Genomic DNA, 87,162 nt, shown 5'->3' on the forward strand with positions numbered 1-87,162 from the left:
CCGAGGTGAACGAGACCGGACAGCCGGTGCTGGTGGGCACCCGCGACGTGGCCGAATCCGAGGACCTGCACGAGCGGCTGCTGCGCCGCGGCGTGCCGGCGGTGGTGCTGAACGCCAAGAACGACGCCGAGGAGGCCCAGGTGATCGCCGAGGCCGGCAAGTTCGGCGTGGTCACCGTCTCGACCCAGATGGCCGGTCGCGGCACCGACATCCGCCTGGGTGGCTCCGACGAAGCCGACCACGACCGGGTCGCCGAGCTGGGCGGGCTGCATGTCGTCGGAACCGGGCGGCACCACACCCAGCGCCTGGACAACCAGCTGCGCGGCCGCGCCGGGCGGCAGGGCGATCCGGGGTCGTCGGTGTTCTTCTCGAGTTGGGAAGACGACGTGGTGGCGGCCAACCTCGACCACAACAAGTTGCCGATGGACACCGACGAGGACGGCAGGATCGTCAGCCCCAAGGCGGCGGGCCTGCTCGACCACGCCCAGCGCGTGGCCGAAGGCCGAATGCTGGACGTGCACGCGAACACCTGGCGCTACAACCAGCTGATCGCCCAGCAGCGCGCCATCATCGTTGATCGGCGAAACACGTTGCTGCGCAACCCAACCGCACGTGAGGAACTCGCCGAGCTGGCGCCGAAGCGCTACGAGGAGCTGGCCGAGACCGAAGGCATCTCCGAAGAACGGCTCGAGGTGATCTGCCGGCAGATCATGCTCTATCACCTCGATCGCGGCTGGGCAGACCATCTGGCCTATCTGGCCGACATCCGCGAGAGCATCCATTTGCGTGCGCTCGGGCGGCAGAACCCGCTGGATGAGTTTCACCGGTTGGCCGTCGACGCGTTCGCGTCGCTGGCCGCGGACGCGGTCGAGGCGGCGCAGCAGACCTTCGAAACCGCGAACGTCCTGGAAGAGGAGCAGGGCCTGGACCTGTCCAAGCTGGCCAGGCCGACGTCGACGTGGACTTACATGGTCAACGACAACCCGCTGTCGGACGACACGCTGTCCACCCTGAGCCTGCCCGGGGTCTTCCGCTAGGGATTGGCGGCGCCGAATGTGCGTCCTGCCGCACACCCGCGCCCGAGTGTGCGGCCAGCCGCGCACTCACCGTCGGGCTCGGTCCGCGCTGCGGACCGCATCGTCGGCGGGCTAATGTCACGGCTCATGGAGCCGGTGCTTCCGCCCAACCGGGTGCTGACGGTGCCCAACGTGCTCAGCGTTGTCCGCCTCGCGCTGATCCCGGTGTTCGTCTACGCCCTGCTGGTCGCGCATGCCAACGGGTGGGCGGTCGCGATCCTGATGTTCAGCGGCGCTTCGGACTGGGCCGACGGCAAGATCGCGCGGCTGCTGGACCAGTCCTCGCGGCTCGGTGTTCTGCTCGATCCCGCGGTCGACCGCCTCTACATGGTGGCCGTGCCCATCGTGCTGGCGATCAGCGGCATCGTGCCGTGGTGGTTCGTCATCGTCCTGCTCGCGCGTGACGGTCTGTTGGCAGCGACGCTGCCGCTGCTGTGGAGTCGCGGATTGTCGGCGCTGCCGGTGACCTATATCGGCAAGGCCGCGACGTTCGCGTTGATGTCCGGCTTCCCGCTGGTGCTGCTGGGCACCTGGGACGCGCTGTGGAGCCGCGTGATCGGCGCCTGCGGATGGGCCTTCCTGATCTGGGGCATGTACGCCTACCTGTGGGCGTTCGTGCAGTATGCGGTGCAGATGACTCTCGTGCTGCGACGCATGCCCAAGGTCGACCGCGGTTCTCGTCCGTCGGCCGCGGCGAAGGTGGCCGATCATGGCTGACGTGGACCGCCTGCTCGGCGGCTACGACCCCAACGCGGGTCAAAGCGCGCATGTGGCGTCGCGGCCCAAACGCATCCCGGTGCCGTCCCTGTTGCGCGCGTTGCTGTCCGAGCACCTCGATCCGGGCTATGCCGCGGCGGCGGCCAAGCGCAGCGCCGCCGGCGAACCGCGCAGCGGACACCAGCGTGTGTTCGGTTGGCTCTGGCAGGCGTTGGCAGCGCTGCTGATCGCGACGGTCTTCGCCGCCGCGGTCGCGCAGGCCCGCTCGGTGGCTCCCGGGGTGCGCACAGCGCAGCAGCTGCTGCTGGGCAATGTGCGCTCGACGGAAGGGTCCGCGGCCACGTTGAGCCGGCGGCGCAGCGAGCTGTCGGCGCGGGTCGACGACGTGCAGCGCCACGCCCTGGCCGACGACGCCGAGGGGCAGCGGCTGCTGAAACGCCTTGACGCGCTGAGCCTGGCCGCGGCCAGCACGGCGGTCATCGGGCCCGGTCTGAAGGTGACCGTGACCGATCCCGGTGCCAGCCCGAACCTCTCCGACGTGTCCAAGCAGCGGGTCAGCGGCAGCAGGCAGATCATCCTGGACCGCGATCTGCAGTTGCTGGTCAACTCGTTGTGGGCGAGCGGTGCCGAGGCCATTTCGGTCGGCGGCGTGCGGATCGGGCCGAATGTGACCATCCGGCAGGCCGGCGGTGCGATCCTGGTCGACAACAACCCGACCAGCAGCCCGTACACGGTGCTGGCGATCGGCCCGCCGCGCGCGATGCGCGACGTCTTCGACAACAGCCCCGGCATGCAGCGCCTGAGGCTGCTGCAGATGTCCTACGGCGTGGTGGTTACGGTGGACGTCGCCGACGGACTAACGCTCCCTGCCGGATCGATCCGGGATGTCAAGTTCGCCAAGCAGATTGGGCCACAGTGAGAAAAGTCCTGAACAGACACATTCCCCTGTGCGAGACGCGGCCGGGAAGCCAAGCATGATCGGTATCGCAGCACTGGCGATCGGCATCGTGCTCGGCCTGGTCTTTCACCCCGCGGTGCCCGAAGTCGTCCAGCCCTATCTGCCGATCGCGGTGGTCGCGGCGATGGACGCGGTATTCGGTGGATTACGCGCATATCTGGAACGGATCTTCGACCCGAAGGTCTTCGTGATTTCGTTCGTGTTCAACGTCTTCGTGGCCGCCCTGATCGTCTACGTCGGCGACCAATTGGGCGTGGGCACGCAGTTGTCCACGGCCATCATCGTCGTGCTGGGTATCCGCATCTTCGGCAATGCCGCCGCCCTGCGCCGCCGGCTGTTCGGGGCGTGACGCGCAGCGGCGACGAGTAGAGCGAAGCGATGAGAGGAGCGCCATGACCGAGTTGAGGTCGGCGTGAGCGAGGATCCGGAAGACCGCGCCGCCGGCCAGCGAGCCGCCGGCCAAGCTGGTGACGAGTCAACCGCACCAAGCGGGCCAACCGGTCCGGGGGCCGACGAAACGTCGAAAGAGGCAGCGCCGCGCGGCCGCCATGAACTCGCCGCGAAAACCCCCCGCCCGGAAATCGGACCGGTGCGCCGCACCGGGTTATCCGGGATGGTGCGCGGCGGTCGGTCCCGGATGGCGTTCGGAACGCTGGCCGCCATGCTGTGCCTGCTGCTGGGCCTCGCCATCGTCACCCAGGTCCGCCAGACCGAATCGGGTGACTCGCTGGAGACGGCCCGGCCCGCAGACCTTTTGGTGCTGCTGGACTCGTTGCGACAGCGCGAAGGCACGCTCAATACCGAGGTGAACGAGCTGCAGAACACGCTGAATTCACTGCAGGCGTCCGGAAACAACGACCAGGCCGCCATCCAATCCGCGAAGGCCAGACTGTCGGCGCTGGCCATTCTGGTCGGGGCGGTCGGCGCCACCGGACCCGGCGTCACCGTCACGATCGAGGACCCCGCGCCCGGGGTTTCGCCCGAGGCCATGCTCGACGTGATCAACGAGTTGCGCGCCGCGGGCGCCGAGGCGATCGAAGTCAACGACGCACACCAATCGGTGCGAGTGGGTGTCGACACGTGGGTGGTGGGTATGCCTGGGTCGCTGACCGTCGACTCCAAAACGTTGTCGCCGCCGTATTCGGTTCTGGCGATTGGCGATCCGCCCACCCTTGCCGCGGCCATGAACATTCCCGGTGGCGCGCAGGACACGGTCAAGCGCGTCGGCGCGCGGATGTCCGTGCAGCAGGCCGACCGAGTGGACGTGACCACCTTGCGGCAACCAAAACCGCACCAATACGCTCAGCCCGTCAAGTGAGCACCACCCGAACAGAACAGGATCACTCGTGAGCGATATCCCGCCCGATCTGCGCTACACCGCCGAACATGAATGGGTTCGTCGAAGTGGGGATGACACGGTACGCGTGGGCATCACCGATTTTGCGCAGTCCGCGTTGGGCGATGTCGTGTTCGTTCAGCTGCCCGACGTGGGCACCGAGCTGACCGCGGGCGAGTCGTTCGGTGAGGTCGAATCCACGAAATCAGTGTCGGACCTGTATGCCCCGGTGTCGGGCAAAGTGTCGGCGGTCAACACCGATCTGGACGGCAGTCCGCAATTGGTGAATTCCGAGCCGTATGGAGCCGGTTGGTTGCTGGATGTGCAGGTCTCCGAGGTCGGCGAATTGGAGTCGGCCATCTCTTCGCTGCTCGACGCTGAGGCCTACCGCGGAACGCTGACCGAATGACGATTGCTAATGTCCCTGCAGCCCCGCACGGCGAGCGAGCGGTGCGGTCAGGGTACGGGGGAGTCGAAGTTTCGGTTCGTCAGGTGGTGGGCGCATCGCAGGCCGGTGCGCGGTACCGTCGACACATCGACCTTTGAAAACCTTCGGAGATCGCTGAAAGACACGTGAAAGACACTTGAAAGTACGAAACGGCAGTAAACGGCATACCGGGCAACGAAACCTGGTGCACGAGCCGGCCGAGCGGCCCGGACAGACAACGCCACAGCGGCCAGTGAGGAGCAGCGCGTGACGGACATGGACAACGACCAGAATTCGGATGAAGTCACGGTAGAGACGACTTCGGTCTTCCGTGCCGACTTCCTCAACGAGCTGGACGCTCCCGCGCAAGCGGGAACCGAGAGCGCGGTATCGGGCGTCGAAGGTCTCCCGGCGGGCTCGGCGTTGTTGGTCGTCAAGCGGGGACCGAATGCGGGCTCGCGCTTTTTGCTGGACCAGGCCACCACGTCCGCCGGTCGGCATCCCGACAGCGACATTTTTCTCGACGACGTAACCGTCAGCCGTCGGCACGCCGAATTCAGGTTGGAAAACAACGAATTCAGCGTGGTCGACGTTGGTAGTCTCAACGGCACTTACGTCAACCGTGAGCCCGTGGACTCCGCGGTGCTTGCCAACGGTGACGAAGTGCAGATCGGCAAGTTCCGCTTGGTGTTTCTGACCGGACCCAAGCAGGGTGAGGATGGAGGATCTTCAGGCTAGTGAGCGCACCCGATAGCTCGGCACTGGCCGGGATGTCGATCGGGGCGGTCTTGGAATTGTTGAGGCCGGACTTCCCCGATGTCACCATCTCCAAAATCCGTTTCTTGGAGGCCGAGGGATTGGTGACGCCGCAGCGGGCTGCGTCGGGGTACCGAAGGTTCACCGCATATGACTGCGCGCGGTTGCGGTTCATCCTTACCGCGCAGCGTGATCACTACCTGCCGCTGAAGGTCATCAGGGCGCAACTGGACGCCCAACCCGACGGTGAGCTGCCGCCCGTCCGAGCGTCCTATTCCGTCCCGCGCCTGGTGTCCGTGGCGGGAACCGGGGCGGCCGGCGCGGGCTCCGACGCGGGCTCCGACACCTCGGCGGTGGCCCCTGCCCACGTCCGGTTGAGCCGCGAGGAGTTGCTGAACCGCGCGAACGTCGATGACGAGCTGCTGACGGCGCTCCTCAAAGCCGGAGTGATCACCACCGGGCCCGCCGGGTTTTTCGACGAGCACGCCGTCGTCATCCTGCAATGCGCGCGGGCGTTGTCGGATTACGGTGTCGAGCCGCGGCACCTGCGGGCGTTCCGTTCGGCGGCCGATCGGCAGTCGGATCTGATCGCCCAAATTGCCGGGCCGGTAGTCAAAGCCGGCAAGGCCGGCGCGCGCGATCGTGCCGACGATTTGGCACGCGAAGTCGCGGCGCTTGCCATCACGTTGCACACGTCGTTGATCAAATCCGCCGTTCGCGACGTTCTGGATCGCTGAGGACTAGACTTCGGTCGACAGCTTGGTTTTCGGCAGCAGGGCGGATTTTTTTTGACCTCGCCGTCCCTGGCGAGCACCAAGCCGACCGGCGCCATTAATGCGGAGGGCAGACACAAATGGGTGAAGTTCGTGTTGTCGGCATTCGCGTAGAGCAGCCGCAGAACCAGCCGGTGTTGTTGCTGCGCGAAACCGACGGTGACCGTTACCTCCCGATCTGGATCGGACAGTCGGAGGCTGCCGCCATCGCACTCGAGCAGCAAGGTGTCGAGCCCCCTCGCCCGTTGACGCACGATTTGATCAGGGATGTGATTGCCGCGCTTGGGCATTCGTTGAAAGAGGTGCGGATCGTCGATCTGCAAGAGGGCACTTTCTACGCTGACCTGGTGTTCGATCGCAACATCACCGTGTCGGCCCGTCCCTCGGACTCGGTGGCGATCGCGCTGCGCGTCGGCGTGCCCATCTACGTCGAGGAAGGCGTGCTTGCCCAGGCCGGTCTGCTGATCCCCGACGAGACCGACGAGGAAGGCGGCACCACCGTCCGGGAGGACGAGGTGGAGAAGTTCAAGGAATTTCTCGACAGCGTGTCGCCGGACGATTTCAAGGCCACCTAGCCCGCCGACGATGCAGCCCGCTCCGCGGGATGTTGAGGAGGCGGGCAGTTTGGCCAAGCGCCCCGACGATGCAGCCTGCCGCGGGGGTGTTTGATGTGCCCCAGCGCAAACCCGCTACTACCAGCACTTGGGATCGGCGGTGCGGCTGGTCTAGCCTTGGATGGTGACATCACGGATGCATCTCAAACAACACCGTGATGTCGACACGCTGGCGGATAGCTCGCCCACTTGGCCCCGCGGCGGCCATACTTTGATCGCGACTACAGGCGCGGCGGCTATCGGAAAGCGTAAGCTCTACTAGCACTCGGGCCTGAGCAAACGTGGCTGTAATCCAGCCTCATACGGAGCTAACGACGAGAGCGCGATCGCGGAGAGGAACCACCGTGAGCGAGCAGCCACGCCAAGAGCAGCTCAACCTAGCTGAGACCGGTAGCCCGGCGAGCAGTGACCGTAGCGTCACCGTCGCCAGCGCACCCGTGCAGCCCGGACTTTTCCCGGACGACTCCGTGCCCGACGAGTTGGTCGGCTACCGCGGTCCGAGTGCATGCCAGATCGCCGGCATCACGTACCGGCAGCTGGACTACTGGGCACGCACCTCGCTGGTGGTCCCGTCGATCCGCAGCGCGGCGGGCTCCGGCAGCCAGCGGCTCTACTCGTTCAAGGACATCCTGGTCCTCAAGATCGTGAAGCGGCTGCTCGACACCGGGATCTCGTTGCACAACATCCGCGTCGCGGTCGATCATCTGCGCCAGCGCGGCGTCCAAGATCTGGCCAACATCACGCTGTTCTCCGACGGCACCACCGTTTACGAGTGCACGTCGGCCGAAGAGGTCGTCGACCTGCTGCAGGGCGGGCAGGGCGTCTTCGGCATCGCCGTATCCGGTGCCATGCGCGAGCTGACCGGCGTCATCGCGGACTTCCCCGGCGAGCGGGCCGATGGCGGCGAGTCGATCGCCGAGCCGGAGGACGAGCTGGCGTCCCGGCGCAAGCACCGCGACCGCAAGATCGGCTGACGGCGCGCCCGCGCAACACACCACGCCGCGCTTCGCGCGGGCCGAGTAAACTGGGCCGCGCATCGCATTCGAGCGGGAGAGTTCCGTGGCCGCCAGCCACGGACGCCGAAGGAGCAACACCTCTCCGTCAACCTCTCAGGCACCCGGACCGCACGACATCATGATGCCTCTGGAAAGCGGCGTGGACCCCCGTGGTCCGCACCCGCCGATGGGGAAAGGCGCTCGGGCAGCATCGGGCGCCGAATCTCTCAGGCGCCCGGCGAACGGGTGAAGACAGAGGGAGAGGGCCGCTAGTCCTCTGCCTCGATATGCCTTCGCCCGTCTACTCAGGAGTTCCAGTGCCCGATCAATTCACCTTCGCAGCTCGGCACATCGGCCCGGACAGCCAGGCCGTCGCCGCCATGCTCGCCGTCATCGGTGTCGACTCCCTCGACGAACTGGCCGCCAAAGCCGTTCCGGCCGGCATCCTGGACCGGCTCACCGAGGGCGGCGCCGCGCCGGGACTTGACCAACTGCCGCCGCCCGCCAGCGAAACCGAGGCGCTGGCCGAGCTGCGGTCGTTGGCCGAGGCCAACACGGTGGCCGTGTCGATGATCGGGCAGGGCTACTACGACACGCTCACGCCTCCGGTGTTGCTGCGCAACATCTTGGAGAACCCGGCCTGGTACACCGCCTACACGCCGTATCAGCCGGAGATCAGCCAGGGCCGGCTGGAGGCCCTGCTGAATTTCCAGACGATGGTGGCCGACCTGACCGGTCTCGAGGTGGCCAACGCGTCGATGCTCGACGAGGGCACCGCGGCGGCCGAGGCCATGACGTTGATGCACCGCGCGGCCCGCGGCAAGGCCAACCGCCTGGTGGTCGACGCCGACGTCTTCGCCCAGACCGCGGCCATCGTGGCCACCCGGGCCAAGCCGCTGGGGATCGAGATCGTCACCGCCGACCTGCGTGACGGGCTGCCCGACGGCGACTTCTTCGGTGTCATCGCGCAGCTGCCCGGGGCCAGCGGCCGGGTCACCGACTGGGCGGGGTTGGTGGAGCAGGCGCACGACCGCGGCGCGCTGGTCGCCATCGGCGCCGACCTCCTCGCCATGACACTGATCACGCCCCCCGGTGAGCTCGGCGCCGACGTCGCCTTTGGTAGCACCCAAAGATTCGGTGTGCCAATGGGTTTCGGCGGGCCACACGCCGGCTACCTGGCGGTGCATGCCACCCACGCGCGCCAGCTGCCGGGTCGTCTGGTCGGCGTGTCGCTGGACGCCGACGGATCGCCGGCCTACCGGCTGGCGTTGCAGACCCGCGAGCAGCACATCCGCCGCGACAAGGCGACCAGCAACATCTGTACCGCGCAGGTGCTGCTCGCGGTGATGGCCGCGATGTACGCCAGCTACCACGGCGCCGAGGGGCTGACCGCGATCGCGCGCCGCGTGCACGGTCACGCCGAGTCGATCGCCGCCGCCCTGGGCGATGCGTTGGTGCACGAGAAATATTTCGACACCGTGCTCGCGCGGGTGCCGGGCCGCGCCGCCGAGGTGATCGCCGCGGCCAAGGCCAACGGCATCAACCTGTGGCGGGTCGATGACGACCACGTGTCGGTGGCCTGCGACGAGGCCACCACCGGCGACCATGTCGCCGCGGTGCTCGAGGCCTTCGGGCTGCGCACCACCGGTCGGGCGGGTGCGGGTGCCGGCATCTTCACTCGCACATCGGAATTCCTCACCCATCCCGCGTTCACCCAGTACCGCACCGAGACGGCGATGATGCGCTACCTGCGCACGCTGGCCGACAAGGATATTGCGTTGGACCGCAGCATGATTCCGCTCGGATCCTGCACCATGAAGCTGAACGCCGCCGCGGAGATGGAACCCATCACCTGGCCGGAGTTCGCCCGCCAGCATCCTTTCGCGCCCGCGTCCGACACCCCCGGGCTACGGCGTCTCATCGCCGACCTGGAGACCTGGCTGGTGCAGATCACCGGTTACGACGCGGTCTCGCTGCAACCCAACGCCGGGTCACAGGGCGAGTACGCCGGCCTGCTGGCCATCCACGACTATCACGCCAGCCGGGGGGAACCGCACCGCGACATCTGCCTCATCCCGTCCAGTGCGCACGGCACCAACGCCGCGTCGGCGGCCCTGGCCGGGATGCGGGTCGTCGTGGTGGCCTGCCACAGCAACGGCGACGTGGATCTCGACGACCTGCGCGCCAAGGTCGCCGAACACCGCGACCGGCTGTCGACGCTGATGATCACCTATCCGTCCACGCACGGCGTCTACGAGCACGACATCGCCGAGATCTGCGCGGCCACCCACGACGCCGGGGGCCAGGTGTACGTCGACGGCGCCAACCTCAACGCGCTGGTCGGGTTGGCCCGGCCCGGCAAATTCGGCGGCGACGTCAGCCACCTGAACCTGCACAAGACGTTCTGCATCCCGCACGGCGGCGGCGGGCCCGGTGTCGGGCCGGTGGCGGTGCGTTCGCATCTGGCGCCGTTCCTGCCGGGGCACCCGCATGCCCCCGAGTTGCCCCAGGGGCATCCGGTGTCGGCGGCGCCCTACGGGTCGGCCTCGATCCTGCCGATCAGCTGGGCCTACATCAGGATGATGGGCGCCGAGGGCCTGCGTGCGGCGTCGCTGACCGCGATCACCTCGGCCAACTACATCGCCCGCCGCCTCGACGAGTACTTCCCGGTGCTCTACACCGGCGAGAACGGCATGGTCGCCCACGAATGCATCCTGGACCTGCGGGGCATCACCAAGGCCACCGGTGTTACCGTCGACGACGTCGCAAAGCGCTTGGCGGACTACGGCTTTCACGCGCCCACCATGAGCTTCCCGGTGGCCGGCACGCTGATGGTGGAGCCCACCGAAAGCGAGACCCTGACCGAGGTCGACGCCTTCTGCGACGCGATGATCGCCATCCGCGGCGAGATTGACCGGGTGGGCTCGGGGGAGTGGCCCGTGGACGACAACCCGCTGCGGGGCGCACCGCACACGGCCGAGTGCCTGGTGATCGGCGATTGGGACCACCCGTACACCCGCGAGCAGGCGGCCTACCCGCTGGGCAAGGAGTTCCGCCCCAAGGTGTGGCCGCCGGTGCGTCGCATCGACGGTGCATACGGGGATCGCAATCTGGTCTGCGCGTGCCCGCCGGTGGAGGCGTTCGCGTAATCGCTTCCGCCGATCGGCCTCAGCCTATTGAGCCTCAGCCGGGCGTGTTCACCGGGGACGGCAGCACCAGCGGCACCAGATAGCGGCGGGCGAAATCGCGGGCCTTGTTCTGGTGGTAGATCGGGATGACGGATTTCGGCGTCTTGATCAGCGAGATGATCAGCCGTCCGATCATTTCGCCGACGACCTCGGTGTCGAGCTCGGCGGCCAGCTCGCCGCGTTCCTGCCATCGGCGCAGCCAGGTGGCGATGTAGCCGCGCGTCATGGCGATCAGGTTCTCGTCGGTCAGGAAGGCGGTTAGTTCTCCGGCGGCGGGTGATTCGCGAATGCTTCGGGTCAGCAGTTTGGGCGCGGAGGCTTCGTGGACGAAGGCGGCGAAGACGTCGGCGATTCCTTCTTCCGGTGTCGCCGCTCGACCCGCGACCTCGGACACCAGTGTGCTCAGCCGCACGGATTCGTCCATGATGGTCAGTCGCACCAGGTTTCGTTTGTGCCGGAAGCGGCGGTAGACCGTGGCGACGCCGACGCCGGCGGTATCGGCGATGTCCTGCATGGTGGTGCCCTGGAAGCCGCGCTCGGTGAAGCAGGTGCGTGCCGCGGTGACGATGGCACGGGCGGTCGGATCGAGGGTGGCCAGGCCGTCGGGCACCAAGCCGAGCAGCATCGCGGGATCTACCATCTGGCCTCCAGCCGATCGGGGGTATCACGTCGATTCTGCGTGCTATCAGCGTATTCACCCGCGTTCGCGGCGAATCCCGCCGGGTGCGATGTCGCCGCCCCGCCGAGGGCCGGCACCGCCGTCGACCTATTGTGCCGAATCAGTCACGATTCGGCGCGGCAAACGATTCGAGGAGCACCGAGCGGTAGCGGTCGCGTAGCCGCTCGTACCGATAGCGGTTGTAGGCCAACGGCTCCAGGGTGAGCCGGCGCGGCAACCATCGCCAGCCCAGTTGCAGGGCGGCGACGTAGGCGTTGAACTCGAGTTGCTCACGCGTACCCCACCGCACCCCGAGCAGGCCCCGCATCGTGGGATGGGCGACCGCGGCCGAACAGACGACCACCGGTCGGGACGCCAGCGCGGTCAGCATTGGCCATACCAGTTGCAGCAACGGCCGCATCTGCTTGGGTACCAACAGCTTCGGGATCGGTGGCGCGACGAAGCTGCGATTGGCGAATTGCAGAAAGTCGTTGTCGGCCAGATCTTTTGCGGCGACAGCGTCGTAGTATTCGAGCATGTCGTGCAGGGTCGCCGGCAGCTTGGCCTGCTTGCTGGGCAATTCCAGGAACTGCAGTTCCGCCCGCAGCGTCTGGTAGACGACCTCCTTTTCGGCCGCGGTGAGCCGACGACCGCACACCCGCAGATAGGCCTGATACAACAGGTTCAGCCCGCTCACTGCGACCCAGATCCACACGTCGGGGTTCAAAGCGCTGTAGCGGGTGTCGCTGAACGTGTCCTTGCCGGTGCCCCGCACGTCGCGATGCAAGCGTTTGAGGTCTGCGCGCGACGTCCGCACGTCGGAACTGTCACCGAAGGTGGCCAGGGCGGTGAACGCCGCGCTGCGGATGCCGCGATCGGTGAAATTGTCGGCGAATCGTCCGCTGTCGTCGACCGCCGCCGCGATCTCCCGGTGTGCCACCTGGTCGAGGGCCAGGCGACCGAAGGCCGCCGCCAATGGCGACCCCGCGAACCACCGGACGTCGTCCGTCAATTCCCGGTGCGCCGCATCGGATTTCACCGTGGCACCGGATCCATTGCCCCGTACGAAACTCGCCGCCGTCGTCATGCCGCCCCTCCTCGTGGCCGGATCGGTGGTCCTGCCCGGCCGGATCGAAGCCGTCACATCTGATAGAAAACAACCTGTGCTCTATCACCGAGTCTGACACAGCGGGCCGTCGTTCGATAGGGACCGCGAAGGATTTCTCCGGGATCGACACTGCGACCACGCGTTTAACCGCCACGCGGCTGCGCGCACTCTGCGGCGCAGGAGGGCGCGGGAGCCCTCGAGGCCGGTAGGCAGAAGCGATCCATCTATCGCTGACCGCGCGGGCCTGACGGCCCACGTGAGGTCTCGACCGATGTCGTCAGCTCAGAAAGTTGTTCACCGCCGACGCGAGGTCGGGGGACGCCGACGTCGCCAGGTTCTGATAGCTGCCGCCGCTGAGCTGAGCGACCGCCTCCCAGGTGGCCCGGTCCGGGTCGGCGCCGAAATCGATGACATTCACCGCGATGGGTTTGGCCGGATCGGCACTCTTGCGGATGAAGTCCTGCAGCCCCGGCCCGTCCAGGGTCTGATCGGTGTGCGGCCCGGCGGTGATCAACAGAATCGAGTTCGTCTGTCCCGCATGGTAATTGGTCTGCATATCCTGGTAGAGCATCCGCAGTGTGGTGAACGACACCGCACCGCCGCCCGACGAGTACTGCTTGTCCAGCGCGCCGGTCAGGGCCGCCGAACGCGGCTGGCCGTTGACGGGATCGGACAGCGGCCCACTGGCCACCTCGGAGCGGCCCTCGTGACCGTCGAACGTCCACAGGCCGACCACCGCGGTGGGGGGCAGGGCTTTGATCTTGTCCTGCAGCGCCCCGATCACGTTGGCCAGCCGGGACTTTCCGCCTTCCTGGCCGGGCATCGACTGGTCCAGCATGATGGTGGTGGCCTGCCCGTTCGACGGGCTCGCCATGGCCTCGGCGAGGGTGGCGCGCATCGGGTCATCACCCACCGACAGCGCGGCCGGCAGCGCCGGGAAATTCGTGACGGGATTGCTGGGCGGTTGGACCCCGTTGACGCGGAAGCCGGCCTTCGCCAGCTTGGCCAGCTGATCGGACTTGTGCATGAAGCGCGAGAACTCGCTGGCGGCTGAGGCCTGTTCCCGGGTGAGCCACGAACCGCTGAGCAGCACGGTGGGGTAGTCGGCGACCGCCGCGGACCCGGGTGGAAGCCAGAACCCCAAGGCGCCCTTGGCGTCTGGCAACGACTGGCCGCGCTGGAAGAGCTGCTGTTCGGTGGTGACGACCGCGTGCACCGGCGCGGTCGCGGGGTCACCGGGCTTCAGCAGCGTGTTCATCGCCTCGGTCAGCGAGTTGTCGGCGAGTTTGGGTTGCGCGCTCAACAGGCTGCGCACCGCGCCGGTGCCCTGGGTCACGGGAGCGCCGGGCGGTACCGACGCGGCCGCCACCGCCTCGCCGGCCAGAAACGACGCGTCCCCGTTGCCGTTCATCGGCAGCGTCACTCGCAGCGAGCCCCACGCGGGTAAGTTCAGCCCGGCCAACGCATTCGGGTTGGTTTGCAGCCCGGGCAGCGCCGCCCAGTTCTGGTTGGACAGGGCCGGCGCGAGTTGCGGACGGATGGCCAGCACCACCGGCGAGGTGACCAGCGAGTGGCTCTCGGTGATGGTTTTTTGCGCGGTGGCTCCGGCGAGTCGCGCGGCGGAAATCGAACTGCCCGGAATCCACAATGCGGGCTGGCCGCCCAGTTCCGCGGGCCACTTGCCGATGAAACCGTTGAGTACGGCATCGGAGTTGGCCGGCTTGACACTGACGACCATGCAGTGGTCACCGACCGGCCCGGCCGACTTGTTGTAGCTTTCCGCAAGTTGCTGAACGGAATCGGCGATCGACGGGTCGGCGACCACGGCCACCGTCTCCTGTCCTCCCGCACAGCGATTGGCGGCGGTGTGCGAACGCTTGGACAACGCGTCGCCGAAGAAGCTCCACAGGATCACCGATCCCACCACCACGACGACCGCGACCAGCGCCACGATCACGCCGATGCTGACGCCGCGACGCCCGCCCTCGCTGCGATGACCACCCCGCCAATCGCCGAGCCCGCGATGCCCTCCCCGGAACAGCGACGGTGCGGCGGGCGGCTCCGTGCCCGACGAGGCGGTCTGCCGCGACGGGAATTCCGGGTAATCGTCGGCGGTGCTGTCTACGAAGGCATCCCCGGCCGCGTAGGGCTCTTCCTCGCCGGAGTAATAGCCCTCCGCCGAGTAGGCATCCTCGCCGGAATAGTCGTCCTCGTCCGCGTAGAGGTCGGCCTCCTCGTCGGAGCCGGTGCCCCGGTGGTGCCCCGCGTCCTCGCCTCGAGACGGCTCGTCGGCGACGTCGTCGCGAGCTGGTTCGTCGAGGGAGTCGTCAGGGTCGGGCGCACTGTGCCTACCCATAGCAGTGCCCGCGGCCTTTCCGTCGATCCATCGTTGACTCGGCGCCGATTTTAGTCGTCAGCGCCACTATGACACGTTCCAACCCGAATTGAGCGCAGGCTCAATTCGACTGCGCGGCGTGCGCCTTGGCTTCCCGACGACGGCGATGCAGGATCGGCTCGGTATAACCGTTGGGTTGCTGCGTGCCGGTCAAAATCAGATCCTGGGCGGCGAGGAAGGCGATGCTGTCGTCGAAGTTGGGCGCCATCGGCAGGTATGCCGCGTCCTTGGCGTTTTGTTCGTCGACCAGCGGGGCCATCCGCTCCAGGCTGGCCCGCACGTCCTCCTCGGTGATCACCCCGTGACGCAGCCAGTTGGCCAGCAGCTGGCTCGAAATCCGCAGCGTGGCACGGTCTTCCATGAGCGCCACGTCGTGAATGTCGGGCACCTTCGAGCAGCCGACACCCTGAGCGACCCAGCGCACCACGTAGCCCAGGATGGACTGGCAGTTGTTGTCGACCTCTTCGCGGATCTCCTCGGAAGCCCACGCCAGCTCCTTGGCCAGCGGGATGGTCAGCAACTCCTCGATCTTGGTGCGCTTCTTGCCGGCGAGCTCCTCCTGCACGGCCCCCACGTCGACGTAGTGGTAGTGCATCGCGTGCAGGGTGGCCGCCGTCGGCGAGGGCACCCACGCGGTGGTCGCGCCCGCCTTCGGCTGGCCGATCTTCTGCTCGACCATGTCGGCCATCAGCTCGGTCATCGCCCACATGCCCTTGCCGATCTGGGCCTTGCCCTTGAAGCCGGCCGCCAGGCCGATGTCGACGTTGGCGTCCTCGTAGGCCTTGATCCACGCGGTGCTCTTCATCGCACCCTTGCGGATCATCGGGCCGGCCTCCATCGAGGTGTGGATCTCGTCGCCGGTGCGGTCCAGGAAGCCGGTGTTGATGAACACGACCCGGTCGGCCGCGGCCTTGATGCAGGCCTTGAGGTTGACGGTGGTGCGCCGTTCCTCGTCCATGATGCCGACCTTGAGCGTGCCCTGGGGCAGGCCGAGGACGTCTTCGACGCGGCTGAACAGCTCGCAGGTGTAGGCGACCTCGTCGGGTCCGTGCATCTTGGGCTTGACGATGTAGATGGAGCCGGTGCGGCTGTTGGCCAGCGGCCCGTTCGCTTCACCGGTCTTGAGTCCGTGGATGGCGGTTAGGCCTGTGAAGAGCGCATCCATGATGCCCTCGAACACCTCTGTTTCTTCGCCGTTCGCCTCGCTTCTGACGATCGCATCGTTGGTCATCAGATGCCCGACGTTGCGGACGAACAACAGGCTGCGGCCGGGCAGGGTCAGCTCGCCCTCGCCGTCGGGTGTGGTGTAGGTGCGGTCCTCGTTGAGCACCCGGGTGAACGTCTTGCCGCCCTTGTTGACCTCTTCGGACAGATCGCCCTTGTTCAGCCCGAGCCAGTTGCGGTAGCCCAGCACCTTGTCGTCGGCGTCGACGGCGGCCACGGAGTCCTCGAAGTCCATGATCGTGGTGACGGCCGATTCCAGGACCACGTCCTTGATGCCCGCGGCGTCGGTCTTGCCGATCGGCGATTCCGGATCGATCAGGATTTCGATGTGCAGGCCGTGATTGACCAGCAGCACCGACCAATTGGGCGAGCCCAGCTCGCCGGTGTAGCCGGCGAACTTACCCGGGTCGGCCAGGCCGACGGAGCCATCGCCGGTCGTGACCTTGAGCTGCCCGTCTTCGACGGACAGCCCGGCCGCGTCGGCCCACGACCCGGATTCCAGCGGCACCGCCTCATCGAGGAACTTGCGCGCGTAGGCGATCACCTTGTCGCCGCGAACCTTGTTGTAGCTGGTGCCCTTCTCGGCACCGTCATCCTCGGAGATGACGTCGGTGCCGTAGAGGGCGTCGTAGAGCGAGCCCCACCGGGCGTTGGCGGCGTTCAGCGCGAACCGGGCGTTGAGCACCGGCACCACCAACTGCGGGCCGGCGGTGGTGGTGATCTCGTCGTCCACACCCGAGGTCGTGATGGTGAAGTCCGCGGGTTCGGGCAGCAGATAACCGATTTCGGTGAGGAACTGGCGGTACTCGTCGATGTCGAGCGGCGCGATGACGCGGCTCCGGTGCCACTTGTCGATCTGGGCCTGCAACTCATCGCGGCGGCGCAGCAAATCCTGGTTCTTGGGGGTGAGGTCGGTAACGACCTTGTCGACGCCCGCCCAGAAACTGTCCGGGTCGATGTCGGTGCCGGGCAAGGCCTCGTTGTTCACGAAGTCGTAGAGCACTCGGGCGACGCGCAGGTTCCCCGCCGACACGCGATCAGTCATGATTCTCCTCCGTCATGGGCCGCACCGGACCATCATCGGACCGGATTGGCAATGTCATCAGCCTACCGAGCGCAGCGTGGCAAGCGTTATTCGCCTGACCCGGCAGGCGCAGGTCAGGCCACGCTGACAGCCCCAAGAACGACGCTGCGGCGAGCACCGGGATCTGTGTCCAGCAACGCATGTTCCGCGCGCCTACGGTCCTCTGCCCTCCAGCACTTTCTTAACTGGTAGCCGTGAAAGATCATACGGGCTGCACGCGGTCGTCTTGGCCGGCCAGTATCGCTACGCCTCGCGCATGGTGCCGACGAGGTCTTCAACCAGGTCTTCCATGGCCACCATCGCCACCACGGTCGCGCCTTCGTCGGTCACCAAAGCCAGATGGCTGTTGCTGCGGCGCATCCGGGAGAGGGCGTCGGCCAGCGGCAGTGACCGGGACAGCCGCGGCAGCGGTCGCACCATCGCCAGGTCGATCACCGTCCGCGGATCGTCGTCGAGCGTCAGCACGTCCTTGATGTGCAGATATCCGAGGAAGGTGCCGCTGACGCTCGCCACCGGGAAACGGGAGTAACCGGTTTGGGCCAGGGCTTGCTCGACCGCCCCGACCGTCGGGCCCGAGCCCGCCGCGACCACCGGTACCGCGTGCACATCGGCGAGGGGGACCGCCACGTCACCGACCACGCGATGGCGGATTTGCAGCGCCCGGGTGAGCCGGGTGCGTTCCTCCCGGTCCAGCAAGCCTTCGGACTCGGATTCGGCGATCATCTCGCTGAGTTCGACGGGGGAGACTGTGATTTCCAGCTCTTCCTTGGGTTCGACGCCGAACGCCCGCACCACCAGGTTGGCGCATTTGTTGTAGAACCATATGAACGGCCGGGCGGCCCGCACGTAGGCCAGATAGGGCGGGACGAGCAGCATCGCGGTGCGCTCCGGACCGGCCAGGGCGATGTTCTTCGGCACCATTTCGCCCAGCAGCACGTGCAGCGTCACCACGATCACCAGCGCGATCGCGAACGACAACGTATGCAGCAGCGTGGCGTGAATTCCGGTCAGCCCCAGGCCCGTTCGCAGCACATTGGAGACCGCCGACTCGCCGATCCGCCCGAGCAGCAGGGACGCGGCCGTGACGCCCAACTGGGCTCCGGCCAGCATGGACGGCAGTTGCTCCCCGGCCCGGATCACGGTGACCGCGGCCGCCCTGCCCTGCTCGGCCAGCGCCTCGAGACGGTCGCGGCGCGCCGAAATCAGCGAGAACTCCGCCCCGACGAAGAAGGCGTTCACCCCGATCAGCAGGCAGGCCAGCAGCAGGCCCATGGCGTCGCTCATCGGTGCCCCCGGGGCGTGGGGGCTTCGCCGGGACCGTTCAGTTCGATCAATTCGAGCAGGTCGATCCGGCGGCCATCCATCCGGATGACGGTCGCCTGCCAGCGCGTCACCGCGTCCAGCAGGCCGTCCGCGTCCAGCGCGGGTAGCTTGACCGTGTCACCGGCCACCGGGATGTGACCGATCTCGCGCAGCACCAGCCCGCCGATGGTCTCGTAGGGGCCTTCGGGCGCCCGGAAGCCGATGGCGGCGGCCACCTCGTCGATACGCAGCAGGCCCGATACCCGCCAGCCGGAGCCGGCGGGCATCACGTCCGGGGTCGCGTCGTCGTGCTCGTCGCGGACGTCGCCGACGATTTCTTCGATCAGGTCCTCGACGGTCACCATGCCGGCGGTGCCGCCGTATTCGTCGACGACCAGCGCAGTTTGCAGGCTGTTGGCCCGGATTTCGGCCATCACCGCGTCGCCGTCCAGGGTCGAGGGCACCTTCGGGACTGGTTGGGCCACCGCCATCAGCCGGGTGCCGGCACGGTCGGCCCGCGGGATCGCGAACACCTGCTTGACGTGGACGATGCCGACCGTCTCGTCGAGGTCGCCGGCGACGATGGGGAAGCGCGAGAAGCCCGATTCCGCGGCCGCGGTCACCAGGTCGGCGACCGTGTCGTCGATCTGCAGCGCCACGATCTTGGACCGGGGCGTCATCAGCTCCTCGGCGCTCAGGGTGCCGAACTGCAGCGAGCGCCGTACCAGGGCCGCCGTGGCGGGGTCCAGGGCGCCGCTGCGCGCCGACGAACGCACCAGCGACAACAGCTCCTGCGGTGACCGGGCCGACCGCAGCTCTTCGGCCGGTTCGACGCCGAGCCGGCGCACGATCCAGTTGGCCGCGCCGTTGGTCAGCCGGATCGCCGGGGTGAGCAGCAGCGAGAACAGCAGCTGCGCGCTCACGACGACGCGCGCCGTCGACAGGGGCCGCGCCACGGCCAGGTACTTGGGGACGAGCTCGCCGAACACCATCGACACCGACGTCACGACTACCAGCACCAGGAAGGCCATGATCGCGTCGCCGACCTTGTCGGAGATACCGATGGCATCCAGCCACGGGTGCGGCAAATCGTTCACCATCGGATCGGTCAGGTAACCGGCCGCCAGCGTCGTGGCCGAGATCCCCAGCTGGGCGCCCGACAGTTGAAACGACAGCCGTTGGTGTGCGCGACGGATCCAGCGGTCGCGGCGCCCACCGCCGCGGGCGTTGGCTTCCACGGCGCTGCGGTCCAGGGTGGTCAGCGAGAACTCCGCGGCGACGAAAACGGCGTTGCCGAAGATGAGCACCGCGATCGCTACAACACTGATCACGGTGACGGTGACATTCATGAACTACGCCGCCCGGTGGCCGACGGGGAAGGTTCGATGCGCGGGAAAAGCGCCGGGGGAGGCTCCGAATCGGGCGGTTCGTCTGACGGCCCGTGCGCCCGCAAGCCGATGGCCTGCGCGGGTGCCTGCGGCACGTCGATCCTTTCGCTGCCGGGTGGCAGAGCGGTTGCGGTTGCTTCCGTCTTTGCTGTCTTATGCTAGCCCGGGCCGCGGCCGCACGGCGCTACCCCGCCCCGGCCGCTCCCGGGAGGGGGCTTCATTCGGCCGGATCGCCTGGGACAACTTCGGTATGCCTAACCTTACTACGGTAGGCTCTGCGCACTATGCCCGACGCTCAGACGCCGTCCATGCACATCCTCCCGCGGGAACGCTTCGACATCCCCGACGAGGTGGCACGCATTCCCCGCCCACCCGTTCCCGCCCTGGATCCGCCCTTCGGCATGCGCGTGGCGCAGCTCGACGACGTAGACATGGTGACGGAGTGGATGAACCGCCCGCATCTGGCCCAGGCGTGGGAATACGACTGGCCGGCGCCCCGGTGGCGCCAGCACCTGGGCGCCCAGCTGGACGGGACGTATTCGCTGCCGTTGCTCGGCAGCATGCATGGCATAGATTGCGCCTACCTCGAATTATATTGGGGCGCAAAGGATCTGATATCCCTCTATTATGATGCCGAGCCCTACGACCTGGGGCTGCACGCCGCCATCGCCGATCTGAACCTGGTGAACCGCGGCCTGGGCCCGATGCTGTTGCCCCGGATCGCGGCCAGCGTTTTCGCGGCGGAGCCCCGGTGCCGCCGGGTCATGTTCGACCCCGATCACCGCAACACCACGGCGCGCAGGCTGTGCGAGCACGCCGGATGCAGGTTTCTCGGCGAGCACGACACGACGAACCGACGCATGGCGCTCTACGCGCTGGAAGCACCGACCACGGCCGCGTAGCCGCCGTCGTCACCACCCCTGCGGTAGCGGATGCCCCTCGGCGAAGCCCGCGGTCGACTGCACCCCGACCACGACCCGTTCATACAGCTGCTCCAGGTTGGCCGCGCCGACATAGGTGCAGGTGCTGCGCACGCCCGAGGTGATGTGGTCGAGCAGATCCTCGACACCTCCGCGGGCCGGATCCAGCCCCATCCGGGACGTCGAAATGCCCTCCTCGAACAGCGCCTTGCGGGCCCGATCGAAGGCGGTGTCCGCCCCGCTGCGCGCGACCACCGCCCGCTTGGAGGCCATGCCGTAGCTCTCCTTGTACGGTTGGTCATCGCGGTCGCGCATCAGGTCGCCGGGCGACTCGTAGGTGCCGGCGAACCACGACCCGATCATCACGTTGGACGCCCCGGCGGCCAGCGCCAGCGCCACGTCCCGCGGGTGCCGGATGCCACCGTCGGCCCACACGTGTCCACCCAGTTCCCTTGCCGCCGAAGCGCATTCCACAACCGCGGAGAATTGCGGGCGGCCGACGCCGGTCATCATGCGGGTGGTGCACATCGCGCCCGGCCCGACGCCGACCTTGACAATGTTCGCCCCGGCGCCCAGCAGATCGCGGGTGCCCTCCGCGGAGACGACGTTGCCCGCCGCCAGCGGCACGCCCAGCCGCAGCGCCGCGACCGTCCGGATCGCCTCGACCGTCTTGACCTGATGCCCGTGCGCCGTGTCGATGACCAGCATGTCGATGCCGGCCTCGACCAGCGACCGCGCCCTGGCTCCGACGTCGCCGTTGATGCCGATGGCGGCACCGACCCGCAGCCTGCCCCGCGCGTCCACCGCCGGGGTGTACAGGCCCGCGCGGATGGCGCCGGTGCGGGTCAGCACGCCGGCCAGCGTGCCGTCGGCGTTCGTCACGACCGCGACACCGATGTGTGACTGCTCGAGCAGATCGAACACCTTGCGCGGCTCGGTTCCCACCGGGGCGGTGACGAAGTCGGTCATTGCGACGTCGCGCACGCGGGTGAAACGGTCCACGCCCAGGCACGACGATTCGCTCACCAGACCCAGCGGCCGGCCCTCGAAAGCCACCACGGCGACACCATGCGCGCGCTTGTGGATCAGCGCCGTCGCGTCGGACACCGAGTCGTCGGGCCCGAGCACCACCGGGGTGTCGAGTACCAGGTCGCGGCTCTTGACGAACTCCACCGTCTGCTGCACCGCCGTGATCGGGAGATCCTGCGGCAAGATGACCAGCCCGCCGCGCCGCGCCACGGTCTCGGCCATCCGCCGGCCCGCCACCGCGGTCATGTTGGCGACGACAACCGGGATCGTGGTGCCCGACCCGTCCCCGGTGGACAAGTCGACGTCAAAGCGGGACGCGACCTCCGAGCGGTTCGGCATCACGAAGACGTCGTTGTAGGTCAGGTCGTATGCGGGTCTGTGCCCGTCGAGAAACCTCATCGCAGTCGGCCCACCAACTCAAACCCCCTTACACCCCGACGTCGCCCGCCTACGCGGGCACCTCGGTGCGGTCTCCGCTCCACAGTGTGTGGAAGCGCTTTTCCGGGTCGTCATCGATGCGACCGTAGGTGTGTGCACCGAAGAAGTCCCGCAAGCCCTGGGTGAGCGCGGCCGGCAGCCGCTCGGTGCGCAGCGCGTCGTAGTAGGACAACGCCGAGGCGAAGCCGGGGATCGGGATGCCGAGTTCGGTGGCCTTCACCACGACGCGGCGCCAGCTGTCGATCGATTCCTCGATGGCACTGCGGAAGTAGGGCGCGACGATCAGGGAGGGCAGGTCGGCGTCGGCGTCGAACGCCTCCTTGATGCGGTTGAGGAACTTGGCCCGGATGATGCAGCCGCCGCGCCAGATCGTCGCCATGTCGCCGGGGGTGATGCCCCAGTCGTACTCGGCGCTGCCCGCCTGGATCTGGTTGAAGCCCTGTGCGTAGGCGATGATCTTCGACGCGTACAGCGCCTTGCTCACGTCGTCGATGAACTGAGCTGCGTCGCTTGGCTTTTCGCCCAGCTGACCGGAGGCCAGGCCGGTGGTGGCCTTGCGCTGGGCAACCGAGCCGGACAGGGCGCGGGCGAACACCGCCTCGGCGATGCCGGTCACCGGCACACCGAGGTCCAGGGCCGACTTCACGGTCCAGCGGCCGGTGCCCTTCTGCTCGGCCTCGTCGAGGATGAGGTCCACCAGCGGCTTGCCCGTCCTGGCGTCGGTCTGGCGCAGCACCTGCGCGGTGATCTCGATCAGGAAGCTGTCCAGGTCGCCTTTGTTCCACTCGGCGAACACGTCGGCGATCTCGGGTGCGGTCTTGCCCAGGCCGTCGCGCAGCAACTGGTAGGCCTCGCCGATCAGCTGCATGTCGGAGTACTCGATGCCGTTGTGCACCATCTTGACGAAGTGGCCGGCGCCGTCGGGCCCGATGTGGGTGCAGCACGGCACCCCGTCGACGTGGGCGGAGATCTCCTCGAGCAGCGGGCCCAGCGACTTGTAGGACTCGGCCGGGCCCCCGGGCATGATCGACGGGCCGTTGAGCGCGCCTTCCTCACCGCCGGAGATGCCGGCGCCGACGAAGTGCAGGCCGCGCTCGCGGATCGCCTTCTCGCGGCGGATGGTGTCGGTGTAGAGCGCGTTGCCGCCGTCGATGATGATGTCGCCTTCTTCCATGGCGTCGGCGAGCTCGTTGATGACGGCGTCGGTGGGCTCGCCGGCCTTGACCATGATCAGCACCCGTCGCGGCTTCTCCAGCGCGTCCAGGAATTCCGCGATGGTTTCCGAACGCACAAACTTGCCCTCGTCGCCGTGCTCTTTGAGCAGCGCATCGGTCTTGGCGATCGACCGGTTGTGCAGCGCCACGGTGTAGCCGTGCCGGGCGAAGTTGCGGGCGATGTTGGAACCCATCACGGCCAGCCCCGTGACGCCGATCTGCGCGGTGCCGGTCTTGGGATCCGAGTGAGTGTCCGTCATGTTTTCGCCTCTCAATTTGGAGAACTATTCGCCAAAAGCTTTCGGTGACACTGTGGCACAGCGAACAGTCGGGCGCCCGGGGTGATCGGCCCTCGGCTGCGTCAGACGTTGAACAAGCGCTCCAGCTCGGTCAGCCACGGAACGGCCAGCGCGACGGTGGGCACCACGAACACCGCCACCGCGGCCAGGTATGCGGCCGCCGCCAACAGCGGGCTGTTGCCGCGTCCGCCCAGCCGGCGCACTCTGAGCACCGTGCTGGGGCCGCTGGCCGCGAGCGCGCCCGACGGGGCGCGCCCCGATGCGCACGCGACCAGCGCCCGGGCCAGGGGAGTGCGGCCCGCGGCGCGGACCGCGGCGTCGTCGGCGAGGAGTTCGACGAGAAGCGCAACCGCGCCGAGCGCGTTGGCGCTGCGGACCAGCCGCGGGAAGGCCGCGTGCACGGCGGTGAAGGCCTCCAGCACCAGGTCGTGCCGCGCCCGGAGATGGGCGCGCTCGTGGGTGAGGATGGCTTCGACTTCGGGGTCGGCGAGCGTGGTCAGCGTTCCCTCGCTGACCACCACCCGGCTGCGCACGCCCGGCAGGCAGTAGGCGAGCGGTTGCGGGACACCCAGCACGCGAAGGTCGCGGGTGCGCGCGCAGGGCTGGGACAGGGCCGCGCCGTGGCCGACGCCGACCAGATCGACCACCATGCGGTGATGCGCCCGTCGTTTCCGGTTGGCGATGGCCACCCGGACCACCGCGACCATCAGCCGAACGCCGACCAGCACCGTCAGGGCGAACACGCTGATGTAGGCCGTCCACAGCGGCCAGCCGAGGCGGTCGGCGGCGCCGACGATGCTGGTGGTGGGCCGCCCGTCGCGACCGGGCATCAGCAGTCGGGTCGCGATCGCGATCCCGGCGCTGAACGCCGACAGGACCGCGGCCAGCGCCACGGCTTGCCAGAGCACCATTGCGGCGCGGGGAGCGCGCAGCGGCCAGCGCGCGTGTGCCAACATTGCCGGCACCGGGCCGGTCAGTAGCACCGCGAGGATGGTGAAAGCCAACGCGGACACACTGCCAGTGTCCCTCAGCGCTCCGGTGCTGCGCCAGCAGATGGCGAGTTATTGCGTTGATTGGCTTCCAGTTCGGCGAGGGCGCGCCGGAGCGCCTCCGCCTCGTCGGCGCCGACACGTTCGACGAAGTGCACCAGCGCGGCCTGCCTGCCACCGGAATCTTCGGCCTGGGCCAGCGCGTCCACCATGAGCCCGGCGACCAGTTCGTCGCGCCCGTGCACCGGTGCGTACCGGTGTGCCCGGTCGTCACGGATTTGGGAGACCAGGTTCTTTTTGGCCAGCCGTTGCAGCACCGTCATGATCGTGGTGTAGGCAAGGTCGCGCTGTGCCGACAACGCCTCATGAACCTGCCGGACGGTCTGAGGCTCGGGCGTGGACCACAGATGGTCCATGACGGCCCGTTCTAGATCCCCCAGCCGAGTCAGTTTGGCCATAATTCGTTCATCTCCTGAGCGTCGAATCAAGCGTACTCCGGCTTACTACCGACGGTCGTACGAAAAGCTGACAAATGACTGTGCCGGCCGCCGCGCGCTCCGCCTCGGACAAGAAAGACAATACCTCTTGCAAAGTTAGGGCAGCCTTGCCTATGCTGATCGAGTCGAGCGATAACGGACCGTGTGAGAGTCCTGAGGGCTGCAGCGACCCCCGGTCTACTCGATCGGCGAGCCCCGCGCCTTCAAGGCGCGGGGCTCAGCCGTTTTCAGGACCATGATTCCGCCGCGAACGGGTGCGCGCAGGCGATGGTGTAGACACATGGACGTGCCAGAGCCGCAGAAAACGATCCTTCCGCCGGATTTCTCCGCGCCCTTCGACCGCGAGATCGGCCTGCAATTCACCGAACTCGGCCCCGACGGGGCCCGCGCCCAGCTCGAGGTCACGCCCAAGCTGTTGCAGCCGATGGGGCTGGTGCACGGCGGTGTTTACTGCTCGATGATCGAAAGCATGGCGAGCGTGGCCGCCTACACCTGGCTGGCCACCCGCGGCGGCGGAAACGTGGTGGGCGTCAACAACAACACCGACTTCCTGCGCTCCATCGGCTCGGGCATGGTGTACGGCAAGGTCGAACCGATCCACCGCGGCCGCAGCCAGCAACTGTGGTTGGTCACCATCACCGACGGCGACGACAGAATCGTCGCGCGCGGTCAGGTGCGACTACAGAATCTCGAGCTTCGCGAAGGCTGATCGACCTCGACTGGCCGCCGATGAATTGCGCTGTCCGGCACCGTCATTGGAGGGTGCCGATCGCGACCGGCTAGCTGGCCTTTCTGGCCGCCGGCCGTTTGGTCTCCGCCGCGACCACCGCCAACTGTTCGAGCCTGGTCCGGGCGAACGCCTGCTGCTCGGTGATGGTGAGCTGGCCGCGCCGGGTGCTCAGGAACGTCACCGTCCAGGACAGCAGCGTGCTGATCTTGGTCTTGAACCCGACCAGGTAGACCAGGTGCAGCACCAGCCACGCGAACCAGGCGAACAGGCCGCTGAACTCCACCGGGCCGATCTTGGCCACCGCGGAAAACCGCGACACCGTCGCCATGGAGCCCTTGTCGAAGTACTGGAACGGCTCGCGTTCGGCCGGGTTGGCGCCGCCGAGTTCGGCCTTGATCGTGCTGGCGACGTACTTGGCGCCCTGAATCGCGCCCTGCGCCACTCCCGGCACGCCTTCGACGGCCGCCAGGTCGCCGATGACGAACACGTTCGGGTGCCCGGGAACGGACAGGTCGGGCAGCACCTTGACACGGCCGGCCCGGTCCAGTTCGACGGACGACTGGTCGGCGAGATCGCGGCCCAGCGGGCTGGCCGACACACCGGCCGACCACACCTTGCACGCCGATTCGATGCGGCGGATGGTGCCGTCGGAATCCTTGACGGTGATGCCGTTGCGGTCAACGTCGGTGACCATCGCACCCAACTGGATCTCCACGCCCATCTTCTCCAGGCGGGCCGCCGCGCGCTGACCCAGCTTGTCGCCAAAGGGCGGCAGCACGGCGGGGGCGGCATCGAGCAGGATCACCCGGGCCTTCGTCGAGTCGATATGCCGGAAGGAGCCTTTGAGCGTGTACGTCGCCAATTCGGCGATCTGCCCGGCCATTTCGACGCCGGTAGGGCCGGCGCCGATCACCGTGAACGTCAGCAGCTTGGCCCGCCGTTCCGGATCCCGCGACCGCTCGGCCTGTTCGAACGCGCTCAAGATCCGGCCACGCACCTCGAGCGCGTCGTCGATCGACTTCATGCCCGGTGCGAATTCGGCGAAATGGTCGTTGCCAAAATACGATTGGCCCGCGCCGGCGGCGATGATCAGGCTGTCGTACGGGGTGTCGTAGGTGTGCCCGAGTAGGTCGGACACCACGAACTTGCCCTCGAGATCGATATGGGTGACGTCACCGAGCAACACCTGAACGTTGCGCTGCCTGCGCAAGACGACCCGGGTGGGTGGTGCGATATCGCCTTCGGACACAATGCCCGTCGCCACCTGGTAGAGCAACGGCTGGAAAAGGTGATGCGTGGTACGGGCGATCAGTTTGATGTCGACGTTGGCGTGCTTGAGTTTCTTCGCCGCGTTGAGTCCGCCGAAGCCGGAGCCGATGATGACGACCTGATGACGGCGCTCCGGTCCAGCTGTGTTACCTGGCTGGGGGCTCATGTTTCCGCTGCTCCTGACGGGGGGCTTCTGGACGCGCGACTGCAACTAGCCACCACGCTAGTCAGGCGGATACCCGCAAACCTAACTCGCAACATGTGTAATCAAACACATCGTCAGTATCACGGCTGGTCGTGCGACGTGATACTAGTCATGTTCCGCCGAGCGGCGCGTTGAGTCGGCGAAAGACCTACAGTCCCACGAGCGGACGCAGCGCTTCGCCGGCCGCCTGGACCACGCCGGGTGTGTAGAAGGGGAGGTTGATGATCACGCCGTCGATGCCCGCGTCGATCACCTTGGTCTTGATCTGATCGGCGACCGCGTCCGGCGTCCCGACCACCATGCGCTGCGTCACCTCGGCGGGAATCTGGTCGAGGTTCGCCTTCTCGTCGATCATCACCGTGGTCAGCGTGCTGGTTTCCAGGCTGGCGGGGTCGCGGCCCACCTCCTCGCAGGAGCGGCGCACGGCGTCCAACTTGCGCGGCAACTCGTCGAAACCCGCGATCACGTTGAGGTGGTCGAAATGCCGCGCGGCGAGCGGGATTGTCTTCTTCTCACCGCTGCCGCCGATCATCAGCGGAATGTGGTCCCGGAAGCGGGGATTGGCGAAGGCCTCGCTGGTTTTGTACCACTTGCCCGAGAAGGTGGCCCGCTCACCCTTGATCATCGGCAGGATGATTTCCAAGGCCTCGTCGAGCCGGTTGAACCTGTCGGTGAAGGTGCCGAATTCGAAGCCCAACTGGTCGTGCTCGAGCTCGAACCATCCGGTACCGATGCCCAGAATCGCGCGGCCCTGGCTCACCACGTCCAGCGTGGTAATGGTCTTCGCGAGCAGGCTCGGGTTCCGGTACGTATTGCCGGTCACCAAGGTGCCCAGCTGTACCCGCTCGGTGGCCGTGGCCAGCGCCCCCAGGGCGGTGTAGGCCTCCAGCATCGGCTGGTCGGGCGAGCCCAACATCGGCAGTTGGTAGAAGTGGTCCATCACGAAAACCGAGTCGAAACCGGCGGATTCGGCCTCGCGGGCTTGGGCGATGACGGTGGGGAAGAGTTGCTCAACCCCGGTGCCGTAGGAAAAGTTGGGAATCTGCAGACCGAGTCGAATAGCCACGAGAGTCAACCGTAGCGATCCGCCCCGCCGGGGAGAAGGGTGCGCGACGCGCGCTCGTTACGCCTCAGGCGAAACGAGCCAGCGCACCGTGGCTCACGTGCAACGTCTGGCCGGTGATGTGGCGAGCCGCCGAGCTGGTCAAGAACACCGCCAACCGGGCGGCCTCGGTGGCCACCGGCGCCGGCGTGCGGGACAGTCCGTCGTACCCGGCCTCGGCGCTGCGTCCACTCGCCACGACATTGACGGTGATTCCGCGGGTGCCGAAAACGGTTGCCTGGCCCGCGGTCCAATTCGACAGCGCGGCCTTGATGGCGGCGTCGGCGCTGCCGGCCGGCGGGTTCTCGGGCACCAGGCTGATGATGGAGCCACCCGAGCGCAGGTGGTCACCCACTGCCTGCACGGTCAACACCGCCGAAAGCACCGTCGCGTCAAGGGCATTGCGCCAGGCGTTGGCCGTGTCGGCCATCGAGTAGGTGCGCGGGTCGCCGGCGTCCCAGACGGGCGCCGGCACGTTGACGATGGTGTCCAGGTGATGCGGGAACAGGGGGCGGGCGTCTTCGAGGCTGGCCGGGTCGGTGGTGTCGCAGACGATCGCCTCGACTTCCAGCTCCTTGGCGGCGATCTCCAGATCGCTCTTGCGTGCGCCCACGAGGGTCACTTTGTGGCCGTCATCGCGGAAGCCCTCGGCTACCGTGCGCCCAAGCTCCGTGTCTCCGCCGGTAACCAGCACCTCCACTGCCATGACCTCCTCGTGTTCACGCGCGTTATGGCATCAATTCCCACATATGTTACTGGACAGTAGCTAGTCGGCGAAACTTTCGCCGGCGCGACGCGCGGATCATTTGGGTAACTATTCGGCCGCCCCTTTCCTGCGGCTATTTGGGCACCGCGCGAACCGCATCATCGGCGGGCTAGGGTGCATCCATGCGTCGGATCGGGATCCTGGCCGCTGCGGTTTGTCTGATGCTGATGGCGGGCCTGATCGGGTGCAGCTCGAAGTCACCGTCGTCGCGGCCGTCGGCGGCATCCGGCAAGGTCATAGTCTTCGCCGCGGCGTCGCTCAAGCCGGCCTTCACGCAGATCGGCCAGCAGTTCAAGACCCAGAATCCGGGTTACGGCGTCGAGTTCGAGTTCGCCGGCTCATCCGATCTGGCCACCCAGTTGACGCAGGGCGCGACGGCCGACGTCTTCGCCTCGGCCGACACCGCCCAGATGGACACGGTGAGCAAGGCCGGCTTGCTCAACGGCAACCCGACGAACTTCGCCTCGAACACCTTGGTCATCGTCACCGCGGCGGGCAACCCCAAGAAGATCGGATCCTTCGCCGACCTGGCCAGGCCCGGCCTCAACGTGGTGATCTGCCAGCAGCCGGTGCCGTGCGGGGCGGCCACCGGACGTGTCGAAACCGCCACCGGCGTGCGTCTGAACCCGGTGAGTGAGGAACAGAGCGTGACGGATGTCCTCAACAAGGTCACGACCGGGCAGGCGGACGCCGGGCTGGTGTACGTCACCGACGCCCAGAGCGCGGGAAACAAGGTGACGACCGTGAACTTCCCGGAGGCCGCCCACGCGGTGAACGTCTATCCGATCGGCGTGCTGAAAAAGGCGCCGCTCGCCGCACAGGCGCAGAAGTTCGTCGACCTGGTGACCTCACCGACGGGGCAGCGGATTCTGGCCCAGGCCGGCTTCGCAAAACCCTGACCGTCGGGGGAGTCGACACCGCGCAGCGCCCCGGCTCCTGAGGTGGCACTCAGCCTCGGTGTTCGAGTTCCGTTCGGGCCCGGTCGATTTGGTCGTATGCGTACATCACCAGCTCGGCGGTGGTCATCGTCTCGCCCTTGCGGGCGAGCGATTCGTAGGCTTGGCCGCCGAGGACCTCGCGGAGGTGGCTAATTGCTGTGCCGAGTTGGGGCAAGGTCGTTGGGGCCATGGGATTGACCGCGGCGAAACCGGCGATGGTGGTCGCTGGTTCGTAGCGTCCGAGCCTCTCGAGAACTACGGCCAGGATGGCCAGCGGGTTATGCAACATGCCGACGTTGCCCGTCTCGCGGTTGTTGCGGATGGCCACAGCGAGGGAATCCAACGTCGCCACCGGGTCCCCGTGCTCGGCTTCAAGTATGCACAGCCAGTACGCCAGTTGTGTCTCCATGAATCGGTTGCCGCTCTCCTGCGCGACGAGCACCCCCCGGCGCAGCGCCTCGAGCGCGCGATCTGAATCAGCGTTGCCGAAGGCATACCCGCACGCGAACAGTGCGAACGCAAGCACCCACGGGTTGCGGCTCGCTTCGGCGCCATCGATGAGGCCGTGGGCGGTCGCCGTAGCCTCGTCGGTCGAACCGCAAACCGCCAAGGCGAACACCAGGTTCGCCTTCGCCATTGTGTTGGCGCCGCCGGTGCGCGCCAGCTGGGCACGGCACAGCTCGACATACCGTTGGGGCTGGCCGACGAACAAATAGGCACTGCCGAGCCATGCCTCACCGAAGTACGACACCTTATCGCCGGCAGCGGCGATGACGGTCTGTCCGACCTGGCTGTAGTGCATAGCCTGTTCGAAGCGTCCGACGAGAACACACAGCGATGCCCCCACGCACAGGGCGGCGAGACGAGGATGGTCGACGGCGCGGGCGGGCTCGATTAGCTCTTCGGCCCAGGCTATCGGTTCGAAGTTCTCGAGAAATGGGCCGAGCAGCGCTGTGTACGCCGCGATGGCGGCGCCCGCGTCCAGGTCGCCGTGGTCTGCGGCCCATCGAAACGCCGTGCGCAGATTGGCCAGCTCGACGGTCAACCAGGCGTTCGCCTCGCGCTGGCGCGGGCTGTCCCACAGCGCCATGATGTCGGCTTCTCGTCCGGCGAAGTAGCGGGCGTGCGTTGTCCGGACCGCTTCTGCCGCACCGGATCTCACGAGTTGGTCCTCGGCGAACTGGCGGATCGTCTCCAGCATGGAAAACCGGGTCCGTCCTGAAGATCGATCGGCGAGCAGGAGTGACTTGCGCACCAGCGCGTCTAGAATCTCGAGGATGGCGTACTCATCGAGGTCCGCCGATCCTGCTACCGCGCAGGCGCTTTGGAGGTCGAATCCGCCCGCGAAGACCGAACATCGGTCCAGCACTGTCTTTTCGGTGTCGTCAAGCAGGTCGTAGGACCAGGCCACGGCGTGGCGCAGCGTGTGGTGGCGTTCCAGGCCGCGCCGCGCGCCGACCAGCAGCCGGAACCGGTGATCAAGGCGATCGCGCATCTCACTGGCGGTCATCGACGTCATGCGTGAGGCCGCCAGCTCGATGGCCAATGGAATCCCGTCGAGGCGTTGACAGATCTCGGTGACCGCGGCGGCTTCATCGCCATCGGCCATCGAGAAGCCCGGCGCGATGCCTTGGGCGCGTTCGACGAACAGACTCACCGCTGCCGAGTCGATCCCGGCCGACCTCAGTGAGCGCACCGGCCACACGCGCTCGTCGGCGATCCCGAGTCCTTCGCGGCTGGTGGCCAGGATTCGTACGGTCGCCGAGCGCGCGAGTATCGCTTCGATCAGGTCGGCAGCGGCGTCGAGAACGTGCTCGCAATTGTCGATCACCAAGAACCGGACCCGGTCCTCCAACGCGGCGGCCACCGACTCAGTGACGGACCTGCCCGGTTGCTGGGTGATGCCGAGTGCTGCCGCCACCGCATCGGGCACCGCCGCCGGATCGGTCACCGCCGCTAGCTCGAAAAACCAAGCGCCATCGGGAAATTCATCGGCCAGCCGACCTGCTACCTCCATCGCCAGGCGGGTCTTGCCGACCCCGCCCACCCCGGTCAGCGTCACCAACCGATGTGTCTTCACGACGGCTTGCAGCTCGGCGACCTCGGCCTCGCGTCCGATCAAGCTGGTGGTCGCGGCCCGCAGATTTCCCGGCGTCGTGTCCAGCGCCCGCAGCGGCGGAAACTCCGCGCGCAGGCCGGCCACTCGGACCTGAAACACCCCGACCGGCACCGGGACATCGCGTAACCGTCGTGGCCCAAGATCGACCAGGTCCATTCCGTTGAGCAAACCGGCGGTCGAGTCGGCCAACAGGATCTGGCCGCCGTGCCCGGCGGCCATCACCCGCGCCGCGCGATTGAGCGCGGTTCCGAAGTAATCGCCCTCGCGCAGCTCGGCTTCGCCGGTCGCCAGCCCCATCCGTACCGGCAACTCCAGTTCCTGCTGGGCGGCCACCGCAGCATCAACGGCCGAGCGCGGCGAGGCGAACGCGGCACACACCCCGTCACCGGTGTGCTTGAACAACCAGCCCCCATGCGCCTCGACCGCCTTTCGCAACGCGTGGTCGTGGGCGGCGAGGGCGACCCGCATCTCCTCGGCGTCGGCCTCCCACCGACGCGTCGATCCCTCAATGTCGGTGAACAGAAAAGTCACGACACCCGAAGGCGCTGGCACCTCTGCAGAATCTCACAACAGACGCGCCCCGAACCGCCACATCGGCGGAAACGAGCGCGCGCTAGCCGATTCGTGACGCGCCCAGCGCTAGGTTGAGGCGGTGTCTATCTCCGGCCGTGGTTAGGGGGTGTGCGTATCCGCGAGCGTCGCACGGATCTGCCCCGTTGGGTGTATCTCCCCGCGGCGGTGGGGGCCGTCTTCGTGGTGCTGCCGTTGCTGGCCATCGCGGTCAAGGTCGACTGGCCGCATTTCTGGTCGCTGATCACCAGCTCGTCGTCACGGACGGCGTTGTCGCTGAGCCTCAAGACCGCCGCCGCCAGCACGGTGCTGTGTGTGGCGCTGGGGGTGCCGATGGCCCTGGTGCTGGCGCGCAGCGAGGCGCGCCTGGTCCGGTTGCTCCGGCCGTTGATCCTGCTGCCCCTGGTGCTGCCGCCGGTGGTGGGCGGAATCGCGCTGCTGTACGCGTTCGGCCGGCTCGGATTGCTCGGCCGGTATCTGGAAGCCGCCGGCGTCAGCATCGCGTTCAGCACCACCGCCGTGGTGCTGGCACAGACTTTCGTCTCGCTGCCGTTCCTGGTGATTTCGCTCGAGGGCGCCGCGCGTACCGCGGGGGCCGATTTCGAGGTGGTGGCCGCGACGCTGGGGGCACGGCCGAGCTCCATCTGGTGGCGCATCACCCTGCCGCTGCTGCTGCCGGGCGTGGTGTCGGGGGCGGTGCTGGCCTTCGCCCGCTCGCTGGGCGAGTTCGGCGCGACCCTGACGTTCGCCGGATCCCGCCAGGGAGTGACCCGCACGCTGCCGCTGGAGATCTACCTGCAACGGGTGACCGACGCCAATGCCGCTGTCGCGCTGTCGATCCTGCTGGTGGTGGTGGCGGCCCTGGTGGTGCTGGGTCTGGGTGCCCGCCGCCTGACCGGGGCCGACACCAGGTAACCATGAGCGAATTGCAGCTGCGCGCGGTCGTCGCGGACCGCAACTTGGACGTGGAGTTCACCGTGTCCGCGGGTGAGGTGCTCGCGGTGCTCGGCCCCAACGGCGCCGGCAAATCGACCGTCCTGCATGTCATCGCGGGGCTACTCCGTCCCGACCAGGGGTTGGTGCGGCTGGGTGACCGGGTCCTGACCGACACCGCGGCCGGAATCAACGTGGCGACACACGACCGCAGGGTCGGGCTGCTGATGCAAGACGCGCTGCTGTTTCCGCACCTGAGCGTCGCCGCCAATGTCGCGTTCGGACCGCACAGCCGGCGCACGCGGTTGCGTTCGGCCCGCACCACCCCCGCAACGACGGCGCTGCGCTGGCTGCGCGAGGTGGACGCCGAGGGCTTTGCCGACCGCAAACCGCGACAGCTGTCCGGCGGCCAAGCACAGCGCGTCGCGATCGCCCGGGCGCTGGCGGCCGAACCCGACGTGCTGCTGCTGGATGAACCGCTGGCCGGCCTCGACGTCGCCGCAGCCGCCGCGATCCGGGCGGTGCTGCGCACGGTCATCACCCGCATCGGCTGCGCGGCGGTGATGGTCACCCACGACCTGCTGGACGTGTTCACCCTGGCCGATCGCGTCCTGGTGCTTGAGTCCGGCCAGATCGCCGAAATCGGCCCGGTGCCCGAGGTTCTCACCGCCCCCCGCAGTCATTTCGCCGCCCGCATCGCGGGCATCAACCTGGTGAACGGCACCGTTGACCGTGACGGCTCGCTGCACGCCGACTCCGGCGAGCGCTGGTATGCGGCCCCACCGCAGAGCGGCGAAGCGTTCTCGCCCGACCAGCGTGTGATCGCGGTGTTCCCGCCTACGGCGGTGGCCGTGTATCGCGAGCGGCCGCACGGCAGCCCCCGCAACACCGTCGAGGTCGTGGTGGCCGAGATCGACGTCCACGGGCGGGCGGTATTGGTGCGTGGCGCGCAGCAACCCGACGGTGCCCCGGGGCTCGCCGCGGAGATCACCGTCGACGCCGCCTCGGAGCTGCAATTGGTGCCCGGCGATCGAGTGTGGTTCTCCATCAAGGCCCACGAGGTGACACTGCATCCCGCCGCGCGGTGAGCCGCGCAGTGGCAAGCGCCGGGCCTCGAGAAGATTGCGCATCGGCAACATCGGTAAATCCGCGCTGCACTAGTCCGCACTACACCCTTGCGTCACAGCGGTAACACGGTAGGTTCGTCGCCATGGAGCAGGTGGATCCGACCTCGACCCGTCGTAAAGGGCTGTGGACGACACTGGCGATCACCACGGTGACCGGTGCCAGCGCAGTCGCCATCGCGTTGCCGGCAACTTCCAATGCCGACCCCGAGGTGCCGACCCCGGTCCCGCCGAGCACGGCCGCGGCCCCGCCCGGCGCGCCGGCGACCAACGCGCCGCCGGCCGCCCCGGCGCCGAATGGGCAACCGGCGCCGGGTGATCCCAACGCGGCCCCGCCGCCTGCGGCCAACCCCAACGCGGCACCGCCGCCACCCGCCGACCCGAACGCGCCGCCGCCACCGGCGGCTGACCCGAACGCCGGGCGGATCACCAACGCGGTCGGGGGATTCAGCTACGTCCTGCCCGGCGGCTGGGTGGAGTCCGACGCCTCGCACCTCGACTACGGCTCGGCGCTGCTGAGCAAGGTCACCGGCCCGCCGCCGATGCCCGACCAGCCACCCGCGGTGGCCAACGACACCCGCATCGTGATGGGCCGCCTGGACCAGAAGCTTTACGCCAGTGCGGAAGCCAACAATGCCAAGGCCGCGGTGCGGCTGGGGTCGGACATGGGCGAGTTCTTCATGCCCTATCCCGGCACCCGGATCAACCAGGACAGCACACCCCTTAACGGCAGCAACGGCAGCACCGGCAGCGCGTCGTATTACGAGGTCAAGTTCAGCGATGCGTCCAAGCCGAACGGCCAGATCTGGACGGGCGTCATCGGTTCGGCCAACGGCGGTACCGCACAGCGCTGGTTCGTGGTGTGGCTCGGTACCTCGAACGACCCGGTGGACCGGGGCGCGGCCAAGGCGCTGACGGAGTCGATCCAAGCGTGGACACCGCCGGCCGGGCCGCCAGCGGCGCCGGGGGCGCCGGCCGCACCGGTAGCGCCGGCGGCGCCGGGCGCTCCCGCACCGGCTCCCGCGGCTCCGGCGGCTCCCGCCGCGCCGGGTGCGCCGGCGCCGGTTCCGGGTGGCGCGCCGGCCTCAGAGGTCAGTCCCACCCCGACACCCACACCGCAGCAGACCTTCTCGGCCTGACCGCGCCGCCCGATCGGCGCGGTCGCAGCGCAAATCGACTGGTCAACCGTCTCCAATTCGGCGCTCATTTCGTGACCCAAACTGGGTATACCGAAATGACGGCCCAGCAAATAGCTGGGCTTTGCCAGCGATTGCAAGGAGACCCCCATGGACGTCACTGCTGCTACCGAATATCTGGCCCGCTCCACGACGTTTACCAGCGTCGGCATCATCGGCTACATCATCATCGGCGGTCTGGCCGGCGCGCTCGCCAGCAGGATCATCCGCGGTAGCGGGGCCGGCATCCTGATGGACATCGTGATCGGCGTTGTCGGCGCGCTGATCGGAGGCTTCATCCTGAGCTTCTTCGTCAACACCGCGGGCGGCGGCATCATCTTCACCTTCTTCACCGCCCTGCTCGGAGCCCTCATCCTGCTCTGGGTCGTCGGCATGGTCCGCCGCACCTAGGTCACTTAACCCGTTGCAGCCGTGGTGGTTAGCGGCATGATGGATTGATGCCTCCACCGGTGACCACCACGGCAATGCGGGCCTGGCGGGTCCGTCGACCCGGGCCGATGAACACCGACCCGCTAGAGCAGGTCACCACCGAGATACCGCGCCCGGGACCGTCCGAACTGCTGGTGGCCGTGCGCGCGTGCGGCGTCTGCCGCACCGACCTGCACGTCACCGAGGGCGATCTGCCCGTTCACCGCGACCACGTCACTCCCGGCCATGAGGTGGTCGGTGAGGTCATCGAAATGGGGGAGGAGGCCGGCGAGGACTTCCGGGTCGGTGACCGGGTAGGCATCGCCTGGCTGCGCCACACGTGCGGCGTGTGCACGTATTGCCGTCGCGGCGACGAGAACCTGTGCCCCCACTCCCGCTACACCGGCTGGGACGCCGACGGCGGCTACGCCGAATTTGCCACCGTCCCGGCGGCTTTCGCGCACCCACTGCCGGCCGGCTACAGCGACAGCGAGCTGGCCCCGTTGTTGTGTGCGGGCATCATCGGCTACCGCTCGCTGCTGCGCGCCGAGCTGCCGTCCGGGGGGCGCCTGGGCCTCTACGGGTTCGGCGGCAGCGCGCACATCACCGCGCAGGTGGCGCTGGCGCAAGGCGCCGAGGTGCACGTGATGACCCGCGGATCCCAGGCGCGGGAACTGGCGCTGGGGCTGGGCGCGGCGTCGGCACAAGGCGCCGCCGATCCGCCGCCGGTGCCGCTGGATGCCGCGATCCTGTTCGCCCCGGTGGGTGAGCTGGTGCTGCCCGCGTTGGAAGCGCTGGACCGCGGCGGCACCCTGGCGATCGCCGGGATTCACCTGTCCGATATCCCGGTCCTGAATTACCAGCGCCACCTGTTCCAGGAACGCCAGGTCCGCTCGGTCACGTCCAACACCCGGGCCGACGCGCGGGCCTTCCTCGACTTCGCCGGCAAGCACCACATCGACGTCACCACGCCGGAATATCCGCTCGGACAAGCGGATCGGGCGCTGGCGGATCTGAGCGCGGGCCGCATCGCCGGTGCGGCGGTGCTGCTCGTTTGATCGGCGTCAAGCGGACAGATGCCACACCAGCGCGGCGGCCAGCGCGCCGAGCCCGTTCAATGACCAGTGCAACGCGATCGGCGCGATCAGGCTGCCGCTGCGCCGGCGCAGCCAGCTGAAGACGAATCCGGCGGCCCCGGTCGCCAGCACCGCCCCGGTCACCCCGGCCATCATGCCTAAGATCCCGCCGCCGAACAGCCGGGTGAGGCCGATGTTGCTGCTGGTCAGCCCGAGCGACGTCGCGACGTGCCACAGTCCGAACAACAGCGAACCCGCCAGCGCGACGCCGCGAAAGCCCCAGGCCCGGTGCAGCGCGCCGTGCAGGACGCCCCGGAAGGCCAGTTCCTCGGGGATGACAGTCTGCAACGGGATGACGACCATCGAGGCGATCATCGCCCCCGAGATCGTGGCGTAGCGGTTGTTCATGAACATCGGCCGGGTCGCCGGCAGCAACACGCCCACCGCGATCACCGCCGCCACAACGGCCACGGCGGCCAGCGCGTAACCTATGCCGGGCTTCCAGTGCTCGCGGCCCAGGCCGAGGTCCGCCCAGCCCAGGCCCCGGCAGCGCATCAAGATGACCAACCCGACGGCTGCGGCCGGAACGGTGGCGATGCTCGCCCACGGCGTGGTGAAGTGCGCGATCAGGTTGGTCAGCACCAGCACCACGACGACGACGGCGATGTCGAGGTTGATCCGGAAACTGTGCAGCGCCGAGAGCTGCGCCACCGCCGGGTGAGTGTCGGCTGTCCCGGTGGCGTCAGGCATCCGTCCAGCCTACCGGCGCCAAGCGGCTGCGACGGTTCAATGAGATGGCCGTCATGGTGGTGATTGGCGCCCGAAGCGCAGCCATGCGGGCAATCTCGTCGTTCAAATCACTCACTGCGTTCGTTCTGCTCGCTCGACTCCCAGCCCGATGGGTCGTCTCGCTCCCATCACTCACTGCGTTCGTTCTGCTCGCTCGACTCCCAGGTCCAGCCGGCGATCTGCGGGTCGTCCTCGCCGTGCTCGCGCGTGTAGATCCGCGCGGCGAGGCGGGCGTCGACCATGCGCTGCCGCAGCATGGCGGCCCGACTGGCCAGCCCGTCCACCCGGTCGATCACGTCCATCACCAGGTGAAAGCGGTCCAAATCGTTGAGCATCACCATGTCGAACGGCGTGGTCGTGGTGCCGCGCTCCTTGAATCCGCGCACGTGGATGTGGGGGTGGTTGGTGCGCCGGTAGGTCAGGCGGTGGATCAGCCACGGATAGCCGTGATAGGCGAAGATGACCGGCTTGTCGCGGGTGAACAGCGCGTCGAACTCGCGGTCGGGCAGGCCGTGCGGGTGCTCGGACTCCGGCTGCAGCCGCATCAGGTCGACGACATTGACCACCCGGACCGCCAGCCCCGGCAGCTCGCGGCGCAGGATGTCGGCCGCGGCCAGCGTCTCCAGTGTGGGGATGTCCCCGGCGCAGGCCAGCACCACGTCGGGTTCGTCGGTGGCCGTGCTCGCCCACGGCCAGATGCCCAGGCCGCGCGCACAATGCGCGATGGCCTGGTCCATGTCCAGGTAGGCCAGCGCGGGCTGCTTGCCGGCGACGATGACGTTGATGTAGTCCCGGCTGCGCAGGCAATGGTCGACCACCGACAGCAGCGTGTTGCCGTCCGGCGGCAGGTACACCCGGGTCAATTCGGCCCGCTTGTTGGCGACCAGGTCGATGAAGCCGGGGTCCTGGTGCGACGCGCCGTTGTGGTCTTGGCGCCACACGTGCGAGCTGAGCAGGTAGTTGAGCGATGCGATGGGCCGGCGCCACGGCAGTTCGCGGCTGGTGGCAAGCCATTTCGCGTGCTGGTTGAGCATCGAGTCGACGATGTGCACGAAGGCTTCGTAGCAGTTGAACAGGCCGTGCCGCCCGGTCAGCAAGTAGCCTTCCAGCCAGCCCTGGCACAGGTGTTCGGAGAGCACCTCCATCACGCGGCCATCGGGCGCGAGGTGCTCGTCATCGGGCTCGACCTCCGACAGCCACACCTTGTCGGTCGACCCGAAGACGGCGTCGAGCCGGTTGGAGGCCGTCTCGTCGGGCCCCATCAGCCGGAACCGGTCGGAGTTGCGGGCGATCACGTCGCGCAGGAACGTGCCCAACACCCGGGTGGCCTCATGCGTGGTGACAGCTGGCCGCTCGACGGCCACGGCATAGTCACGGAAGTCCGGCAGGTCGAGATCGTGCAGGAGCAACCCGCCGTTGGCGTGCGGATTGGCGCTCATCCGCCTATCCCCGAAGGGCGCCAGTGCCCGCAATTCGTCGCGCAGCCTGCCGTTGTCGTCGAAAAGCTGCTCGGGCCCGTAACTGCGCAGCCATTCTTCGAGCTGGGCGCGGTGTTCGGGATTGTTGTGCGTCTCCGACAGCGGCACCTGATGCGAGCGCCACGTGCCCTCGACCTTCTTGCCGTCGACCACCTTGGGCCCGGTCCAGCCCTTGGGCGTGCGCAGCACGATCATCGGCCACACAGGGCGCTGCCCCTGACCGCCGCCGCGGGCCGCACTCTGGATGCCGGCGATGTCGTCGAACGCGTCGTCGAGCGCGGCCGCCAGTTGCTGGTGCACGTCGGCCGGGTCATCGCCGGCGACCGTGATCGGCCGGTAGCCGTAGCCGCGCAGCAGCGATTCCAGCTCCTGGTGCGGGATGCGGGCCAGCACCGTCGGGTTGGCGATCTTGTAGCCGTTGAGCGCCAGGATGGGCAGCACCGCGCCGTCTGTCACCGGATTGAGGAACTTGTTGGAGTGCCAACTGGCGGCCAACGGCCCCGTTTCGGCCTCGCCGTCACCGACGACGCAGGCCACCACCAGGTAGGGATTGTCGAGGGCCGCGCCGTAGGCGTGCACCAGCGCGTAGCCGAGCTCACCGCCCTCGTGGATGGATCCCGGTGTCTGGGCCGCGACGTGGCTGGGGATGCCGCCGGGGAAGGAGAACTGCCGGAACAGTTTGCGCAGCCCCTCAGTGTCCTCCTCGATGCCGGTGTACACCTCGCTGTAGGTGCCTTCCAGGTAGGCATTGGCGACCAATCCCGGGCCGCCGTGCCCCGGCCCGGTCACGTAGATGACGTCGGCGTCCCGGTTGCGGATGATGCGGTTCAGGTGCGCATAGATCAGGTTGAGCCCGGGCGTGGTGCCCCAGTGCCCGAGCAGGCGCGGTTTGACGTGCTCGGCGGACAGCGGTTCGTTGAGCAGCGGATTGTCCAGCAGATAGATCTGCCCGACCGACAAATAATTGGCTGCGCGCCAGTACTTGTCGAGGAGAGCTAGTTCGTCGTCGGAGAGCGGAGACTGCGCGGGCGCGGGGGTTCGGGTTTCGAGGCTCACCCGCCCGATTGTCCGCGCCATCGGTGAACAACGCTCGTGCGTGATTACTCTTCGCCGCGGGCTCGGGCCTCGTACGCCCGGCGCTTGACGACGTCGACGTCGTCGGTGAAGACGTGCTCGCCGCCGAGGGCGCGGTTCAGCCCCTCGGACAGCGCGCGCGGCATGAACTTCTGCGACGCGATGATCGCGCCGGCCGTCTTGGTGACCCGCACTCGCGGCCTGGGATGCGCCACCAGGTGGACGATCGCCTCCGCGATGTCGGCCGGCTCGGCGTTCTTGATGCCCTTGGCTCCCGACGTGCCGGCGATCAATTCGGTGTTCACGAACGTCGGCATGACCACCGAGAATTTCACGCCCGCCCGGCGATATTCGATCCTGGCAGCGTCGGTGAACCCGATCACCGCGTGCTTGCTGGCGCAGTAGGTGGCCGCGCCGGCGATGTAGGTCTCCCCGGCGAGCGAGGCGACGTTGATGACGTGTCCGGACCCGCGGGCGATCATCCGCTGCGCTGCCAGCTTGCTGCCCAAGATCACGCCGTAGACGTTGATGTCGAGGACGCGCCGGGTGACGGCGTCGGGCTCGTCGACGATCCGGCCGAGCGGCATGATGCCGGCGTTGTTGATCAGCACGTCGATCGGGCCGAGTCGACGTTCGACCTCGTCCAGGAAATCGGAGAACGAGTGCGGGTCGGTGACGTCGAGCTTGCCGTAGACGTCGAGGCCGAGGTCGGCGCCCGACTCCTTCACCCGGACCTCGTCCACGTCGCCGATGGCGACCTTTGCGCCCAGCTTGTGCAGCGCGGTCGCGGTGGCCAGCCCGATTCCCCGCGCGCCACCGGTGATCACGATGACCTTGCCGCGAACCTTCAGCCCGATCGTTGCCGTGTCTGCCATGTCCGGTCCCCTCCAGATTCTTGACGGGTGTCAACTAGACAACCGGCTAAGCACAGCACTCGAAGCCGCCCCCGCGCAACAAGCCCGGTGACCGGCTAAGGCCAGAATTCGTTCATCGGTTGCGCGAACTTGTCGTTGTTGGTCAGTCGGGGCAACGCCAGGGAATCTTCGATGGTGCGCTGCAGGCTGTAGTGGTTGTAGTGGTTGGCGGCGACGAAATGGCCTTGGCGCATACCGGAATTCGGTGAGGGGATGACGATCATGGGCACATGGTTACCGTCGTTGCCGATGGTCAGAGACAGGTTGTTGTAGTCCTCGTCCCAGGTGATGAAGATGGCGCTGCGTTGCGTCTGGAAAGCGGGGGAGTTCACGATCGTCGGCAGCACTTGCTGCAGGAACTGGTCGCCCGCCCTGATGTTGTATTGATGGAACGTCAGCTCGCTGACCCCGAATTGCAGGTTGACCGGGCCCTCCATGTTGTGGTCCTCGTCCGCGGCGAACCACACGAAGTTGGGGGTGGTGTTGGCCGCGGCGAGATCGGTGCCCATCCGCGTCAGGGGCAGCACATGCGCCTGGCAGCGGGCGGCGTTGGAGACGATGTCGTGAAAGGCGAGGAACGGCAGTTCGCCGGGGGTGTATCCGCCGCTGGACGCGGTGGCACACGGGGTCGGCATCGACTGCTCGTAGCCGGCCCAGGTCTTGTTCGCCCCCTCCAGGGAGTCGGCCAGGTTGGGGGCGTCGACGCAGTTCATGGGGCAGTCGTAGTTCAAGCCGAAGTCGGATCCACCGAGGATCGGGTAGTAGTTCGGGTTGCTGGGGTGGGTCAGCGCGAAGTAGTTGGACGCGTATCCGTAGGTGTTGATCAGGCTGTTGATGTACGGCGCCTTGGGGCTGCCGACAACGTCCTTCACGCCGTGGTTCTCCATGTAGACCAGGAAGACGTGATCGAGGGGTCCGACGGTCGACGGGGGTGGCGCCGGTGGCTGCGGGGCGGGCAACGGGGCGCCGATGGTGAACGCCAAATTGTCGGCGTAGGAGTGGTTGTAGGCGCCGCCCGCCCAGTGGGTGTCCTTGAAGGTGACGGTCACCCGCGCGCTGCGGGTGCCGGCGGGGATCAGCCCGCTGGTGTCGCGTTCGGCCAGCTCCGTCTTGAGCCCGCGCTGAAGGATCGAGACAGGCCCGATTTTGGCTGTACCCAAGGGTGATTGGTTGGCGGCCAGGAAGTCGGCGGTGGCCGACGCCTCGGACAGTTCTAGCCTGTTGCCGCCGAGCCAACCGCTCAGCGTGAAGGGCACGGTGCCGGTATCGATGGCGGCCGCCGCCCCGTTGAGGTCGACGGTTTGGGTGAGGGTGGACGTCGCCACGTTTCCACCGCCGAAGTACTGCACGCCGCCGTCGGGTGGCCCGTTCTGGGCGGCCGGAAACGCCAGGAACTTCGGCATGGTCGGCCCCGGCGACCCGAGTGGGGAGGGCAGCCGGACCAGGGTGTTGTATTTGATCACCGTCGGTGTGCCGGTGGCGATCCAGCCCGGTATCGACACCCCGCTGTATCCCGACAGCGAGGGGTCGCCGAGCTCGGCGCCCGGGTTGACCAACAGATTCGGGCTCATCGGGGCTGCCGCGGCCACTCGGGGCGCGCTGCACGTCGACAGCACGAGCAGTGCAGCCCCGGCGGCGGCGCCAGCCACACGACTAAGGCGACAGAACATCAGGCATCACCTCTGTGGTCAAGACGCCGCGGATCGCTCCGTCGATCGTGGGCTACCTCACGCGTAACACCTACGTTGTTGCGTGAATTGAGACCGAGCGGTTGCCTTTTGGTGACCGAGTCGGTGAGTTGATGTCATCCGGATCATGTAATGCGTTGCCGCAACCGGGGATAGGGCGCCCGGCTACGGCCAACCGGCTCAGCTCAGGGCAAACCAGACCAGGCTGGCGCCGCCGGCCAGGGCGCAGTAGATCGCGAAGGGCGTCAGCGTGCGGGTTTGGAAGTAGCGCGTCAGGAACCGCACGGCGAGATAGGCGCAGACGAAGGAGGCGACGCTGCCGGCCAGCACCTGGCCACCGATTCCCGAGCCCAGCGGACCGAAGAGCTCCGGGATCTTGTACACGCCGGCGGCCAGGATGATCGGCGTCGCAAGCAGAAAGGAGAACCGGGCGGCGTCTTCGTGCGACAGTCCCCGCCAGAGGCCGGCGACGATGGTGATCCCCGAGCGGCTGATGCCGGGGAGCAGGGCCAGGATTTGCGCCGCACCGATCACCACGCCGCGAGCCAGGGGGAGTTGGGCGAGCCGATGGTCTGAGGCCTCGTCGCCGTGTTCGGGCTCCTCGCCGGCCGTCGCGGCCTCACCCGGTGTGGGTGCGATGCGCCGGCGGAGCACTTCGCCCGCGTAGAGCGCGATGCCGTTGAGCAACAGGAAGGCCGCCGCGGGCACGGGCTTGCCGAGTGTGGTGCGAAACAGCTGTTCCAGCGCCAGCCCGGCCAGACCCACCGGAATCGTGCCCACGACGATCAGCCACGCCAGTCGTTCATCGGGCGTCTGGATCCGCCGGTGGCGCAGCGACGAGAAGAACCCCGTCACGATTCGCACCCAGTCCCGCCAGAAGAACACCAGCAGGGCCGCGGCGGTGGCCACGTGCAGGCCCACGATGAACGCGAGGTAGGGCGATTTGGGGGCGGAGACGCTGAGGTCCTGGGCCCACCGCCCGCCGACCAGCGCCGGCACCAGCACCGCGTGCCCCAAACTGGAGACCGGGAACAACTCGGTGACGCCTTGGAACGCGCCGACCACCACGGCCTCGACGTAGCTCAGGTGCGCGGTCATAGGGGATGCCTCCATGAGACGACGGGTAGGGCCTGGCGGTCGGCCTGTGACGATAGCCGACGCCGCGCCGGCGTGGTTCTTCGACCGAGCGTTGCGCCGGAGTCGATGCCGCGTGGGCCGAATCAGCCTGCCCACCCGGCACTTTGGCGGTCGCGACGGGCGCTAAGCGTCGGGAACGCCCGCCGCGCAGCGGCCTGACCAGCCGGGTACGGTGTCCAGATGGCCGACGGGTTGCTCGACGCCGTGCGAGTCCTCGACTTGTCCAGCGGCGTCGCCGACGCGGTCACCCGGCTGTTCGCCGACCTGGGTGCCGACGTGCTCAAGGTGGAGCCGCCGGGCGGCTGCCTGGGACGCGACGCGCTGCCCACGCTGCGCGGGGCCAGCATTTCGTTCGCCGTGCACAACGCCAACAAGCGCAGTGCGGTGCTCGACCCTTTCGATGACGAGGACTGCGCGCGCTTCCTGGACCTGGCCGCGGAGGCCGACATCGTCGTGGACACCGGCGCCGACGAGCGCGGGGCCATGTTCGGGACCTCCGGTGAGGAGCTGGCGGCCCGCTACCCGCACCTGGTGGTGCTGTCGATCACCGATTTCGGCGCGACGGGCTCGCGGTCGTCCTGGCGTGCCACCGATCCGGTGTTGTACGCGATGTGTGGCGCGCTGTCGCGGTCCGGCCCCACCACCGGCACCCCCGTATTGCCGCCGGACGGTATCGCTTCGGCAACCGCCGCCGTTCAGGCCGCATGGGCCGCGCTTGCGGCGTACTACAATCGATTACGTTGCGGCACAGGCGATTATATCGACTTTTCCTGGTTCGACGCCGTCGTGATGGCCCTCGATCCCGCGTTCGGTGCGCATGGTCAGGCCGCCGCCGGGGTCCGCCGCAGCGGGCGGTGGCGGGGCCGGCCCAAGAACCAGGACGCGTACCCGATCTATGCCTGCCAGGACGGTCACGTCCGGCTGTGTGTGATGGCGCCGCGGCAGTGGCGCGGCCTGCGGCGCTGGCTGGGGGAACCGGAGGAATTTCAGGACGAGAAATACGACGCGATCGGCGCGCGGTTCGCGGCCTGGCCGCAGATCAGCGAGCTGATCCGGGAGTTGTTCGCCGGACAGACCATGAAGGATCTGGTGGCCGCCGGACAGGCGAACGGGGTGCCGATCGCCGCGGTGCTGACGCCCGCACGGATCCTGGGGTCCGAACACTTTCAGGCGGTGGGCGCCATCACCGAGGCCGAACTCGTCCCCGGCGTGCGCACCAGCGTGCCGACGGGATATTTCGTCGTCGACGGCCGGCGCGCGGGTTTTCGGACGCCGGTGCCCGCCGCGGGGCAGGACGAACCGTATTGGCGGGGCAATCCGTCGGTGGTGCCGTCGTCATCGGGCCGGCTGGGCGACTATCCGTTCGCCGGGCTGCGGATTCTGGATCTGGGCATCATCGTCGCCGGTGGTGAGTTGAGCCGGTTGTTCGGCGACCTGGGCGCCGACGTCATCAAAGTCGAAAGTGTCGATTACCCAGACGGATTGCGGCAGGCCAGGATTGGCGATGCCATGAGCGAGTCGTTCGCCTGGACACACCGCAACAACCGCGCATTGGGGCTGGATCTGCGCAGCGCCGAGGGCAAGAAGATCTTCGGCCGCCTGGTGGCCGAGGCCGATGCGGTTTTTGCCAACTTCAAGCCGGGAACCCTTGCCGCACTCGGGTTTTCCTACGATGAGCTGCGCGCCATCAACCCGCGGATCGTGCTGGCCGAGAGCAGTGCATTCGGCGACACGGGGCCGTGGAGCGCGCGGCTGGGCTACGGCCCGCTGGTCCGCGCCACGACCGGGGTCACCAGCCTCTGGACATCGGACGGTGCGCAGGACGAAGCCGGCACGGGCAGGCACGGCTTCTACGACGCGACCACGGTCTTTCCCGACCACGTGGTGGGGCGGGTCACGGCGATTGGGGCGCTGGCCGCGCTGATCCACCGCGGCCGGGCCGGCCGGGGAGCCCACGTCCACGTCTCGCAGGCCGAAGTCGTGGTCAACCAGCTCGACACGCTGTACGTCACCGAGGCCGCGCTGGCCGCGGGCGTCGCGCAGATTCGCGAGGACACCAGCCTGCATGCGGTCTTTCCGTGCGCGGGTGACGACGAGTGGTGCGTCATCTCGATCCGAACCGATGATGAATGGCGCCGTGCCACTTCGATTTTCGACCATGCGGGATGGGGCGACGATCCCCGCTTCGCGACCGGCGAGGCGCGCCTGGCCCATCGCGACGAACTGGTGGAGCTGGTTTCCGTCTGGACCCGTACCCGCACCCCGCTGCGGGCGGCCGAACTGCTGCAGGCGGCCGGAGTGCCGGCCGGGCCGATGAACCGCCCGCCGGACGTGCTCGAGGATCCGCAGCTGAACGCCCGCCACGTCTACAGCCCGATGGTGCATCCGCTGATCGACAATCCGCTGCCGGCCGAGACCGGCCCGGCGCCGTTTCACCACATCCCGCCGGCCCGGCAGGCCCCGGCGCCGATGCCCGGCCAGCACACCGTGGAGATCTGCCGAGAACTGCTGGGAATGAACCCCGCGGACATCCGGCGGCTGATCGATGACGGCGTCCTGTCCGGCCCGGCCGACAACGCCTAGCGGTCGAGGCAGATCTCATCCGCGCCCGGTGTCACGCTGGCGTGACCTGGGTCGCGCGCCGCCATGCCGGGGTGACGCTCGCGGCCGCCGGACAAGGCCTGAGGCCCGCCGACCGGGCCGGATTCATAGCCACGCTAAATTCGTCCCTATGACCGTCGACCCCAGGACCCCGGTGTTGATCGGCTACGGCCAGGTCAACCATCGCGACGAGATCGACCCCGGAACCCGGTCGGTGGAGCCGATGGATCTGATGGTGGCCGCGGCCGAGCGCGCAGCCGACGCCGCCGTGATCGAGGCCGTGGATTCCATCCGGATCGTGAACATCCTGTCGGCCCACTACCGCGACCCGGGCCTGCTGCTCGGCGAGCGAATCGGCGCCTCCGACTTCGGCACGCTGTACAGCCCCGTCGGCGGCAACGTGCCGCAGTCGCTGGTCAACCAGGCCTGCCTGGACATTCAGCGGGGCCGGGCCAAGGTGGTGCTGCTGGCCGGCGCCGAAACGTGGCGCACCAGGCGGGGATTGCGGGCCAAGGGCGGCAAGCTGGTCTGGACCGAGCAGGACCACTCGGTGCCGATGGCCGAAGTCAGCGGCGACGACGTGCCGATGGCCGGTGACGCCGAGATCAGGATCTCGCTCGACCGGCCGGCCTACGTCTACCCGATGTTCGAGGAGGCGCTTCGGGTCGCGAACGGCGAGTCGATCGACGACCACCTCGAGCGCATCGGAGCGCTGTGGGCACGGTTCAACGCGGTGGCGGTCCACAACCCGCACGCCTGGATCCGCAAGCCGTCGAGCGCCGACGACATTCGTCAGGCGGGCCCGCACAACCGAATGATCAGTTGGCCCTACACCAAGCTGATGAACTCCAACAACATGGTCGACCAGGGCGCGGCGCTGGTCCTCACCTCGGTGGGGGAGGCGACCCGGCTGAAAATTCCGGCCGAGCGGTGGGTTTTCCCGCACGCGGGCACCGACGCCCACGACACGCCGTCCATCGCCGAGCGTCACGAATTGCACCGCTCGACGGCGATCCGGATCGCCGGCGCGCGGGCGCTGGAACTGTCCGGCCTGGGCATCGACGACATCGATTACGTCGACCTGTACTCGTGCTTTCCCTCCGCGGTCCAGGTGGCTGCCGCCGAACTGGGGTTGAGCGTCGACGATCCCGCCCGCCCGCTGACGGTGACCGGCGGGCTGACGTTCGCCGGCGGACCGTGGAGCAACTACGTGATGCATTCGATAGCCACCATGGCGGAATTGCTGGTGGCCAATCCGGGCCGGCACGGCCTGATCACCGCCAACGGCGGCTACCTGACCAAACACAGCTTCGGGGTGTACAGCACCGATCCGCCGGCCGAATTCCGCTGGGAGGACTCGCAACCGGCCGTCGATCGGGAGCCGACGACGGCGGCGGTGGTGGAGTGGCAAGGTGTCGGCACCGTCGAGGCCTGGACGACGCCGTTCGACCGCGACGGCCAGCCGGAAAAGGCGTTTCTGGCCGTGCGTACGCCCGACGGGTCGCGCGCGCTTGCCGTGGTCACCGACCGCGCCGCGGCGGAGGCATCGGTGCGAGAAGATATCGGTGGCGCCAAGGTTGCCGTCGCCGCGGATGGCAGCGCGACGCTGCGATAGCCCCGGACTCCGGCATCACGGCAGGTCACCGAACCGTTACCGGACTAACGGTCGCGTAGCCCAGGTCCGCTTGCCTATTGTTGAGTGCTGAGGGTTGGGGGAGGTGAGCCCAGGTGCACATCCTGGTTACCGACGCCACCGGCGCACTCGGGCGCCTGGTCGCTGGGCAGCTCATCGCTGCCGGGCACACGGTCACGGGGATTGCTGAGCTCCCGCATCCATGCCTCGACCGCAACGTCGACTTTGTTTGCGCATCGCTGAACGACCGGGTGCTGCGGGACCTGACCGACGAAGCCGATGCGGTGATCCACCTGGCCCCCATCGACCCGTCCGCCCCGGGCAGCGCGGACATGGACGGTCTTGCCCGGGTGACCGACGCGGCCGCCCGCGCCGGTTGCCGGCTGCTGTTCGTGTCGCAGGCCGCGGGCCGGGCCGAGCTCTATCGACCGGCCGAAGACCTGGTGTCCTCCAGTTGGGGCCCCACCGTGGTTGTCCGGATCGCACCGCCGGTCGGTCGCCAGCTCGACTGGATGGTGTGCCGTACCGTGGCCACCCTGGTGCGCGCCAAGGTTTCGGCTCAGCCCATGCGAGTGCTGCACCTCGACGATCTGATGCGCTTTTTGGTGCTGGCACTGAACACCGATCGCACGGGTGTCGTGGACCTCGCCAGCCCGGACACCGTCAACCTGATCACCGCGTGGCGGATGTTGCGGGCCACCGACCCGCGGTTCCGGCTGCACCGGGTGCGCAGCTGGCCGCAGCTCATTCCTGAGATGAATTTGGCTGCGGCACAAGAGGATTGGTCCTTCAACTTCGGCTGGCACGCGCTCGACGCGGTCGGCGACACCGCTCGTGGACTGGTCGGCCGCCGAATCGACACCGCGGGGGCGATCAACCACGGCGGACGGCTCGCCGTGCCGGTCGAGGTGCTGCCACACGGTCGGCGGGCGGCCGATGGTGCGCACAGCGCCGCGCCCGAAGGCATCGAGGGCGAATTCGACGACCAGATCGATCCGCGGTTCCCGATCTTCAGCGGCTCCGCCCTCAACGAGGCGCTGCCCGGACCGCTCACCCCGATAACGCTGGACGTGCAACTGAGCGGACTGCGCACCGCTAGCCGCGTGTTGGGCCAGCTGCTCGCGCTCGGCGGCGCGGTCGACGAGGAATGGGGCAGCAGGGCCATCGCGGTGTTCGGCCATCGTCCCTACGTCGGGGTTTCGGTCAACATGGTGGCCGCCGCCCAGCTGCCCGGTTGGGACCAGGACGCCCTCGTCCGGAACGCCCTGGTCGGCCAGCCCCACATCGGGGATCCGCTGCCGCTTGGCGAGCCGACCCTGGCGGGCGGGCCGCTCGGCTCGGTCGCCAAGGCGGTTGCCACGGGACGGTCGGTGGCCCTGCTGCGCCATCTGCGGGCCGACACCCGGGCCTACGGTGCCGCCGCGATGGCGGAGCACCTCGATGCGAGCCAACTGGCGTTGCTGCCGGAGGCCGCACTGGAAGTCCGGCTCCGGCTGCTGCGCGACCGCATTCATCAGGGGTGGATCCTCAACGCGCTCTGGCTGATCGACGCCGGCGTGAGCGCCGCGGCCCCGGTGCGCGGCCACGCCGGCCGCAGCGTGGCCGGGGTGGGCATGATCGCCGACAGCGACCTCGTCGCCGCGGAGATCGCCGAGTTGGCGGCGGCGCTGCGCGCCGACCCGCCGTTGTGCGCGCTGGCCGAGGAGGGCAACCTCGCCAGCATTCGCGCGTTGTCGCCGGACACGGCGGCCGCCGTGGATGCCGCCGTCGCTCGGATCGGGCATCGAGGCCCGGGGGAGGCGGAGCTGGCCAGCAGGACGTTCGCCGACGACCCGACCATGTTGCTGATCGCGGCCGCAACCGCCGCGGCACAATCCACACCGCCGGTGACGACGAACGAACGGTCCGCCGCCAACGCCCGCGGCTCGCGGGAGCTGGCCCACGACAGCACGATGCGATTCACGCACGAGCTTCGGATAACGTTGCGCGCCTTAGGTTCTCTGCGATTAGAGGCGGACCTGATCGACGACGTCGCCGACATGTACTACTTGACTTGCAACGAACTGGTCACCCTTCCGGGCGATGCGCGGCTGCGGATCAAACGCCGGCGCACCGAGCGGGAGCGGTTGCTGGTGCAGTGCCCGCCCGACGTCATCGACGGCACCTGGGCTCCGGTCCGGCGCAGCGCTGACGACGCCGACACCCAACGCACCGCCGGCTGACGATCACCCGCACAGGTCGGCCAGCGGTGACTGTGGATCGCCCAGCTTGTCGACGTCGACCGGGGCCCGGGACCGGATCAGCGCTTTGACGTCGTCGAGCACATCCCAGACATTGACGTTCATGCCGGCCAGCACCCGGTCATCGCCGTCGAGCCAGAACGCGACGAATTCGCGGCCGGCGACGTCGCCGCGGAACACCACGCGCGCGGAGCCGGCCGCGTGCCCGGCGTATTCCATGCCGAGGTCGTACTGGTCGGTGAAGAAATAGGGTAGCTCGGCGTATTCCCCTGGCCTGCCGAGCATCCCGGCCACCGCGACCGCGGGTTGCTTGAGCGCATTGGCCCAGTGTTCGGTGCGGATCCGGGTGCCGAAGAGCGGGTGTTCGGCCGCGGCGATGTCGCCGACGGCGTAGATGTCGGGGTCGCTGGTGCGCAACGAGGCATCGACCAGCACACCGCCCTCACCCATGGACAGCCCGGCCTGTTCGGCGAGTTCGGTGTTCGGTTTGGCGCCGACGGCCACCAGCACGGCGTCGGCCGCGATCGTCGCCCCGTCGCGGGTCCGCAAACCGGTGGCCGACCCGTGCGCTCCGTCGGCCCGGGTGATCTCCTCGACCTGTGTCTCGAGCCGCAAATCCACCCCGTGCTCGCGATGCAAGGTGGCGAACACTTCGCCGACGGTTTCTCCCAGGGCCGCCATCAGCGGTTGTTCAGCCGCTTCGACCACAGTGACGTCGACGCCGCGCTGACGGGCGCCGGCGGCCACTTCCAGCCCGATCCAGCCGGCGCCCACGACGGCCAGCGAAGTACCTTCGCTCAGAACGGAATCCAGTGCCACCGCGTCTTCATAGGTGCGCAGATAATGCACCCCGCCGGAGTCCGAGCCCGGTATCGGCGGGCGCCGCGCGGCCGAGCCCGTCGCCAGCAGCAGCTTGTCGTAACCGACGGTGGTGCCGTCGGGCAGCCCCACGGTGTGGCCCGCGGCGTCCAGGGCGGACGCCCTCGTGTTGATCCGCAGGTCGACCTCGTTGTCCCGGTACCAGTCGGCGTTGTGCACGGTGAAATCGGCCAGCGACTTCTTCCCGGCCAGATACTCCTTCGACAGCGGGGGCCGCTCGTAGGGCAGCCGCTGCTCGTCGGCAAGCACCGTGATGTTCCCATCGAAGTTGTTGTCTCGCAATGCTTCTACGGCTTTGGCCGCCGCGAGTCCGCCGCCGACGATGACGAAGCTGGTCGAGTTGGCCATGGTGGGCGCCCCCGTTCTTTCGCAGAATTCCAGCCTACTCGTGCGCGACTAACTCAGAAGTTCGCGCAATGCCAGGGCATTACGGACCGCGTGGCCACCCAGGTCGTTGTTGAAATACATCCACACGTCCCTGTCCTCGTGGGCCCACTCGGCGAGTCGGTCGGCCCAGCGACGTAAGTCGTCGTCGGAATAGGACCCGGCATAGTTCGCTTCCGGATCCGGCCCGTGCATCCGGATGTACACGAAGTCGGTCGTCGCCCGGGGTATGCACTCCAGCCCCAGGCCGCTCATCACCACATAGGCGGCTCGGTGGCGTTCCAGCAATTCGAACACGGCGGGGTCATTCCAGGACGGGTGCCGCAATTCGACGGCCACCCGGATCGACTCGGGCACCAGCGCCAGGAACGAATCCAGGCGCGCGTCGTCACGCTGCTGGCCGGGATGCAATTGCACCAGCAGTACCCCGTGCCGATCACCCAGCAGGCGCCAACAGTGTTCGAACCGCTCGATCCACGGCTCGGGTGAGGCCAGCCGGCGGTAGTGCGTCAAGCCGCGATGCGCCTTCACCGACATGGTGAAGCCCTCCGGCAACTGCCGGCGCCAACCCGTGAAGGTCGAATCCTGGGGCCACCGGTAGAAACTCCCATTCAGTTCGACGGTGTCGAACACCTCGACGTAGCGGGCGAGTCGGCGCCCCGACGGCGTTCCGGCCGGATACAGCACATTGACCCAGTGGTTGTACGACCACCCCGAGGTTCCGATGCGTGTGCTCACGACTCGCTCAGCCGGTCACCCGCTGACGCACGTCGTCGTCCAGCGACGCCCTGACCAGGGCGGCGGCCAGCCGCGCATTATCCTGCGGCGCAAGTGATCCCAGCTTCGCCGGGTCGGCGGGCAAACCCAGCTTCTTGGCGGTTCCGATGGTTCGGTCGTCGAAGTACGGACGCACCCAGGGCCACACGTCTTGAACTTCGCGCAGGTAGATGTCGGCACCGGTGTCGCCGATCCCCTTGAACGCCTTCAACATCCGTTTGGCCGCGGCCGCGTCGCGCCCGCAGCGCTCTGCCAATTGCCGCAGATCGCCCGAGTACTCGTCACGAACGCGGTCGGCCATATCGGCGAGCCGGGTCGCCGAACTCTCGTCGTAGCGTACGTAGTGCGCGCGTCCGAACGCTTCGATCATGGTCTTCCGGTCCGCGGCCTGCACGGCCTTCGGCGTCCGCAGGCCCGCTTTGAACAGTTCCCGCGCGGCGGCCATGGCGATGTCGGCGTCGATCGGCTTGCTGGCGAGCATGCACAGCACCAGGAGCTGAAACAGCGGCATCGGCTTGTCGCTCATCGTGATGTGTGCCTGCGCCGCATAGGTCGTACCGGCGACGTCGAGCAGTCGTCGCACCCGCTTGTCCATAGGCAATCGCGTACCCCGGCCCTGCGCGAGCAAACCGCACGCTATTTGGGTGGCAGGCTGCGTGCGTGACCCACGCCGTGGGTGACCCAAACCTGCAACTGTCGTTTGGTTCGCAGGCCGGTGTCGTCAACCCGTAGCCAGCCGCGAACATCCCGGCCGCCCATCACCATGGGGTGGACGTGCGCGCGCCGCAGCATCGTGTCGAGGTCGTCGGGCGCCACCCGCACCAGCAGCCCGCCCTGGCCGCTGACGGCCACCGACATGTTGCCGTTGATCAGAAACGCCAGACCGCCGAACATGCGTTTCTCCTCGAGACCTGGCTCAGCACCGAGGAGTTCGCGGATCCGGTTGGCCAGATCCTCGTCGTAGGCCATGAACGGGCGTCAGTCCAGATCGACGCGGACGGTCAGCAGGTCGCTGCCCATCAGCCGGACCACCGCGCTGTTCAGCCGCGGCAGCTTGCCCAGCCGTTGCACGGCGTCGTCGTCGGGCAGCAGGTGGGCCGTGCCGTTTCGCCACTGTCCGCCGACCCGCACCCGCACGGCCGGGTTGGCTTTGATGTTGCGGACGTAGTCCGAGTGGTCACCGTGTTCGGAGACCATCCAGAACTGGTTGTCCACGACGCGCCCGCCCACCGCGGTGCGCCGCGGCTGTCCGCTCTTGCGTCCGGTGGTTTCCAGCATGGTCATCGGCAACTGACGACCCACCGGATTGACCAGCAGCCGCTGAACGCGATGGACCACTTGCCGTTTCAGATTCCCAGAGTCACTCATGCCTTGATTCTGCCGCAAACGAGAACAGCCGCCACATGCGCGGCGGCTGTCTCGTTGCACGGCTTTACGTCGCGTAGGCGACGAAGTGACCGTCCGGCAGGAAGACGCCCCACTGGTTTACGTCCGGGTTAAATACCACCGGGTAGTCGCCCGGCTGGCCCGGCGGCATCCAGCGAGCCGGATACCCATAACCGACCGGGTCGTTGAAGTGACCCGGCGGCGGGAATCCGCGCTGTCCGGGCGGAAGCGGGGTGCCCGGACCGTTGCAGTTCGCGCCCGGCCCCCCGACGCAGCCCGGTACCGGCGGATTCGGCCCATGTGGATCGGCTTGCGCCAACCCTGCACCAATTCCGAACGCACCGGACGTCAGTGCACCCGCAATCGCAGCGCTAGCAGCGATTCTGTTCAACCTCATGATGAACTCCTTATCGAGCCGCTCGACCGCCGTTGGCGGCTTCGCAACAGTGATTTGTTGTTCGTCACCCGCGCCGATTGACGTCGGGTCGAGGTCATACCCCCCTCGGCTGGTTTTCCCTCTGCGCAAGGACGTACCCGGCCCCGGGGAGGGCAAAACCTCGCCGCAATCCCCGGGGAACCACGTCAGCGGTGTTTGCTGCTCAGGCTGCCGGCGACCTCACGCGGCCACCGTGGCGGCCTCGGGCGCCGGTTCCAGCGCCTGGGCCACGATCTCGGCGACGTCGGTCATGGGCCGCACATCCAGCGCCTCGAGCACCTCGGCCGGCACGTCGTCGAGATCCGGCTCGTTGCGCGCGGGGATGAAAACCGTTGACAATCCCGCACGTTGGGCCGCCAACAGCTTCTGCTTGACGCCACCGATGGGCAGCACCCGGCCGTTCAGCGTGACCTCGCCGGTCATGCCGACGTCCGAGCGGACCTGACGTCCGGTCGCCATCGACACCAACGCGGTCACCATGGTGACTCCGGCGGACGGGCCGTCCTTGGGCACCGCACCCGCCGGCACGTGCACGTGGATGCGCCGGTCCAGCGCCGTCGGGTCGACACCCAGCTCGGCGGCGTGAGAGCGCACGTAGGACAGCGCGATCTGCGCCGACTCCTTCATCACGTCGCCCAACTGCCCGGTCAGCTGCAAGCCCGGCTCGCCGTCGGTGGCGCCGGCCTCGATGTAGAGCACGTCGCCGCCGAGGCCCGTGACGGCCAGGCCGGTGGCAACGCCCGGCACCGCCGTGCGCTCGGCCGACTCCGGCATGAACCGCGGACGGCCCAGGTAATCAACCAGCTCCGGCTCGTCGATGGTCAGCGGCGCGGGATCCCCTTCGGGTTTGGAGGCCAGCTTGGTGGTCGCCTTGCGCAGCGCCTTGGCCAGCAGCCGTTCGAACTGCCGCACACCGGGCTCGCGGGTGTAGTCGGCGGCGATCTTGCGCAACGCCGCGTCGGTCACCGCGACCTCGTCCTCGGTCAGCGCCGCACGGTCCCGCTGCCGGGGCAGCAGGTAGTCCCGGGCGATGGCGACCTTGTCGTCCTCGGTGTAGCCGTCGATCTGCACCAACTCCATCCGGTCCAGCAGGGCCGACGGGATGTTCTCGATGACGTTGGCGGTGGCCAGGAACACCACGTCGGACAGGTCCAGATCCAGGTCCAGGTAGTGGTCGCGGAACGTGTGGTTCTGCGCGGGGTCGAGCACCTCCAGCAGCGCCGCGCTCGGGTCGCCGCGATAGTCGGAACCGACCTTGTCGATTTCGTCCAGCAGCACAACGGGATTCATCGACCCCGCCTCGCCGATCGCGCGCACGATCCGGCCCGGCAACGCGCCCACGTAGGTGCGCCGGTGCCCGCGGATCTCGGCCTCGTCGCGCACACCGCCCAGGGCGACGCGGACGAACTTGCGGCCCAACGCCCGGGCCACGCTCTCGCCCAGCGACGTCTTGCCGACCCCGGGGGGACCGGCCAGCACCATCACCGCGCCGGAGCCGCGGCCGCCGACCACCTGCAGCCCCCGCTGGGCACGACGCGCCCGCACGGCCAGGTATTCGACGATGCGGTCCTTGACGTCGTCCAGCCCGTGGTGGTCGGCGTCCAGGATTTCCCGCGCGGCCTTCAGGTCCGTCGAGTCTTCGCTCTTGACGTTCCACGGCAGGTCCAGCACGGTGTCCAGCCAGGTGCGGATCCAGCCGCTTTCCGGGCTTTGGTCGCTGGAGCGTTCCAGCTTGCCGACCTCGCGCAGCGCGGCCTCGCGCACTTTCTCGGGCAGCTCGGCCGCTTCGACGCGGGCGCGGTAGTCGTCGGATCCGTCCGGTTCGCCCTCGCCGAGCTCCTTGCGGATCGCGGCGAGCTGTTGGCGCAGCAGGAATTCCTTCTGCGTCTTCTCCATGCCCTCGCGCACGTCTTCGGCGATCTTGTCGCTCACCTCGACCTCGGCGAGGTGCTCGCTGGTCCAATCGATCAGTACGCGCAGCCGTTCGGCGACGTCGACGGTCTCCAGCAGCTGCCGTTTCTGCGCGTTGGTCACGTAGGACGCGTAGCCCGAGGTGTCCGCCAGGGCCGACGGATCGGTCAGCCGGTTGACGTAGTCGATGATTTCCCAGGCTTCACGGCGTTGCAGCATGGCCAGCAGCAGTTTTTTGTACTCCGCCGCCAGCGCCTTGATTTCGTCGGTCGTCTCGGTCTCGGGGACCTCGGTCACCTCGACCCACAGCGCCGCACCCGGCCCGGACGCTCCCGCCCCGATCTGTGCCCTGCGCTCGCCGCGCACCACCGCGGCGGTCCCGCCGCCGGCGATGCGTCCGACCTGCAGGATTTTCGCGATCACGCCGTGGGAGGGATACCGGTCCTCGAGCCGGGGGGCGATCAGCAGCTGCCCGGACTCGCTCGCCTGAGCGGCGTCGATCGCCGCGCGGGCGGCGTCGTCCAGCGCGATCGGCACCACCATTCCGGGCAACACGATGGTGTCGGTTACAAACAGCACCGGCACCGACTTGGCTTCAGCCATCAATCCTCCAAAACTTGAGTCTGATGCGCTTAACCCAGCCGGGCGGGGGTTTGTTCCCCTCCGGCCCGTGTTCGCCGCGAGCGTGAGGCCATCGTCACACTGCGCGGCGAGTGTGACACCAGCGTCACGCCGGAGGCTGAGCGGGCCCCAGCCGCCGCAGTTGCGTCACGTGCCGGGGTGACAGCTCTTCCAGGCAGGTGACGCCGAGCAGCGCCATGGTCCGCAGAATCCCGCCCCGGAGGATGTCGATCGCGCGGCACACCCCCGCCTCGCCGCCGGCCATCAGCCCGTACAGGTAGGCCCGCCCGACCAGCGTGCAGCGGGCCCCCAGCGCGATCGCGGCGACGATGTCGGCGCCCGACATGATGCCCGTGTCCACCAAGACCTCGGTGTCTTTCCCAAGCTCACGCGCGACCGTCGGCAGCAGGTGAAACGGCACCGGGGCCCGGTCCAGCTGGCGGCCGCCGTGATTGGACAGCACGATGCCGTCGACGCCGCGGTCGACGACGGCACGGGCGTCCTCGAGCGTCTGAATCCCTTTTACGACGAGCTTTCCGGGCCATTGCTTCTTGATCCACTCCAGGTCGTCGAAGGTGAGGCTGGGATCGAACATCGTGCTCAAATACTCGGCGACGGTGCCCGGCCAGCGATCCAGCGAGGCGAACGCCAGCGGCTCGGTCGTCAGCAGGTCGAACCACCACTTCGGGTGCGGCACGGCGTCCAGCACGGTGCGCAGCGTCAGCGTCGGCGGGATCGTCATGCCGTTGCGGTTATCTCGCAGCCGCGCACCGGAGACGGGAACGTCGACGGTGGCCAGCAGGGTGTCGAAACCCGCATCGGCGGCGCGCCGCACCAACGCCATCGAGCGCTCGCGATCGCGCCACATGTAGAGCTGGAACCACTTTCGGCCCTGCGGAACGGCGGTCACCAGATCCTCGATCGCACAGGTGCCCAGTGTGGACAGCGAAAACGGGATCCCCGCCCGGGCCGCCGCCTGCGCCCCGGCGATCTCGCCCTCGGTGTGCATCAAGCGGGTGAATCCGGTGGGCGCGATTCCGAACGGCAGCACGACCGGCTGGCCCAGCACGTTCCAGCCGGCGGTGACTTGGGAGACGTCGCGCAGGATCGTCGGGTGAAACTCGATGTCGCGGAACGCTTGTCGAGCACGTTCGAGGGAAAGCTCGTCCTCGGCGGCGCCGTCGGTGTAATCGAACGCCGCCCTGGGGGTGCGGCGCTTGGCGATGTTTCGCAGATCTTGGATCGTGTAGGCGGACTCGAGCCGGCGCCTGGTCGGATCCAATCGCGGTCGCTTGAACTGAATCAGCGGTGCGAGATCGCGCACCCTGGGCACTCGTCGGTGGACCGCCATGTGTGCAACCGTAGTCACATGGTCCCGGAGAGCGACCCCTTCGACCTGGAGCGGTTCGTCGACGCGCAGGCCTCGGTGTACGGCGACGTGGTCGACGAGCTGCGCTCGGGACGAAAACGCACTCACTGGATGTGGTTTGTCTTCCCGCAGCTGCGCGGCCTGGGCGGCAGCCCGACCGCGGTGCACTACGGCATCTCGTCGCTCGACGAGGCCCGCGCATACCTGCGGCATGAGCTGCTCGGGCCGCGCTTGCGCGAGTGCGCCCGGCTGGTCAGCGCGGTGCAGGGGCGATCGGTCGGGCAGATTTTCGGCTCCCCGGATGACCTCAAGCTGCGCTCGTCGATGACGCTGTTCGCCCGCGCCACCGACGACAACGAGGACTTCATCGCGGTGCTCGACAAGTATTACGACGGCCGTCACGACCCGCGGACTCTGGAACGCCTAGGCCGGGCTTAAAACCCGCCAGCCGTGCGGTTCCACGACCAGCGCTTCCACCACCTCCTGCGGCGGGGCCGCCGATCCGCCGACGACCTCTGCGCGGGGCGTGCCGACCTCCGGCAGCGACACGCGCAGCGGCTCGTCGTCGATATTGAGCACCACCAGCAGGGCGTCCTCGCCGTTGCGTGTCTCATAGACGTAGTGCCGGTTCTCCAGCAGCCGTGCGGTGACGGACGCTTTGTGCAGCCAGGGGTAGCGGCGACGCAGCCCGATCAGATACTGGTGCAACCGCCAGGTCTCGACACCATTATCGTCCAATTGCAATGGGGAAGAGTCGAATTCGGGACGCACCGCGTCATCTCCGCCGTACCGCTCTTCCTTGACACCCCGAAACCCCAGCTCGTCGCCGGCGTACACGCTGGGCACCCCGCCGGCGGTGAGCAGCAGCACCAGCGCGTGGGTCACGTGTTCGGGGTTTTCCAGCCGGCTGGCGATGCGGGTGACGTCGTGGTTGCCGATGAACGTCAGCGGCGCGAATTCGGCCAGAAACTCGTTGTGGCGCTGCAGCGCCCAATCGAGTTCGAAGAAGTTGCGGTCGTTGAGGCTGCTCCAGATCGCCTTCCACAGCTCGTATTGCGTGGCCGAGTCGAAGGTCGCGGCCCGCACGACCGCGGCGTAATCGCCGTGGATGAGTTCGCCGACGAACCAGGCGTCCGGGTTGCGCTCGCGGACCCTCGGCAGGGTCGACGCCCAGAAGTGTTGTGGCACGGCGTACGCCGCGTCGAGGCGCCAGCCGTCCGCGCCGCGCCCCAGCCAGTGCGTCATGACGTCGACGGTGTAGTCGGCCACTTCGGGGTTGTCGTGGTTGAGGGTGATCAGCCCGGAGTGGCCCTCGAAGTTGTGGAAGCGCCCAGGCCGGCCGCGAAACCAGCGGGCTGCCGCGTCATCGCCGTCGGCCGCCTCGCGATAGCGCGCGAAATCCTCCCCGACGTGATTGAACACCCCGTCGAGGAGCACGCGCAGGCCCCGCCGATGCGCCTCGGCGACTAGGTGGTCGAAGTCGGCGTCGTCGCCCAGCCGGGGATCGATGCGGTAGTGGTCGGTGGTGTCGTAACCGTGTGTGCGCGAGGCGAAGACGGGCCCCAGCGCAATACCCGAAGCCCCGAGCTCGATGGCGTGGTCCAACCAGTCGACGAGCCGCCGCAACCGGTGTTCGCCCGGCTGCGGCGGCTCGCTTGACTGCGGTGCGGGGAATGCCCCCACGAACCCCAGGGGGTAGACCTGCCACCAGATCGCGTGCTGGACCCAGGCGGGTCCCGTCACGGCACTGGACACGACGGCGTGGTCAGCCGACGGCTGTCAGCGTCTGGGAGGCGATGATCGCTTGTGCGACACCGGAAATGATGGCCGCGGCCTTCAACGCCTCCTGGATGGTTTCCCGGCTGACACCGGCCTCGCGGAGCGTGTGCTCGTGAGCGGCTACACAGTCCGGGCATCCGTTGATCGACGACACCGCGAAGGACCAGAGCTCGAAGTTCGCCTTCTCCACGCCGGGATTGGCGATGATGTTCATCCGCAATCCCGCGCGCAGGTCGTCGTACTTGCCGTCTAGGAAGCCGCGGCCACGGTAGAACACGTTGTTCATGCCCATGATCGATGCGGCTCCCAGCGCCGCGTTGTACGCCTCGGCGGACAGGACATCGGCCGCCTCGGCACCAATCTCGGTGAGCACCTGCGTGTTCCGGGTCGCTGCGGCACTGGCCAGCAGCGTGCCCCACAGTTGCTCCTCGTTGAGCTCGGTCGTGCGCGTGATCGAGCCCAGGTTGAGCTTGAGGTCCTTGGCGTACTCGGGCAGCGCTTCCTTGAGATTTTCTACGCTCATCTCGCCTCCTGATCAGACCCTATGCGATCAGGCGGCGATCAGGCCGACTGCTTGAGCAGCTCGGTGGCGTCCAGCGTCGGGTCGCCCTTGCGCCAGTTGCAGGCGCACAGCTCGTCGGACTGCAGCGCGTCGAGGACCCGCAGCACCTCTTCGACGTTGCGGCCCACCGAACCCGCGGTGACCGACACGAACTGGATCTCGTTGTTCGGGTCGACGAGGAAGGTCGCCCGGTCGGCCACGCCCTCGGCGTTGAGCACACCGGTGCCCAGGCTCAGCTCGCGCTTGATGTCCGAAAGCATCGGGAACGGCAGCTTCTTCAGGTCGTCGTGCTGGGCGCGCCAGTTGAAGTGCACGAACTCGCTGTCGATCGAGACGCCCAGAACCTGCGCGTCGCGGTCGGCGAATTCGTCGTTGAGCTTTCCGAACGCGGCGATCTCGGTCGGGCACACGAAGGTGAAGTCCTTGGGCCAGAAGAACACCACCCGCCACTTGCCGGCGTGGTCCTCGTTGGTGATTGTGGTGAAGTAGTCCCCAGGCTGCTTGGCGTCGACCTTGGACAGATCGCCCGCGATCAACGCAGTGAGCTCGTAGGCGGGGAACTGGTCGCCGATGGTCAGCAGAGGCATATCGCTCCTTATCTGGATTTACTCAAGTTTAGATGTCTCCACCATGCTGCCGCGTACGCTTGTTGAAGTAAAGGTGATATTTGACACTAGACTTATAGGCATGCCCGATAAGAGTTATCAGCCTACGATCGCCGGCCTGCGCGCGTTCGTCGCGGTCGCCGAGAAGCGTCAATTCAGCAGTGCTGCAGCGGCTCTCGGTGTAAGTCAGTCGACGTTGTCGCAGGCGCTGGCGGCGCTGGAAGCCGGCCTGGGCACCCAGCTGGTCGAGCGCTCCACCCGGCGAGTCTTCTTGACAACGGAGGGCACCCAGCTGCTGTCGCGCGCTCAGGCCGTGGTCGAGGCGGCGGACGCATTCAGCGCCGCGGCCGCCGGGTCGTCCGACCCGCTGCGCGCCGGCATGCGGCTGGGGCTGATCCCCACGGTGGCACCCTATGTGCTGCCGACCGTGCTGGCCGGGGTCGCCGAGCAGCTGCCCGAGTTGACGTTGCGGGTGACCGAAGACCAGACCGAGCGGTTGCTGGCCGTCTTGCGGGAAGGCGCACTGGATGCGGCCCTGATCGCGCTGCCCGCCGAGGGCGCCGGTGTAACCGCGATTCCCATCTACGACGAAGATTTCGTACTCGCCCTCCCGCCCGGCCATCCTCTGGCGGGCAAACGCCGGGTCCCTGCGACCGCGCTGGCCGACCTGCCCCTGCTGTTGCTGGACGAGGGGCACTGCCTGCGCGACCAAGCGCTCGACGTCTGCCATAAAGCGGGCGTGCGCGCGGAGCTGGCCAATACCCGGGCGGCGTCACTGGCAACCGCGGTGCAATGCGTGACCGGCGGCTTGGGTGTGACGCTCATTCCACAGAGCGCGGTGCCGGTCGAGGCGTCGAGAAGCCGGCTGGGCCTTGCGCAGTTCGCCGCGCCCCGACCGGGACGCCGGATCGGTTTGGTTTTCCGCTCATCGAGCGGACGCGACGAGTCCTATCGCCGGCTGGCCGGGCTCATCGGGACCCTGATCAGCAGCCAGCACCAGGTACGGCTGGTCAAATAGCTCCGCGGCGACGGTAAGTTCTGCGTATGGAGAAGGTCATCGCAGTGCTGATGCGTGCCGAGCCGGATGACGCGTGGTGCGCCCGGCAACGGGGTCACGTCGCCGACGCACTGCTGCAACTGGGCATCGCCGGGCTGCAGCTGAACGTTCGTGACAGCACCGTGCGCCACTCGCTGATGACCTTGACGACCTTGGACCCACCCGTGGCCGCGGTGGTGAGCATGTGGACCCAGCAATGCTACGGCGACCAGACCGCGGCGGCACTCAAATTCCTCGGCCAGGAATGCGATCGACTCGCCGCGTACTTGGTGACCGAGTCTGTCCCGATCATCGCCCCGCCATCCGAACCCGGCACTCGCACACCGGGTTTGGCCAACGTCGCGCTGCTGCGCAGGCCTGACGGCATGGACCAGGCGACCTGGCTGGACCGTTGGCAGCGCGACCACACGCCGGTCGCCATCGAAACGCAATCGACGTTCGGCTACACCCAGAACTGGGTGGTGCGGTCCCTGACCCCGGACGCTCCGGGAATCGCGGGCATCGTCGAGGAGTTGTTCCCTGCTGAGGCCATCACCGACCTCCACGCATTCTTCGGAGCCGCCGATGACAACGACCTGCAGGACCGGTTGGGCCGAATGGTCGCCAGCACCAGTGCCTTTGGCGCCAACGAGAACATCGACACCGTCCCGACCAGCCGGTACGTCTTCGCTACACCGTTCAATCAATGAGGTACTCAAATGACGACACTGAGCGACGCCGTGGCCCTGGCCGCGGCGGAAAATGGTCTGGCGGTGGTATCCACCGTCCGCGCTGACGCGACGGTGCAGGCATCGCTGGTCAACGTGGGCCTGTTGCCGCATCCGGCGAATGGTCAACCGGTGCTGGGCTTTACCACCTACGGCCGGGTCAAGCTGGCCAACCTGCGCGCCCGCCCACAGCTGGCGATCACCTTCCGCAACGGATGGCAGTGGGCGACCGTCGAGGGCCGGGCGGAGCTGGCCGGCCCCGACGACACCCAGCCATGGCTGACGGACGCCGACCAGTTGCGGTTGCTGCTTCGCGACGTGTTCACCGCTGCGGGCGGCACCCACGACGACTGGGACGAGTACGACCGGGTGATGGCTTCCGAGGGTCGCGCCGTGGTGTTGATCGCCCCAACCCGCGTCTACAGCAACGGGTGAGCTGGTTAGGCTGCTGGCGTGACGCTGCAGATCGATGACGAGAAACGGGTACGCACCCTCACGCTGAACCGGCCGGAGGCGCTCAACGCGTTCAACGAAGCCCTTTACGACGCCACGGCCGAGGCGCTGCTGGCCGCCGCCGAGGATCCCGAGGTCGCGGTCGTGTTGCTGACCGGCGCGGGTCGTGGCTTCAGCGCCGGTACCGACCTCGCCGAGATGCAGGCTCGTATCACCGACCCAGATTTCACCCCGGGAAAACACGGCTTCATCGGGCTGATCAATGCGCTCAGCGCGTTTCCCAAGCCGCTGATCTGCGCGGTGAACGGCGTGGGCGTGGGCATCGGCGCCACGATCCTGGGTTACGCCGATCTGGCGTTCATGTCGTCGACGGCCCGGCTGAAGTGCCCGTTCACCAGCCTGGGCGTGGCCCCGGAAGCGGCATCGTCATACCTGTTGCCCCAGCTGGTGGGCCGGCAGAACGCGGCTTGGCTGCTGATGTCGTCGGAATGGGTGGGTGCCGACGAGGCGCTGCGGATGGGCCTGGTGTGGCGGGTCTGCGAGCCGGACGAGCTGTTGGCGCAGGCCCGCCAGCACGCCGAAGTCCTTGCCTCGCGACCGATCTCGAGCCTGATGGCCGTCAAGCACACGATGATGGAACCCGTTCGCCCCGAGATCGCGGCGGCCACCGCCCGCGAGAACGCCCACTTCGCCGAACTCATGGGCGCACAAGCCAATGCGGCGGCCCTGGCCGACTTCAACAAACGCTGAAGCAATAAAACGCTGAAGTAACAAACGCCGAAGCAACAGACGCTGAAGCCCCTAGGCCGACGGGGCCGTTTCCAGCTTCGCCGAGGCGGCCAGAATGGCCCGCAGCGTGCGCCGGCAACGACCGCAATCACCGCCGGCCCCGCACGCGGCGGCGATTTCCTTGGAGGTCGACGCGCCCTGTGCGACGACGTCGCACACGGTTTGGTTGGTGGCCCCAACGCAAAGGCACACGTACATCAGCGCACCTCCTGCACTCGGCGTCCTCGTCGTCGAAAGCTCGGTCACGCGTCTGCGATTCGTCTCCGGCTCTGGCGTTCCGAGTCATCGGGCACCGCGGCCGGGGGGCCGAATACGCATGGCGCGTATTTAGTGGAGTCTAACCTAAGTTCGTTAGTGGAGTCTAACCTAACCAAGGCGCGACTTACTGCGCTCGGGCAGCCACTGAGTGCAGCCAAACCTTGCTGGAACATTCCCAGCGGCCGTGGCACAGTGCAGCTACAGGCCAGGTTCGTGCGCTCCAGCCCAGCGCGCCGCCGCGGCCGCACTCAACAGCCGCTCACACCATAGGAGTGATAATGCAAGGGGATCCGGAAGTTCTGCGTCTGCTCAACGAACAGTTGACAAGCGAGCTCACCGCGATCAACCAATACTTCCTGCACTCCAAGATGCAGGACAACTGGGGGTTCACGGAGTTAGCTGAGCACACCCGCGCCGAGTCTTTCGACGAGATGCGCCACGCCGAGTCGATCACCGATCGCATCCTGCTGCTCGACGGGTTGCCGAATTACCAGCGCCTTTTCTCGCTGCGCATCGGCCAGACGCTGCGCGAGCAGTTCGAGGCCGACCTGGCCATCGAATACGAGGTGATGGAGCGGCTCAAGCCGGCGATCATCCTGTGCCGGGAGAAGCAGGACTCCACCACCGCGAACCTCTTCGAGGAGATCGTGGCCGACGAGGAGAAGCACATCGACTACCTCGAGACCCAGCTGGAGCTGATGGACAAGCTGGGCGTGGAGCTGTACTCGGCGCAGTGCGTGTCGCGGCCACCCAGCTGACCCGGCCGGAAGGTAACGTCCGGGGGGTATGACGAGCTCGAGGGCAGCGACCCAAACTCGGCCGGCCTCCGGTGCCGCACCCAGTGGCGAGCTGATCAGCCCGCAACGGCGCAACCTGATCTTCATCGCGATCGTGCTCGGCATGCTGCTCGCGGCCCTGGACCAGACGATCGTTGCGACCGCCCTGCCGACCATCGTCGCCAATCTGGGCGATGCCGGCCATCAGTCCTGGGTCGTCACCAGCTATCTGCTCGCGTCGACCATCGTGACGGCGCTGGTGGGCAAGCTCGGCGACGTGTTCGGCCGCAAACGCGTATTCCAGACCGCCGTAATCTTTTTCGTCGCCGGATCGATACTTTGCGGCCTGGCCCAGTCGATGGCCATGCTGGTGGGGGCCCGGGCCCTGCAAGGAATCGGCGGTGGCGCGATCACCGTCACGGCCAGCGCGCTGATCGGCGAGGTCGTTCCCCTGCGCGAACGGGGCCGATACCAGGGCATCCTCGGGGCGGTTTTCGGCGTCACCACCGTCATCGGTCCGCTGCTCGGCGGCTACTTCACCGACTACCTGAGCTGGCGGTGGGCCTTCTGGGTCAACGTGCCGATCTCGGTCATCGTCATCTTCGTTGCCGCGGCGGCGATTCCCGCACTCACCGCGTCCACCAAGCCGGTGATCGATTACGCCGGCATAACGTTCGTGGGCCTTGGCGCCGCGGGACTGACGCTGGCGACCAGTTGGGGCGGCACCCTGTACCCATGGGGATCGCCGACGATCGTCGGCCTGTTCGTCGGCGCCGCGGTGGCGCTCGGGGTTTTCGTGGCGGTGGAACGTCGCGCCGCCGAGCCGATCCTGCCGATTCGGCTGTTCGCCAGCCCGGTGTTCACCGTGTGCTGCGTGCTGTCCTTCGTGGTGGGCTTCGCCATGCTGGGCGCCATGACCTTCCTGCCGACCTATATGCAGTACGTCAACGGCGTTTCGGCAACCACCTCGGGTCTGCGTACCCTGCCCATGGTGCTCGGGATGCTGGTCACCTCGACCGGCAGCGGTACCATCGTCGGCCGGACCGGCCGCTACAAGATCTTCCCGGTGGCCGGCACCGCCCTGATGGCGCTGGCGTTCTTGCTGATGTCGCGGATGCAGCCGTCCACGTCCGCCTTGATCCAGTCGCTGTACCTGGTGATCCTGGGCGCCGGCATCGGATTGTCCATGCAGGTGCTGATTCTCATCGTGCAGAACACCTCGAACTTCGAAGACCTCGGTGTCGCCACATCGGGCGTGACATTCTTCCGCACCATCGGAAGTTCGTTCGGCGCAGCCATTTTCGGCTCGCTGTTCGTGAATTTCCTGAACCACCGAATCGGTCCGGCGCTGGCGGCCAGCGGCGCGCCGCCCAGCGCGGTGAGTTCGCCGGGGGCCCTGCACCGGCAGCCGCACGATGTAGCCGCGCCCATCGTGGCGGCCTACGCCGAGTCGCTCACCCAGGTCTTCTTCTGGGCGGCGCCGGTCGCCGTGGTCGGCTTCGTGCTGGCGTTGTTCCTGCGCGAAATCCCGCTCCGAGATATTCACGACAGCACAGTCGATCTCGGCGATGCATTCGGGATGCCGACCACCGAGACACCCGACCAGATGCTGGAGAACGCGATCGCGCGGATGTTGCGCGGCGAAACCGGTATGCGCTTGCGCAGCATCGCGATGCGACCCGATTGCCGGCTCGACGTCGCCGGACTGTGGGGGGTTTTGCGGATCAATCGCTACACGCAGATGTACGGGACCGCCCGGCTCACCGACATGGCCGACTACCACCGGATCCCGTTCGAGGTGCTCGAGCCCACCTTCGCGCGGCTGGTGGCCAGCGGTTATGCGCAGCGCGACGGCGAGCAGATGTGGCTCACCCCGGCCGGGGGACAACAGGTCGCCTACGTGCACTCCCTGCTGTTGGCCTGGCTGGTCGACAAGCTCGCCCGGTCACCGGGTTTCGAGGGCCGCCCGGACCGCCGCGCCGTCGAGGCCGCGCTGGATCGCGTCGCGCATCGAGTTCTCGCCCAACGCGATTGGCATGACGAGCAGCCGACCATGGCGATCCCGGCGGCTGTTCGCTAGGCGATTGTCGATGCGCATTCGCTGACATGCCCGATCCGGGTGGTGGCGCGGGCGTACCATCACGCCATGAGCCGAATCGGAACATTTGCTGACGACGACCTGGCCGGCTGGTTTGCGAAGTCTCCGGACATCGGCGGCGCGCTGGGCGGCTTCAGCCAGGCGGTCTACACCAAGAACCGGCTGCCACTACGCACTCGCGAACTGGCCCGCGCCGTGATCGCCCACCGCAACGAATGCGTCGTCTGCGTCAACACCCGCGATGAGGACGGGCCCGCCGCGGGCGTCGACGAGGAGTTGTACGAGCACGTCCACGAGTGGCGCACCTGGCCCGGCTACAGCGAGCAGGAGCGGCTGGCCGCCGAGTTCGCCGACCGCTTCGCCACCGCGCACACCGCCTTGCGCGACGACGAAGACTTCTGGAGCCGGTGCGCCGAACACTTCTCCGACGAGTTGCTCGCCGACCTGGCGCTATCCTGCGCGCTGTGGGTGGGCATGGGTCGAGTGCTGCGGACCCTCGACATCGGCCAGGCCTGCAAGCTGACCATCCCCAGCCGCGGCTAGCCTCCCGCTCGGTGAAGATTCGCTTCGGCGTCGGGCTGGGTGCCGACACCGCGCCGGATCAACTGGCCGCCATCGTCGATCACCTCGAGGCCAACGGTGCGGACTCGCTGTGGTTTTCCGAACTCGTGTATTCCCCGGCGGTCGATCCGGTGGTCGGCATGGCGTATGCGCTCGCACGCACGACCCGCTTGAAGGTGGGCACGTCGGTGGCCGTGCTTCCCGGGCGGCATCCGGTGCTGGTGGCAAAACAGTTGGCGTCCTTGGCGGCCGTCGCGCCCAAGCGGGTCCTGCCCGTCTTCGGCCTGCGCTCGGCGATACCGGCCGAGCGCGAGCTGTTCGTGGTCCCCGACGGCGAGCGCGCGGCGGTGTTCGACGAGTCGCTGCGGCTGCTGCGCGCGGCGCTGATCGAGGAGTCGGCATCGTTCACCGGTCGATACTTCAGCGTCAACGACGTGGCCGTCGCCCCCAGACCGGCACCGCCCCTGGACATCTGGGTGGGCGGTTCGGCGCCGGCGGCGTTTCGACGCATCGGCGCGCTGGGCGACGGCTGGCTGGGTAGCTTCCTCACCCCGGCGGAGGCGCGGGCCGGGCGCCAAGCGATCGAGCGGGCCGCCGCGCAGGCCGGCCGCAGCATCGAGCCCGACCACTTCGGCATCTCGTTGGCCGTGCTGGACGGGGCCGAGGGGGAGTTGCCCGCCGAGTTGGCCGCAGCGGTACGGCGGCGCCGCCCCGACCGTGACCCCGGCGAGCTGATCGCCGCCGGGTGGGATCAGCTGCACCGACAACTCGACGCCTACATCGACGCGGGATTGACGAAATTCGTCATCCGGCCGGTGGGTCAAGCGCCGGTGGATGGCTTCCTCGACCGGTTCGTCACCGAGCTCGTCGCCCGGCAGAACTGACCGGTGCCGGTGATGCCGTTTGCCGCACCGGCGCAGCTCGAGCCTGCAGAATGGCTGCCATGACCGGCACACCGCTTGCCGCCGCGGCGATTGCCCAGCTGGAGGCCGAGGGCGTCGACACGGTCATCGGCACCGTCGTCAATCCCGCCGGGCTCACGCTGGCCAAGACCGTTCCGATCCGGCGGACCAACACGTTCGCGGATCCCGGCCTGGGGGCCAGCCCGTCCTGGCATGCGTTCGCCATCGACCAGACCGGCATCGCCTTCACCCCGGATGTGGGCGTAGTGGGGGATCAACGTCTTCGTATCGATCTGTCCGCGTTGCGCATCGTCGGTGACGGTCTGGCGTGGGCGCCCGCCTCGTTTTTCGACCAGGACGGCACGCCGGTTCCCGCCTGTGGCCGGGGAACGTTGGGTCGCATCGAGGACGCGCTCACCGAAGCCGGCATCGAGGCTTCGATCGGGCACGAAATCGAATTCCTGTTGGTCGGTCCCGACGGCGGGAGGTTGCCGTCGACGTTGTGGGCACAGTACGGCCTGGCCGGCGTGCTGGAGCACGAAGCTTTCGTGCGCGACGTGATCGGGTCGGCGACGACGGCCGGCATCGCGATCGAACAGTTCCACCCCGAGTATGGCGCCAATCAGTTCGAAATCTCGCTGTCACCGCAGCCCCCGGTGGCCGCGGCCGATCAGCTGATCCTGATGCGGCTCGTCATCGGCCGCGCGGCGCGCCGCTACGGGCTGCGGATCAGCCTGTCGCCCGCGCCCTTCGCCGACGGCGTGGGATCCGGTGCTCACCAACACTTTTCGCTGACGACACCGGAAGGTCCCCTATTCTCCGACGGCGCCGGAGCCCGGGGCATGACGGCGGCGGGGGAGAGCGCGATCGCGGGCGTGGTTCGCGGTCTCCCGGAAGCCCAAGGCGTACTGTGCGGGTCGATCGTCTCCGGCTTGCGGATGCGGCCCGGCAACTGGGCCGGCGCCTATGCGTGCTGGGGCACCGAAAATCGCGAGGCTGCGGTGCGTTTCATCGCCGGCGGCCCCGGGAGTCCGCGCGGCGGCAACGTCGAGGTGAAAATCGTCGATCCGTCGGCGAACCCCTACCTGGCCACGGCGGCCATCCTCGGCCTGGCCCTGGACGGAATCAAATGCCAGGCGGCGCTGCCGCCGGAGATCACGAGCGACCCGGCGGCGCTGTCCGATTCCGACCGTGAGCGCGACGGCATCGTGCCCCTGACCGACGACCAGGCCGAAGCGATTGCGGCACTTGATGGTTCAGAGACGATGCGCCGCATCCTGGGCGATCCGGCGGTCGACATGGTGGTCGCGGTTCGTCGCCTGGAACAGGAGCGCTACGGCGAGCTGGACCCCGGCGACCTGGCGGACAAATTCCGCATGGCCTGGAGCCTGTGACGGCGCTCTATGGTCTCCGATGCCCGCGATCTGGCCCACCACATCGGCGAAGTGGTGCTGATCGATCAGCATGTCCACGGCTGCTGGTCGGCGCCCGGGGACCGGCAGCGATTCGAGAACGCGCTCAACGAGGCCAACAGCGAACACATCACCCATTCGGGTTTCGACTCACAACTCGGGTTCGCGGTGCGCGCGCATTGCGCCCCCGTGCTGGGGCTGCCGAAACACGCCGATCCGCAGGTCTACTGGGAGCGTCGCCGCCAATTCGGCGAGGACGACCTGGCCCGGCTGTTCTTGACGGCCGCCGGGGTGAGCGACTGGCTGGTGGACACCGGGATCGGCGGCACTGGTGTCACCGGCGTCGCGGAGATGGCTCGGCTGTCCGGCGACCGGGTGCACGAGGTCGTTCGCCTCGAGGAGGTGGCCGAGCAGGCCGCGCAATTGCCGGGGGACTATGCGACGACGTTCGGGGAGTTGCTGCGCCGGCGCGCGGTCGGCGCGGTCGGCACCAAATCGATTCTGGCCTACCGGGGCGGGTTCGACGGCGACCTGAGCGAACCGTCGACGACGGAGGTCGCCGAAGCGGCGGCCCGTTGGCGTGAGCGCGGCGGCACGCGGTTGCAGGACAGGGTCCTGTTGCGGTTCGGGTTGCACCAGGCGCTGCGGCTGGGCAAACCGCTGCAATTCCACGTCGGGTTCGGCGACCGTGACTGTGATCTGCACAAAGCCAATCCGCTTCTCCTGCTTGACTTTCTGCGGGGTACAGCGGACGTCCCGATCGTGCTGTTGCACTGTTATCCCTATGAGCGCGAGGCGGGTTATCTTGCCCAGGCGTTCAACAACGTCTACGTCGACGGCGGATTGAGCGTCAACCACTTGGGGGCGCGGTCACCGGCGTTCCTTGCCCGATTGCTGGAGATGGCGCCCTTTTCCAAGATCCTCTATTCGTCGGACGGCTTCGGTCCGGCGGAATTGCACTTCCTCGGGACGGTCTTGTGGCGCAGGGGCGTCGATCGGGTGCTGCGCGAATTCGTGGACCGCGACGACTGGAGCGAGCCAGACGCCATGCGGGTGGTCGACCTGATCGCCCGCGAGAACGCCGCCCGCATCTACGACCTCGGGTGAACTCACCGTCCGAAGAATTTCACGATTTCGCATGTAGTTACTCGGTCGGGCGCCTAAGCTTCGATCGACGAATCGGGCAACGTCACCGAATAGATGGGAAAGGGAGGTTTGGGCAGGTGTCGTCCCGTGCTGCGTTGTTCGCCGCAGCCGTCGTCATCGCCGGCGCCGCCATGGCGCCATCGGCCTACGCGTCACCCAGTGGCGGTCGCTACACCGCCAGTTCTGGTGACTGCGTGCCATATCCGCAGCATTTGTAGCTAAGGCTTATCGCGGTCTGTGCCGAGGAATCGCCGAAATGGTCTATGAGGGGTGATCATGCCGGCGTTCCACGGCACCGCCCATCGAACGCCTGCCATTGCCGATCAGGGCACTCCGCCCTCCCGCGAAAGCCCTGTCAGACCAGCGCTGAGGCGTCGAACACCCAGCTCACATCGCCGGTCGCCAACCCCTCGAAGTGATTCGGGGGAGCGAAGGCAACCAGGCTGTTCATGTCCCAATAGTCCTTCCAGACCGTGATCTTGCCGTTGACGACTTTGTGGACCGTCACGAACCGCAGCACCCCCTGCTCGCCCGTGGCGAATGTCCATGTCTCGGAGTGCTCGTAGAGCACATCGGAGCCGTTGGACACCAGCACGCCGGGGTGGTTCTCGTAGCCGGCCAACTGTTCGAGACCCATCTTCAGGCGTTTGACGACGTCCTCAGGACCGCGCGCCGACAAGGCCGGAACGGGCATGTCGACATAGAGGCAGTCATCGGACAGGAAGGTCTTGATCGCTTCCCAATCCCTCCGCGAAAGGGCCTGCCACAACCCACGTACGACGTCGTCGACCGCAATCATAGATACCTCTGTCATAGCGGCAAATAAACCCCGTTGCCGCTCAGGTGTCAATAAGTTGGGCAAGACTCGCGCACGTTGGCGCTAGCTTTCGACGGCTGCCATCGACCGGGCGGGCCCCAGGGTCACCGGCAAGGACGACCATCCCCGCAGCACCCGGGTTTCGCGCCTGCTTCCCGCGCCCGCCGCGCGGACCTCGGGGAAGCGATCGAAAAACGTGCGCAGTCCGACCTCGCCCTCGGCACGGGCAAGGGCCGCACCCAGGCAGAAGTGCCGACCACCGGAGAACGCGAGATGCCTTCCGGCGTTTTCTCTTTCGATGTCGAAGCGGTGCGGGTCACCGAACACGGCCGGATCCCGGTTCGCGGCGGCCAGATACACCAGCACCAAGTCGCCACGCTGCACCCGCCGGCCGGCGAGCTCGACATCGTTGAGCGCTAGCCGCGCGGTCAGCTGCACCGGCGATTCCAGCCGCAGGATCTCTTCGACGGCGTTGGGCCACAACTCGGGACGTCGCCGCAACGTGTCGAGGTGCCGGGGCGCGTCCAGCAGCATGCGAATCCCATTGCCGAGAAGATTAACGGTGGTCTCGAACCCGGCGGCCAGCACCAGCCCGGCGATCGCCTGAAGCTCCTTCTCGTTGAGATACGTTTCGGCAGAGCCACTTTCGGCGGTCTGAATGATCTGGCTCATCAAATTGTCGCTGGGGTCCAGGCGCAACCGCTGCAAATGCTCACCAAGCCAGGAGCTGAAGCCGGCGATCCCGTCCTGCACGCTGCGGTATTGCCGCCACGGCAATCCGATATCCAGGCTCGGTGCGGCCAGTTCACCGAATTCCAGGACACGGCGCCGTTCCGATTCGGGCACACCAAGGATGTCGCTGATGATCGAGACCGGAAGTTGGGAGCAATAGCGCCCAACGATGTCCACGACACCCGATTCGCCGGCCAGCCGATCCAACAGCTCAACCGCGGTCTGTTCGACGCGATCTCGCAGCGCGGCCACCGCCCTGGGGGTGAACACCGCCGACACCGTCTTGCGGTAGCGGGTGTGGTCCGGCGGCTCGACGGCCAATAACGACGGAGCACGCAACGGATGCAGCAGGTCGTCGCGGGTCCGGCGTTCCAGCCAGCGCAACGGCGCCGGCAGATTCGATCCGAAGACCAGCACCCGGAAATCGTCGGACCGCAGCAGCTCATGGGCGAGCGCGTGGTCCGCCGTCAGGTATGCGACCCGGCCTTTGACCAGCCTGCCCTGGGCGCGGACTTCGTCGTAATAGCCCACCGGGTCGGCGGCCACCGCCGGATCGGCGATCAGCCTGGCCTGGACCTCACCTCGCCGGACTCCGAGTGCCGCGGCGCCGCGGATGAAGCCATGCATCGCGAACCAGTGCAATCGCTCCTTCACCGGCCCCTCCCTCGCTCAGGTGTCGTGTCGAGCCTAGGCCCCGACCACCTGCAGAGTCAGCACTCGGCGACGATCTTGAAGTCGGTGGTCACCACTTTGTTGGGGTTGCTGCTGTTGATGCCGTACGCGCTGCCCGTGATCGTGTACGCGTCGTTGGTGAGATCGACGTGCGCGTCGCCGACCCCGCCCTGCCAGAAGCTGCCGGTGAATCCGTCGACATTGCGAATCTTCACCCACTGCGGCATCACCCGGTAACCGCTGAGGAGCACCACGGCTTCGACCTCGCCGTCGCGGTCCGGGACGTTGATGGTCCGATACATCTGGTCCTGCCGGCACGCCGGGGGACGGGTCGTATGCGTGGTGCCGTCGATGGTCAGACGGGCGGCCCGACGAGGAGTCGTCTGCGCCGCGCTGCACCCCGCGACGCTGACGACAACCGCCGCCAAGACCAAAACGACTGTGAGCAACCGATTTTGCACCAGCCGACCTCCTTACTGCCGCTTCGGCGCTAGCGCGGGTAGGGACTTGACGATGCTGCGTCGCACGAATTCCGGACTCAGCCCTTTGAACAGATCAATCAAGCGAATGCTCTTGGGCACATACCAATGCAACCGCTTCTGATTGTGGTAGGCCTGCCACGCGGTCTCGGCCACGCTGCTTGCCGGCATCAACCGGAACAACCCCTTCTTGGGTGCGGTGGCCCGCAGCTGCTCAGGCGTCATGGGCGCGCGGCCGTCGTCGGAGTGATTGGTCGTCGTCGTGAGGATGGCGGTGTCGATCAGACCAGGCAGCACGTCGGCGACGCGCACACCGTGCCGCTGCCACTCCACGCTCAGCGCCTCGGTCAGACCTTTGACCGCGTGCTTGGTCGAGGAGTAGACGGCCAGGCGGGGCATGCCATACGTCCCGGACGACGATGACGTCGAGAACATCAGGCTGCCCGGGGCTTTCTTGAGATAGGGCAGCGAAGCGTATGCGCCGGTCAGTACCGCTTTGAAGTTCACGTCGACGACGCGCATCGCGGCGTCATAGGGCACGTCCTCGAACCAGCCGGATTCGCCGATGCCGGCGTTGTTCCACATCATGTCGAGTCCGCCACCGCTGTTGCCCGCGCAGAAATCGTCCAGCGCGCCGTCCAGCTCCGCCTTGTCCGTCACGTCGACGGCGCGGGTCCACAGCCGATCGGCACCGAGTTCTTCGCTCAGCGTCGCCAAGCCGTCCGGGTTGCGATCAACCGCCCCCACCCGCCAACCCTTGGCGTGGAACAGCTTTGCTCCCTCGCGGCCCATGCCGCTGCCCGCACCGGTGATGAAGACGGATTTCACGAGCGTCAGCCCGCCTCGACCACGTCTTTGATGCGGTTCAGCGTCTTGGTCATGTCCCGGATGTTGCGGCGCTTGCGCAGAAAGCCGCCGAACAACCAGTAGACGCCGAGCCATGGCGCGGGGTTGAGCCGGAACGACTCGGTGACGTCGGTCCCGCCGCCGCTGGGCGCCAGGCGGTAATGCCAGTTGTTGACCGCCCGGTCACCGAGCAGCACGGTAAAGCCGAATTCGCGGCCCGGTTCGCACGCGGTGACCTTGCACGTCGTCCAATACACGGGACCCATCTCGTTGCGCCGGACATGACCGCGGAATTTCGCACCGAGAGCCGGGCCGGTCGCGTCGCCAAGCCACTCGGCTTCAAAAACTTCAGGGGAAAACTTTCCGGTGTTGCGGACGTCTGCGATCAGATCCCAGATCTTGGCCGCAGGCGCCGCCATATGAACAGTCGCCGAACCTTCCATGGGCTGATCCAAACACAGCCGGGCGCCGGGTCATAGACCGCAGGTGCGTTTCATCAGCGCGGGACGGCCGCCTGGATGAGCCCGTTGATGATCTCCTTGATGCCCTGCGCCGGGTGCGAGTACCAACCGATCGGAAGGCCCGATTGCGCCCCGCACTTCGGCCAGGCCTCCACGCCCTGTTCGGCGAAAACCCGGTTGGCCACGGCGATTTGCTGCTCCCTGGATGCTGCCGCGGGGTTGCCGACACCACCGTAGCGGGCCCACGTGGCCGGTTTGAATTGCAGCCCACCGTATTCGCCGTTCCCGGTGTTGGCGTGCCAGTTGCCACCGGATTCGCACTGGGCGATCGCGTCCCAGTTGGGAGCGACGTCTGCGCTCACCACACCTGCGGACGAAGCCATCGACGCTGCAACGAACCCGCCGACCACTACGGACTTGACGAGAAGCTTGCAGAGATATTTCATGTCCAGCATTTCGGCTCGCGTAGCCAAAGCGTTACCTATTCGAAAATGGCGCGAGATATGCCATCTATCTGCGGAAATCGCCTTATTGGCAAGCCGAATGAGACGGTTAGAAATTGATGAGGAAAAATTAAATTATCGCTGGCAATATGACTGCGTCGCCGATGACAGGGCCTGTTGGTACAGGTTGTCGAGCTGACGCCACTGGATGACGCTGCCCGTCGCGGACTCGAGCTGCGCGGCACATTCCGGCGAGTGCAACAGGTCCCAGTCGGCCGAGATCTGAGTCAGCATCGTCTGGTTGAGGGCGTCGATCGCTGATCGGGACGCCGACAGGTCCGGCGAGTCCGCCGGGGCGCTTGCCCGGTTCAGCTTCCAGCCCGCGAATCGGCTGTATTCGACCGCTTCGGTGGCAGCGATCTGGTCACCGAAAACCCGGGTGACGTAGTCGCGGTCGATGTGTTCGGCGACGGCGTCGTCGCCCAGCCTGGTCAGCTCTTGCTGGACGCGGGCCGGGTCTTCGATGGCGCCGTGCGTGTTCCACTTGTAAGCGGCGACCGGCTCGGCGATCTGCAGCCGCTGCGCGGCCGCGTCGACCAAGGGGGTCAACGGGCTCGCGGTGTCGGCTCGAGCCGGCGCCACGAACAACGCCAGGCTGCCGATCACGACACCGCAGTGCACGGCCACGGCTGGGCGGGGTAGGTGGACCTTTCGGTGCATGGCGACGATTCTGGCGTGATTGTGGCCCACGTCGGGCGAAACCCCCCGGGCTATCGGCCCCTTAACGCACTACTGCGCCTGACGGAGTCGTCAGGCGCAGCAGTGACCGCGAGCGGTTGAGGGGTTATCCGCCGCCGCCCGGGGAAGCACCCAGTGTGCCCTGCAGGTCGGGCTTCATGGCGTTGAGCTGGGCTCCCCAGTACTCCCAGCTGTGTGTTCCGTTGGCGTTGAAGTTCCACACCGCGTTGTGGCCGCCGGCCGCGTTGTAGGCGTCCTGGAACTTCAGGTTGCTGCTGCGCACGAAGTTCTCCAGGAATTCGGCCGGCATGTTGGCCCCACCGAGCTCGGAGGGCGTGCCGTTACCGCAGTACACCCAGAGCCGGGTGTTGTTACCAACCAGCTTCGGGATCTGGATGGTCGGGTCGTTGCGCGCCCACGCCGGGTCGCTCGACGGCCCCCACATGTCGTTGGCCTTGTAACCACCCGCGTCGCCCATGGCCAGACCGATCAGGCTCGGCCCCATGCCCTGGGACGGGTCCATCAGGGCCGACAGCGAACCGGCGTAGATGAACTGGCCCGGGTGGTAGGCGGCCAGGATCAGGGCGGAGGAACCGGCCATCGAGATGCCGACCGCCGCGCTTCCGTTGGGCTTGACGCTCTTGTTGGACTGCAGGTACTGCGGCAGCTCGCTGGTCAGGAAGGTCTCCCACTTGTAGGTCGAGCAGCCGGCCTTGCCGCAGGCCTGGTTGTACCAGTCGCTGTAGAAGCTGGATTGCCCACCGACCGGCATGACGATCGACAGGCCCGACTGGTAGTACCACTCGAACGCCGGGGTGTTGATGTCCCAGCCGTTGTAGTCGTCCTGGGCCCGCAGACCGTCCAGCAGATACACCGCGGGAGAACCGTTGCCGCCGCTCTGGAACTGGACCTTGATGTTGCGGCCCATGCCCGCGGACGGCACCTGCAGGTACTCGACGGGCAGGCCCGGACGCGAAAATGCATTCGCGGTTGGCGCGCCTCCGGCAAGACCGATCAGGCCCGGCAGTGTGGCTGCCGCCGCTGTGCCGACCAAAAGCCGGCGCCCCCAGGCCCGGACCTTCTCGCTCAGATCTGTCATACCTGCCCCTTGTCGATGTGGTCAGTGTGATCGTGGTCTCACAGGAATTTACCGTGTGAGTCCGGCAAATGTCGATTGGGACGCGAACGCGTCTCGGTTTGGCATCGCTTTTGACTTTGTGAATTCGCCACGCGGCACAACCAGGCGGCGACAGGGCCGGCTTACCCGTTGCACGACAGCCCAACCCCTCGGACGGGAAAAAGCCAGGCAGCAGGGCCTTTCAGACGCGCTGGGCGCCGAGGGCCCGCGATGGGCCGCGTTGAAGAAGCCGTCCAAAAAAGAGGTCCGTACCGGATTCGGCGAGATCGCCACCGGCAAGGCGCGTGTCGCGTGTTTGACCGTTTGGCGGCGTGATCGCCGCCCCGCGACACCGGCAATTATTTTCGGGGCCGATTAACAATGTCGGTTTTGTTGCCCAAGAGCCGGCGCCCAAATCGGTCCCCGCCGTGGGCGGCGTCGGTCGCCACCGCGACCGGCACCGGGCCGGGCTGAACTGGCGAACGCGCCGCCAGCTGGCCGCGGTTTCCCCGCGCCGCCCTTCTCATCTGGCTATTCCAGGGTGATGCGTGACCGGGGCAGCCGGACTTGCACCGAGCGCGTAGGCTCTCTCGGAGCAAGCCGATGAAGACCACGCTATCCCGGGTCTGTTCCGGCTCTCACGAATCACCGCACCTGCGGCTTCACGGTGCGCGTCGGTGCGGCTGAGGGTGTCGGAGGCGCGGGACCGATTGGGGCATAGATTTGGACACGGTTCTTGGCCTATCCGTGACACCGACCACCGTTGGTTGGGTCCTCGCTGAAGGACACGGCGCGGACGGCACCATCCTGGATCACCAGGAGCTGGCGCTGCGCGCAGGCCACGGCGTGCGCGCCGTGAGTACCGCCGAGCAAGTAGTAGACGAGGTATTGCGGGTCGACACGACGGCGGCTGCGAGCGATCAGCGTCTGCGCGTCATCGGAGTCACCTGGAACGACGGGGCATCCGCACAGGCTGCGCTGGTGCTGGAGGCGTTGACCGACGCGGGATTCGACAACGTCGTGCCGGTCCGGTTTCTGGAGGCCGTCGAGACGTTGGCTCAGGCCATCGCGCCCGTCATCGGTTACGAGCAGACCGCGGTCTGCATTCTCGACCATGACTGGACGACCGTCGTCATGGTCGACACGCACGACGGGGAGACCCAGACGGCGACCAAGCACGTGCGGGGCGGCTTCGACGGTCTCACCCGCTGGCTCACCGGTATGTTCGAGCGCAACGGATGGCAGCCGGGCGGAGTTGTCGTGGTCGGCGGACACAGCGATATCGACGGCCTCTCCTGGGAGCTCGAAAAGACTTTGCCGGTGCCGGTTTTCGTGCAATCGATGGCTCAGGTGACCATCGCGCGTGGTGCGGCGCTGTCCGCGGCTCGCAGCACCGAATTCACCGACGAGCAGCTGGTGGAGCACATCAGCCAACCCATTCCGGCACCCACTCAGAAGCGCCAGTTGTCCTACGCCGGAGCCGTGACCGCGTTGGCGGCCGGTGCCATCACCTTCGTCGGCTCGGTATCGCTCGCGGTGGGCATCCACGTCGGTCCGGCCAGCGCGCATGCCGCGCCGAAGCACGCCACGCGCCCGCCGGCGCCCCAGATCGCCGAGGCGGCGGTCGCGGCCGTCGCGCCGGTTCCGGCGGCCCCCCAGATCAAGCCGTCTGCCCCGCAGGCCAAACAGCCCGCCGGGGAACCGGTTTCGGAGCCGAGCGCTCCGGAGGAGCAACCGGCCGCAGGTGGCGAACGGCAGTCGGACGGCGATGGCCGACAGACCTACCTGACCCGGGTACTGGAGCACATCCCGGGTGACACCGGCGATCCGGCCGTTGATTCAGCCCCGCGGACTGCGACTGACCCGCAGCCCTGATTTGTGCTCAGTTGCCCTTTGGGTGGACCGCGGAAAAAGACAATGACACGTCGTCGGTGACTTGGACCGAGCCCATCAGTAACGAATAGGGTTTGATGCCGTAATCGGATTGGCGGACGGTGGATTCAACGGACATCCGCCATGAGTCTCCGAGATCCTCTGTGTGCAAGTCGATTACGTGGTTGTGCGACGCTCCCCGGATCTCCAGCGTGCCGGTCAGGCGGTATCCGCCCTCGGCCTTCTCGATGGCGTCTGCGGTGTAACGAATCTCGGGGAACCGGCTGGCATCCAATGACTTCAGGGCGTTGGAACGCGCCAGTGTTTTCTCGGTCCCGGACAGCCCTTTGACACCGCCGTCACCGCGCAGCACTTCCAACGAATCGGTCTCGACCGCAAGCTCTGCGCTGACCGGTTGGGAGTCGGCCCACCTGACCGTGGCGCGCCAGCGTGTCATCGCGATGGTGAGACGATGGCCCATCCGTGCCGCCCTGCCGGTAACACCGGTGCGCAGCAACAATTCACCGTCGGCCGGACCGATCGTCCACAGCGAACCCTTGTCGGAAGTCACGGATCACCCTGTGTCACATGGTCAAAACGGTGCGGTAATGTGCCCGTCCCTCTTCCAGCGCCGCATAGCCTTCAGCGGCTTGCGACAGCGGTATCTCCTCGATCCACGCCCGCACACCGGACAAGACCGCGAAATGCATTGTGTCCTCGACATCCTTCGCAGTCCCGGAGGGATGGCCGACGATGCTGATGCCCGGCGTTATCAGTTGTAAAGGGCTGATCGGCAACGGCTCGGGCGTGACCCCGATGGTGACCAATTCGCCTTGGGGGAGGATGCCGCCGACCGTGGCGGCCATGGCCTTCGAGTTGCCCGCGGTGGCCAGGACGACCGCCGCGCCACCCAAGGCCTGCAACGCTTCTGCCGGGTCGTTGGCTGTGGAGTCGATGTAATGGTGGGCTCCCAATTTCCGGGCATCGTCGGCTTTGCCGGTACCGCGGTTGATGGCGATGGTCTCAAAGCCCATTGCCCGGGCGAACTGCACCCCGAGGTGACCGAGGCCGCCGACACCGAGGATCGCCACCCGATCGCCGGGCACCGCCTTGGTGTGCCGCAAGGCGTTGTAGGTGGTCACCCCCGCGCAGCCCATCGGGGCGGCTTCGGCGTCGGAAAGCTCGGCCGGTATGCGAGCCAGCGCGCTGACCGGCACGGTGACCGACTCCGCGTATCCGCCGGGATACTGCCAACTGGGCACCTTGCCGTTCTCGCAGTGAATGAACAGGCCCTTGCGGCACTGGTCGCAGCGGTAGCAGCATCCGCCGAACCATCCGACCGCTACGCGATCGCCGATTGCGAAATCCTGCACTCCGTCCCCGATTTCGGCGATCGTGCCGGCGATTTCGTGTCCCGGGGTCAGTGGCCATGACATGCCGGGGAATCCGCCGGTGACGAAGTGTGCGTCAGTGCCACAGATGCCGCACGCGGCGACCGTCAGTCGTACCTCATCTCGACCCGGTGGGGTGGTTTCGGTGTCGACCAGCTCCAAAGCTGCACCTGCGGACGGGACATGGACGGCGCGATGAGTGGGCATGTCCCTAGCTTGTCACCCCTGTGCCTGATGCGCGACAGGACATCCCTGGGCACCGTCGGTGTGATAGTCGACCTGCCAGTGCTTGATTCCGTTGAGCCAGCCCGACCGGAGCCGTTCGGGCTTGCTGACCGATTCCAGATCGGGCATGGCGTCGGCGATCGCATTGAACATCAGGTCGATGGTCATCCGCGCCAGGTTGGCTCCGATGCAGTAGTGTGCGCCGGTGCCACCAAACCCCACGTGGGGGTTGGGATCACGCAGGATGTTGAAGGTAAACGGGTCGTCGAACACGTCCTCGTCGAAATTGGCTGAGCGGTAGACCATTACGACGCGCTGGCCCTTTTTGATTTGAACGCCGGACAGTTCGTAGTCCACCAGGGCCGTCCGCTGGAACGAGGTGACCGGGGTGGCCCACCGGACGATCTCGTCGGCCGTGGTGACAGGACGCTCCCGCTTGTACAGCTCCCACTGATCGGGGAACTCGGTGAAGGCCATCATGCCCTGCGTGATGGAGTTGCGGGTCGTCTCGTTGCCGGCCACGGCCAACAGGATGACAAAGAATCCGAATTCGTCGTCGGAGAGCTTGTGCCCGTCGACGTCGGCCTCGATCAACTTGGTGACGATGTCTTCCCCGGGATTCTGCGCCCGGTCGGCGGCCATCTGCATGGCGTAGGTGATCAGTTCGACCGAGGCGCCCATCGCGTCGTTGCGCGCGAATTCGGGATCCTGGTCGCCCACCATTTCGTTCGACCAGTGGAAGAGCTTCATGCGGTCTTCCTGGGGCACACCCAGCAATCCGGCGATGGCCTGCAACGGAAGTTCGCAGGACACCTGCTGGACGAAGTCGCCGGAGCCCTCGGCCGCCGCGGCCGCGACGATCTGCCGGGCGCGCTCGTTCAGGTCGTCACGCAACCGCTCGACGGCGCGCGGGGTGAAACCGCGGGAAATGATCTTGCGCAGGTGGGTGTGCTGCGGGGCGTCCATGTTGAGCAGCACGAACTTGCCCGTCTCGCGCTGCTCGGCAACCGTGCCCTCTTTGTAGCGGGGCAGGGCAGTGTTCTCCAGGCTGGAGAACACGTCGCTGCGCCGCGAAATCTCTTTGACGTCCTTGTGCTTGGACACCACCCAGAAACCACCGTCGTCGAATCCGCCCACCCCGTTCGGCTGTTCGTTCCACCAGATCGGCGCGGTCCGGCGCAGCTCGGCCAGCTCTTCCACCGGGAGTCGTTGGGCGTGGATGTCCGGATCGGTGAAGTCGAATCCGGGAGGCAGATTGGGGACCGACTTAGCGGTTGGCTCGACGGTTGGCTCGACGGTTGGCATGGCCCGCTCCTCGATGACGAAGTGGTCTAGTCGTCCTTGTGCAAGGAAACCACTGCTGCACCTTGGTTGGGAAGCATTGACGCAAGATCGCCGGATGCGAATTGGAACGTGTTCCTCACCGGGGGTTTTTCACCGCGCAGTGGGTCTGCGCCGGCGATCGTGACCGCCGGGCGGAACGGTCTTGTGGCTGACGGTCCGACCGATATGCTTTGGTGCAGGTCACCGGCGACGACAGGCGGGGTAGCACATGATTCGGGAACTGCTCAGCGCCGCTTCGATAGCGGGCATCACGATCGGCCTGGCGCCGTGCGCGTCGGCCGGCTACGACGGCGACGTACCGGGAATGAACTATCAGGCTTCGCTGGGCGCGCCGTGCGATAACTACGAAAGCTTCATCTTCGGACGGGGGCCAAGCGGTCAGGCCGAGGCCTGTCATTTCCCGCCGCCCAACCAGTTCCCGGCGGCGACCACCGGCTACTGGGTGATGTCGTATCCGCTGTATGGGGTCCAGCAGGCCGGCGCGAAATGCCCCGGCCCGCAGTCCGCCGCACAGTCGGACCGCGGACTGCCGATGCTCTGCCTGGGGGCGCAAGGCTGGCAAGAAGGCTGGTTCACCGGCGCAGGGTTCTTCCCGCCCTCGGGATGACGACTCGGCATAACGACTCGGCATAACGACAATGCGCGAACACCGGCAGGCCCAGAATCCGATTCCACGATGGTTGCGCTTCGTGCTGGCCTCCGATCGCGCCGGGTCGGCCTGGTACATCGGAACCGGGTTTTTCTTTGCGCCGGTGCTCGCCGTGCTCTCGCCGTGGCACGCGGTCACCGCCGTGCTGTGGGGCGCCATCGCCCTGGCCGGGCTGTGGCTGGGACTGCTGGGCATCGCGATGGCCATCGGGCTGGCACGAATAATGCGCTCCGGGGCCGAGATTCCCGAAGACTACTGGCGCTCCCTGGTCAACTACTGACCCTCTAGAGTCGTAGCCGAGTTCTTATTCAGGTCCCGCAAACGTTAGGAGACTCCGATGGCGGTCAACCCCAAAGACGCCGTGGACGCAGTCAAGGACATCGCGACCAACGCCGTCGAAAAGGCTTCGGACATCGTCGAACACGCCAGCGACATCATCCGCGGCGACCTCAAGGGCGGGGTCAGCGGGATCGTCGAGAATTCGATCGACATCGGCACCTACGCGGTGGACCGGACCAAGGAAGTGTTCACCGGCCGCGACGAAGTCGACGACGTCTAGGGCGCGGACGCCTCCGCGTTAAACGGAGGCAGCCTCGTTGAGCTCGTCCAGCCGATTGGTGGCTTCCAGGTACTCCTGCACCCAGCGCTCGATGACCGTTGACGTCTTCTCCACCTTGGTGAACTGTCCGACCACCTGACCGACCGGGTTGAACGCCACGTCGACGGATTCGTTCGGGTACCTGTTGGTGGCCCGCACGGCCATCCCGGACACCATGTACTGCAACGGCATTCCGAGCGGCTTCGGGTTGTCGGGGGCCTCCCATGCCTCGGTCCAGTCGTTGCGCAGCATCCGGGCCGGCTTGCCGGTGAACGAGCGGCTGCGGACGGTGTCGCGGCTGCCGGCCTTGACGTAGGCCTCCTGCTGGACCGGGGTGTTCGAGGACTCCTCGACCATCAACCACTGCGATCCGGTCCAGGCGCCCTGCGCGCCGAGCGCCAGTGCGGCCGCGATCTGCTCACCACTGCCGATGCCGCCGGCGGCGAGCACCGGAACGGGGGCGACCTCCTTGACGACCTGTGGCCACAACACGATCGAGCCCACCTCGCCGCAGTGCCCGCCGGCCTCGCCACCCTGGGCGATGATGATGTCGACGCCCGCGTCGGCGTGCTTGCGCGCCTGCGAGGGGGAGCCACACAGCGCCGCCACCTTGAGTCCGGCCTCGTGAATGTGCTTGATCATCTCGGCCGGCGGGGTGCCCAGCGCGTTGGCGATCATCTTCACCTTCGGGTGCTTGAGCGCCACCTCGACCTGCGGCGTGGCCGTCGCCTCGGTCCAACCGAGGAGCTGCAGGGTGTCGCCGTCGCTGTCCTCGACCGGCACACCGTGGTCGGCGAGGATCTTCTTGCCGAAGTCGAGGTGCTCCTGGGGCACCATCTTGCGCAGCGTCTCGGCCAGCTCCTCCGCCGACAGGTGCGAGTCCATGCCCTCGTACTTGTTCGGGATGACGATGTCGACGCCGTAGGGGTGGTCGCCGATGTTCTCGTCAATCCACTTCAGTTCGATCTCCAGCTGCTCGGGCGTGAAGCCGACCGCTCCGAGCACGCCGAACCCCCCGGCCTTGCTGACCGCCACGACCACGTCGCGGCAGTGGGTAAAGGCGAAAATCGGGAACTCGATCCCGAGTTCGTCGCAGATAGGGGTGTGCATTACAACTCCTGGGAGCTCGCCGAATTGGAACGTGTTCTAGTTTAGTACGTAGCTCACTGACGTGGCCACCCGGTCCTGACCTGCGCGTTATGACTACGGCCCGTCGTGCGAGTCAGATCGCGGTGCTGTTCATCACCCACAGGATGAGAAATACGAGCATGCAGGCGGCGCACAGCAGATGGTCGCGGCAGATCGATCGCGCCAGGCGCGTCTGCTCGGATGGGCTGTCCGTGCGGCGCCCGAGTTGTACCGCATCGGGAACGGTGTGCGTCAACGCCAGCATGGTCGGGATGCCGGCAATCGGGGCCGAGGTCACCAGCAGCCAGCCGGGGTCGTGTCCGCGCGCGGCCTGCAGCACAAGCGTTCCCAGCAACGTGAACATGACGAGCGCGATCAGGCGGTTCATCGGCCGCGATGTGGTGGTCGCTCGGTGGTAGTAGCCCGCGATGGACGCGAGCACAGCCTCGGGCAGTTCGCTCGTGGCCTTTCGGTGGCGAAAGACTTGGATGTCGAAGATCAAGTCCATCCACAAAACGGCGAACAAGAATCCGCCGCAGGCCATGAGCAACGAGGCCATGGCACTCACCCACCTCTGGTCCATCCCGGGCGGCCGTGCCGCAGCGCGCCGCCGCTTGTACTCATTGTTCTCGGTGACGCAAGAGGGGTCCCGGCGCCGGCGCGCACCGGCCCGACATGCGGACCGAAATCACTTGTGCCACTTTTGTTTCAGTTGTTTCAGCTCCGTGATTTTTGTCGGTGGGTAGACATATCATTCGAACGTGAGTTCGAGCAGCCGCGAAGAGATCGATGCGGTGTTCGATGCCCTCGACGCCGACATGGACCGGGTCTGCGCGTTGTCGTTCGATGCATTGACCACCCCCGAGCGGTTGCGGAAATTAGAGCGCCTCGAAACGCTGGCGCGTCGCCTTCAAGTGCCAAGGCATCAATTGATCAATCAGGTTGGTGAGCAGGCGGATTCGGCTGAGTTGGGTGGCAAGTTGTCGTGGGTGTTGGCTGATCGGTTGCATATCAGCCGGGCCGAGGCGGGCCGGCGTATTGCTGAGGCGGCCGAGTTGGGGCCGCGGCGGGCGCTTTCGGGTGAGCCGTTGGGGCCGGTGTTGCCGGCGACGGCGGCGGCCCAGCGTGACGGGGCGATCGGGGCCGATCATGTGGCGGTGATCCGGCGGTTTTTCCACCAGCTGCCCGAGTCGGTCGACGTCGAGACCTGTGTGCGCGCCGAACAGCATCTGGCGGTCAAGGCCGGGGAGTTTGGGCCCGAGCAGTTCGCCAAGCTGGCCCGGCGCCTGATGGACTGCCTTGATCCTGACGGCAGCTACACCGACCAGGACCGGGCGCGGGTGCGCGGGCTGGTGCTGGGCAACCAGCAGGCCGACGGCATGTCACGTGTGAGTGGATGGCTGACAC

82 protein-coding genes and 2 riboswitches (1 of these 84 only partly in view) are annotated in these 87,162 nt (G+C 67.3%); of the genes, 38 read left to right on the forward strand and 44 right to left on the reverse strand.

Features of this window, described 5'->3' with window-relative positions:
- The 11 genes from secA2 to gcvP form a co-directional block, all read left to right on the forward strand.
- A protein-coding gene (gene secA2 / locus A5688_RS05485) for an accessory Sec system translocase SecA2 (protein WP_067913406.1) crosses the window boundary here: on the forward strand, positions 1 to 1,037 show its final stretch. Its footprint begins 1,294 nt before the window's first position; the window shows 1,037 of its 2,331 coding nt (coding positions 1,295-2,331); its start codon lies off the left edge, out of view; the stop codon is at positions 1,035 to 1,037.
- Between the two features lie 126 nt (positions 1,038 to 1,163).
- Positions 1,164 to 1,793, forward strand: a complete 630-nt coding sequence (locus A5688_RS05490) for a CDP-alcohol phosphatidyltransferase family protein (protein WP_067834931.1) — start codon at positions 1,164 to 1,166, stop codon at positions 1,791 to 1,793.
- Complete coding sequence (locus A5688_RS05495) at positions 1,786 to 2,712, forward strand: DUF881 domain-containing protein (protein WP_067834929.1); 927 nt, start codon at positions 1,786 to 1,788, stop codon at positions 2,710 to 2,712. The genes A5688_RS05490 and A5688_RS05495 overlap by 8 nt, the downstream gene beginning before the upstream one ends.
- A 55-nt stretch (positions 2,713 to 2,767) precedes the next feature.
- Entirely contained in the window at positions 2,768 to 3,100 is a 333-nt protein-coding gene (locus A5688_RS05500) for a small basic family protein (protein ID WP_067131731.1), read from the forward strand.
- 231 nt (positions 3,101 to 3,331) lie between these two features.
- The gene (locus A5688_RS05505; protein WP_067913563.1) at positions 3,332 to 4,069 is read left to right on the forward strand and encodes a DUF881 domain-containing protein; all 738 of its coding nucleotides are present in this window, start codon (positions 3,332 to 3,334) and stop codon (positions 4,067 to 4,069) included.
- Positions 4,070 to 4,097: 28 nt separating this feature from the next.
- Complete coding sequence (gene gcvH, locus A5688_RS05510; RefSeq protein ID WP_067834925.1) at positions 4,098 to 4,496, forward strand: glycine cleavage system protein GcvH; 399 nt, start codon at positions 4,098 to 4,100, stop codon at positions 4,494 to 4,496.
- A 294-nt stretch (positions 4,497 to 4,790) separates the two neighbouring features.
- A complete protein-coding gene (gene garA / locus A5688_RS05515) occupies positions 4,791 to 5,252 on the forward strand; it encodes a glycogen accumulation regulator GarA (protein ID WP_369806961.1) in 462 nt (153 codons plus the stop codon).
- Complete coding sequence (gene ftsR / locus A5688_RS05520) at positions 5,252 to 6,007, forward strand: transcriptional regulator FtsR (protein WP_067913409.1); 756 nt, start codon at positions 5,252 to 5,254, stop codon at positions 6,005 to 6,007. Before garA ends, ftsR begins: the two co-directional genes overlap by 1 nt.
- Positions 6,008 to 6,123: 116 nt before the next feature.
- Positions 6,124 to 6,618 carry a bifunctional nuclease family protein gene (locus A5688_RS05525; protein ID WP_067834921.1) on the forward strand — a complete coding sequence of 165 codons (495 nt, stop codon included), beginning with the start codon at positions 6,124 to 6,126 and terminating at the stop codon, positions 6,616 to 6,618.
- 383 nt (positions 6,619 to 7,001) lie between these two features.
- Positions 7,002 to 7,631, forward strand: coding sequence for a MerR family transcriptional regulator (locus A5688_RS05530; protein ID WP_067834920.1), 630 nt, complete (start codon positions 7,002 to 7,004; stop codon positions 7,629 to 7,631).
- A 63-nt stretch (positions 7,632 to 7,694) separates the two neighbouring features.
- Positions 7,695 to 7,792, forward strand: a riboswitch (glycine riboswitch).
- Positions 7,793 to 7,918: riboswitch (glycine riboswitch) on the forward strand.
- A 51-nt stretch (positions 7,919 to 7,969) separates the two neighbouring features.
- On the forward strand, positions 7,970 to 10,801 hold the full coding sequence (gene gcvP / locus A5688_RS05535) for an aminomethyl-transferring glycine dehydrogenase (RefSeq protein ID WP_067913412.1): 2,832 nt from the start codon (positions 7,970 to 7,972) through the stop codon (positions 10,799 to 10,801).
- A gap of 34 nt (positions 10,802 to 10,835) precedes the next feature.
- On the opposite strand, the gene A5688_RS05540 is transcribed toward gcvP, so the two are convergent.
- The 6 genes from A5688_RS05540 to A5688_RS05565 form a co-directional block, all read right to left on the reverse strand.
- Entirely contained in the window at positions 10,836 to 11,480 is a 645-nt protein-coding gene (locus A5688_RS05540) for a TetR/AcrR family transcriptional regulator (protein ID WP_067913415.1), read from the reverse strand.
- 139 nt (positions 11,481 to 11,619) lie between these two features.
- Positions 11,620 to 12,585, reverse strand: a complete 966-nt coding sequence (locus tag A5688_RS05545) for an oxygenase MpaB family protein (protein ID WP_067913418.1) — start codon at positions 12,583 to 12,585, stop codon at positions 11,620 to 11,622.
- 298 nt (positions 12,586 to 12,883) lie between these two features.
- Positions 12,884 to 14,962: a substrate-binding domain-containing protein gene (locus A5688_RS05550; protein WP_067913421.1), complete on the reverse strand. Its 2,079-nt coding sequence runs from the start codon at positions 14,960 to 14,962 to the stop codon at positions 12,884 to 12,886.
- Positions 14,963 to 15,062: 100 nt separating this feature from the next.
- Positions 15,063 to 17,270, reverse strand: coding sequence for a malate synthase G (locus A5688_RS05555; RefSeq protein ID WP_067913424.1), 2,208 nt, complete (start codon positions 17,268 to 17,270; stop codon positions 15,063 to 15,065).
- 282 nt (positions 17,271 to 17,552) lie between these two features.
- Positions 17,553 to 18,593, reverse strand: coding sequence for a hemolysin family protein (locus tag A5688_RS05560; protein WP_067913427.1), 1,041 nt, complete (start codon positions 18,591 to 18,593; stop codon positions 17,553 to 17,555).
- Positions 18,590 to 19,960: a hemolysin family protein gene (locus A5688_RS05565; RefSeq protein WP_067913430.1), complete on the reverse strand. Its 1,371-nt coding sequence runs from the start codon at positions 19,958 to 19,960 to the stop codon at positions 18,590 to 18,592. The genes A5688_RS05560 and A5688_RS05565 overlap by 4 nt, the downstream gene beginning before the upstream one ends.
- A gap of 323 nt (positions 19,961 to 20,283) precedes the next feature.
- On the opposite strand from A5688_RS05565, the gene A5688_RS05570 reads away from it, so the two are divergent.
- Positions 20,284 to 20,901, forward strand: coding sequence for a GNAT family N-acetyltransferase (locus A5688_RS05570; RefSeq protein ID WP_067913432.1), 618 nt, complete (start codon positions 20,284 to 20,286; stop codon positions 20,899 to 20,901).
- A gap of 9 nt (positions 20,902 to 20,910) precedes the next feature.
- On the opposite strand, the gene A5688_RS05575 is transcribed toward A5688_RS05570, so the two are convergent.
- From A5688_RS05575 to A5688_RS05590, 4 genes are all read right to left on the reverse strand, one after another.
- On the reverse strand, positions 20,911 to 22,347 hold the full coding sequence (locus tag A5688_RS05575; RefSeq protein ID WP_067913443.1) for a GuaB1 family IMP dehydrogenase-related protein: 1,437 nt from the start codon (positions 22,345 to 22,347) through the stop codon (positions 20,911 to 20,913).
- Positions 22,348 to 22,396: 49 nt separating this feature from the next.
- Positions 22,397 to 23,860: an NADP-dependent phosphogluconate dehydrogenase gene (gene gndA, locus A5688_RS05580; RefSeq protein ID WP_067834902.1), complete on the reverse strand. Its 1,464-nt coding sequence runs from the start codon at positions 23,858 to 23,860 to the stop codon at positions 22,397 to 22,399.
- Between the two features lie 101 nt (positions 23,861 to 23,961).
- Positions 23,962 to 24,912 carry a M56 family metallopeptidase gene (locus tag A5688_RS05585; protein ID WP_067834900.1) on the reverse strand — a complete coding sequence of 317 codons (951 nt, stop codon included), beginning with the start codon at positions 24,910 to 24,912 and terminating at the stop codon, positions 23,962 to 23,964.
- 14 nt (positions 24,913 to 24,926) lie between these two features.
- Positions 24,927 to 25,346, reverse strand: coding sequence for a BlaI/MecI/CopY family transcriptional regulator (locus tag A5688_RS05590; protein WP_067834897.1), 420 nt, complete (start codon positions 25,344 to 25,346; stop codon positions 24,927 to 24,929).
- Positions 25,347 to 25,665: 319 nt separating this feature from the next.
- On the opposite strand from A5688_RS05590, the gene A5688_RS05595 reads away from it, so the two are divergent.
- Complete coding sequence (locus A5688_RS05595) at positions 25,666 to 26,094, forward strand: PaaI family thioesterase (RefSeq protein ID WP_431602684.1); 429 nt, start codon at positions 25,666 to 25,668, stop codon at positions 26,092 to 26,094.
- Between the two features lie 70 nt (positions 26,095 to 26,164).
- On the opposite strand, the gene A5688_RS05600 is transcribed toward A5688_RS05595, so the two are convergent.
- The 3 genes from A5688_RS05600 to A5688_RS05610 form a co-directional block, all read right to left on the reverse strand.
- Positions 26,165 to 27,550: an NAD(P)/FAD-dependent oxidoreductase gene (locus A5688_RS05600; RefSeq protein ID WP_067834895.1), complete on the reverse strand. Its 1,386-nt coding sequence runs from the start codon at positions 27,548 to 27,550 to the stop codon at positions 26,165 to 26,167.
- 187 nt (positions 27,551 to 27,737) lie between these two features.
- Entirely contained in the window at positions 27,738 to 28,655 is a 918-nt protein-coding gene (locus A5688_RS05605; protein ID WP_067913445.1) for an LLM class F420-dependent oxidoreductase, read from the reverse strand.
- A 64-nt stretch (positions 28,656 to 28,719) separates the two neighbouring features.
- Positions 28,720 to 29,397 (reverse strand): SDR family oxidoreductase, encoded by a 678-nt coding sequence (locus A5688_RS05610; RefSeq protein WP_067913447.1) that lies wholly within the window; start codon positions 29,395 to 29,397, stop codon positions 28,720 to 28,722.
- A gap of 182 nt (positions 29,398 to 29,579) precedes the next feature.
- On the opposite strand from A5688_RS05610, the gene modA reads away from it, so the two are divergent.
- Complete coding sequence (gene modA / locus A5688_RS05615; protein ID WP_067913450.1) at positions 29,580 to 30,356, forward strand: molybdate ABC transporter substrate-binding protein; 777 nt, start codon at positions 29,580 to 29,582, stop codon at positions 30,354 to 30,356.
- A gap of 49 nt (positions 30,357 to 30,405) precedes the next feature.
- Here the strand turns inward: modA and A5688_RS05620 are convergent, their stop codons facing one another.
- Positions 30,406 to 33,066, reverse strand: a complete 2,661-nt coding sequence (locus A5688_RS05620) for an ATP-binding protein (RefSeq protein WP_242660360.1) — start codon at positions 33,064 to 33,066, stop codon at positions 30,406 to 30,408.
- 135 nt (positions 33,067 to 33,201) lie between these two features.
- Here A5688_RS05620 and A5688_RS05625 point away from each other — a divergent pair, with 135 nt between their 5' ends.
- The 5 genes from A5688_RS05625 (at position 33,202) to A5688_RS05645 (ending at position 37,803) form a co-directional block, all read left to right on the forward strand.
- Positions 33,202 to 33,999, forward strand: coding sequence for an ABC transporter permease (locus A5688_RS05625; RefSeq protein ID WP_207546607.1), 798 nt, complete (start codon positions 33,202 to 33,204; stop codon positions 33,997 to 33,999).
- A 2-nt stretch (positions 34,000 to 34,001) separates the two neighbouring features.
- Positions 34,002 to 35,105, forward strand: coding sequence for a sulfate/molybdate ABC transporter ATP-binding protein (locus tag A5688_RS05630; RefSeq protein WP_067913454.1), 1,104 nt, complete (start codon positions 34,002 to 34,004; stop codon positions 35,103 to 35,105).
- 122 nt (positions 35,106 to 35,227) lie between these two features.
- Positions 35,228 to 36,280 carry an alanine and proline-rich secreted protein Apa gene (locus A5688_RS05635; RefSeq protein ID WP_067913460.1) on the forward strand — a complete coding sequence of 351 codons (1,053 nt, stop codon included), beginning with the start codon at positions 35,228 to 35,230 and terminating at the stop codon, positions 36,278 to 36,280.
- A gap of 147 nt (positions 36,281 to 36,427) precedes the next feature.
- A complete protein-coding gene (locus A5688_RS05640; protein ID WP_067834877.1) occupies positions 36,428 to 36,727 on the forward strand; it encodes a GlsB/YeaQ/YmgE family stress response membrane protein in 300 nt (99 codons plus the stop codon).
- A gap of 47 nt (positions 36,728 to 36,774) precedes the next feature.
- The gene (locus A5688_RS05645; RefSeq protein WP_067913462.1) at positions 36,775 to 37,803 is read left to right on the forward strand and encodes a zinc-binding alcohol dehydrogenase family protein; all 1,029 of its coding nucleotides are present in this window, start codon (positions 36,775 to 36,777) and stop codon (positions 37,801 to 37,803) included.
- A 6-nt stretch (positions 37,804 to 37,809) separates the two neighbouring features.
- On the opposite strand, the gene A5688_RS05650 is transcribed toward A5688_RS05645, so the two are convergent.
- The 5 genes from A5688_RS05650 to A5688_RS05670 all read right to left on the reverse strand — a co-directional run bounded on the left by A5688_RS05650 (position 37,810) and on the right by A5688_RS05670 (position 44,862).
- Positions 37,810 to 38,571 carry a CPBP family intramembrane glutamic endopeptidase gene (locus A5688_RS05650; protein ID WP_067834873.1) on the reverse strand — a complete coding sequence of 254 codons (762 nt, stop codon included), beginning with the start codon at positions 38,569 to 38,571 and terminating at the stop codon, positions 37,810 to 37,812.
- A gap of 167 nt (positions 38,572 to 38,738) precedes the next feature.
- Entirely contained in the window at positions 38,739 to 41,144 is a 2,406-nt protein-coding gene (locus A5688_RS05655; protein ID WP_067913464.1) for a phosphoketolase family protein, read from the reverse strand.
- A gap of 44 nt (positions 41,145 to 41,188) precedes the next feature.
- Positions 41,189 to 42,037: an SDR family oxidoreductase gene (locus A5688_RS05660; RefSeq protein WP_067913466.1), complete on the reverse strand. Its 849-nt coding sequence runs from the start codon at positions 42,035 to 42,037 to the stop codon at positions 41,189 to 41,191.
- 95 nt (positions 42,038 to 42,132) lie between these two features.
- A complete protein-coding gene (locus A5688_RS05665; protein WP_242660361.1) occupies positions 42,133 to 43,647 on the reverse strand; it encodes an alkaline phosphatase family protein in 1,515 nt (504 codons plus the stop codon).
- A gap of 297 nt (positions 43,648 to 43,944) precedes the next feature.
- On the reverse strand, positions 43,945 to 44,862 hold the full coding sequence (locus tag A5688_RS05670) for an undecaprenyl-diphosphate phosphatase (protein ID WP_067834865.1): 918 nt from the start codon (positions 44,860 to 44,862) through the stop codon (positions 43,945 to 43,947).
- A 219-nt stretch (positions 44,863 to 45,081) separates the two neighbouring features.
- Here A5688_RS05670 and A5688_RS05675 point away from each other — a divergent pair, with 219 nt between their 5' ends.
- From A5688_RS05675 to A5688_RS05685, 3 genes are all read left to right on the forward strand, one after another.
- Positions 45,082 to 47,484 (forward strand): CaiB/BaiF CoA-transferase family protein, encoded by a 2,403-nt coding sequence (locus A5688_RS05675; protein ID WP_067913472.1) that lies wholly within the window; start codon positions 45,082 to 45,084, stop codon positions 47,482 to 47,484.
- 148 nt (positions 47,485 to 47,632) lie between these two features.
- Positions 47,633 to 49,117 (forward strand): acetyl-CoA acetyltransferase, encoded by a 1,485-nt coding sequence (locus A5688_RS05680; RefSeq protein WP_067913473.1) that lies wholly within the window; start codon positions 47,633 to 47,635, stop codon positions 49,115 to 49,117.
- Between the two features lie 113 nt (positions 49,118 to 49,230).
- Positions 49,231 to 51,357 carry an NAD-dependent epimerase/dehydratase family protein gene (locus A5688_RS05685; RefSeq protein ID WP_067913478.1) on the forward strand — a complete coding sequence of 709 codons (2,127 nt, stop codon included), beginning with the start codon at positions 49,231 to 49,233 and terminating at the stop codon, positions 51,355 to 51,357.
- Between the two features lie 3 nt (positions 51,358 to 51,360).
- Here A5688_RS05685 and A5688_RS05690 read toward each other — a convergent pair whose 3' ends face one another.
- From A5688_RS05690 to A5688_RS05725, 8 genes are all read right to left on the reverse strand, one after another.
- Entirely contained in the window at positions 51,361 to 52,602 is a 1,242-nt protein-coding gene (locus A5688_RS05690) for an NAD(P)/FAD-dependent oxidoreductase (protein WP_068268078.1), read from the reverse strand.
- A gap of 48 nt (positions 52,603 to 52,650) precedes the next feature.
- Positions 52,651 to 53,376 carry a DUF72 domain-containing protein gene (locus A5688_RS05695; protein WP_067913482.1) on the reverse strand — a complete coding sequence of 242 codons (726 nt, stop codon included), beginning with the start codon at positions 53,374 to 53,376 and terminating at the stop codon, positions 52,651 to 52,653.
- Between the two features lie 7 nt (positions 53,377 to 53,383).
- The gene (locus A5688_RS05700; RefSeq protein ID WP_067913483.1) at positions 53,384 to 54,010 is read right to left on the reverse strand and encodes an endonuclease; all 627 of its coding nucleotides are present in this window, start codon (positions 54,008 to 54,010) and stop codon (positions 53,384 to 53,386) included.
- 41 nt (positions 54,011 to 54,051) lie between these two features.
- Positions 54,052 to 54,384 carry a TfoX/Sxy family protein gene (locus A5688_RS05705; protein ID WP_067913484.1) on the reverse strand — a complete coding sequence of 111 codons (333 nt, stop codon included), beginning with the start codon at positions 54,382 to 54,384 and terminating at the stop codon, positions 54,052 to 54,054.
- Between the two features lie 9 nt (positions 54,385 to 54,393).
- Entirely contained in the window at positions 54,394 to 54,783 is a 390-nt protein-coding gene (locus A5688_RS05710; RefSeq protein WP_067834848.1) for a nitroreductase family deazaflavin-dependent oxidoreductase, read from the reverse strand.
- Between the two features lie 64 nt (positions 54,784 to 54,847).
- Positions 54,848 to 55,198, reverse strand: coding sequence for a hypothetical protein (locus A5688_RS05715; protein WP_067834846.1), 351 nt, complete (start codon positions 55,196 to 55,198; stop codon positions 54,848 to 54,850).
- Positions 55,199 to 55,417: 219 nt separating this feature from the next.
- Positions 55,418 to 57,751 carry an endopeptidase La gene (gene lon, locus A5688_RS05720; RefSeq protein ID WP_067913485.1) on the reverse strand — a complete coding sequence of 778 codons (2,334 nt, stop codon included), beginning with the start codon at positions 57,749 to 57,751 and terminating at the stop codon, positions 55,418 to 55,420.
- A gap of 124 nt (positions 57,752 to 57,875) precedes the next feature.
- Positions 57,876 to 59,120 (reverse strand): alpha-hydroxy acid oxidase, encoded by a 1,245-nt coding sequence (locus tag A5688_RS05725; protein WP_067913486.1) that lies wholly within the window; start codon positions 59,118 to 59,120, stop codon positions 57,876 to 57,878.
- Positions 59,121 to 59,138: 18 nt separating this feature from the next.
- Between A5688_RS05725 and A5688_RS05730 the strand changes: the two genes are divergently transcribed.
- Positions 59,139 to 59,576 (forward strand): DUF1810 domain-containing protein, encoded by a 438-nt coding sequence (locus A5688_RS05730; protein ID WP_067913488.1) that lies wholly within the window; start codon positions 59,139 to 59,141, stop codon positions 59,574 to 59,576.
- Here A5688_RS05730 and A5688_RS05735 read toward each other — a convergent pair.
- From A5688_RS05735 to A5688_RS05745, 3 genes are read right to left on the reverse strand one after another with little or no spacing between them, the layout of a single operon-like run.
- The gene (locus A5688_RS05735; protein ID WP_067913490.1) at positions 59,562 to 60,893 is read right to left on the reverse strand and encodes an alpha-amylase family protein; all 1,332 of its coding nucleotides are present in this window, start codon (positions 60,891 to 60,893) and stop codon (positions 59,562 to 59,564) included. The genes A5688_RS05730 and A5688_RS05735 overlap by 15 nt on opposite strands.
- A 10-nt stretch (positions 60,894 to 60,903) precedes the next feature.
- Complete coding sequence (locus A5688_RS05740; protein WP_067913492.1) at positions 60,904 to 61,440, reverse strand: alkyl hydroperoxide reductase; 537 nt, start codon at positions 61,438 to 61,440, stop codon at positions 60,904 to 60,906.
- 38 nt (positions 61,441 to 61,478) lie between these two features.
- Entirely contained in the window at positions 61,479 to 62,066 is a 588-nt protein-coding gene (locus A5688_RS05745) for a peroxiredoxin (protein ID WP_067834834.1), read from the reverse strand.
- 100 nt (positions 62,067 to 62,166) lie between these two features.
- On the opposite strand from A5688_RS05745, the gene A5688_RS05750 reads away from it, so the two are divergent.
- The 4 genes from A5688_RS05750 to A5688_RS05765 are packed head-to-tail and all read left to right on the forward strand — an operon-like array spanning position 62,167 to position 65,051.
- Positions 62,167 to 63,102, forward strand: a complete 936-nt coding sequence (locus A5688_RS05750; protein WP_067913494.1) for a hydrogen peroxide-inducible genes activator — start codon at positions 62,167 to 62,169, stop codon at positions 63,100 to 63,102.
- A gap of 26 nt (positions 63,103 to 63,128) precedes the next feature.
- Entirely contained in the window at positions 63,129 to 63,830 is a 702-nt protein-coding gene (locus A5688_RS05755; RefSeq protein ID WP_067913502.1) for an EthD domain-containing protein, read from the forward strand.
- A 9-nt stretch (positions 63,831 to 63,839) separates the two neighbouring features.
- Positions 63,840 to 64,283, forward strand: a complete 444-nt coding sequence (locus A5688_RS05760; RefSeq protein WP_067834826.1) for a TIGR03618 family F420-dependent PPOX class oxidoreductase — start codon at positions 63,840 to 63,842, stop codon at positions 64,281 to 64,283.
- An 18-nt stretch (positions 64,284 to 64,301) separates the two neighbouring features.
- Positions 64,302 to 65,051 carry an enoyl-CoA hydratase/isomerase family protein gene (locus A5688_RS05765; RefSeq protein WP_067913504.1) on the forward strand — a complete coding sequence of 250 codons (750 nt, stop codon included), beginning with the start codon at positions 64,302 to 64,304 and terminating at the stop codon, positions 65,049 to 65,051.
- Between the two features lie 51 nt (positions 65,052 to 65,102).
- Here A5688_RS05765 and A5688_RS05770 read toward each other — a convergent pair whose 3' ends face one another.
- Positions 65,103 to 65,288 (reverse strand): (2Fe-2S)-binding protein, encoded by a 186-nt coding sequence (locus A5688_RS05770; RefSeq protein ID WP_067834822.1) that lies wholly within the window; start codon positions 65,286 to 65,288, stop codon positions 65,103 to 65,105.
- Between the two features lie 338 nt (positions 65,289 to 65,626).
- On the opposite strand from A5688_RS05770, the gene bfr reads away from it, so the two are divergent.
- The 6 genes from bfr to A5688_RS05800 all read left to right on the forward strand — a co-directional run bounded on the left by bfr (position 65,627) and on the right by A5688_RS05800 (position 72,204).
- Complete coding sequence (gene bfr, locus A5688_RS05775; RefSeq protein WP_067834820.1) at positions 65,627 to 66,106, forward strand: bacterioferritin; 480 nt, start codon at positions 65,627 to 65,629, stop codon at positions 66,104 to 66,106.
- 28 nt (positions 66,107 to 66,134) lie between these two features.
- Positions 66,135 to 68,204, forward strand: coding sequence for an MDR family MFS transporter (locus tag A5688_RS05780; RefSeq protein WP_067913505.1), 2,070 nt, complete (start codon positions 66,135 to 66,137; stop codon positions 68,202 to 68,204).
- Between the two features lie 66 nt (positions 68,205 to 68,270).
- Positions 68,271 to 68,765 (forward strand): carboxymuconolactone decarboxylase family protein, encoded by a 495-nt coding sequence (locus A5688_RS05785; RefSeq protein WP_067834978.1) that lies wholly within the window; start codon positions 68,271 to 68,273, stop codon positions 68,763 to 68,765.
- 11 nt (positions 68,766 to 68,776) lie between these two features.
- Entirely contained in the window at positions 68,777 to 69,667 is an 891-nt protein-coding gene (locus tag A5688_RS05790; protein WP_067913508.1) for a TIGR03854 family LLM class F420-dependent oxidoreductase, read from the forward strand.
- 59 nt (positions 69,668 to 69,726) lie between these two features.
- Positions 69,727 to 71,079 carry a glutamine synthetase family protein gene (locus A5688_RS05795; protein WP_067913571.1) on the forward strand — a complete coding sequence of 451 codons (1,353 nt, stop codon included), beginning with the start codon at positions 69,727 to 69,729 and terminating at the stop codon, positions 71,077 to 71,079.
- Between the two features lie 9 nt (positions 71,080 to 71,088).
- A complete protein-coding gene (locus A5688_RS05800; protein WP_067913511.1) occupies positions 71,089 to 72,204 on the forward strand; it encodes an amidohydrolase family protein in 1,116 nt (371 codons plus the stop codon).
- 394 nt (positions 72,205 to 72,598) lie between these two features.
- Here the strand turns inward: A5688_RS05800 and A5688_RS05805 are convergent, their stop codons facing one another.
- The 8 genes from A5688_RS05805 to ag85B all read right to left on the reverse strand — a co-directional run bounded on the left by A5688_RS05805 (position 72,599) and on the right by ag85B (position 78,530).
- Positions 72,599 to 73,042, reverse strand: coding sequence for a nuclear transport factor 2 family protein (locus tag A5688_RS05805; RefSeq protein WP_067913514.1), 444 nt, complete (start codon positions 73,040 to 73,042; stop codon positions 72,599 to 72,601).
- A gap of 81 nt (positions 73,043 to 73,123) precedes the next feature.
- On the reverse strand, positions 73,124 to 74,446 hold the full coding sequence (locus A5688_RS05810) for a cytochrome P450 (protein ID WP_067913517.1): 1,323 nt from the start codon (positions 74,444 to 74,446) through the stop codon (positions 73,124 to 73,126).
- A gap of 56 nt (positions 74,447 to 74,502) precedes the next feature.
- On the reverse strand, positions 74,503 to 74,925 hold the full coding sequence (locus tag A5688_RS05815; protein WP_067913520.1) for a lipoprotein LpqH: 423 nt from the start codon (positions 74,923 to 74,925) through the stop codon (positions 74,503 to 74,505).
- Positions 74,926 to 74,937: 12 nt separating this feature from the next.
- Positions 74,938 to 75,771, reverse strand: coding sequence for an SDR family oxidoreductase (locus tag A5688_RS05820; protein ID WP_067834799.1), 834 nt, complete (start codon positions 75,769 to 75,771; stop codon positions 74,938 to 74,940).
- A 5-nt stretch (positions 75,772 to 75,776) separates the two neighbouring features.
- Positions 75,777 to 76,250: an SRPBCC family protein gene (locus A5688_RS05825; protein WP_207546608.1), complete on the reverse strand. Its 474-nt coding sequence runs from the start codon at positions 76,248 to 76,250 to the stop codon at positions 75,777 to 75,779.
- A 35-nt stretch (positions 76,251 to 76,285) separates the two neighbouring features.
- The gene (gene rpfC, locus A5688_RS05830) at positions 76,286 to 76,705 is read right to left on the reverse strand and encodes a resuscitation-promoting factor RpfC (RefSeq protein ID WP_242660364.1); all 420 of its coding nucleotides are present in this window, start codon (positions 76,703 to 76,705) and stop codon (positions 76,286 to 76,288) included.
- A 123-nt stretch (positions 76,706 to 76,828) separates the two neighbouring features.
- A complete protein-coding gene (locus A5688_RS05835) occupies positions 76,829 to 77,422 on the reverse strand; it encodes a chorismate mutase (RefSeq protein ID WP_431602685.1) in 594 nt (197 codons plus the stop codon).
- A 115-nt stretch (positions 77,423 to 77,537) separates the two neighbouring features.
- On the reverse strand, positions 77,538 to 78,530 hold the full coding sequence (gene ag85B, locus A5688_RS05840) for a diacylglycerol acyltransferase/mycolyltransferase Ag85B (protein ID WP_067834793.1): 993 nt from the start codon (positions 78,528 to 78,530) through the stop codon (positions 77,538 to 77,540).
- Positions 78,531 to 79,271: 741 nt separating this feature from the next.
- Between ag85B and A5688_RS05845 the strand changes: the two genes are divergently transcribed.
- Positions 79,272 to 80,423, forward strand: a complete 1,152-nt coding sequence (locus A5688_RS05845; protein WP_067913530.1) for a DUF7159 family protein — start codon at positions 79,272 to 79,274, stop codon at positions 80,421 to 80,423.
- Positions 80,424 to 80,430: 7 nt separating this feature from the next.
- Here the strand turns inward: A5688_RS05845 and A5688_RS05850 are convergent, their stop codons facing one another.
- From A5688_RS05850 to A5688_RS05860, 3 genes are read right to left on the reverse strand one after another with little or no spacing between them, the layout of a single operon-like run.
- Positions 80,431 to 80,991, reverse strand: coding sequence for a YceI family protein (locus A5688_RS05850; RefSeq protein ID WP_067913533.1), 561 nt, complete (start codon positions 80,989 to 80,991; stop codon positions 80,431 to 80,433).
- A 13-nt stretch (positions 80,992 to 81,004) separates the two neighbouring features.
- Positions 81,005 to 82,018, reverse strand: coding sequence for an alcohol dehydrogenase (locus A5688_RS05855; protein WP_067834788.1), 1,014 nt, complete (start codon positions 82,016 to 82,018; stop codon positions 81,005 to 81,007).
- Positions 82,019 to 82,030: 12 nt separating this feature from the next.
- Positions 82,031 to 83,341 (reverse strand): cytochrome P450, encoded by a 1,311-nt coding sequence (locus A5688_RS05860; RefSeq protein ID WP_067913535.1) that lies wholly within the window; start codon positions 83,339 to 83,341, stop codon positions 82,031 to 82,033.
- Positions 83,342 to 83,588: 247 nt separating this feature from the next.
- On the opposite strand from A5688_RS05860, the gene A5688_RS05865 reads away from it, so the two are divergent.
- The 3 genes from A5688_RS05865 to A5688_RS05875 are packed head-to-tail and all read left to right on the forward strand — an operon-like array spanning position 83,589 to position 84,588.
- Positions 83,589 to 83,987: a hypothetical protein gene (locus A5688_RS05865; protein WP_067834784.1), complete on the forward strand. Its 399-nt coding sequence runs from the start codon at positions 83,589 to 83,591 to the stop codon at positions 83,985 to 83,987.
- Positions 83,988 to 84,018: 31 nt separating this feature from the next.
- Positions 84,019 to 84,309 carry a hypothetical protein gene (locus tag A5688_RS05870; protein WP_067834782.1) on the forward strand — a complete coding sequence of 97 codons (291 nt, stop codon included), beginning with the start codon at positions 84,019 to 84,021 and terminating at the stop codon, positions 84,307 to 84,309.
- A gap of 57 nt (positions 84,310 to 84,366) precedes the next feature.
- Positions 84,367 to 84,588 carry a hypothetical protein gene (locus tag A5688_RS05875; protein WP_067834780.1) on the forward strand — a complete coding sequence of 74 codons (222 nt, stop codon included), beginning with the start codon at positions 84,367 to 84,369 and terminating at the stop codon, positions 84,586 to 84,588.
- Positions 84,589 to 84,606: 18 nt separating this feature from the next.
- Here the strand turns inward: A5688_RS05875 and A5688_RS05880 are convergent, their stop codons facing one another.
- Positions 84,607 to 85,737 (reverse strand): nitronate monooxygenase, encoded by a 1,131-nt coding sequence (locus A5688_RS05880; protein WP_067834778.1) that lies wholly within the window; start codon positions 85,735 to 85,737, stop codon positions 84,607 to 84,609.
- A gap of 112 nt (positions 85,738 to 85,849) precedes the next feature.
- Positions 85,850 to 86,314: a hypothetical protein gene (locus A5688_RS05885; protein WP_067834776.1), complete on the reverse strand. Its 465-nt coding sequence runs from the start codon at positions 86,312 to 86,314 to the stop codon at positions 85,850 to 85,852.
- Between the two features lie 202 nt (positions 86,315 to 86,516).
- Between A5688_RS05885 and A5688_RS05890 the strand changes: the two genes are divergently transcribed.
- The coding region (locus A5688_RS05890) for a DUF222 domain-containing protein (protein ID WP_120312478.1) at positions 86,517 to 87,162 on the forward strand (646 nt) is incomplete at its 3' end.

This window comes from Mycobacterium mantenii (assembly GCF_001667865.1).
In the GTDB taxonomy this organism is placed as follows: Bacteria; Actinomycetota; Actinomycetes; order Mycobacteriales; family Mycobacteriaceae; genus Mycobacterium; species Mycobacterium mantenii_A.

Excerpts from the sequence above, each read along its gene's own strand:
- A5688_RS05490 (WP_067834931.1), top strand. The coding sequence starts at position 1,164 with ATGGAGCCGGTGCTTCCGCCCAACCGGGTGCTGACGGTGCCCAACGTG.
- A5688_RS05495 (WP_067834929.1), top strand. The coding sequence starts at position 1,786 with ATGGCTGACGTGGACCGCCTGCTCGGCGGCTACGACCCCAACGCGGGT.
- A5688_RS05500 (WP_067131731.1), top strand. The coding sequence starts at position 2,768 with ATGATCGGTATCGCAGCACTGGCGATCGGCATCGTGCTCGGCCTGGTC.
- garA (WP_369806961.1), top strand. The coding sequence starts at position 4,791 with ATGGACAACGACCAGAATTCGGATGAAGTCACGGTAGAGACGACTTCG.
- A5688_RS05525 (WP_067834921.1), top strand. The coding sequence starts at position 6,124 with ATGGGTGAAGTTCGTGTTGTCGGCATTCGCGTAGAGCAGCCGCAGAAC.
- A5688_RS05540 (WP_067913415.1), bottom strand. The coding sequence starts at position 11,480 with ATGGTAGATCCCGCGATGCTGCTCGGCTTGGTGCCCGACGGCCTGGCC.
- A5688_RS05545 (WP_067913418.1), bottom strand. The coding sequence starts at position 12,585 with ATGACGACGGCGGCGAGTTTCGTACGGGGCAATGGATCCGGTGCCACG.
- A5688_RS05550 (WP_067913421.1), bottom strand. The coding sequence starts at position 14,962 with ATGGGTAGGCACAGTGCGCCCGACCCTGACGACTCCCTCGACGAACCA.
- A5688_RS05555 (WP_067913424.1), bottom strand. The coding sequence starts at position 17,270 with ATGACTGATCGCGTGTCGGCGGGGAACCTGCGCGTCGCCCGAGTGCTC.
- A5688_RS05560 (WP_067913427.1), bottom strand. The coding sequence starts at position 18,593 with ATGAGCGACGCCATGGGCCTGCTGCTGGCCTGCCTGCTGATCGGGGTG.
- A5688_RS05565 (WP_067913430.1), bottom strand. The coding sequence starts at position 19,960 with ATGAATGTCACCGTCACCGTGATCAGTGTTGTAGCGATCGCGGTGCTC.
- A5688_RS05570 (WP_067913432.1), top strand. The coding sequence starts at position 20,284 with ATGCCCGACGCTCAGACGCCGTCCATGCACATCCTCCCGCGGGAACGC.
- A5688_RS05575 (WP_067913443.1), bottom strand. The coding sequence starts at position 22,347 with ATGAGGTTTCTCGACGGGCACAGACCCGCATACGACCTGACCTACAAC.
- gndA (WP_067834902.1), bottom strand. The coding sequence starts at position 23,860 with ATGACGGACACTCACTCGGATCCCAAGACCGGCACCGCGCAGATCGGC.
- A5688_RS05590 (WP_067834897.1), bottom strand. The coding sequence starts at position 25,346 with ATGGCCAAACTGACTCGGCTGGGGGATCTAGAACGGGCCGTCATGGAC.
- A5688_RS05595 (WP_431602684.1), top strand. The coding sequence starts at position 25,666 with ATGGACGTGCCAGAGCCGCAGAAAACGATCCTTCCGCCGGATTTCTCC.
- A5688_RS05600 (WP_067834895.1), bottom strand. The coding sequence starts at position 27,550 with ATGAGCCCCCAGCCAGGTAACACAGCTGGACCGGAGCGCCGTCATCAG.
- A5688_RS05610 (WP_067913447.1), bottom strand. The coding sequence starts at position 29,397 with ATGGCAGTGGAGGTGCTGGTTACCGGCGGAGACACGGAGCTTGGGCGC.
- modA (WP_067913450.1), top strand. The coding sequence starts at position 29,580 with ATGCGTCGGATCGGGATCCTGGCCGCTGCGGTTTGTCTGATGCTGATG.
- A5688_RS05630 (WP_067913454.1), top strand. The coding sequence starts at position 34,002 with ATGAGCGAATTGCAGCTGCGCGCGGTCGTCGCGGACCGCAACTTGGAC.
- A5688_RS05635 (WP_067913460.1), top strand. The coding sequence starts at position 35,228 with ATGGAGCAGGTGGATCCGACCTCGACCCGTCGTAAAGGGCTGTGGACG.
- A5688_RS05640 (WP_067834877.1), top strand. The coding sequence starts at position 36,428 with ATGGACGTCACTGCTGCTACCGAATATCTGGCCCGCTCCACGACGTTT.
- A5688_RS05645 (WP_067913462.1), top strand. The coding sequence starts at position 36,775 with ATGCCTCCACCGGTGACCACCACGGCAATGCGGGCCTGGCGGGTCCGT.
- A5688_RS05650 (WP_067834873.1), bottom strand. The coding sequence starts at position 38,571 with ATGCCTGACGCCACCGGGACAGCCGACACTCACCCGGCGGTGGCGCAG.
- A5688_RS05660 (WP_067913466.1), bottom strand. The coding sequence starts at position 42,037 with ATGGCAGACACGGCAACGATCGGGCTGAAGGTTCGCGGCAAGGTCATC.
- A5688_RS05665 (WP_242660361.1), bottom strand. The coding sequence starts at position 43,647 with ATGAGCCCGAATCTGTTGGTCAACCCGGGCGCCGAGCTCGGCGACCCC.
- A5688_RS05670 (WP_067834865.1), bottom strand. The coding sequence starts at position 44,862 with ATGACCGCGCACCTGAGCTACGTCGAGGCCGTGGTGGTCGGCGCGTTC.
- A5688_RS05675 (WP_067913472.1), top strand. The coding sequence starts at position 45,082 with ATGGCCGACGGGTTGCTCGACGCCGTGCGAGTCCTCGACTTGTCCAGC.
- A5688_RS05680 (WP_067913473.1), top strand. The coding sequence starts at position 47,633 with ATGACCGTCGACCCCAGGACCCCGGTGTTGATCGGCTACGGCCAGGTC.
- A5688_RS05690 (WP_068268078.1), bottom strand. The coding sequence starts at position 52,602 with ATGGCCAACTCGACCAGCTTCGTCATCGTCGGCGGCGGACTCGCGGCG.
- A5688_RS05700 (WP_067913483.1), bottom strand. The coding sequence starts at position 54,010 with ATGGACAAGCGGGTGCGACGACTGCTCGACGTCGCCGGTACGACCTAT.
- A5688_RS05705 (WP_067913484.1), bottom strand. The coding sequence starts at position 54,384 with ATGGCCTACGACGAGGATCTGGCCAACCGGATCCGCGAACTCCTCGGT.
- A5688_RS05710 (WP_067834848.1), bottom strand. The coding sequence starts at position 54,783 with ATGAGTGACTCTGGGAATCTGAAACGGCAAGTGGTCCATCGCGTTCAG.
- A5688_RS05715 (WP_067834846.1), bottom strand. The coding sequence starts at position 55,198 with ATGAGGTTGAACAGAATCGCTGCTAGCGCTGCGATTGCGGGTGCACTG.
- lon (WP_067913485.1), bottom strand. The coding sequence starts at position 57,751 with ATGGCTGAAGCCAAGTCGGTGCCGGTGCTGTTTGTAACCGACACCATC.
- A5688_RS05725 (WP_067913486.1), bottom strand. The coding sequence starts at position 59,120 with ATGGCGGTCCACCGACGAGTGCCCAGGGTGCGCGATCTCGCACCGCTG.
- A5688_RS05730 (WP_067913488.1), top strand. The coding sequence starts at position 59,139 with ATGGTCCCGGAGAGCGACCCCTTCGACCTGGAGCGGTTCGTCGACGCG.
- A5688_RS05740 (WP_067913492.1), bottom strand. The coding sequence starts at position 61,440 with ATGAGCGTAGAAAATCTCAAGGAAGCGCTGCCCGAGTACGCCAAGGAC.
- A5688_RS05745 (WP_067834834.1), bottom strand. The coding sequence starts at position 62,066 with ATGCCTCTGCTGACCATCGGCGACCAGTTCCCCGCCTACGAGCTCACT.
- A5688_RS05750 (WP_067913494.1), top strand. The coding sequence starts at position 62,167 with ATGCCCGATAAGAGTTATCAGCCTACGATCGCCGGCCTGCGCGCGTTC.
- A5688_RS05755 (WP_067913502.1), top strand. The coding sequence starts at position 63,129 with ATGGAGAAGGTCATCGCAGTGCTGATGCGTGCCGAGCCGGATGACGCG.
- A5688_RS05760 (WP_067834826.1), top strand. The coding sequence starts at position 63,840 with ATGACGACACTGAGCGACGCCGTGGCCCTGGCCGCGGCGGAAAATGGT.
- A5688_RS05770 (WP_067834822.1), bottom strand. The coding sequence starts at position 65,288 with ATGTACGTGTGCCTTTGCGTTGGGGCCACCAACCAAACCGTGTGCGAC.
- bfr (WP_067834820.1), top strand. The coding sequence starts at position 65,627 with ATGCAAGGGGATCCGGAAGTTCTGCGTCTGCTCAACGAACAGTTGACA.
- A5688_RS05780 (WP_067913505.1), top strand. The coding sequence starts at position 66,135 with ATGACGAGCTCGAGGGCAGCGACCCAAACTCGGCCGGCCTCCGGTGCC.
- A5688_RS05785 (WP_067834978.1), top strand. The coding sequence starts at position 68,271 with ATGAGCCGAATCGGAACATTTGCTGACGACGACCTGGCCGGCTGGTTT.
- A5688_RS05795 (WP_067913571.1), top strand. The coding sequence starts at position 69,727 with ATGACCGGCACACCGCTTGCCGCCGCGGCGATTGCCCAGCTGGAGGCC.
- A5688_RS05800 (WP_067913511.1), top strand. The coding sequence starts at position 71,089 with ATGGTCTCCGATGCCCGCGATCTGGCCCACCACATCGGCGAAGTGGTG.
- A5688_RS05805 (WP_067913514.1), bottom strand. The coding sequence starts at position 73,042 with ATGATTGCGGTCGACGACGTCGTACGTGGGTTGTGGCAGGCCCTTTCG.
- rpfC (WP_242660364.1), bottom strand. The coding sequence starts at position 76,705 with ATGCTGGACATGAAATATCTCTGCAAGCTTCTCGTCAAGTCCGTAGTG.
- ag85B (WP_067834793.1), bottom strand. The coding sequence starts at position 78,530 with ATGACAGATCTGAGCGAGAAGGTCCGGGCCTGGGGGCGCCGGCTTTTG.
- A5688_RS05855 (WP_067834788.1), bottom strand. The coding sequence starts at position 82,018 with ATGCCCACTCATCGCGCCGTCCATGTCCCGTCCGCAGGTGCAGCTTTG.
- A5688_RS05860 (WP_067913535.1), bottom strand. The coding sequence starts at position 83,341 with ATGCCAACCGTCGAGCCAACCGTCGAGCCAACCGCTAAGTCGGTCCCC.
- A5688_RS05865 (WP_067834784.1), top strand. The coding sequence starts at position 83,589 with ATGATTCGGGAACTGCTCAGCGCCGCTTCGATAGCGGGCATCACGATC.
- A5688_RS05870 (WP_067834782.1), top strand. The coding sequence starts at position 84,019 with ATGCGCGAACACCGGCAGGCCCAGAATCCGATTCCACGATGGTTGCGC.
- A5688_RS05875 (WP_067834780.1), top strand. The coding sequence starts at position 84,367 with ATGGCGGTCAACCCCAAAGACGCCGTGGACGCAGTCAAGGACATCGCG.
- A5688_RS05880 (WP_067834778.1), bottom strand. The coding sequence starts at position 85,737 with ATGCACACCCCTATCTGCGACGAACTCGGGATCGAGTTCCCGATTTTC.
- A5688_RS05885 (WP_067834776.1), bottom strand. The coding sequence starts at position 86,314 with ATGGCCTCGTTGCTCATGGCCTGCGGCGGATTCTTGTTCGCCGTTTTG.